Below are 114695 nucleotides of genomic sequence, written 5' to 3' on the forward strand. Positions count from 1 at the left end.
AGCAACAAATGAGGGGCATATACGAGCGTTCATACACCGTTATCGGTGCAAAAACGGCTTTTCAGTGGTTGCATATAAGCTGTCAGCGCTACTCAATCGATTAGTCGCGGACAGTTTATTACCCAAAACTCATCGGTTTATTGACTCCTTATGTGCAGGTGCTATGTGTCCCGGTGCCTTCTGGAGCGTGATCCTAAAACGCATGAAACCGTTTTCGATACGGATCGTGCTCAGGCAAAAGGCATCGCCGCAACCCCGTTAACCCCTCCCAAGGAAAGACGGCTGAGACCATGACCAATTCCGACAAACAAAACCAGATGGCCAACGCAATCCGCTTCCTCTCCATGGACGCGGTCGAGAAAGCCAATTCGGGCCATCCCGGCCTGCCGATGGGCGCAGCCGATATAGCGACGACGCTTTACACCCGTTTCCTCTCGCACGACCCGCAGAATCCGCACTGGCCGGATCGCGACCGTTTCGTGCTTTCCGCAGGCCACGGCTCGATGCTGCTTTATTCGCTGCTCTATCTTTCGGGCTACGAAGACATCACCATCGACGAGATCAAGAATTTCCGCCAGCTCGGCTCGCGCACCGCTGGCCATCCGGAATATGGCCACGCCGCCGGTATCGAAACGACGACCGGCCCGCTCGGCCAGGGCATCGCCAATGCCGTCGGCATGGCGCTTTCCGAACGCATCCTCAATGCGCAGTTCGGTGACAGCCTCGTCAACCATTACACCTATGTGATCGCCGGTGACGGCTGCCTCATGGAAGGCATCAGCCAGGAAGCAATCGCGCTTGCCGGTCATCTGAAGCTGAGCAAGCTGATCGTGTTCTGGGACGACAACAACATTTCGATCGACGGCCCTGTCACGCTGTCCGACAATACCGACCAGCCTGCCCGTTTCGCCGCTTCCGGTTGGAACACCATGGCTGTCGACGGTCATGACCAGGACGCAATCGCCAAGGCCATCGAACTGGCCAAGGTTTCCGACAAGCCGACGCTCATCGCCTGCAAGACCACCATCGGCTTCGGCGCGCCGAACAAGGCTGGCACCAACAAGGTGCATGGGTCGCCGCTCGGTGCTGAGGAAATTGCCGCCACCCGCAAGGCTCTGGGCTGGAGTGCGGAACCTTTCGTCGTTCCGGCTGAAGTGCTGGACGCATGGCGTGTGGCTGGCCTCAATGCGGCCAAGAAGCGTCAGGAATGGGAAAAGCGCCTTGCTGCGGCCGACGCGGAAACCCGCGCCGAATTCGAGCGCCGGATGCGTGGCGACCTGCCTGCAAACTTCGATGCGACCATCATCGAATACAAGAAGAAGCTTTCCGCCGACAAGCCGAAGGTCGCGACCCGCAAGTCTTCGGAAATGGCTCTTGAAGTCATCAATGGCGTTGTGCCGGAAACCGTGGGCGGCTCTGCCGACCTCACCGGTTCCAACAACACCAAGACGAGCCAGACCAAGGCCGTAACGCCGGAAGATTACGGCCAGCGTTATGTCCATTACGGCATCCGTGAACACGGCATGGCTGCCGCCATGAACGGCATGACGCTGCACGGCGGCCTCATCCCTTACGGCGGCACCTTCCTGACCTTCTCGGACTATTGCCGCCCGGCCATGCGTCTTTCCTCGCTGATGGGCATCCGCACCATCTATGTCATGACCCATGATTCCATCGGTCTTGGCGAAGATGGCCCGACCCACCAGCCGGTCGAACATCTGGCTGCGCTGCGCGCCATTCCGAACCACAATGTGTTCCGTCCTGCCGATGCGGTGGAAACCGCCGAATGCTGGCAGATCGCCCTGCAATCGAAGAAGACCCCTTCGACGCTGGCGCTCACTCGCCAGAACCTGCCGACGGTCCGCACCGAGCATCGCGACGAAAACCTGTCGGCTTACGGCGCCTATGAGCTTGCTGCCGCAAGCAAGGACGCCAGGGTGACGATCTTCGCAACCGGCTCGGAAGTGGAAATCGCGCTCAAGACCCGCGACCTTCTGGAAGGCAAGGGCATCGCGACCCGCGTCGTTTCCGTTCCATGCTTCGAGCTTTTCGAACAGCAGAGCGACGCCTACAAGACGGCAACCATCGGCGACGCGCCGGTGAAAGTAGCCATTGAAGCGGCAATCTCGCTCGGTTGGGAACGCTTCATCGGCGAAAACGGCATCTTCATCGGCATGAAGGGCTTCGGCGCTTCGGGTGAGATCAACGATCTCTACAAGCATTTCGGCATCACGGCAGAACATGCCGCCGAAGCCGCGGAGAAGAAGCTCAACGCCGCATGATTTAAGGAAACGCCGGCGTCACACAAACGTCGGCGTTTCAATGTTTGAACCTACCAGTTCTAATGAGACGCATCGCAAGATGCAGAACCCAATCGGGAGAATAAGAGAAAATGGCAGTTCGCGTCGCAATCAATGGCTTTGGCCGCATCGGTCGTAACATCCTCCGCGCCATCGTCGAATCCGGCCGCACCGATATCCAGGTCGTCGCCATCAACGATCTCGGCCCGGTGGAAACCAACGCGCATCTTCTGCGTTATGACAGCGTTCATGGCCGTTTCCCCAAGGAAGTGAAGGTCGCCGGCGATACCATCGATGTCGGTTATGGCCCGATCAAGGTTCATGCCGTCCGCAACCCGGCTGAACTGCCGTGGAAGGAAGAAGGCGTCGATATCGCTCTGGAATGCACCGGCATCTTCACCTCGCGTGACAAGGCCGCCATGCATCTGGAAGCAGGCGCCAAGCGCGTCATCGTTTCGGCTCCTGCCGATGGCGCCGACCTGACCGTCGTCTATGGCGTCAACCACGACAAGCTGACCAAGGACCATCTGGTCATTTCCAACGCTTCGTGCACCACCAACTGCCTTGCGCCGGTGGCTCAGGTCCTCAACGATGCCATCGGCATCGAAAAGGGCTTCATGACCACGATCCATTCCTATACGGGCGACCAGCCGACGCTGGACACCATGCATAAGGATCTCTACCGCGCCCGTGCAGCCGCTCTTTCCATGATCCCGACCTCGACGGGCGCAGCCAAGGCCGTCGGCCTCGTCCTGCCGGAACTGAAGGGCAAGCTCGATGGCGTCGCCATCCGCGTTCCGACCCCGAACGTCTCGGTCGTGGACCTCACCTTCATCGCCAAGCGCGAAACGACTGTCGACGAAGTCAACAATGCAATCCGTGCAGCCGCCAATGGCCGCCTGAAGGGCATCCTCGGCTATACCGACGAACCGCTCGTCTCGCACGACTTCAACCATGACTCCCATTCCTCGGTCTTCCACACGGACCAGACCAAGGTCATGGAAGGCACCATGGTGCGTATCCTGTCGTGGTACGACAATGAGTGGGGCTTCTCCAGCCGCATGGGCGATACTGCTGTCGCCTTCGGCAAGCTGATCTAAGCGCCGATCATGTTCCGCGCCCTTCTCCCCACCGCTGCGCGCTGGCGTCCGCTGGAAGGAGAAGGGCTCGAACATCTCAATCTCGGCCCTACCGGCCGCACGATCCGTGCCGAAAGCGTCGTGATTGGCGATCGCGGTGGCGTCCCCTACGGCGTGCGCTATAGCATCGACTGCAACAGCGCCTGGCATGTCCTTCATTTCCTGATCGAAACCATGTCCGGCCACCGGCTGGAGCTGGTTTCCGATGGCGCCGGCCACTGGAACACGATGGCTGGCGATGCACTGCCCGAATTTGACGGCTGCATCGATATCGATCTGGCGGGAACCCCCTTCACCAACACGCTGCCCATCCGCCGCCTTGGCCTGACGCCGGAAAGCGGCACCGTACAGCTCGACATGCTTTACGTGCCCTTCGACAGCTTCCGCCCGCTGCGCGACCAGCAGCGCTATACCTGTATCGAGGAAGGACGGCGCTATCGATACGAGGCAGCCGACCGCACCTTCACCGCTGAATTGCCCGTCGACGAGGACGGGCTTGTCACCGACTATCCAACCCTTTTCCGGCGCCTGCCTGTTTGAGCACACTGCTCCATCGGCACCCGAAACACAGTTCTGGGAGAAAGATCATGAGTTTCCGCACTCTCGACGATGCCGACGTCAAGTCCAAGCGCGTACTGGTCCGCGTTGATCTCAACGTGCCAATGGCGAATGGCGAAGTCACCGACCTGACCCGTATCGAGCGCATCGTTCCGACCATTGCCGAACTTTCCAGGAAAGGCGCAAAGGTTATTCTGCTCGCCCATTTCGGTCGTCCCAAGGGCGTTGCTTCGGATGAAAACTCTTTGAAGCATGTCGTGAAGCCTCTGGCCAAGGTGCTTGGACATGGGGTTCATTTTGCCGAAGACTGCATCGGTGACAAGGCAAAGGCCGCGGTCGATGCCTTGAAGGACGGCGATGTCCTGCTTCTGGAAAACACCCGTTTCCACAAGGGCGAGGAAAAGAACGATCCGGAGTTCGTCGCAGCTCTGGCAGCCAACGGCGATCTTTATGTGAATGACGCGTTTTCGGCTGCCCACCGCGCGCACGCCTCGACGGAAGGGCTTGCCCATGTCCTGCCCGCCTGTGCGGGCCGCGGCATGCAGGCTGAGCTTGAAGCGCTGGAAAAGGGCCTTGGCAATCCGGCTCGCCCGGTTGTGGCCATCGTCGGCGGCGCAAAGGTCTCGACCAAGCTCGACCTCCTCTCCAACCTGATCGAGAAGGTCGATGCGCTCGTCATCGGTGGCGGCATGGCAAACACCTTCCTCGCCGCCAAGGGCTATGATGTCGGCAAGTCGCTCTGTGAGCACGAACTTGCTTCCACCGCCCGCGAAATCATGGCCAAGGCCGAAACCACAAAGTGCGCGATCATCCTGCCGGTCGATGCTGTCGTGGGCTGGCACTTTGCAGCCGACACGCCGAACCAGACCTATGGCGTCGATGCCGTGCCAAGCGATGGCATGATTCTCGATGCAGGAGCACTTTCGACCGATCTGATCGCCTCGGCTATCGATGACGCCGCAACGCTCGTCTGGAACGGCCCGCTCGGTGCCTTCGAGCTGCACCCCTTCGACGCCGCCACGGTCAAGACTGCAAAGCATGTCGCAGCCCGTACCAAGGCAGGCAAGCTGGTTTCGGTTGGCGGCGGCGGCGATACGGTCGCTGCCCTCAATCATGCGGGCGTTGCCGACGACTTCACCTATATCTCGACCGCAGGCGGCGCCTTCCTTGAATGGATGGAAGGCAAGCCTCTCCCCGGCGTCGATGTCTTGAAGAAATAACACCCCACACCAGGTTTCAGTAAGCCCGACCGATGCCGGGCTTATTTTTTTGGTGTCAGCTTCAGCAACCGGCCCGGATTGTCGTCCTCGATCAGCCAGACGGCGCCATCCGGCCCCACCGCCACATTGCGGATACGGTTTTCCATTTCAAAGCGTTCCGCTTCGTCCGCCTTGCCGCTCTTGTCGATCACGACACGCACCAGCGACATGACCGAAAGTCCGCCGATGAGCGCCGAACCGCGCCATTCGGGAAACATGTCCCCCTCGTAGAAGGCAAGCCCAGCCGGAGCGATGACCGGCGTCCAGTAAACCAATGGCGGCTCGAATTCCGGACGTGTGCTATGGCGCGGGATCGGCCGGCCACTATAATTGTCGCCGTTCGAGACAAGCGGCCAGCCGTAATTGAGACCGGGCTTGATGAGGTTGAATTCGTCGCCGCCGCGCGGCCCCATCTCATGTTCCCAGAGCTTTCCATCGGGACCGAAGGCCAGCCCGTAAGGGTTACGATGGCCGGTAGACCAGGTCAGTGCCCGCACACCATCCGCATCGGCATGCGGATTATCCTTCGGAACGGACCCGTCGAGATTCATGCGGAGGATTTTTCCCATCGGCGCTGCATCGTCCTGCGCGGTTGCAGGCAACATGCGATCGCCGACGGAGAAGAACAGATGCTTGCCGTCCGGCGCAAATGCGATAATGCCGCCCGGCTGTCCGCCACGCGCCGCCGCATCCTGCTTCCAGATGGTGGTCCTGTCCTTCAGCGCCGCCTTGCCGTCACCTTCATCCAGAACAGCGCGTGCCAGCACCACACTGCTGCCGCTCTGCGCCGGTTCGTTATAGGAAAAATAGACCGCCTTGCTCTTCTCGAAGTCGGGTGCGGGCGCGATGTCAAGCAGACCGTTCTGACCGCCGAAAGCGACTTCCGGCACACCATCGACCGCAATTTTGTCACCCGTTTGCGTGACGATGAAAATCTTGCCGCCCTTCTCCGTCAGAAGCAGCCTGCCATCGGGCAGAAAGGCGATCGCCCATGGCGTATCGAATTCGGCCACCGGCGTTACCGCAAACGGAGCATTTGCTGCGGCCTGCCTGCCGCCAGCGTTGACACTCTCAGCCGAAGCGTTCGCCACCGGCAGGGCGACCATCGATGCAGCCAGAACAAACGGCAGGCTAAAAAGGACGCGTCGCATATTTCCTCCTCAAATCACATCGACGGAAACAGGCGGGGTTTCCTCACTGGTTTCTTACATGGGGTTCGCAACCCGGATATAAAACCAGTTTCGGCAAAAACATGCGATGCCCGTATGAAAGGCCTAAACCGTTTGAAAAATATTTCAAACGTTTCAATGACTTGCGCTCGCCATAGTTTTAACCAACACTCCCTCATCGCCTTGATAGAAGGAGCGTTGCATATGACCGAACGTCTTGAAGATATTGCGATTGCACTGGTAGCGGCAGGAAAAGGCATTCTCGCCGCCGATGAAAGTTCAGGCACCATCAAGAAGCGTTTTGACGCGATCGATCTCGGATCCACCGAAGACACGCGCCGCGATTATCGCGAAATGCTCTTCCGCGCGGACGAAGCGATGAAGAACTATATTTCGGGTGTCATTCTGTATGATGAAACCATAAGGCAGAAGGCCAAGGACGGCACCCCGCTTGTCGAAATCATCCGCAACGCTGGCGCGGTCCCGGGCATCAAGGTCGATGCGGGTGCAAAACCCCTCGCGGGTTTTGAAGGCGAAACCATCACCGAGGGGCTGGATGGCCTGCGCGAGCGGCTCAATGAATATCATGGGCTTGGCGCACGTTTCGCCAAATGGCGCGCGGTGATCTCGATTTCCGACGGCCTGCCCACATGGGGCGCGGTGAAGCAGAATGCGCAGGCGCTCGCCCGCTACGCCGCCCTCTGTCAGGAAGCAAACATCGTACCGATTGTCGAACCCGAAGTGCTGATGGACGGCAAGCCGGGCAATCACACCATCGACCGTTGTTATGACGTGACGGAATGGGTTCTCAAGACGGTGTTTACGGAACTTTACGATGCCCGCGTCCGGCTCGAAGGCATGATCCTGAAGCCGAACATGGTCATCGACGGCAAGAATGCCCGCAAGGCTTCCGTGGAAGAAGTGGCGGAGAAGACCGTCCGCTGTTTCCGCAACTCCGTTCCGGCAGCAGTGCCCGGCATCGCCTTCCTTTCCGGCGGCCAGACGGGTGAAGAAGCGACAGCCCATTTGTCCGCCATGAATGCTGGCTTCGACATGCCATGGAAAATGACCTTTTCCTATGGCCGGGCCTTGCAGGCGGCGGCACTGGAAGCCTGGGGCGGCAGGGATGAGAATATCGCAGCCGGTCAGCGCGCTTTCGCGCATCGGGCAAAGATGAACGGCCTTGCTGCCACCGGCGGCTGGAAAAAGGAACTGGAAAAGGCGGCCTGAGCCGCCTTTCATCCCTCGTGCAGATGAAAGCCGACCGCCAGCGCCATCACCAGAAGGGCGATGGCGGCGATTTTCCAGAAGTCGCCGCGCCGCTTCAGGCCCGGCAAGCCGAGGGGTTTTATGATGTGCAGGCCCATCAGAAGAACGAGCAGCACGGGCAGGATTTTTGTCACAGATCACCTCTCTGTCTCCTTGTGACGCAGCAAGGTGATCGCCGCAAGACACGCGCAGCAGACACAACCGTTTTGCCGGCATGCTTCGCCTTCATCTTAAGTTTCATGGACGAATTACCGTTGGCCGACATAAACTGTACGCGGAGGTGATGAAAGGCGCATGGAGGAGATGGGCCGCAGGGGGCCGATCTTGCGCTTTCGTCAGCAGACTAACCATGCGCCCGCCCGCTGGCGTTGCGCGTGCTTCTGGGAGGAAGAGCATGACTTCGAAATATGCCGAAACCTATGCCGCATGGCAGGCCGATCCTGAACGCTTCTGGGCTGAAGCGGCGCAGGCAATCGACTGGTTCAAGCCATGGGAACAGGTTTTTGCGGGCGACGAAGGTGTCTATGGCCGCTGGTTCAAGGGTGCTGAGTGCAATACCTGTTATAATGCGCTCGACCGCCATATCGCCAACGGGCGCGGCGAGCAGGTCGCGCTGATCTATGAAAGTCCAGTCACCGGCAAGGTCCGGAAATTCACCTATCGCGAACTGCTGGAGGAAGTGGAGGCGCTTTCCGCCGTCATGCTCGACAATGGTGTGACGAAAGGCGACCGCGTTCTCATCTATATGCCGATGGTTCCCGAAGCAGCCGTCGCCATGCTGGCTGCGGCCCGCATCGGCGCCGTCCATTCCGTGGTTTTCGGCGGATTTGCCGCCAATGAGCTTGCAACCCGCATCGACGACGCCAAGCCGGTGATGATCATCGCCGGGTCCTGCGGCATCGAACCGACGCGCGTGGTGCCATATCAGGCCATGCTGGATAAAGCGATTTCACTCGCGCACCATAAAGTCGATCATTGCATCATCTTGCAGCGCGAACAGCACCGGCACGAGCCGGTGGCGGGCCGCGACATCGACTATCGCGAAGCCGTCGATGCCGCGCGTGGCCGCCATGTCCCCTGCGTAGCCGTCCAGGCAACCGATCCGCTTTATGTGCTCTACACCTCCGGTACGACCGGGGAGCCCAAAGGCGTCGTGCGCGACAATGGCGGGCATATGGTGGCGCTCGCCTGGTCCATGAAGCACGTTTTTGGCGTGGAGCCCGGTCAGGTATGGTGGGCGGCGTCCGATGTGGGCTGGGTCGTCGGCCATTCCTATATCGTCTATGGGCCGCTGATCCATGGCGCGACCAGCATCCTGTTCGAGGGCAAGCCGATCGGCACACCGGATGCGGGCACCTATTGGCGCATCATCGCGGAGCATGGCGTTGAGGTGATGTTCACCGCACCGACAGCGCTGCGCGCCATCAAGAAGGACGACGCGGACGGCAATTTCGTGCGCCGCTACGACCTTTCGAAGTTCCGCGCCCTTTATCTTGCTGGCGAACGCGCCGATCCGGACACGATTCACTGGGCCGAAAACCTGCTGGGCTGTCCGGTGATCGATCATTGGTGGCAGACGGAAAGCGGCTGGCCCATGGTCGCCAATCCGCTTGGCCTCGGGCTTCTGGAAACGAGATATGGTTCACCGGCCGTCTGCCTGCCGGGATATGATATCCGCGTGCTGGACGATGAAGGCCATGAACTCGAGCGCGGCCAGCTTGGCAATATCCTCATCAAGCTGCCGCTGCCGCCGGGCTGCCTGCCGACGCTCTGGAATGCTGACGAGCGCTTCCGCAAGGCCTATCTGAACGAATTTCCGGGCTACTATAAAACCGCCGATGCGGGTTACATGGACGAGGACGGCTATCTCTACATCATGAGCCGCACCGACGACATCATCAATGTCGCCGGCCATCGCCTGTCCACGGGCGCGATGGAAGAAGTGCTTTCAAGCCATCCCGACGTTGCCGAATGCGCGGTGCTCGGCATTTCCGATCCCCTGAAGGGGCAGGTTCCCTGCGGTTTCCTGGTGTTGAAATCCAACATCGAACGCGATCCGCAGGAGGTGGAGAAGGAATGCGTCAGCATGGTGCGGGACATCATCGGCCCTGTTGCCGCCTTCCGGCTTGCGCTGACCGTCAAACGCCTGCCGAAGACGCGCTCCGGCAAGATTTTGCGTTCCACGATCCAGAAGATCGCTGACGGCGAAGAATGGACGATGCCAGCCACAATTGACGACCCGGCTATTCTGGACGAAATCAGCACTGTTCTGCGCGAGCGTCACACTGGCCTCGCCTTCGCCTGATCCATTCCCGAACTATTGACCGGCGGTTTCCGCCGGTCCAATCTCCACGCAAACTGGAGATCGACCATGCAATTAGAAGGCAAGGTGGCCATCGTCACCGGCGCTGCCCGCGGTATTGGCTATGCCATAGCAAAACGCTTCCTGCTGGACGGTGCAAGCGTTGTCCTGTCCGACATCGACAATGCCGCAGCCATGCGCGCAGCCAGGGATCTGGAGCAGTTCGGCCCGGTGCATCCCATGGCTGCCGACGTGGGCGACAAGCTCGACATTCACAATCTCCTGACCTTCACCATAACCAACCTCGGCGAGATCGATATTCTCGTCAACAATGCCGGTATCGTGCATCAGGCGGATTTCCTCGATCTCAAGGAAGAAGATTTCGACCGCGTGATGCGGGTCAATCTCAAGGGTGCGTTTCTGTGCGGACAGGCCGTGGCCAAACGCATGGTGGAGCGCGTCGAATCGGGCGGCGATCCGGGCACAATCATCAACATGTCGTCGATCAACGCCATCTTCGGCCTGCCCGAGCAACTCGCCTATTCCGTTTCCAAGGGCGGATTGAACCAACTGACACGCTCCATGGCAGTAGCGCTCGCTCGCTGGGGGATTCGCGTCAATGCGATCGGCCCGGGCTCCATAGAGACCGACATGCTTTCCGCCGTGAACACCGACGCCGATGCCCGCAACGCGATCCTTTCGCGAACGCCGCTCGGTCGCATCGGCCAAGCATCTGAAATTGCTTCGATAGCATCATTTCTGGCATCGCGGGAGGCGAGCTATGTGACAGGCCAGACCATCTATGCCGATGGCGGGCGCCTGCCTCTCAGCTATATGGCAGCACCGCGCTACAAGGCGTGACGTTGCGATCCCGTTCCATTGGGACGATAATAAAGGACGGATTTGCTCCTGACAGATAGCTGTCAGGAGGGGTGTGCGATACTGCGTATCCAAGGATGAGGGAGTTTTCACCATGGCACTCGCAATCGCACCATTGATCGCAGTCTTGAAGGAATACAAGCGCAGGCAGGACGAACGCCGCCGGTTTATCCGCACACAGCGCGTCATCGACGGTCTGCCAAAAGACCTGCGCAAGGATCTGGGCTGGCCGGATCGTTATCTGGAACAGCGCAAAACCAGATACTGCAACGGAGAATAAAACGGAATGCGCCGTGCAGACCGCCTTTTCCAGATCGTTCAGCACCTGCGCGGTGGCAGGCTTGTCACCGCGCGCCAGTTGGCCGAACGGTTGGAAGTCTCCGAACGCACCATCTACCGCGACATCTCCGACCTGCAATCGACCGGCGTCCCCATCGATGGCGAAGCAGGCGTCGGCTACATTCTGAGGCAGGGTTTCGAGCTGCCGCCGCTCATGTTCACGCGCGACGAAATCGTGGCGCTTGTCGCAGGGGCGCGCCTCATCCGCGCCTGGGGCGGTGTCTCCATGGCGCGGGGCGCGGAAGAGGCTCTCGTCAAGATCGAAGCCGTGCTGCCCAAGGAAGAGCGCGCCCGCATCACCAGCACGCAGATTCACGCGCCAACGGCGCGCATCAGCATGGACGAGCGCCGCATCATCGACGCGGTGGAACGCGCCGTCGATCAGGGCAATGTCCTCAACATCCGCTATCGCGATCTGGAATCGCGCGAAAGCGAGCGTGATATTCGTCCGCTCGGCCTCTGGTTCTGGGGTAAGGTCTGGACGGTTATCGGCTGGTGCGAATTGCGCAATGCTTTCCGCACATTCCGCACCGACCGCATCGTGGAGGCGAGCGACGCAGGCCGCCTCTTCCGCGCCGAACGCGGCAAGACGCTGGCAGATTTCTACCGCCTCATGGAATTGAGCGAATATAACGCCTTCAAGGACTGAATACTTCGGCTACTCCCAAGGCAACCGCCGCTTGAACCGGTTCGGCAGTCTGTTCACGACAGACCTGTCGAACCGATTCTCTTTTCCATCATGATCCTGACCAACTGCTCGATCACATATTGTACCCCGCGATCTTCCTGACGGCGCTTGTGCCAGGCGATATGCAACGGAAAACCTGCAACGGGAATCGGCGGCGGAAAAGCCGCGAGGGAAGACGTATCCTCGGGCATACAGCGCGAGGGCAGCATGGCGATCATATCGGTGTTGGCCAGCAATTCCGGCACCATGCCGAAATTCGGTACAACCACACCCACTCGGCGGCTTAATCCCCGCTCCGCGAGCGTGCGGTCGACCGGGCTGCTGTCGTCTCCGCGCCCGGAGACGAGGATATGCGGATATGCAAGCCAGCTCTCCAGCGAGAATGCGTTTGCTGCCGCATGATCCCGGCGCATTGCAATAATGTAGTTCTCCTCCAGCAGCAGGCGGCGCTGAAGCTCCTTATCCGCATCAGGAAAGACGGAGAGGGCAAGATCGCTTTCTCCTGTCACGAGCGCCACCCGCGCCGCCTCGGCACCATGCCACGGTTGGACAATGATATTGATCCCCGGTGCAATGTGCGCAAGCGTCTTCAATAGAGGCCCTATGACGAAGATGGCAGGATAATCCGCCATGCAGACGCGTATCGTCTGCTGCAGCGACACAAGCGGGACTTCGGGCGGATCAACCAGGTCGACCACCCCTGCCAGCAAAGTTTTCAGGGAAGCACGCAATGTTTCCGCTTTCGGAGTGCGCCGCATCGTGCCGCGCGCCCGTTCCAAAAGCTGGTCGTTGAACAAGGCGCGGCAGCGCTGCAAAGCATTCGATACAGCAGGCTGCGTCAGGTTAAGCCGATCAGCAGCCCGGCTCACATGCGCTTCATCGAGAAGGGCATCCAGTATCACCAGAAGATTGAGATCGAGCGAACGTAAATTCATAAAATCAATAATAGTATATATCTATTATAAATTGGAGCAATTTAGTTACTGGTGGCATCGTCTCCGTCAGCCCGAAGGAGACAACCATGTCCAAGACGCTGATCTTACTTTTTCATCCCGATCTGACACGATCCCGCACCAACGCAGCGCTTGCCGCCGCAGCTGCAAAATTGCCCGGCGCGGAGATCGTCGACATGCAGGCCGCTTATCCGCAGGGGATCGATTTCTTGAAGGATAGCGAGCGTGAAGCATTGCGACTTCTGTCGGCTGATCGCATTGTCCTGCAATTTCCGGTCCAATGGTATTCCACACCGCCCCTTCTCAAGGCATGGCAAGATGCCGTACTGACCCGCATGTTCTACATTGCCTATGAGCAGGAGGGCCGCAAGCTCGAAGGGACGCCGCTCCTGATCGCCGCGACAGCAGGAAATGTCCCCGAAGCCTATCGCGAAGGCGGGCGCAACATGTTCCCGATGATTGAACTTTTCGCCCCATTGCGGGCAACAGCGAACCGTTGCGGGCTCGGCTGGGCAACGCCGTTTGTGCTGTATGCCGCCGACAAGATATCAACCGAAGCGCTGGAGGATGCGGCCAACCGCTATGCGGACGCCCTCAAAGTCTGGATCTCCGCGACGTCCACTCCCAACAGCGAGGCGGCAGCTTGACCCAACAAAAAAGCCCGGCAGAACCGGGCTTCTTGCATTTCGGCAAGCGATGTCGCTTCCCGACTATTCTTCCTCGTCTTCGTCGTCAGTATTCGCGCCCTTGAGCGAAGAGAGCTTGGCGAAAACCTTGTCGGCATCGAGCTCGTCTTCCGCAGGCTGCTCGTCACGATAATCGAAATTCTCGGTCGCAGAAGCTGGCAGCAAGGTGCTGTCCGCTTCGGGCGCGGCCGGACGATTGCGCGACGCACGTTCGACTTCGATGTCGAGATCGATCTGAGAGCAGAGGCCGAGGGTAACCGGATCCATCGCCGTCAGATTTGCCGAGTTCCAGTGCGTGCGGTTGCGAATCTGCTCGATGGTCGACTTGGTCGTGCCGATCAGGCGGGAAATCTGCGCATCCTTCAATTCAGGATGATTGCGTACCAGCCAGAGAATCGCATTCGGGCGGTCCTGACGCTTGGAAAGCGGCGTATAACGCGGGCCCTTGCGCTTGGCTTCAGGAACACGAACCTTCGGTTCGGCAAGCTTCAGGCGATAATAAGGGTCCTTTTCGCCCTTCGCGATTTCTTCACGCGAAATCTGGCCGGTAATGACCGGGTCGAGACCCTTGATACCCTGCGAAGCTTCACCGTCGGCAATAGCCTTCACTTCCAGCGGGTGCAGCTTGCAGAAAGCGGCAATCTGGTCAAACGACAGGGCCGTATTATCGACAAGCCAAACGGCCGTTGCCTTCGGCATAAGAAGCTGGGTGGCCATTAGATATAATCCTTCTGTTCGTCCGCTCCGGTGGCGCGGGACGTGGGCAAAACCACAATTTCCGGGAAATCACGGCCTATATATCGTTTTTTTGTCGCCAGAGCAAGAATGGCTCTCAAGCTAAAGAGCCTGAACCACAAAGCGCCATTTGCCGCCACACAGGACGGCTTTGGAACGGCTCTAGGCAATATCGAGTACGATCTTGCCGATATGCCTCCCCTCCTCCATCCGTTCATGCGCGCGCCAGGCATCTTTCAGCGAAAAGATCATGTCCATCACTGGCGCGACGCGGCGCTGCGCCAGAAGCGGCCAGACCTTTGCCTCCAGTTCCCGCGCAATGCCAGCCTTGAACTCGACCGGCCGCGGACGAAGCGTGGAGCCGGTATGGGTCAGGCGCTTGGTCATCAACAGCGCGAAATTGGCCGTGGCTTTCGCACCATTGAGAAAGGCGATCTGCACGATGCGGCCATCTTCGGCCGCAGCCTTGTAATTGCGATCGACGTAGTCACCGCCGACCATATCGAGAATCACATCGGCACCTCTGCCTTTGGTCGTGTCCTTGACGACCTCGACAAAATCCTCGTCCCTATAATTGACGGCGCGATCAGCCCCGAGCTTTAGACAGGCGTCGCACTTTTCCTTAGAGCCAGCAGTCGCAATGACGGTCGCGCCGAATGCCTTGGCTAGCTGGATAGCCGTCGTGCCGATCCCCGACGAGCCCCCATGAACCAGAAACGTCTCGCCTTTCTTCAATCCTCCGCGCTCGAAAACATTGTGCCAGACGGTGAAGAAAGTCTCCGGGATAGCAGCCGCTTCGATGTAGCCATAGCCGGAAGGCAGGGGCAGAGCATTGGTTTCATGCACGACGGCATATTCGGCATAGCCACCGCCAGCCAGCAATGCGACGACCTGATCGCCGAGCTTGAAACGCTTGACGCCGCTGCCGACGGCTACAATGTCACCGGCAATTTCCAGGCCCGGAATATCGGACGCACCGGGCGGCGGCGCATATTGTCCCAGCCGCTGCAAGACATCCGGGCGGTTGACCCCGGCGGCACGCACCCGCACCAGAATTTCACTTTCCTTGGGTTCCGGCACCGAGCGCTGAACAGGGCGAAGCATATGGGGTCTGCCCGGTTCGGAAATTTCGATAGCGGTCATCTGGGAAGGAAGGTCGGTCATCATGCTCAAGACTCCATTCAGATTTCGTACCCTGCGCCGTGGTCAGGTGCCCCATCGGCACCGTCGCACAAATGCCGCATGACGGATGCAAGACACCGCGTTAGGGAAATCGTCATCGATTTTCCCAAATATATATGCGACGATTCAAGGTGTTAAATCTTTTCTGAGCCATCATTGACCACGGAGGACGGCTATGAGCGGTTTCGATGAGGATGTGGCGAAGCCCCGCTGCAGCGTGGCGCTGAGCCAGGAGGAACTGTCGCTGCTTTCGGTCACCGAGATCGACCAGCGCATTGCCCTGCTGCAATCCGAAATAGAGCGATTGAAGGCAGAACGCCTCAAAAAGGGCGACAGCCGCGCAGCGGCGGAAGCATTGTTTCGATAGGGGAACTCGTCAGCGGAAATGGATGCCGGAGCAAAATCGCCGGAACCATTTCCGGACGAAATGTTTAGGAACAATAGTCACTGATCGCAATGGCCGCTTGACATCGACGGCCCAGCTTCAAGTTGCGGGAATAGAATTTTGCGCATTTACATTCAGGTTCTGGCCCTCCTTTGCGGCACAGCCTTTCTCCTCATCGCCTCCGGACTTCATGGTCTCCTGCTGCCACTGCGCGGTGGCGCGGAAGGATTTTCGGTCACATCGCTGGGCATGCTCGGCACCACCTGGGCTGGCGGTTTCGTTGCGGGCTGTCTGTTCGCGCCGCGCCTTGTGCGCCGCGTCGGCCATGTACGGGCATTCGGATGTTTTGCTGCATCAGCCGCGATCATCGCTCTGCTTTCCGGCGTCTTCGTGGATGCAACCATCTGGGTGATCCTGCGCGCTTTCACCGGCTTTTCCATGGCCGGTGCCTTCATGGTCATCGAAAGCTGGCTGAATGAGCGGGCGACCAACGAATCACGCGGCAAGATTTTCGGCATGTACATGATGGTCAACTATGGGGCCACCATGTCCGGGCAGATGCTGGTGGCCGCAGGCGATGTGCGCTCCGATCACCTGTTCATGATAAGCGGCGTCTTCTTCTGCCTGGCCCTTATCCCGACCGCGATTTCCACGGCTGTCAGCCCCAAGCCGCTGACGGAAGTGCAGCTCGATCTCAAGGCGCTCTATAACAATTCCCCCGCAGCCTTTGTCGGCTGCATACTGATCGGCATCGCCAATGGCGCCTGGGGTACGCTTGGAGCGGTATTTGGCGCGAAATCCGGGATTTCAACCACCGAGATCGCCTTGATGGTCAGCGTCACCATCGCAGCCGGCGCCCTGATGCAGATTCCGATCGGTCGCATTTCCGATCTGGTGGACCGGCGTTTCGTACTCGCCAGCGTTGCGGCTCTGGCGGCACTGGTTGGCCTGATCGCCTTTCTCGTCGCGCCTACCAGCGGCCCCGTCATTATCGCGATGACCGGCTGTTACGGCGCGCTCGCCTATGCGCTCTATCCCGTTGCGGTCGCCCACGCGAACGACCATGCAACATCGGAAAGCTTCGTGAAAGTGTCGAGCGGACTTCTGCTGCTTTACGGGTTCGGCACGATGCTTGGGCCGCTTCTGGCGGCTGCGGCGATGGATATTTTCTGGCCCTCAGGCCTCTTTGCCATCACCATGCTCGCGCATATTTCCATCACCGGTTATGCGCTGTTCCGCTCCCGCAGGCGCGCTTCGGTTCCCAAAGAGAACAAGGACCAGTTCATGAGCATGCCGTCGGAACGCGGTGCTACGCCGGAAGCGTTGAACCTTGACCCGAGAGCGGAGACGGAAGGTTGACGGCGTTAAAAATCGCCATCGACAAACAGAACCAATCAAATAATTGAACCAATATGTTCGGCGGCTGTGGCACAGCCGCCAATGCAGCAGTACAGCGTCATGACCATGACATGGAAAAGCGCACTGCTGTGGTGCAACATTCCCTGTCCACGACAAGGCAATTCAGGCTCGCGAGAACCTTTCAACAGCCAAAGTCTTTGGTTTGATACGCCTTATCCAACCGCGATCAAAACGCGGCTTCCCTGTCAGTGACGCGTTACCTGGGATCTCAGTTTTTCGATCTGGTCCTTGAGCATAAGCTTCTTGCGCTTGAGAGATGCAACGTGCAGGTCATCCATTGCCGGTGACGCCAGGGCTTCGGAAATTTCCTGTTCCAGAGCGCCGTGCTTCTTTTCGAGCGTGGCAAGATGGGACTCGATAGCCATCATCAGATCTCCTTTGGTTGATTTCCCTGATTTACGGAACGGCGTGGACCTTGTTTGCCCGCCATCCCGCCATTCAACCTGCATGAGCGCCCGGCACATCTCCTGTATTTCCGGGCCAAACACGCAGTCCCGGCTGCCAAGGATGCGGTGGTGTTTGTCGCCTTCGACAGCCGCGTCCATGACAGAACCATGACAGTTTGGCATGAGTTTGATGCAAAGTCGATTTTGTCGTGGTAGCATTTTCCTGACGCGAAAAATGTGATAAGGGCTTCGCCGAAAACGGGCTGACGCCGCACCTTTTCATGGGTTGGCGCAGCCCGTAAAACTATTCAACAGAACGGGGCACCGCATGTCCGATCAGGAACAGGCCGAAATCAGATTGGCCGTCGCACGTCTGAAACAGGAACACGCGGACTTCGATGCTGCCATAAACGCCATGATAGCGGTTGGCTGCGACCAATTGCGCGTGCAGCGCATGAAAAAGAAAAAGCTCGCAATCAAGGACAAGTTGCAGGAAATGGAAGATCGGGTGATCCCCGACATCATCGCCTGAATGTCCACAACGATCCATAATTAGAGCCGGGGTTCGCCCGGCTTTATCTTTTCAGCATCATCCACCAACTACATGAAAGAAGCGGAGCAGGAAGATCAATGAGCGTTACTGCCGATGTCGCCATCATCATGGGAAGCCAGTCCGACTGGGAAACCATGCGCCATGCAGCGGACACACTCGAAGCACTCGGCATTTCCTTCGATGCCCGGATCGTTTCCGCGCATCGCACCCCTGATCGTCTCGTTGCCTTCGCCAAGGGCGCCAAGGCAGAAGGTTTCAAGGTCGTCATCGCGGGCGCAGGCGGCGCAGCCCATCTGCCAGGCATGGCGGCAGCCATGACGCCGCTTCCCGTCTTCGGCGTCCCGGTCCAGTCCAAGGCGCTTTCAGGCCAGGACTCGCTTCTCTCCATCGTCCAGATGCCGGCCGGCATCCCTGTCGGTACGCTGGCGATCGGCCGCGCCGGTGCGGTCAATGCCGCACTGCTCGCAGCAGCCGTCTTGGCGCTTTACGATGAGGCGCTCGCAGCCCGTCTTGACGAGTGGCGCGCGGCGCAGACGGAAAGCGTAGCGGAACGTCCTTCAAACGAGGCCTGATATGAACACTTCTGTACTGAAGCCCGGTGCAACCATCGGCATCATCGGCGGCGGGCAGCTCGGCAGGATGCTTGCCATGGCCGCAGCGCGGCTCGGCTTTCAAACCGTGATTCTGGAGCCGCAGGCCGATTGCCCGGCAGCACAGGTCGCCAATCACCAGATCGTCGCGGCCTATGACGATCCGAAGGCGCTTGCGGAGCTTGCCGCAGCTTCCGATGTCATTACCTACGAATTCGAGAACGTGCCGGTGAGCGCCGCCGACCGGCTGGCAGAAACCGCTCTGGTCCTGCCGCCGCCCGCAGCGCTTGAAGTCTCGCAGGATCGCTTTGCCGAAAAGCAGTTCCTCAATGAAAGCGGTATCGAGACGGCTCCCTGGCGCCTCGTGGACGATGAAGAATCCCTGATCGCGGCCCTGGGAGCGCTTGGCGAGCGCGGCATCCTCAAGACGCGACGTCTGGGCTATGACGGCAAGGGACAGGTCCGCCTGGCCTCGCTCGACGAGAGCGAAGCCCACAAGGCGATTCTTGCCATCAATCGCGCCCCGGCGATCCTCGAAGGTTTCGTCGATTTCGAACGTGAAGTCTCGGTGATTGCAGCACGCGACCGGTCTGGAAACGTCGCAATCTTCGATATTGCCGAAAACGTGCACAAGGACGGCATCCTTGCCACCTCGACCGTTCCGGCTGCGATTTCCGAGAACACAGCGGAAGCTGCCCGCAAAGCCGCTACAAAGCTTTTGAATGCGCTTGATTATGTCGGCGTGCTGGGGCTCGAATTCTTCGTCCTGAAGGACGGAACGCTGCTGGCGAACGAGTTTGCCCCGCGTGTCCATAATTCCGGCCACTGGACGGAAGCGGCCTGCGCCATTTCGCAGTTCGAACAGCATATCCGCGCCGTTGCCGGATTGCCTCTCGGCAGCACCGAACGCCATTCCGATTGCGTAATGGAAAACCTGATCGGCGACGACGTCGACAAGGTTCCAGCGATTCTCTCCGAAAAGGATGCCGTGCTGCACCTCTACGGTAAAAAGGAAGCACGTCCGGGCCGCAAAATGGGCCATGTGACGCGCATCCAGCCTCGCAGGAAATGATGTTCATCGGGAATCCCGTCGATTCCCGATGAATCTTTTGCCGCCTGCCAAGAATTTCAGCTCCTGCACCCTGAATCTGCGGCTCAGGAGTTGACATTTGCCTGAAACCTTGTGTATTTCGGCCAACCCTTCGGGCATCTAACAGTGCCTGTAACCAATTGGCGCCTCGGGCGCCTGTTTTTATGAAGCCCCGCGGCATCTGCACGTCAACGGGCCAACAAGACCGGTGATTGACATGAAGATCAAGAACTCGCTTAAAGCGCTTAAGGCCCGTCATCGCGACTGCCAGCTGGTCCGCCGCAAGGGCCGCGTATACATCATCAATAAGACCGCCCCGCGCTACAAGGCTCGCCAGGGCTAATCTTATTTCTGATTTTGCATTTGACGTTTCGCTGCGCATGATAAAATCTATGCGCATGCGGAACGTTTTTGCATGTCTGGTTTCTTTTTCTGTGGTCGCATCGCTGGGTGCAACTGTGCCGTCGGCTTATGCCGAAGTCGCGCCCGGCAAGGTGCCGCTTACCGCACCGCTGACGCCCGTTCAGACCGGCCCCGACAGCGAACAGAAACCGACCCCGGAAAAACCTGCGCCGGATGCAGCCCAAACGCCTGAAGAGCGCCTCGACAAGCTCTTTGCCGATCTTCGCCGTACAACGGATGAAGCCAAGGCACGGCGCATTGCTTCGCAGATCAACACGCTGTGGTCGCAGTCGGGCAGCGCAACAGTCGATCTCCTCATGCAATGGGCGAACGCGGCGATGCTGGAGCAGCGCTATCCTTCGGCCATCGACTTCCTGAACGAAGCGATCGCGCTCGACCCGGAATATGCGGAAGCATGGAACCGTCGCGCTACGGTCTATTTCCTTAAAAAAGATTATGCCCATGCCATGTACGACATCAATCGTACGTTGGAACTGGAACCGCGCCATTATGGCGCCCTGACCGGCATGGCGGCCATATTGCGCCTGCGCGGCCTCAAGGAACAGGCGCTGAAAGCCTATGAACAGGCCCTGATCGTTTATCCGATGATGCGCGACGCACAGAAGAACTTCAATGATCTGGCTGATGAACTGACCGACACTCGGACTTAGAGCGTCCCTGCCTCCTCCAATTCATCTCTGTTCAAAGAAAAACGCGCTCTCAAAGAGCGCGTTTTTTTGGATGGCGTCTGCCACGACTGGATGAGATTCCGGCTGTGGCGAGCCGAAAATGGTGGAGTTTGAGAACCGGTGCGGAATGTACTTCCACGCATAGTCCCGAAAAGTTGCAGACTTTTCGGATTAGACTTTGCGTCAAAGAACGCACATGAGCACCGGAAGCGCAAAACGACGCCATTTGCAGGCCGTCACGGCCGGAATATCGCCAGTCTAGATGCCCGATTTTCCATCTGGCCCTATATAGGCGATGCGCAGCATGTTGGTCGCGCCCGGCGTTCCGAACGGGACACCGGCGGTGATGATGACGCGGTCGCCTGCCTTGCCAAACTCTTCGTGGAAGACGATTTCGCAAGCATGGTTGACCATGTCTTCAAGGTCGTGCGCATCATCGGTAACAACGCAATGCAGGCCCCAGACGAGCGACAGCTTGCGGGCGGTATCGACAACCGGCGACAGAGCGATAATCGGCGTGCGCGGCCGTTCGCGGGCAGCGCGCAGGCCGGTCGTGCCGGACGCGGTATAGGTGACAATGGCCGAAAGCTTCAGCGTTTCCGCGATCTGGCGTGCAGCGAGCGAGATTGCGTCGGCACCAGTCGGCTCCGGTGCTGCGCGCTGCGCATCGATGATGGTCGAATAGGTCGGTTCCTTTTCCACCTGCTCCGCGATGCGGTTCATGGTGGCGACAGCTTCGACCGGGTACTGGCCGGAGGCGGATTCAGCCGAAAGCATGATCGCGTCAGCACCTTCAAACACCGCGGTCGCAACGTCGGAAACTTCGGCGCGGGTCGGAACCGGAGCAGTAATCATCGATTCCAGCATCTGCGTAGCGACCACGACCGGCTTGCCGGCGCGGCGTGCCTTGCGGGTGATCTGCTTCTGAATGCCCGGAACGCTTTCAAGCGGCATTTCAACGCCGAGATCACCGCGCGCAACCATCAATGCGTCAGAAAGCTCGATGATTTCATCAAGACGCGTCACGGCCTGCGGCTTCTCGATCTTCGACATCAGGCCGACCTTGCCGCGCGAAACCTTGCGCACCTCGGCCAGATCTTCCGGACGCTGGATGAAGGAAAGCGCAACCCAGTCGATTTCTTCCTTCAGAACGGCGTCGAGGTCCTTGCGGTCCTTTTCCGTCAGCGCGCCGACGCCAAGCGTCGTATCCGGGAGGCTGACGCCCTTGCGATCCGAAATGCGCGTTCCGGAGATCACCTTGCAGCGGATCGACTTGCCGTCGCTTGCCTCGGCTACGAGGTGCAGCTTGCCATCGTCGATCAGCAGGCGATGACCCGGCTCGACAGCTTCAAGAATTTCCGGGTGCGGAAGATAGACGCGGGTTTCATCGCCGGGCGCTTCGTTATTGTCGAGGGTGAAGGTCTGGCCGGGAACGAGATCGACCTTACCGTCCTTGAACTTGCCGACGCGCAGCTTCGGACCCTGAAGATCGGCCAGAATGCCGATCGGACGGCCCAGTTCCTTTTCCACATTGCGAATGCGCTTGACGAGGGTGCGCATCAGATCATGGTCGGCGTGACTCATGTTGATGCGGAACACATCCGCGCCTGCCTCAAACAGCTTGCGGATGACGGCTTCCTCGCCTGACGCCGGACCTAGCGTGGCGAGAATCTTGACCTTGCGGTTGCGCTTCATTGACTATTCGTTCCTGTAACAGTGGGGTTTTCTGTCGGCGTTTCATCGGTGAGCTGAACCATCCAGCTCGATTGTTCCCCGGTGTCGTATTCCTGGAAGCCGTTGCGCTGGAAACCGCGCGCGAAGCAATCCTGGACGCCAGTAATACGGAATTCTTTTTCGGCCACGCACATGTTGACCTTGCCCTCCCAGCGCCCGCCGCCCTGGGCGTCTTCGGCGTAGAGGTAGTAGTAGCGGGATGAAAGCGGGCCTTCGAGCAGCGTCTTGCAGGCTGCGCCTTCAATATGCCACCAGCCCTCGGTCACCCAGCCGGTCTTGGCGCGGTAGCCGATGGCAACGCCGACCAGGTTCTGGGTTGCGTTACATACGCGGAAATCCGCCCTGGCCTCTATGGATGTCATGCCCAGCGCAGTCATCAGCACACCGGCAAACAAAACTAGAGATCGTGGAAGTCGCATACGCAGAACCCCTTCAGCCCGCTATCGGTTTTATCGAACAATTTATATTGCACAAGGAAATCCATCTCGGGGACATCCCGTTTCGGGTCGCTCTCTTTTCGGCAGTTTCGCCTTTGATGTCAACGCAATCCCATTGATTACAGGTACTCTCGATCGAAGAATGATCGTTGCAATCCCGGCTTTCTCATGACAGACCTGAAACAGCTTCCCGCACAACACAGAAATAATCTCAAAGTTCAGCCTCGGATTCCGCCCTATGCCGCTTCAATCCGGATCAATCGCTTCGACACAATTCTCACCGGTATACACTGTCGATGGAGATTTCAGCCTCGGCCTGCTCCTGACCGCCGACCATGCACGGCGCGATGTTCCAGCCGAATATGGCACGCTTGGTTTGCAGAAAAGTGAATTCGACCGTCATATCGCCTATGATATCGGCGTCGAGAATTTGACGCGCGGGCTCGCCAGCCGTCTGAGCGCGCCGGCGGTCCTCGGTGGTTTTTCGCGCCTCCTGATCGATCCCAATCGCGGGGAGGACGATCCGACGCTGATCATGCAGCTGTCCGACGGGGCGGTCATCTCCGGCAACTATCCGATGTCCGCAGGCGAACGTGAAGAACGCCTCCAACGCTTCTACCGCCCCTATCACGACGCGGTTGCCCGGGCGAGCGAACGCGTGGCGGCCGAAAGCGGGGCTGCGCCCTTCATCGTTTCGATCCATTCCTTTACGCCGCGCTGGAAGCACAAGGCCCGTCCCTGGCAGATCGGCCTTCTCTGGGACAAGGACGACCGAGCCGTAAAGCCGCTTCTGTCGCTGCTGCGTGAAAACCCTGACCTGACGGTCGGCGATAACGAACCTTATGACGGCGCGCTCAAGAACGACGCCATGTACCGGCATGCGACCGCGAAGGGCTTCGCCCATGTCCTGATCGAAGTGCGGCAGGACCTGATTGCCGATGACAAGGGAGCGGCTGAATGGGCCCACCGGCTTGCCCCCATGATCGCGCATATCAATACACTTCCCGACATCCACACTGTCCGGCATTTCGGCTCGCGCGCCGATCGCATCGAATAACGGGCCTGTCAGGAGAGGCTTTGCCCGCTATCCACAGGGCTTGACCCGCCAAATCGGGTCGTGCATCGAAAAAGGCTCTTAATTTTGCCTGCGACTCGCGGGAAAAACGGTCCAGACTTTCGAGAAGCGGTTTCGCGCCGTGCGCGACCGCATCATCATTGAATTTGAATTGGAGAACTCCTCGTGAGCGACGACATTACCAGCGAAGCCCAAACGATTGCTGTCGGCCAGTTGCGTGCTTTCATCGAGCGCATCGAGCGCCTTGAAGAAGAAAAAAAGACCATCGGCGACGATATCAAGGAAGTTTACGCGGAATTGAAGGGTTCGGGGTTTGACAGCAAGGTCGTGAGGACCATTATTCGTCTGCGTAAAAAAGAAGACCATGAACGTCAGGAAGAAGAAGCCATGCTGCAGCTCTATATGGACGCACTTGGCATGAGCTGATTTCGGCTCTTCCCGGAGCCTCTCCTCTTCCTGAAATCGAAACCCGACGGATCATTCGCGGTCCGTATTCAGTGTCTGAGAAAAAGCGCCATTGCAGCAAGGCATGGTGGTTTGTGAATCGGACACTCAGAGGAAGGGGACAGGATCTATGGAGTTCAGAAAGCTCGGACGTACCGAACTTAGTGTTTCGCCGCTTTGCTTCGGCGGCAATGTATTTGGATGGACGGTCGACGAAGCGACATCGTTCTCGCTTCTCGACCGTTTTGTCGATGCCGGTTTCAATTTCATCGACACAGCCGATGTCTATTCCGCCTGGGCGCCCGGCAATGTGGGCGGCGAATCCGAAACCATTATCGGCAACTGGCTGAAATCCCGCGGCCTGCGCGACAAGGTGGTCATCGCCACCAAGGTCGGCGGCGAATTGGGGCCTGACGAAAAGGGCCTTTCCCCGGCCTATATCCGCAAGGCGGTCGATGCTTCCCTCAAGCGGCTGCAGACGGATTACATCGATCTCTATCAATCGCACTGGGATGACCCGGAAACACCGTTCGAAGATGTGCTCGGCACCTATAAGGAGTTGATGGAGGCCGGCAAGGTGCGGGCCATCGGTGCGTCCAATCTTACGCCGGAGCGACTGACCGAGGCGCTGAACGTCGCCCATTCACATGACCTGCCGCGCTACGAAAGCCTGCAACCGCTTTATAATCTTTATGATCGCGGGGATTTCGAAAACGGGCTGGCAAAAATCTGTCGTGACAACGAGATCGGCGTAATTTCCTATTATTCGCTGGCTGCGGGATTCCTGACCGGAAAATACCGTTCCGCTGACGATCTCGGACAAAGCGCGCGCGGAAAATCAGTCGAAAAATATCTGACGGATCGCGGGTCGCGGATCATTGCGGCACTTGATGACGTGGCCCGCAATCTCGATGTCACGCCTGCTCAGGTTGCGATCGCCTGGCTCATCGCCCAGCCGTCAGTCACAGCCCCCATTGCCAGCGCCACACGCTCGGCCCAGCTGGGCGAACTGATCGCCGCAGCCGAACTGGAACTCAGCGAGGATGAAATCACCTTGTTGAACGAGGCAAGCCGTTAAACTTCAGAGCATCCATCGAAGGGTAGTCCTACCCTTCGATTTCCTCTCGCAGCATTTCCAGCTCCAGCCATTCTTCTTCCATGGCTGCATTTTCGGAGCGCTTCTTCTCAAGCAGGTCGGCGGTCTTGGCGAAAAGCGTCGGGTCCTTGGCGTAAAGCTGCGGATCGGCGAGCTTGCCTTCCAGCACGGCGATTTCCTTCGCAAGAGCGTCCATCTTGCCCGGCAGCGTTTCCAGCGCAAATTTTTGCTTGTAGGAAAGCTTGCGCTTTTCCTCACGCTTGGGCTGCGGTGCGTCCTCTTCCGGCTTTTCGTCACTTCTGCCGCCAGACGCCTTGACCGAGCGCCGGTTCAAGGCCTGCTCCTTGCGCTGCGCCATCATGTCGGCATAGCCGCCCGCATATTCGAGCCAGCGCCCGTCACCTTCCGGCGCAATAACCGAAGTAACGGTGCGATCCAGAAAATCGCGGTCGTGGCTAACCAGAATGACCGTGCCGGGAAACCCTGCGACCAACTCCTGCAGCAGATCAAGGGTTTCCATGTCGAGATCGTTGGTCGGTTCGTCAAGGATAAGCAGGTTGGCAGGACGCGCCAGAACGCGAGCCAGCATCAGGCGGGCGCGTTCGCCGCCGGACAACTCGCGAATGGGCGTGCGTGCCTGTTCCGGCTGGAACAGAAAGTCCTTCATATAGGACACGACATGCCGCTGCTCGCCGTTGACGACGAGGCTTTCGCCGCGCCCATCCGTCAGATAATGGGCCAGCGTCTCGTCCAGATTGAGACTTTCGCGCTTCTGGTCCAGTTCCGCCATTTCAAGATTGACGCCAAGCCGCAAGGTTCCCGAATCCGGTTCAAGCTTGCTGGTCAGAAGCGACAGAAGCGTCGTCTTTCCCGCACCGTTGGGGCCGACAAGACCGATGCGGTCGCCGCGCTGCACGCGGATCGAAAAATCCTTGACCAGTACGCGCTCGCCATAGGCCTTGCTCAGCCCCTTGGCTTCGATCACCAGCTTCCCGGATTCCTTCGCATCGCTTGCCGCCAGCACCGCCGTCCCTTGCGCCTTGCGATGATTGCGAAAATCGGCGCGCATGGAATGCAATTCGCCAAGACGGCGCATGTTGCGCTTGCGGCGCGCCGTGACGCCGTAACGCAGCCAGTGTTCCTCACGCGCGATCTGGCGTCCGAGCTTGTGATGATCGCGCTCTTCTTCTTCGAGCACCTTGTCACGCCATTCCTCGAAATGGCCGAATCCCTGCTCCAGACGGCGCGTTATGCCACGATCGAGCCAGACGGTCGCCCGGCTGACATTTTCCAGAAAGCGCCGGTCATGCGAAATCAGGACGATGGCCGAGCGTATCTGGCGCAACTCGCCTTCCAGCCATTCGATGGTGGTCAGATCCAGATGGTTGGTCGGCTCGTCGAGCAGAAGCACATCGGGCTGCGGCGCGATCACACGCGCAAGGGCAGCACGCCGCGCCTCACCACCGGAAAGATGATCCGGCTTCTCTTCGCCGGTCAGCCCCAGATGTTCGAGAAGATAGGTGACGCGATGCGGGTCGTCGGTAGGCCCCAGCCCTGCTTCCACATAGGCGCGCGCATTGGCGAAGCCGTCCATATCCGGCACCTGTGGCAGATAGCGGACAGTTGCACCGGGATGTTTGAAAACCTCGCCCGATGTCGCTTCCACCATACCGGCAGCAATCTTGAGCAGGGTCGATTTACCCGAACCATTACGCCCGACCAGCGCGATGCGGTCGCCCTCGCTCACCGAAAGGCTTGCATCCTCCAGAAGCGGCGTGCCCCCGAAGGTGAGCTTGATCTGGTCGAGACGAAGGAGTGGTGGTGCCATGGTTCTCTACGATAAACAGGATTGAAAATTCCGCCCTGCTTGTCCGCGACAAAAGCCGTTCTGTCAAATGGAACGGCACCAAAAGGCCCGTGAAAAACAAACAGGCCGGGTTTCCCCGGCCTGTCCGCAAAACTTATTTATCCAGCAATTACTGGCAAGGCGCTTCGTACACGCGGCCATACGGATCGCGGTAACGGCAATACTGCACGCCATTGCGGGTCTGGGCTGCACCAAGCAGCGTACCGGCAACCGCACCGATCGCAGCACCCGTGAGTGCACCGCGGCCATTGCCGCCGATTGCGCCACCGGCGAGAGCACCGATTGCCGCGCCACCAACACCGTAACCGGCCGTGCGCTGTTCATTCGTCGTGCATGCAGCCGTCGAGAACGCGAGCACGCCAGCAACAGCAATCATCGTAAGACGTGACTTCATTGAAACATCTCCTACAAGAGTTGAACTAATCACCGACTTTGCGTCCCCAATTTCGGCGTAAAGCAGATGACACCCGCTTGACCCATTTACAATACGTTTCAATTGTCAGCGTCAAGCTCTTTCGATTGATAAGGTTAGCAGCCTCAGTGCGGTTGATCCTCCATCACCAGATTGGCGATAAGTATCGCTAGTCCAGAATGCGCAGTAACGCGAAGCGTTCCACGAACGACGTTGGAAACTGTCCAGGAAGAGCCGAAAGGCAGTGTAACATTATCTAACGGCCACTCCGCATTTGTGATCGAAAGACCTTCTACGGTGCTGAAATTGATAACACTGAACGGCGTCCCGTCCGGAAAATCATAAACATAATCGCCGGGTGGCAGGGGCCAGGCCTCCTCCGACCCGCTGGACAGAAGCACGTCGCGCCCTTTTGCAGCCTGCGCTGTCGCCATGGTCAGATGCAGAAGCGTGTGGTCGGTGCGCTGCCCGCCGAAGGCGCCACAAAGGATCACGCGATCCGCGCCCCGCGCATAAGCCTCCTCGACGGCCAGTTCACCGTCCGTCATATCCTTGGCGGACGGAAACGTCTTCTGCAGCACGTGACCATATTGCGCGCGCAGCTCGGCAGAGGTCGAATCGAAATCGCCAAGCCAGAGTTCCGGTTCAAAACCGAGAGCGGCAGCGTGGCGAATCCCGCTATCGGCAGCGAGAATACGCGCACCTGCAATTTGGCGTTTCAGGCGATCGGTCACGACCAGATCGCCGCCAAGAAGAATGACGAATGTGCTCATAAGCCGCTCATAACACGGGTAAATCCGGGCCGGAAGCCTGCATTCGCTGCCGTTGCCATTCCTCGCCTGAAAGATTATTGTCGCAATCGCTCTAACGGGGTGCCGTCTGCTTTCGCGGACGGCTGAGAGGTCCAAAGAGCATTTCCAGCAAAAGTGTAAAACGGTTTTGCGCCCGGAAATGCTGAATAAAACGGCCAACCCGCTGAACCTGATCCGGTTTGCACCGGCGGAGGGATTAGATGCTCCATAAACGGCGCTCAATCCTCTTGTATAGAAAGAAAGGAAGTGCCGTGATGCGGCTTTTGTCTTTGTTGGCTTTTTCATTTTCCGCAGCCGTCGCCTTTGCGCCTTCGGCGCAGGCGAAAGACAAGCTCACCGTCTATACCTATGACAGCTTTGTTTCCGAATGGGGTCCGGGGCCGAAGGTCAAGGAAAACTTCGAAAAGGAATGCGATTGCGAAGTCGACTGGATTGCTTCCGCCGACGGCGTTGCCCTGCTCAATCGCCTCAAGCTTGAGGGCAGCAATACCAAAGCCGACATCGTGCTTGGTCTCGATACCAACCTGACGACCGAAGCGCGGGCCACCGGTTTTTTTGCTCCAAGCGGCATCGACCAGAGCAATGTAAACGTTCCGGGCGGCTTCAAGGACGATATCTTCGTTCCCTATGATTATGGCTATTTCGCCGTGGTCTACGATTCCGAAAAGCTGCCCAATCCTCCCAAGAGCCTGAAGGAACTGGTCGAAGGCGATCCTTCCCAGAAGATCGTGCTGCAGGACCCGCGTACCTCGACGCCGGGGCTTGGCATGCTGCTTTGGATGAAATCGGTCTATGGAGTTGAAGCGGAAGCAGCCTGGCAGAAACTGCAAAAGCGCATTCTCACCGTCACGCCCGGCTGGTCGGAGGCCTATGGTCTCTTCACCAAGGGCGAGGCCCCGATGGTGCTGTCCTATACGACGTCTCCCGCCTATCACATGATCGCGGAAAAGACGGATCGCTATAAGGCCCTCGCCTATCCAGAGGGCAATTATCTCCAGATCGAACTGGCCGCCCAGACCACCACCGGCGCGAAGAACCCTCTGGCGCAAAAGTTTCTGGCTTTCATGACCGGTCCCGGCTTTCAGGACGCCATCCCCGAAACCAACTGGATGTACCCGGCAGGCAAGACCTCCGCTCCGCTTCCAGCGGCTTTCGATGCGATGCCGAAGCCGGAAAAAACGCTTCTCATCCCGTCGGACGAAGTGGCCGGGAACCGCAAGGCGTGGGTCGATGAATGGCTGGCCGCGACCAGCAAATGACGGCATTTCCGGCACAGCAACGCTCGAAAGACATATTCGCCGCCAGACCGGTCGCGGGCATGATGGCGCTTTGCTTTCTGGTTGTGCTTGCCGGTGGCGCGCTTGTGGCGCTTGCATTCGAAGCGGGCCGCGGCGGCTTCGATGCCGCGGCCAATTTCGACGCCTATCTTTGGCGGGTTGCGCGCTTCACGATCCTGCAGGCAATCGCTTCGAGCCTGCTATCCGTGCTGTTTGCGGTACCGGTCGCCCGTGCACTATATGCCGAAGCAAGTTTTCCGGGGCGCGGGCTGATCCTGCGCCTGTTTGCCCTGCCGCTTGCTCTGCCAGCCCTTGTCGCCGTGCTGGGCGTCACCAGCATCTATGGCCGCAACGGGTTCATTGCCCATCTGTCAGAAGCTGCGGGGCATCCGTTCCAGCCGGACATCTACGGCATCACCGGTATCCTCATCGCCCATATTTTCTTCAACATGCCGCTCGCAGTCCGTCTCATTCTGGCTGGTTACGAATCGATACCGACCGATTACTGGAAACTTGCCGCGCAGCTTGGCATGGGCAATCGGGCGCGCTTCCGGCTTATCGAATGGCCGGTGATCCGCCGCAACCTGCCGGGCATGATCGGCCTCATCTTCATGCTCTGCGTGACAAGCTTCACCACCGTGCTGACGCTCGGCGGCGGCCCCCGCGCCACCACGCTGGAAGTTGCGATCTATCAAAGCCTGCATTTCGATTTCGATCCGGGCCGCGCCGTCGCGCTCACCTTCACACAGCTTGCGCTGACATTGCTCGTGCTTCTGGCCCTCCGTTTCACCGGAAGCCCGTCCGAAGAAGGCTTTACCCATGCGGCAACGCCGCGACGCTACGGTAAGGCCCCTCCGGCTGAACGCGCCGTCAACATCATCGTCATCGGGATAGGCTTTCTCTATGTCGCGCTGCCGATCACGGGCGTTGTCGTCTCCGGCCTCGCCGCCGATCTGGTGCGGCTCTTGACCGAGAAAACAGTCTGGCGCGCCATCGGCACCAGCCTTGCCCTCGGTTTTTCAGCGGCACTGCTATCGGTCATTCTGTCGCTTGCGCTTGTGTCGGCACGGGAAGCGGTGAAAAAACGTAAACTCGCCAACATCTTCGATACCGGCGCGAGCCTGATCCTCGTCATGCCGCCCATCGTGATCGGCGCGGGCTGGTTCATCCTGCTTCGCCATTTCACCAATCCTTTCGCAATGGCGCCTTTCATGGTCGTCACCGTCAATGCCGCCATGGCCATGCCCTTCGCCGTGCGTCTCCTGCGCCCGGCATGGGACACGGCGGCAAGCCGCCACAACCGTCTTTGCGCACAGTTGGGCATTCATGGCCTCAATCGTTTCCGGCTCATCGACTGGCCTTCGATCCGCAAGCCCCTCGGCATGGCCTTTGCTTTCGCCATGGCGCTTTCCCTTGGCGACCTTGGCACGATTGCCCTGTTCGGCAGCGACGCGCTTTTGACCCTCCCCTATCTTCTCTTGCAGCGCATGGGCAGCTATCGCACATTCGATGCAGCGGGCCTGGCGCTCATTCTCGGCTTGCTGTGCCTCGCACTGATGATGATCGCGGATCGCGCATCCCGAAAGGAAACGCCTTCTCTATGAATGCCCCGATGGACGCGGCTACCGAAATCCGCCTCGATAACGTTCGGTTCAGCTATGGCGAAACCGCCATGCATTTCGATGCGACGATAAAAGGCGGCGTCATCGCCGCGATTGTCGGGCCAAGCGGTTCGGGCAAATCGACGCTTCTCAACCTGATTGCCGGTTTTGAATTTCCGCAATCCGGCCGCATCCTGATAGGCGGCAACGACGTCAGCGAATTCTCACCGGCGGACCGGCCCGTTTCGATGGTGTTCCAGGAAAACAACCTGTTCGCCCATCTGAGCGTCGAGCAGAATGTCGGTCTCGGGCGCTCGCCGAACCTGAAACTCTCTGCAAAGGATCGCGCCGACATCGCGGAAGCTCTCTCGCGTGTCGGCCTTGCGGGCAAGGAACAGCGCAAGCCTGAAGCGCTTTCCGGCGGCGAACGGCAGCGCGTGGCGATTGCCCGCGCGCTCATACGCCAGCGCCCTGTTCTACTCCTTGACGAAGCCTTTGCCTCGCTGGGCCCCGCGCTGCGGCATCAAATGCTGGATCTGGTCAGGGAGCTTCAGCTTGAAACCGGCATGACGGTGCTGATGGTCACCCACACGCCGGAAGATGCAATCTACCTCGACGCAGTGTTGCTTTTTCTCGACACTGGTCGCATTTCCGCGATGGGGCCTGCTGTTGAACTGCTTTCCCCGACTGGACCGGAGGCCCTGCGGCGCTATATCGGCGAAAAGCGGAATTCGGGCTGAACCTCAAATAGAGTTACGGCTGCGGACATATTTTGTTCGCAATCTGCCGGAAGAACCGCTGCAGATTTCTTGTACTGCTTGTATGCGTTCTGGTCTGTGACTAGATTTGGCCACGGATCAAGCAATCTGATTCAGAAGCGAGGATAAAATACTGTTCCGTCAATCGACCCGTTCCCGGGCCTTCCTGTGTCTACCCATCTCCCTGCCAGAATGGACGCAGCAAAATTGGCGGAAACCAGCCATCGGCCTTGGCTTGCTTGCGGTCGCCCTGATTTCCGGTTGCCAGTCGATCAATTCCAGCAAGGATCTGGGACTGCAGCCGTCCGACAATCCCGTGACGGTCGACAATGTGACGCGCAACGATCGGCTCGCGCAGCTCGGCGCCCAGCAGCATCCGCGCATTCTCGCGACCTATGGCGGCGAGTACAAGGACCAGAAGCTTGAGCGCATGGTGGCCAAGATCGTCGGCAAGCTGACGACGGTTACCGACAAGCCGGACCAGACCTATCGCATCACCATTCTCGACAGCCCCAATATCAACGCCTTCGCATTGCCGGGCGGCTATCTCTATGTCACGCGCGGCCTGCTCGCGCTCGCCAACGACTCCTCCGAAGTTGCGGCCGTGATCGCCCATGAAATGGGCCATGTCATCGCCAATCATGGTATTTTGCGCCAGGAGAAGGAGGCGGAGACGGCCATTGCCGGTCGTGTTGCCAGCGAAGTGCTGCATAATGAATCCGCCAGCCGTGAAGAAGAGCTGCGCGGCAAGCTGCGGCTTGCCCAGTTCTCGCGTAATCAGGAATTGCAGGCGGATGCCATCGGGATCAAGATGATCGGTGAAGCCGGTTACGATCCGTTCGCTTCGGCACGTTTCCTGCAGTCGATGGAAGCCTATCAGAGCTTCCGTTCGGTTTCCGGCGCAACCGATGCAAGCCTCGACTTTCTCGCAAGCCACCCGGCAACGCCACAGCGCATCCAGCTTGCGCTTGGTCATGCACGTCGCATCGGCGCACCGGGCGTCGGCACGACCGATCGTGATTCCTTCCTCGACGGCATTGATGGTCTTCTTTATGGCGACTCGCCCAGTGAGGGTTATGTCCGCGAACAGACCTTCATCCACCCGAAGCTCGGCGTCACCTTCCGCGCGCCGGATGGTTTCAGCATCGACAATTCGGCCAATGCGGTCATGGCCAGCGGCCCCGGCGAAGTGGCCATCCGTTTCGATGGCGCATCTCTTCCAGCGGGCTCGAACCTAGCCGATTATATCCGCTCCGGCTGGGTGACAGGTCTCGACGATAGTTCGATCCAGACCACCACCATCAATGGTTTGCCCGCCGCGACCGCGCGTGCCAGCGCCGATCGCTGGCAGTTCGACATTGTGGTCATCGGCGCCAATAACAAGGTCTATCGCTTCCTTACAGCGGCACCGAAAGGCAGCAATCCCCTTCTGCCCGCCTCACAAACTGTCACGCAATCGTTCCGCCTGCTGTCGCCTGCCGAACAGAACTCCATCAAGCCGCTTCGCATCCGTGTCGTAACGGTGAAGCCCGGCGACACGCTGGCCAGCCTGTCGGCCCGCATGCAGGGTACGACACGCAAGCTGGAACTATTCCGCCTTCTCAATGCCATGTCTGCGGGGGCGACAGTTTCGGTCGGCGACCGCGTGAAGCTGATAAGCGAGTAAGACAGAATGACGGAAACACTTGTCCACTCAGTGCTGGCCGGAAAAGTCGCCCCTCTCGGGAGCCGTGGCGTCCCAAGCGGCATCGACAAGCAGCCGGTATCCGGCAAGGTTCGTGTGACATTCGAAGGGCTGGACTGCGACGCGCAGGGCGACCGAAAGGTGCATGGCGGACCAGAAAAGGCGCTCCACCATTATCCGCATGACCATTACGCCCTCTGGCGCGAAGAAATCGGTGACAATCCGCGTCTCGGCGCAAGGGGCGCCTTTGGCGAAAACATCTCGACCTCCGGTCTCGATGAACGCAATGTCGCCGTGGGAGACCGGTTTCGCCTTGGCAGTGCGCTTGTGGAAGTATCGCAGGGACGCCAGCCTTGCTGGAAATTGAACGAGCGTTTTGCAACAGCGGATATGGCGGTCCGCGTCCAGAAGACGGGACGGACGGGCTGGTACTATCGCGTTCTGGAAGAAGGTCATGTGGAAGCCGGCGATTCGCTGACGCTTGTCGACCGCCCTTCACCGGAATGGACGCTGCATCGCGTCTGGCATCTGCTTTATGTCGATACGCTGAACTATGACGAACTGGCCTTGATGGCCGGGCTTTCGCACCTCGCCGACAGCTGGAAGCGCTATGCCGTGCGCCGCCTTGAAAATCGCAAGGTCGAGGATTGGTCCTCCCGGCTCGAAGGCAAGACAGCCGAACCACAAAACTAAGGAGGAGCCGCCTGGCCCCTCTTCTTGGTTTTCCGACCCTCGCGAACTATGCCTGGTAGGCCGCCAGTTCGTGCTGGCTCAACAAGGCGATCTTCAGCTTCTCCATCGCACGGCTTTCGATCTGCCGTACACGTTCCTTGGAAATACCGAGCTTTTCACCCAGAGCCTCCAGCGTCACCCCATCGTCATCGAGGCGGCGTTCACGGATAATGTGCAGTTCGCGCTCGTTCAGCGTGTCGAGCGCCACATTGAGCCACTGGTTACGGCGCTCCATATCGATGGAGCTTTCGGCGATTTCGTCCTGCAAGGGATGATCGTCCACCAGAAAATCCATGCGGCGCGACGCGCCCGATTCTTCACTGTTCACAGGTGCCGAAAGCGAACTATCCGGCCCGGACAGCCGGCTGTCCATGATCTCGACGTCGCTCGTAGAAACACCCAGCTGATCGGAAATTTCCCGGTAAATCTCGGCCTTGCTCATGGTATCGTCGGATTGGGCCAATTTCGAACGTAGACGGCGCAGGTTGAAGAACAGCGCCTTCTGTGCCGAACTGGTGCCTCCGCGCACGATGGACCAGTTGCGCAGGATATAATCCTGCATGGAGGCTCGAATCCACCAGGACGCATAGGTGGAGAAACGCACTTCCCGTTCGGGATCGAAGCGGGCTGCAGCTTCCAGAAGGCCGACATAACCCTCCTGGATGAGATCGTTCATTGGCAGCTTGAACTTGCGAAAGCGGCCCGCCATCGAAATAACCAGACGCATATGTGCGGATGTGATGCGGTGAAGGGCTTCCTGATCCTTCAGTTCCCGCCAGCGAATGGCGAGATCGCGTTCTTCTTCGCGCTCCAGATAGGGAGCCGACATCGCGCTGCGGATCATGGATTGGGAAGAGGCTGCTGTCGCCGGGAGACTGCGTGCAACCATAGGCGTGCGATTGGCCGGAACTGTGGAAGAACTGCTCATGGATGACTGCTTCATCTGGTTCTCCTGTTCTGAACTCACGCCCGTCGGGCGTTCAGTGGAAGGATATGCCAGTCCCACAAAGACTCATTGGACGAGCTAGCGAATTCGCCCAAAACTCCCCGCCAGGCCCATTCTTTGGCCAACATGATTACGCCGCAAAACAAACCCGTTTACGAACTGGTGTCTGGGAGAACGCACCAGCGTCGATCAGGTTCCCTATCGATCAGGATAATTCTCGGACCAAGCGGGATAATGTCCGGAAAGGTTAAGGAGAGGTTGCAAAGATCGATAGAATTTTAACCAGAACGATATTGCGGGCAGCCTCATGGGGAACGAGGCCGACCCGGCTTTTCTTGACTGAGGCAAATAAAAAGCCCGGCTAAAGCCGGGCCTTTTAAAAAAGAAGGGAAGTAAAGCTTATGCGGCTTCAACTTCATCGTCGTCAAGATCGGCCTCGGCATCGGCCTTGCCGCGCTTCGGTCCCTTGGCGAGATTGGCTTCGATAAGACGAACAGCTTCGGTTTCCGAAAGCTTGTTCACGGCAGCGATTTCGCGCGCCATGCGATCGAGGGCAGCTTCGTAAAGCTGACGTTCCGAATAGGACTGTTCCGGCTGGTTTTCAGCACGGAAAAGATCGCGAACGACTTCCGAGATCGAGATCAGATCGCCGGAATTGATCTTTGCATCATATTCCTGCGCGCGGCGCGACCACATGGTGCGCTTTACACGTGCGCGGCCCTGAACGACCTTCAATGCACGTTCAACATAATCGGTCTCCGACAGCTTGCGCATGCCGATGGAGGCGGCCTTGGCGACCGGCACCTTCAGGCGCATCTTGTCTTTTTCGAAATCGATCACGAAGAGTTCGAGCTTGTGACCTGCCACTTCCTGCTCTTCGATCGTTACGATCTGGCCGACGCCATGAGCCGGATATACGATGGCCTCACCGGCCTTGAAACCGCCACGCGCTACTGGAGACTTTTTCTGCTGGGATGACATACGCTTCATTACTCCCTGTTGTGCCCGGCGCGACCCGCCGGTTGACACATGATGGTCGACCGCGCTCCGGAGAAATGAAGCACGGACGTTGCTTGTCGGTTTGCAACTGAAAACGTGTCTGACGGCAAATCTAACCGACCGGGTGTACGGTGAGGGGGACGACGCCAGATCGCAATCATCTTCCCCGGTGCCATTCAGCCCGGTACTAAAGATCAGCCCTTTCAGAGATTAACGCATAGCGCCACGACTTGACGTCCAGTCACCGAAATTATTGTGACAACCTAACACAATTTCGCGCAAGAATCAACAAATTGCCGGATATGCCGTATCCGACAACGCAACACACCTAAAAGATGGGCGTTTTCCCGTGATTTCATTCGTCTTTTGCCGGTGCATCGCAGAAAATGCAAGTGTTAAATCCTGCTTTTCCGTAATGCCGGTTACCCTGTCAGTCTTAACAGGATAACCTATGGTGTTCCAGAAGTGCGAAGTCTTCGGAAACAACGAGATACTTATATAATACCGTCATGCTTGCAGCAGCCTGAAAGCCGGGACTGCAATACCATGCCGGTATTAGTCACCGCTGCCCGGCTCGGCAGAGAAATACTTCTCCAGCTTGCCAGCCACGCCGTCCATCTCCTTGGCTTCGGGAAGGGCGTCCTTCTTCGCGGTAATATTGGGCCATTTTGCCGCATATTCCGTATTCAGTTCCAACCACTTGTCGAGGCCCGGCTCGGTGTCGGGGCTGATCGCCTCGGCAGGGCATTCCGGTTCACATACGCCGCAGTCGATGCACTCATCAGGATTGATGACGAGCATGTTTTCGCCTTCGTAGAAGCAATCGACCGGGCAGACCTCGACGCAGTCCGTATATTTGCAGCGAATGCAATTATCGGTCACGACATACGTCATCGTCGAACTCCTGTTGCCGCCCGAATTACTGAACAGGCAGCTTATCTATCCTAAAGCTTTGCGCCGATACTCCGACAAGCCGACAATCGGCCAGCGACCGGCCAGCAACCGGCCAGCAACCGGCTTGGGGCTTTGGAATATCTCGCCACGAAGTCACTGTGCACGGAGTTGGTTGCGGGTATCAGCCCATGCCCTTTTATGACAATGCGTGAGGTAACGATTTTATCCCGCCATGACAAGGGTGCAAACGCCGCAATGTCACGAAGTCACTCACGTCTGAAACAGCATTTCGTTTGAGAGCTTTTGCTTGGAAAAGGCTTTCGCCAGAACGGTTCGGTGAGCAATTTCCATCACCGCCGCAAGAGGCCTGCGGCAACGCGTCCATGTCAGTTTCCGCGCAAACGATCCGTTTCGCGCCGCTCCTTTTTGGTCGGCCTTCCCGCGCCGCTCTCGCGCTGCGGCGTTGCGGCCTCCGGCACGACCGCCGAAGCTGGCGCCGGCGGCGGCGAAAGATCTTCATAGAGAAGCTGGGCTTCCGGCGCCGGGCCGCGACGCTCTCCGGGAGCCACTATCTTGTAGACGAGGATGCGCCGGTCCAGCGTAATGGTCAGTACGTCGCCAACCTTCACCTGATGGGCAGCCTGCTCGATCTTGTCGCGATTGACCCGGACCTTGCCGCCGACGGCGAGTTTCGCCGCCAGCGATCTTGATTTGACCACGCGCGCGAAGAACAGCCACTTGTCGATTCGCTGTCTTGCGCCCGCTTCTGCCGTCATCTTACTTCTTCATCTGCTCTTTCAGAGCCAGAAGCTTGGCGAAAGGCGAGTCGGGGTCGATGCGTGCAGGACGCTCCTGCTCCACGCGCTTTCCAGCCGGATGACCGTGATCGCGCTTCTGCTGACGCTGGTTGCCGCCGCGGAAGTCACCCTTGTTGGAACCTTCGCGCTTGCCCTCGCCGTCATGACGCTTTGGCTTGTCGAAGCGCTTGCCGCCGCGATCGTTGCGAGCCTGCTGCTCTGCGCCGTCGGACTTGCGTGCCTCGCCACCCTGGTCGCGGTTTTGATGACCGCGATTCTGGTTGCCGCGATTTTGGCGCTGACGGTTCTGGTCCTGGTTACGGTTACGACCCTCGAAGCGACCCTGACGCCAGAGAAGGACAGGCTTTGGCTCTTCAGCCGCAGCTTCTGCCGTTTCAGCGGCCGGGGCCGATTCTTCCGCCGCAGGAGCAGCTTCGTCCGCCTTCGCTTCGACCTCTTCCTCGGCAACCACCACCGGTGCCGGCACGGGTTCAGCCGCCGGGACAGCAGGCTTTTCGGCTTCCACAACCGGAGAAACGCCAGCTTCCTTGGCGGCGGCTTCGGCTGCGAAAGCGTCGAGCTCGGCAAGCTTCGCCGTCACGGCAGCAGCTTCCATCGCCTCGTGGCGATAACCAAGGCTGCGCAGGATTTCTTCCATGTCCTCGGTTGTCGCACCCAGAATGGACATCATGGCAGGCGTGACGATGAAGCGTCCGCCGTCATAAGCGCCATCCGGACGCGCACCGGACCCCGGACGCCAGGCAAGCGCCGGGCGAATGAGATCGGCAAGACGTTCCAGAATATCGATGCGCACGGCACGACGGCCCAGCACGCGATAGCCTGCCAGACGATAGAACTGATGATCGAAAGCCGGATCGACCACGACCGAGGTGCGGCCAGCGGCCAGCACATTCACGACATCGCCGTAACCGGCGCGTTCGCGGCCATCATTCTTAAGCGCCCACAGCAGCGTGATGAGGCCAGCCGGGGCCGGCTTCAGCAGTATGGGCATGAAGACGTGATAGGCCCCGAAACGCACACCGAGACGGCGAAGCGCCGCGCGCGAATCCTGATCGAGACCGCGCACTTCCTCTGCCACATCGCGACGTGGAAGAATGCCCAGGTTCTCGACGATCTGGAATGCGAGGCCGCGTGTCATGCCGGTCAGGGCATCGGCGGCGGCCAGATCGGTAAGCGGCTTCAGAACGGTTTCGATATGATGCGCGACGAAACGGTCGATGCGCGCGGCAACCTTGTCGCGCGCTGCTCCCGTAAGCTGTTCGTCGGCGAGGATCACCGCACGCGGCTTCAGCAGGTCATCGCCCGCAACCAGCGTTGCGACCGTTGCGCCAACCCAGCGCATGACGCCATCCGAGCCCAGCGCGAAATCGCCGTTCGGCGCAGCAGCAAAGCGCTCCGCGCGACGTTCGAACTCGGCGGCCAGCGCCTTTTGTGCAGCCGACTTCACCGCCTTGGCGTCAGGCCCCTCGGCCTGAACGTCAGCGGTAAAACGGAATCCTTCCAGTTGCCCGACATTGTGGCCTTCGACAATCACGTCTCCGGCAGGGCTGATTTCTGCTTCAAGCATGGCATTCTCTCTCAGGCGCCTCATAAGCACGCTTGTCCTGCGGTCTACAAAGCGTTTCGTCAACCTTTCATGCAGCGCGTCGGACAATCTGTCCTCAATTTCGCGCGTCTTTTCCTGCCAGTGTGTCGGATCGGCAAGCCATCCCGGCCTGTGCGACACGAAAGTCCAGGTGCGGATTTGCGCCACGCGATGCGACAGGGTGTCGATTTCCCCCTCTGTGCTGTCGGCGCGGCGCACCTGTTCGCTCATATAATCTTCATCGACGCTCCCTCGGCGGACAAGATCCTGGTAGATGGTTGCAATGATATCGGCATGCTGCGCCGGCGCGATCTTGCGATAGTCGGGCAGCGCGCAGGCGTCCCATAAAAGCTCGATCCGCGCCGGTGTCGTCGCAAGCCGCACAATCTCTTCGTCTTTCGACAAATTTTCAAGCGCTTGTTGATCGACCGCCGGCAAAGCCTTGGCGAGCCCCTCGACGGGCGCGGGTGTTTCCAGAGAATATCGCAGGGAATCGAGCGACGAAAAGTCGAAACGCGCCGTGCGCCATTGCAGGACTTTCACCGGATCGAAATTATGCGCCTCCACCCGTTCGACCAGTTCCTCGTCGAAAGGATGCACCTGCCCCGTCACGCCGAATGTGCCGTCACGCAGATGCCGGCCCGCGCGTCCTGCGATCTGCCCCACTTCGGCGGGCGTCAGGTCGCGGAACTGATAGCCATCGAACTTGCGGTTCTGCGCGAAGGCGACATGATCCACATCCAGGTTGAGCCCCATGCCGATGGCATCGGTCGCCACCAGGAAATCGACGTCGCCGGACTGGTAAAGCTCCACCTGCGCATTGCGCGTGCGCGGGCTGAGCGCGCCCATGACCACTGCCGCCCCGCCGCGCTGGCGGCGGATCAGTTCGGCAATCGCGTAAACCTCGTCGGCGGAAAAGGCGACGATGGCGGAACGGTTCGGCAGGCGGGTAATCTTCTTGGAACCGGCATAGGCCAGATGCGACAGGCGCGGACGCGTCACCACATTGATGCCGCGCAGAAGCTTTTCCAGAATCCCGCGCATGGTTCCGGCACCGAGCAGCAGCGTCTCCTGCCGCCCCCGCAAATGCAGGATGCGGTCGGTGAAGATATGGCCGCGCTCAAGGTCGCCAGCAAGTTGCACTTCATCGATCGCCACGAAAGCGGCATCGGTACGGCGCGGCATGGCCTCGACCGTGCAGACGGAATAGCGCGCGCCGGGCGGCACGATCTTTTCCTCGCCCGTCACCAGCGCAACATTGGCCGCGCCTACCCGTTCCACGACACGGTTATAGACCTCGCGCGCCAGAAGGCGCAGCGGCAGGCCGATCATGCCGCTTCCATGCGACAGCATGCGTTCAATGGCGAGATGCGTCTTGCCGGTGTTGGTCGGCCCAAGCACGGCGGTCACATCGCGGCCACTCAGGGTCAGCGGCAAATCATGGGCAGGGAGTTGGTTCATGCCAATAATCGGATTCCCGGTACAAGCGCCCTTCACGGGCTGGATGCTGGTTCTGCGATAGCACTATACGACCTGCACCGAAAGCGCTCCTGTTAAGTTTAAGTATGGGCCAATTGCCGATATGTCGACGACCGATGTGAAGCCGGTCAATAACTTGTCGATTAACAATTGGAACGACTCTGGAACGAATCGGCGACGAATCGCTGACTCCGACAGCTTCGCTATTTGTTCACGGCAACATATAGTAAGCCTAGCACGAATGCCCACAACATGATGAATCAAATGTTCCGCTTATCGGTGTTCTCCTGACGCCATACGGCGGTGATCGTTAACCTTTGGCAAAACCTGTCAACAGACTGATCCACGGCAACGCTATCTCTCAGGAAATCTTAATGATTACTGATACTTCGTTAACGCCGGAACGCGTGAAAGCCCGTTTTTCGTTAACCTTCAGGCCAAAGCCGGAACGAATCGGCGACGAATCGCTGATCCTCAAAGTTTCCTTGTTTGTTCTCACAACATCTGGTGGTCAATGCTCCCGGCAGGCGCTAGAAAACCCGACGTGAACCGGCATCGATGCCACTTCCACCGGTTTTCCGTTAACTTTTACGGCAATTCCATCAATACGAGGCACAGATTTCAAACGCCTCATTGCGGAAACAAAAAGGCGGCCGGAGCTAATTCTCCGCCCGCCCCTGTTTCAATGACGCAGAAAGTCAGTCGCGCTCGACGCACAAGGCAACGCCCATGCCCCCACCGATGCAAAGCGTCGCCAGACCGCGCCTGACGTTGCGGCGCTGCATTTCATAGAGCAGCGTTGTGAGCACGCGCGCGCCCGAAGCACCGATCGGATGGCCGATCGCGATTGCCCCGCCATTGACGTTGACGATATCCGGATCAAGACCGAGATCGCGCACGACGGCGCATGACTGCGCTGCAAAGGCTTCATTGGCCTCGACCAGATCGAGATCGCCGACGCTCCAGCCTGCCTTTTCCAGCGCCTTCTTCGTGGCTGGAATCGGACCTGTTCCCATGATCGCCGGATCGACACCGGCCGTTGCCCATGAAACGATGCGCGCCAGCGGCTTCACACCGCGTTTGGCTGCTTCGTCCGCGTCCATCAGAACAACCGCTGCCGCGCCATCGTTGATGCCGGATGCGTTGCCTGCGGTAACCGTTCCTTCCTTGTCGAAGGCCGGTTTCAGCTTGGCCAAGGCCTCCATCGTCGTGCCGGGGCGGATATATTCATCCGCTGAGACAACCACATCGCCTTTGCGGCCTTTCACAGTCACCGGAACGATTTCATCCTCGAACCTTCCGGCGTTCTGTGCGGCTTCCGCCTTCTGCTGCGAGGCCAAAGCGAATTCATCCTGGTCGGCGCGGGTCAATTGCCACTGGCGGGCGATGTTTTCAGCGGTGATCCCCATAGGATAGCCATTGAAGGCATCGGTCAGGCCGTCTTTCAGCATGGTGTCGACCATCTTGAAGTCGCCCATCTTCACGCCAGAACGCAGATGCGCGCAATGCGGCGCCATCGACATGGACTCCTGACCGCCCGCCACGATGATTTTCGCATCGCCGGAAAGAATCTGCTGCATGCCGAGCGCAACCGCCCGCAAGCCGGAGCCGCAAAGCTGATTGATGGAAAACGCTGTCGTTTCCTTCGGGCAACCGGCATCCATCGCCGCCTGTCGTGCGGGGTTCTGCCCCTCGCCCGCCGTCAGCACCTGTCCGAGAATAACCTCGTCCACATCCGTCGCGTCCACACCAGCGCGTTCCAGCGCGCCCTTGATGACCGTAGCGCCCAGTTCATGCGCCGGGATAGTCGCAAACGCACCGTTGAAAGCGCCCACCGCAGTACGGGCCGCGCTGGCAATGACGATGGCTTTCGGTTCGGACATTCTTTCCTCCATAAAATGTTGCGCAACACAAAGACCAAATTTTTGCCCTTGGCAAGCTTTGCTGCATCGCTCCAGCCGTCTTCATGAAAATCGATAAAGTGTTTTGCCCGCCGACAGCAGCATTGGAGTGTGCATCCGCGGTCATGATCGCTAGACTACATTCAGCTATATATCAGGAGATACCCATGCCTTCACTGTCGCTCGAACGAGCCAATACGATCATCGCCGGGGCCTTTGCCAAGGCAGCAGAACTGAAACTGAAGCCGCTGGCCGTCTCGGTCTTTGACGCAGGCGGAAATCTGAAAGCGTTCCAGCGGCAGGACGGAACCTCGATCCTGCGCTTCGAGATTGCCTCGGGCAAGGCCTTCGGCGCGCTGGCGGTCGGTACAGGTTCGCGCTGGCTGCATAATCAGGCGAAGGACCGTCCGCATTTCCTGGAAGGACTGTCAGGCGTGTCAGGCGGCAAGATCGTGCCCGTTCCGGGCGGTGTCCTGATCAAGGACGCAGCGGGCGAGATTCTCGGCGCAGTCGGCATTTCCGGCGACACATCGGATAATGACGAAATTGCAGCCATCGCCGGTATCGAAGGTGCTGGCTTTGCCTCGGACGCAGGCTGACCTTGAACCAACCACGCGATCAAGGCTGCTTCATGCAGCCTTTTCATGTGCCTTACACAGGATCCACAAAGAAAACGCCGCCCCCGACAGGCGGGAACGGCGTTTTTGAAAACCATCTTTCGGCTGCAATGCAGCGTCAGACTTATTCCTTGGCTTCGAGGACCTGACGGCCGCGATACATACCGCTCTTCAGATCGATATGATGCGGACGACGAAGTTCGCCCGAGTTCTTGTCCTCGACATAGGTCGGGGCCTTGAGAGCGTCAGCCGAACGGCGCATGCCGCGCTTCGACGGAGACGTTTTTCGTTTTGGTACTGCCATGGATCCAGCTCCACTGATCGGTCAATAAACGTCCGGCACGGCCCCGAAGAGCCTGTCACATCGGACAAAATTCCGGAAAGTCACGTGCCTATACACGCTCTCACGTCGTTTGACCAGCGGGAGTCTTATCTTTTTTTCGTATCATCGATTTATTGCACGCAAACCACATAGGGCCCCGATCGCGCCGCGCGTCCGGCCACGATGCGGGCAATGCGCTGCATGTTGCGTGTCGGTTTGGCGGGATTGCGCAGTGCCGGGTTGGGCAGAGCGACGGCAAGCAACGCGGCTTGCTGGGCGTTGAGCTTTGCCGCCGGTCGATTGAAATAATGCTGGGCGGCGGCCTCGATCCCGTAAATGCCCGGCCCCCACTCGGCGATGTTGAGATAAATCTCCATTATGCGTTTTTTGGACAGAAGCCCATCGGCTGCCAGCGCTAGCGGGAATTCAAGCCCCTTGCGAACATAGGAACGCCCGTTCCAGAGGAAGAGATTCTTCATCGTCTGCATGGTTATGGTGGAGGCCCCGCGGCTCGGACCGCCCTCGCCCGCATCGTCCAGGACCAGCCCCAGCTGGTGCCAGTCCACGCCGCCATGGCTGCAGAACTGGCCGTCCTCGGCCATCATCACAGAGTTGACCAGAACCGGCGCGATATCATCGATACTGACCCACTGGCGATCGACGTCCTGCAGCAGAACATAGTCCTTGACCATCAGGGTCGAGATCGGGCGGACGAACGGCAGCGAATAGACCAGCAGCAGGAAAATCGGCAGCACGGCCAGAATCACCAGAATCTTGAGCGCCAGAGCAACCCGGGCACCCCAGACGGGATCTGCCAGATAATTGCGTCCATCCTTGCTCTTGATGATGATTTTTGCCACTGCCACCGCCTGCTACCTTCCTCAAGCGACATAAACCATTCCTTAATAAGTTTGAACCGGATTCCATAATCGGACCGGGGAAACAAGTCGAAACGCGCCGTTTCATGACGTTCAAATGAAAAAGCCTGTGCTGATCGACGTGGCCAGTTGACCAATCCGGCGCTTTCGTCCATCCCCTTTACCATGGAAAAGCTGTCGACCGATTTCACCGCCGCTCTCAACCTTCGCGCCATGGAAGTGGAAATGGCACTGACGGGCCTTCTGGACCAGCGCCTGCGGACAGGAGAAATCGCCCGGCCGGAAAGACTGCTCGCCGCCATGCGCCATGGTGTCCTGAACGGCGGAAAGCGCCTCCGGCCATTTCTGGTCGTCGAAAGTGCCGCTCTCTTCGGCAAGGGCGGGGATGCCGTTCTGCGCGTTGCCGCTGCACTCGAATGCATTCACTGCTATTCGCTTGTCCATGACGATCTGCCGGCCATGGACGACGACGACCTGCGGCGCGGCCAGCCGACCGTGCACAAGGCATTCGATGAAGCAGCCGCCATTCTGGCTGGCGACAGCCTGCTGACATACGCTTTCGATATCGTCTCGTCGGATGAAACCGATCTCGATCCGGCAATCCGCGTGCGGCTGGTTTCTGCACTTGCCCGCGCATCGGGCCTCGGTGGCATGGCAGGCGGACAGGCGCTCGATCTGATGGCCGAAACCAGCAAGCCCGACGAAGCCGGTATCATCACGCTGCAGGCGATGAAGACCGGAGCGCTGATCCGCTTTGCCTGCGAGGCGGGAGCCATCATCGCCAACGCCTCCACCGAAGATCGCGAACGCATGGCCGAATTCGGCTCGGCCATCGGCCTCGCGTTCCAGCTGGCGGACGATCTTCTGGACGTGACCGCAGATGCCGAGGCAATGGGCAAGGCGACCGGCAAGGATGCCGCCGCCGGAAAAGCCACGCTTGTTTCACTTCATGGCGTCGACTGGACGCGCAAGCAGTTGTCCGGCCTCGTTGCCCAGGCGGAAAGCCTGCTGGCGCCTTTCGGCAAGGACGCCGATATTCTGAAGCAGGCCGCCCGCTTCATTGCCGAACGCCAGAGCTAGACGAAGTCGCCCGAAAGCGGAAACCGGTTCGGGATAAGACATGCGGAAAACAATCCGCTAAAGATCGTCCTCGCGAACCTTGATGATGACGACATCATCCGAGGAAAGCCTGCGCCCATCCCGGGCGCGCACCTCAAGCAGAGCCACATCCTCGCCCGAAACGCTATCCACAAGGCGTGAATGCGTCTCGCCCGGCGCAAAAAGGTGCTTTTCGCCCCATTGCCGGAGCGACACGACGACAGGCAGCAGATCGCGTCCCTTTGCCGTCAGCCGATATTCCTGATGCGCGCCTCCGTTGGGGTCCGGCACGGATTCCATGATTTCCTCGCCTGTGAGCTTGCGCAGACGGTCCGAAAGAATATTGCGGGCGATTCCCAGATTCTTCTGAAAGGCGCTGAAACGGGTCACGCCATCAAAAGCCTCGCGAACGATCAGCAGCGACCACCAGTCGCCGATGACGTCAAGCGCCCGGGCACTGGGGCAATAGTCGCCTTTCAGGCTTTTCTTTCGAACCATATTGACTCCATAAATTGCAATCTGGTTGCAATATAAAACCTTTTTCGCTACAAACAAAATGGTTTCATTTTAAAACCATTTTGCAGGAGCACAACCATGCACCCCTCAACCGACGCGGCAGCAGCGCTGTCCGCGAACCCTGATGCACGTCCGCTTTCTTCGGCTACCCTTCTTTTGTTCGCCGCCGCAAGCGGGCTGGCGGTGGCCAATGTCTATTTCGCTCACCCGCTTCTCGATGTGATGGCAGACGATCTCGGCCTCAAGCGATCGACAGCGGGCCTTATCGTCGCCGCCAGCCAGATCGGTTATGCGCTTGGCCTGATCTTCCTGGTTCCGCTCGGCGACCTGTTCAACCGGCGCAAGCTCATCATCGTCCATTTCCTGCTCTCGGTCCTGTCGCTGATCGCAATCGGCTTTGCGGCCGATGCCACGGTGCTTCTGGTTGCCATGGCCATCATGGGCCTGCTCGCCGTCGTCACACAGGCGCTCGTCGCCTATGCAGCCAGTCTGGCGGAACCTGCGCGGCGCGGCCATGTCGTCGGCATCGTAACGAGCGGCATCGTGCTGGGCATTTTGCTGGCGCGCGCCATCGCAGGCGCCCTTACCGATATTGGCGGCTGGCGCAGCGTCTATTTCGTTTCCGCCGTTCTCACCCTTTCGATCGCGCTCCTGCTCTGGCGCAGCCTGCCCGACCAGAAGCGGCAGCCGACAAGCGTCCGCTATCCCGCACTCATTCTGTCGCTCGTGACGCTGTTTCGCTCCGAGCCGGTGCTGCGCATTCGCGCCATCATAGCCATGCTGATCTTCGCCAATATCACCACTTTGCTCGCACCACTGGTCATGCCGCTCAGCGCCCCGCCGTTTGAACTGAGCCATGCCCAGATCGGGCTGTTCGGTCTTGCGGGTGCAGCAGGAGCACTCGCCGCCTCCCGCGCCGGAAGCGCCGCCGATCGCGGCCATGCCCAGCGCATGACGGGCTTCGCCCTGATGCTGATGCTCGTCTCGTGGGGATTGATAGCCCTGCTTGGACACTCGCTGCTCTGGTTGATCGCGGGCGTGCTTGTAATCGACTTCGGCCTTCAGGCCGTGCACGTGACCAATCAGGCGATGATCTACCGCGTGCGGCCGGATGCGCAGAACAGGCTCACCGCCGCCTATATGGTCTTCTATTCCATCGGCAGCGCCAGCGGTTCGGCGATTTCAACCTGGGTCTATGCGCATACAGGCTGGAACGGTGTCTGCCTGCTTGGCGCAGGGATCAGCCTCGTCACGCTCATCTTCTGGGCGGCGACACTGAAAACCACGCCGGAAGCCGCGACACGCGCGGTCATCCGTACGGCTTAGTTCTGGCCGGACGCCACCTTCTGCTCAAGCCCGAAGCGGTTTTCGATGTAATCGGCAACCATCTTCTGGAATTCTTCGGCGATGGCAGGACCGCGTAGCGTCGTGACCTTCTTGCCATCGACAAAGACCGGTGCGGACGGCGTTTCGCCCGTGCCGGGAAGCGAAATACCGATATCGGCATGCTTGGATTCGCCCGGCCCGTTGACGATGCAGCCCATGACCGCAACCGAGAGCGCTTCCACACCGGGATATTTCTCGCGCCAGACCGGCATGTTGCGGCGGATGTCGTCCTGAATGGTCTGCGCCAGTTCCTGAAACACGGTCGAGGTCGTGCGGCCGCAACCAGGGCAGGCTGCAACGATAGGGATGAACTGGCGGAAACCCATGGTCTGCAGCAATTCCTGCGCCACTTGCACCTCGCGGGTGCGGTCGCCGCCCGGCTCCGGGGTCAGCGAAATGCGGATCGTGTCGCCAATGCCCTGCTGCAGCAGAATGCCCATGGCAGCGGAGGAGGCAACGATACCCTTGGTGCCCATGCCGGCTTCGGTAAGTCCGAGATGCAGCGCATGGTCGCAACGCTGCGCCAGCATCGTATAGACGGCAATCAGGTCCTGAACCTGACTGACCTTGGCCGACAGGATGATCTTGTCGCGGCCAAGCCCGATCTCTTCGGCAAGATTGGCAGATATGAGCGCCGACTGCACGATTGCTTCGCGCATGACTTCCTGCGCGGAAAGCGGTGCGCCTTCGGCCTGATTGCGATCCATCAGCGTGGTCAGGAGTTCCTGATCGAGCGAACCCCAGTTGACGCCGATGCGCACCGGCTTGTCATAGCGGATAGCCATTTCGACGATATCCGCGAACTGCTTGTCCTTCTTGTCCTTGAAGCCGACATTGCCCGGATTGATGCGGTATTTTGCAAGCGCCTCCGCACAGGCCGGATGATCGGCGAGCAGCTTGTGGCCGATATAATGGAAATCGCCGACCAGCGGCACGTCATGACCAAGACGCTCCAGCCGTTCGCGGATTTTTGGCACGGCGGCAGCCGATTCATCGCGATCCACCGTAATGCGCACGATTTCCGAACCGGCGCGATGCAGTGCCGCCACCTGCGCCACCGTGGAGTCCACATCCGCCGTGTCCGTATTGGTCATGGACTGCACGACAACGGGTGCACTGCCACCGACGATAACGCCACCGACACTGACACCAACCGACTGGCGGCGGGGAAATGGATGCGAAAAATAGCTGACGGTCTCGGAAGACATTTTGCTCTGTTCTTAACTGTACCTGTTTTCAGGTGGCGCAGCGCGACGCGAATGTCAACGTCTGCATTTCCACGGGCCTGCGTATATCCGGCTTTCGATTTATATAATCGCTTGCCGAGGCAATGTCGCCCTCTCATTATGTCGTGACGACAAGGAGGAGTCTGCCAATGACCGATGCATCTGCCCGCAAGACCGCAATCATCACCGGATCGAATTCCGGGATCGGCCTCGGTATAGCCCATGCGCTGGCGGCGGCGGGACACAACGTCGTGATCAACTCCTTCACCGACCGTGACGAGGATCACGCGCTTGCGCGGAAACTCGGTGAAGAGCATGGCGTGAGCGTGGTCTACATCGCAGCCGACATGTCGAAGGCCGGCCAATGTCGTGAACTCATCACGGCAACCGTGAAACAGTTCGGCAACGTGGACATTCTCGTCAACAATGCCGGTATCCAGCATGTATCACCGGTGGAAGAGTTCCCGCCCGAGCAATGGGACCGCATCATCGCGATCAATCTGACTTCGGCCTTCCACACATCCGCTGCCGCGATCCCGCATATGCGCAATTCGGGCTGGGGCCGCATCATCAACATCGCCTCCGCGCACGGCCTCGTGGCATCGCCGTTCAAATCGGCTTATGTCGCCGCCAAGCACGGCATTGTCGGCTTCACCAAGACCCTGGCGCTGGAGCTTGCGACCGCAAAGATCACCGCCAATTCCATCTGCCCCGGCTATGTGCTGACCCCGCTTGTCGAGGCGCAGATCCCGGACCAGATGAAGGCCTATCATATGGATCGCGAAACCGTGATCCGCGAAGTGATGCTCGACAAGCAACCGACCAAGGAATTCGTCACCACTGCGCAGATCGGCGCCATCGCCGCTTTCCTCGCAAGCGATGCGGCAGCGCAGATCAACGGCGCTGCCATTCCTGTCGATGGCGGCTGGACGGCCGGATAGCGCATCCAGAAAAGTGGGAATCGGTTTTCGGAAAGGATGCGCGGCATAAGAAAGCTTAATGCTTTTGGTCGGCGTATCGGGCGAGGCTTGAGAAGGCCAGCACGACGAGAAGCAAAACCGGAAGCGCCAGAAACACCACGCCGAAACCACTATGCTTGGCGACAAAACCGATCAGCGACGGCGCCACCAGCATTCCCGAATAGCCAAGCGTCGTCGCGATGGACAGGCCGACGCTCGGGTTGACGCCCGGCATGTTGCCTGCCATCGAGAAGGCTATCGGCACCATGTTGGAAATGCCGATCCCACAGATAGCGAAGCCGATGATCGCCGTTGTGGAGCTGTTTCCGAGACCGACGATCAACATGCCGATAATGGCGATAGTCGTACAGGCGCGCAGGATTTTGACCGCGCCGAACCGGTCGCGGACCAGATCGCCCGCAAAGCGCATGATGGCCATGGCCCCTGAAAACGCCGCGAAGCCGAAGCCCGCCACCGTGACCGAAGCGCCCAGATCCTGGCGCATATGGTAAGCGCCCCAATCGATAATCGCACCTTCCGGCACCATGGAAAACAGCGCCATGACGCCGACAAGCCATGGCAGGGGATTGCGCGGCAGGGTGAGCTTCTGCTTTTCAGCTCCCGAATGATGATGCACCGTGTCCGCGATGATCGAAGGCCATGCAACCGCAATCAGGATGGCGGCGACAACCGTTGTCACCAGCGCATGAACGGTCGATCCGAATTGCGCAATGAGAAAGCCCCCGCTTGCAGCGCCAATCAGGCCGCCAAGGCTCCAGAAGGCGTGGCAGGACGACATGATCGCCCGGCGCATCTTTTTCTCGACCGCGACCGCATTGGCATTCATCGACACGTCCATCGCGGCCATGGTCCCGCCGAAATAGAACATCACGATCACAGCCGTGACCACATTGGGAACCACTGCGATGATGAGCAGCGCCGGAATGAAGGCGAGCGCAAACATGCGCACCACAATGCCCGAGCCGCGATGCGCCGAAAGAGCGCCCGCGACCGGCATCATGGCCAGGGAACCGAGACCGAAGACAAGGATCATCAGCCCCATACCGGCGCTGTCGAGACCCAGACGCGCGGCGAATTCCGGGATTTTCGGAGCCCACCCGCCGAAAACATACCCGTTCATCAGGAAAAGAAGCGCCACGGCGATCCGCTCTCTGGTTACAATCGGCGCACGCGTGGGTGCCGCATCTTCGCGTCCGGAAACCTGTTCCATCTGTCCCTCAGTTGCGGTCCGCTGCCGCACGTAAAATCTTCATACCCGATGCCGCATAGGGCGCAAGCGCCGCTTCATCCGCATCGTATTCGACAGCCATGACGCCGACATCGTTCAAGGGAACAACATCATGGGCGGCAACCGTGCCGAGCTTGTCGCTCGTAATGGCAAGCGCCACCATCCGGCTGCGTCCGGCAATCACTCTTTTGAATTCCGCATCGTCGAGATGCAGCGCGGTCACGCCGATTTCGGCGGCGATCCCGCATGCCCCCAGCACGCAAAGATCGGGCCGCAGCAATTCTGCGTCGCGCAAGGCGCGCGCGCCGACTGCTGCACTCACGCGCCGGTCGATGGGCCCACCGATCATGATCAGCTCGATCTCGGGCGAACCCATGAGAATCGCAGCGATGGACGGCGTATTGGTGACGACGGTAATGGCTTCGCCACGCTCGACCATAAGCCGGGCCAGCGCCGTATTGACCGAAGAAGCGTCGAGAAACACCGTCATGCCGGGTTCCACCAGCCGCGCCAGCGCCGCGGCGAGCGCGGCCTTCACCTGCGGTCGTTCGCAATCCCGTTCGGCAAGCGGCGAAGGTTCCGGCACGGCCCGCAGCGCACCACCATAGACGCGCTTGCAAAGCCCGGCTGCCGCCATCTCGCGCAGATCGCGCCGGATCGTATCCTCCGACACGCCGAAACTTTCCGCCAGTTCAGCCGCCAGCACACGCCCCGACTGCTGCAGCAGCTGCTGGATGCGTGCCTGTCTTTCGTGAAGCAGAAGCTCTGTCGCCATTATCCCTCAACATGCACAACCATGCACAAATAGGCATGAACATGCATATCAGATTTTGCCTCCCGCGCAAGCGCAAAGAAAATGCCGCGGCTTTTGACGACCGCGGCGTTTGCGTTTCTGACGCTTTCAAGGCGACAGTTTCGGTCTGATGGGCCGCTACGCTTCTCCTTCATCCTGAGCCTGTCAAAGGACGAGGGCAGGCACGGTGCATTTCCCTCACCCTTCGAGACGCCGTTTTCAACGGCTCCTCAGGGTGAGGGAAAGGGAGACCTGGAGCGCGATCCGAAGATCGATCAACCTCGGCTGAAGCCCATAACTGTTACGAGTAGACGACCAGCAAATCCTTGGCATCGATCTGCTCGCCCGGACGCACCAGCACTTCCGCGATAGTGCCATCGCGTTCGGCATGGATGGCGGTTTCCATCTTCATCGCTTCAATGGAGAGCAGCACGTCGCCCTGAGAAACCGTCTGTCCGGCGGCGACCGCAACGGTGGAAACGACACCCGGCATCGGCGCACCGACCTGCTTGTCATTCCCCGCTTCCACCTTGCGGCGGACACCGCCAGAAGCACCCTTGGCGCGGTTCGGCACCTTGATGCGGCGCGGCTGGCCGTTCAGTTCGAAGAACACCGTCACCATGCCCTTCTCGTCCGTCTCGCTCATCGCCTGATTGACGATCACCAGCGTCTTGCCGCGTTCCAGATCGACAAAAACCTCTTCTTCCGGCTTGAGGCCGTAGAAATAGACCGGTGTCGGCAGAACGCTCGTCGGGCCATAGGTTTCCTGCGCCGCTGCATAATCGGTGAACACCTTCGGATACATCAGCGCCGATGCAAATTCCTGATCGGAAATCTTGTGTCCGACCGCCTGCTCGAACCCCTCACGCTCGGCATTGAGATCGGCAGGCTCCAGAAGAGCGCCGGGACGCACGGTAAACGGCTCCTCACCCTTGAGGATTTTCTTCTGCAGTGCCTTCGGCCAACCCGATGGCGGCTGGCCGAGATCGCCCCGCATCATCGACACAACCGAATCCGGGAAAGCAATGTCCTTGGCCGGATTTTCGACATCGGCAACGGTCAGGTCCTGACTGACCATCATCAGCGCCATGTCGCCGACAACCTTCGAGGACGGCGTGACCTTGACGATATCGCCGAACATGCGGTTCACGTCTGCATAGGCCTGCGCCACTTCGTGCCAGCGGGTTTCAAGTCCGAGCGAGCGCGCCTGTTCCTTCAGGTTCGTGAACTGGCCGCCCGGCATTTCATGCAGATAGACTTCCGAAGCCGGTCCCTTGAGGTCGCTTTCAAAGGCCGCATACTGGTTGCGCACCGCTTCCCAATAGAAGGAAATGCGACGGATCGACTCCGGATCGAGCCCCGGATCACGCTCGGAACCGTGCAAGGCTTCGACGATGGACCCAAGGCAAGGCTGCGATGTGTTGCCGGACAGCGCATCCATCGCAGCGTCAACGACATCGACGCCCGCATCGATCGCGGCAAGCACGGTCGCCGCCGAAATGCCCGACGTATCATGCGTATGGAAATGGATCGGCAGGTCGGTTTCCTCGCGCAGCGCCTTGAACAGAACGCGGGCGGCGGCAGGCTTCAACAGGCCCGCCATATCCTTCACCGCGATGATATGCGCGCCAGCCTTTTCAACTTCCTTCGCCAGATCGACATAATATTTAAGATCGTACTTGGCGCGCTCCGGATTGAGAATATCGCCGGTGTAGCAGATCGCCGCTTCACAGAGCTTGTTTTCCTCCAGCACAGCATCCATCGACACGCGCATGTTCTCGACCCAGTTGAGACTGTCGAAAACACGGAACAGATCGATGCCGCCTCTGGCTGCCTCGCGCACGAAATATTTCACGACATTGTCGGGATAGGATTTGTAGCCAACCCCGTTCGCACCGCGCAGAAGCATCTGCAGAAGAAGGTTCGGGGCGCCTTCACGCACCAGCGCCAGACGCTCCCACGGGTCTTCCGTGAGGAAGCGCATCGAGACGTCGAAGGTCGCGCCGCCCCAGCATTCCAGAGAGAACAGGTTCGGCAGCGCCTGCGCATAGGAATTGGCAATACGGGCAATGTCATAGGTTCGCACGCGGGTGGCAAGCAGTGACTGGTGCCCGTCGCGCATGGTGGTATCGGTAATCAGCGCCCGCTTTTCATTGCGCACCCATTCGGCGAATTTCTTCGGTCCAAGCTGGTCCAGACGCTGCTTGGTGCCATCCACCACTGGCTTATCGCCGAACCACGGCACGCGCGGCCTGGCGGCATCCTTGGCCGGCTTTGCCCGGCCTTTGGTCTCCGGGTGACCGTTGACCGTCACATCGGCTATATAGGTCAGAAGCTTGGTGGCGCGATCCTGACGCTTCACCTGCTCGAACAGTTCCGGCGTGGTGTCGATGAAGCGCGTGGTGTAGTCGTTCGCTTGAAACTTCGGATGATTGATGATCGCTTCGAGGAAGGTCAGGTTCGTCGCCACGCCGCGAATGCGGAATTCGCGGAGCGCCCGGTCCATGCGGCGAATGGCTTCAAGAGGCGTAGAGCCCGAAGCCGTCACCTTGACGAGCAGCGGATCGTAATAGCGGGTAATGAACGCGCCCGAATAGGCCGTGCCGCCATCGAGGCGAATGCCGAAGCCCGACGCCGAGCGATAGGCCTGAATGCGCCCGTAATCGGGGATGAAATTCTGTTCCGGGTCTTCCGTGGTGATGCGGCACTGAAGCGCATGGCCGTTGAGACGAATGTCCTCCTGACGCGGCACGCCCGATTCCGGCGTTCCGATGGCAAAGCCTTCGAGAATATGAATCTGCGCCTTGACGATATCGATGCCAGTCACCTGCTCGGTGACGGTATGCTCAACCTGAATACGCGGGTTGACCTCGATGAAATAGAACTTGCCCGTATCGGCATCCATGAGGAACTCGACAGTACCGGCGCCGATATAATCGGTGGCATGGGCGATCTTCAGGCCATAGCTTGCCAGTTCCTGGCGTTGCGCATCGCTGAGGTAGGGCGCTGGCGCCCGCTCCACGACCTTCTGGTTGCGGCGCTGGATCGAGCAGTCGCGCTCGAAAAGATGGACCGCATTGCCGTGGGTATCGCCCAATATCTGCACTTCGACATGGCGCGCGCGTTCGATCAGCTTTTCGAGATAGACCTCGTCCTTGCCGAAAGCTGCCTTGGCCTCGCGCTTGGCTTCCGTCACCTCGCGCGCGAGATCGGCTTCGGCGCGGATCGCGCGCATGCCCCGACCGCCGCCGCCCCAGCTCGCCTTCAGCATCAGCGGATAGCCGATCTGGCTCGCCAGCTTCTTCACTTCCTCCATGTCGTCGGGAAGCGGATCGGTGGCCGGAACCACCGGCACGCCGATCTCGATGGCGAGATTGCGCGCGGCAACCTTATTGCCGAGGCGGCGCATGGTCTCCGGCTTCGGACCGATGAAGATGATGCCGTTTTCGGCGCAGGCTTCAGCAAATTCAGGGCTTTCGGACAACAGGCCGTAGCCCGGATGGATCGCATCGGCACCCGAAAGCCTGGCAACGCGAATGATTTCATCAATGGAAAGATAGCTTTCAATCGGACCGAGATCGCGATCCAGATGCGGCCCGCGACCGACCTGATAGCTTTCATCGGCCTTGAAGCGATGCAGGGAAAGTTTGTCTTCCTCGGCCCATATGGCCACCGTTTTGAGTCCCAGCTCATTGGCGGCGCGGAATACGCGGATTGCAATTTCAGATCGGTTGGCGACCAGAATTTTCCGGATAGGCTTTTGGGCGAAAGACAAGGCAGATCTCCCTAACTGCAATGACAAAGGCGCCATTGCTTAACCTGCAATAGACACGAGCGCAAACAAACTGTGCAACCGGGAGATAAAAACAAAATGCCCGACCAAAAGCCGGGCAGATTGATGAATTTTGCAGCATATTATGCTAATATATCAGGCACAAGAGCGGCTCCCATTATGAAGCAATCATCAGAACCGCTCTAAGCATCTGTGTTCTTCCGACGCAAAACCGCTTCGCGCTTTTGCTGGAAATGCTCCATTACTTCTGGAAGTAATTATACTTGCCGTCTTCGCCCTTGCGCCATTCAAACATCACATAGGGCGAAAGGCTCGGATCGCCCTTTGCGTCGAAGGTGATGTCGCCGAGCACGGTCTTGAACGGTCCCTTTTCCTTCATCGCGGTCGCAACTTCCTGCGGATCGTTGCTTCCGGCTGCATTCGCGGCATTGACCAGCGACTGCACGCCCGCATAGGCGTAGAAGGTATAGGCTTCCGGTTCGAAGCCCTTGTCGCGGAAAGACTTGATCAGATCGGCATTCGACTTGTCGTCGCGCGGATCGGGACCGAAGGTGTTCATCACGCCAGCCACCGCATCACCGGCAATCGAGGCGAGTTCGTTGGACACGATGCCGTCGCCGGAAATGAACTGGGCCTTGAGGCCCTGGTCAGCCATCTGGCGAATGAGCAGGCCAGCTTCCGGGTGCATGCCACCCCAGTAAACTGCGGTGATTCCGGCAGCCTTCATCTTGGAGATGAGCGCCGAGAAATCCTTGTCGCCCTGGTTCACGCCTTCATAGAGCGTTTCCTTCATGCCGCTTTCGTTAAGCGACTTCTTGGTCTCGTCGGCAAGGCCCTGACCATAAGGCGTTTTGTCGTGAAGGATCGCGACTTTGCCGTCCTTGTAATTGTCGGCCATGTACTTGCCGGCAACAATTCCTTGCTTGTCATCGCGACGGCAGGTGCGGAACGTGTTCCACAATTCGCGCTCGGTGAAGGTCGGGTTGGTGGTGCCGGGTGCAATCATCAGCACGCCATTTTCGGCATAGATGTCCGAAGTCGGAATGCTGACGCCGGAATTGAAGTGACCGATGACGAACTGGACGCCGTCACCGACGAACTTGTTGGCAACCGAAATGCCCTGCTTCGGATCGGCAGCGTCGTCGCCGTAGACGATCGTGATCTGCTCGCCATTCATGCCGCCCTTGGCATTGGCTTCTGCGACTGCCGCTTCGACACCGCGCTTGATCTGCTCGCCGAAAGCCGCCTGGCTGCCGGTCAGCGGTGCGCCGACGCCGAGCTGGATATCGGCAAACGATACGCCGCCCATTGCAACCAGTGCCGAGAGGCAGACGCCGCAGAATAAGGATTTCTTCATTTCAGTTGCTCCCACTAAACGCATCCCGGAAGTTTGACCCATTCCCGGAACACGCATCAAAATAGTCATTCGGAGCGGCGGCCCGATCCGATCGGGCGACCGCCGTTTTTGCAGGCTTGCGCAGCCACAGCGAAGCACCGCGCACAACCCGATATTCGAATGGGAGACCGGCATCAGCCTTTGGAACGCTATCTGGGCTTCGAAATGCCCGCGTCGAAACTGGTCCTCCCACCAGATTGCAAGACCAGACACAGAGGATCGCCCTACATCTGGATGCAATTGTAGATAGATTCCCTTTCAGGCTGAAAGTAAAGTAATGATTTCGTCTATATTCTGCGTTTCACGCATGACTTTATGCGGAACAGAGCGTCGCAAACGAAAATGCCCGGCATAAAGCCGGGCACTTCCACTGATCGGGAAAGAATATAAGCGTAACTTACTGCTGAACGTAAGTATATTTTCCGTCAGCGCCCTTTTCCCACTTGTACATGACGTAACCTGGGAGCTTCGGATCGCCCTTTTCGTCATAGGACAGGTCGCCGAGCACGGTCTTGAACGGGCCCTTTTCCTTCAGCGCCTTGGCGATTTCCTGCGGGTCGTTGCTGCCCGCAGCCTTTGCGGCCTGCGCCAGCGACTGAACCGCCGCATAGGAATAGAGCGTGTAGGCTTCAGGCTCGAAACCGGCGTCGCGGAACTTCTTCACCAGATCGGCATTGTTCGGGTTGTTGCGCGGATCGGGACCGAAGGTGTTGAGCGTGCCTTCGACAGCCGGACCGGCAATCGAAGCCAGTTCGTTGGAAACAATACCGTCGCCCGAGATGAACTGGGCCTTCACGCCCTGATCGGCCATCTGGCGGATGATGAGACCGGCTTCCGGATGCAGGCCGCCCCAGTAAACCACCGTCACGCCTGCCTGCTTGAGCTTGGCGATCAGAGCGGAGAAGTCCTTTTCACCAACGTTGACGCCTTCATAGAGGGCTTCCTTGGTGCCAAGTTCGTTGAGCTTCTTCTTGGTTTCGTCGGCAAGGCCCTGACCGTATGGGGTCTTGTCGTGAATGACGGCGATCTTCGCGTCCTTGAAATGGTCGAAGATGTACTGGCCAGCCACGATGCCTTGCTGATCGTCACGGCCGCAGGTGCGGAACGTGTTCCACAACTGGCGCTCGGTATAGACCGGATTGGTCGCGGCAGGCGAGATTTCGAGAATGCCGTTTTCGGCATAGACTTCCGAAGCCGGGATCGAAACGCCCGAGTTGAAGTGACCGATGACATATTTTACGCCGTCGGCTGCGAACTTGTTGGCAACAGAAATGCCCTGCTTCGGATCCGAAACGTCATCGCCGAGCGAGATCGTTATTTTCTCGCCATTGATGCCGCCCGCATCGTTGACTTCCTTGATGGCGGCTTCCGCCCCCTTCTGGATCTGTGCGCCATAAACGGCGTTCGGGCCGGTCAAGGGTGCACCGATACCCAGAATTACATCAGCCCAAGCCGAGCCCCCGAAAGACATTACTGCTGCAAGAGCAACACCTGCCAAAAGTGATTTCTTCATTGTTGGAACTCCCATCATTGTATTTACCCCGAACGATGTTTTGCATCGCCTTATTTTCTTGCTGATTACTCAGCAATATCTACGCTGAATCTTATTACTGTCAACGTGATCTTGTAAAAAAGCTTCGCCGCATGACGGCGAAGCTTTGAAATTATTTTGCCTTCCAGCTCAGTGGCGAAGCTTTCTCATAAAGCCAGCCATACTGCCGCACCATTTGCTTGGTGCGGGTGTAGCGAAAGCCGACCGTGCCGATAATCATCAGGACGATCGTGTCCACCAGATAGTAGTGGAACGAAAGAAGCGTCCCCTCGAACAGTGCGAAGTGGATGAAACGCACGGCAGCGCCGAGCGGGATCAGATAGATCAGCAGCTGCGGATAGGTGCGCCAGGTCGAAGCACAGGCACGCCCCGTCATCCAGGCAGCCCAGCCGCCAAGCAGACAGGTGATGAGGAAAAACAACCAGAATGACGGTTCTTCGTAGAGAATACCTTGCATGATTTCCTCCTAGTGCCTTCCGCCTTCGAGATAGGCGGCACGGACTTCCGGATCGGCCAGCAGTTCGCGGCCTGCGCCGCTCATGGTGATCGAGCCGTTGACCATCACATAACCGCGGTCTGCGAGCTTCAGCGCACCGAATGCGTTCTGCTCGACGAGGAATACCGTCAGCCCCTGCGTGCGGTTCAGTTCCTTGATCGCCTCGAAAATCTGCTTCACGATCAGCGGCGCCAGACCGAGCGACGGTTCGTCCAGAAGCAGGAGCTTCGGACGCGCCATCAGTGCGCGGGCGATCGCCAGCATCTGCTGTTCACCGCCCGAAAGCGTGCCGCCGCGCTGGTTGATACGCTCCTTCAGGCGTGGGAACAGGTCGAACATCAGCTTTACGTCTTCATCGAAATATTGCTGATTGTCGAGGCTTGCGCCCATCTGGAGATTTTCCAGAACAGTCATGCGCGGGAAGATGCGACGGCCTTCCGGCGACTGCGCGATGCGCAGCTTGGCGATCTCGTGCGGCGGCATGGACGTGATATCCTTGCCATTGAACAGGATGCGGCCGGTACGCGCCTTCGGCGAGCCGAAGATCGTCATCATCAGCGTCGATTTGCCGGCGCCGTTTGCGCCGATCAGCGCCACGATCTCGCCCTCGTCGACAGTCAGGTCGATGCCCTTCAAGGCGCAAATATTGCCGTAATAGGTTTCAACCTTCTCGACGGCCAGAAGCGGTTGCTTTTTCTGCATGGTTTCAGCCTGCATCATTCGCCTCCCTTCCTGGGCTTGCCCGGAGTTTTTGTTGAGGCTTTTGCCGGGGCTTTGGCGCGTTTCGCACCACCCTTGGCAGCCTCACCCTGAGCAGCCTTCACGGGAGCAGTCTTGTCGCCGGTCGGATCATCGGTTGCGTCAACGCCTGCGGAAGGCGTTTCGCCCTTCTCTTCGGCAATTTCCTCCTCGATGGCTTCCTCGGCAAGCTGGGCGGCGACCAGATGCGCCGGATCGACCACACCGGGCTTGTCCGCCTCTTCGATGAGTTCGGCGATTTCCTCGTCATCGACGCCGAGATAGGCGGCAATAACACGCGGATCGTTCTTGACCTCTTCCGGCGCGCCATCGGAAATCTTGGTGCCGTATTCCAGCACGATCACATGATCGGAGATTTCCATGACGACCGACATGTCATGCTCGATCAGCAGGATCGACGTGCCGGTTTCCTTGCGGATATCGAGGAGAAGCTTGTTGAGCTCCGCCGATTCGCGCGGATTGAGACCGGCGGCAGGTTCATCGAGGCAGAGGATTTCCGGCTCGGTGCACATGGCGCGGGCGATTTCCAGACGGCGCTGATCGCCATAGGGCAGATCGCCTGCCGGATCGTCCGCACGGTCGATCAGGTTGATCTTTTCCAGCCAGTAACGCGCCTTTTCAACCGCTTCCTTCGCCGCCGACTTGTAGCCCGGCAGCCCCAGCAGGCCGAGGATCGTATAGCCGGAAGAGCGCATCAGCGTGTTGTGCTGCGCAACGAGCAGGTTTTCCAGAACGGTGAGGCCCGAGAACAGGCGGATGTTCTGGAACGTACGCGCGACCTTGGCTTGCTTGGTGATCTGGAAGTCGGGCAGGCGTTCCAGCAGGAACTTGTCGCCCGTCTTCCGGTTCATCGTCAGCATCCCGCCCGTGGGCTTGTAGAAGCCGGTGATGCAGTTGAAGACCGTGGTCTTGCCTGCACCGTTGGGGCCGATGATCGCAGTGATATCCCCGCGCGTCACATTGAAGCTCAGATCGTTGATGGCGACGAGGCCGCCGAAGCGCATCGAGAGATGCTCGACCTGAAGGATGGTGTCTTTCCGAGTGTTGCCGGACATAGTGCCAGACATAGTGCTAATCTCCGCCATCAGCCGTGCCCTTCCTTGGTAAAGGCACCCGACACCATCTTCTTCTCATGCAGGAATGCACTCGGTTCTCGACTTCCGACGAAACCGCGCGGCTTCCAGACCATGACTACGACCATGGCAAGACCGAAGATGAGCATGCGGTAGAGTTCCGGCGTGAAATCCGGTCCGAAGACAGCTTTCAGGAAGCCCATTTCACGCAGGATTTCCGTGCCGCCGATCATGACGATCGCCGCAATGGCAATACCGACCAGCGAGCCCATGCCGCCGAGAACGACAATGGCCAGAATGACGGCGGATTCAAGGAACACGAAGGATTCCGGGCTGACGAAGCCCTGGCGCGCCGCAAAGAAGGAACCGGCGAAACCACCGAACATCGCGCCCGTGGCAAAGGCCGTGAGCTTGGTCGTGGTGGTGTTGATGCCGAGCGAACGGCAGGCGATTTCGTCTTCGCGCAGCGCTTCCCATGCACGGCCAACCGGCATGCGGCGCAGGCGGATGGTGACCCAGGCCGTCAGGAGCGCCAGCAGAAGGATGACGTAATAGAGGAAGAACTTGTAGTGCGCGGCCGAGAAGGTAAGGCCGAAATAGGCTGCAAAACCGTCCTTGCTGGCATTGAAAGGCAGGCCGAAGAAGGTTGCCTTGGCAATGCCGGAAACGCCGAAGGTGCCGCGAGTAACATCCGTCCAGTTGATGAGCACCAGACGGATGATTTCACCGAATGCCAGCGTCACGATGGCGAGATAGTCACCGCGCAGACGCAGAACCGGGAAGCCAAGGATGACGCCCCATGTCGCCGCCAGAATGCCCGCTATCGGCAGCAGCATCCAGAAGGACAGGCCGAAATAGGATGACAGCAGAGCGTAGGAATAAGCGCCCACTGCATAGAAGGCCACGTAACCCAGATCGAGAAGACCGGCGAGGCCCACCACGATGTTGAGGCCCCAGGCCAGCATCACATAGATGAGGATCTGGACGCCGAAATTGTCGACCCATTTGAGCGATCCCTGCCAGCCGAGGAAGGCCACGATCAGGATCGGATAGACAAAAAGGAAGGCGACGCCGAGGCGCGAGAAGTGGCGGCGCACGAAAGACGGGCTTTCGACCGCAACGGCAGGCTGCTTGCTCTTGGCAAGCTTGCGCGCCTCCAGCCAGGGCTGAGTAAAGGCAACGAACAGGAAACGGCCAATGGCGGCCAGCACGACGATGACGGCCAGCGCACCCCAGCGCTGTTGCAGCACCAGTTCATTGTTGATGTTCTGATCGGTCTTGAAACCGATGATGAGGCAGAAGAGGCCCAGCGCCAGAAGACCGGCGAAGAACCCTTCACGAATGGCCCGGCCAAAAAGGGAATCCGGGCGTGAACTCGACTGTGCAGCCATGATTAAACCTTTTCGACTTCAGGACGGCCAAGAATGCCGGACGGCATGAAGATCAGCACGATGGCGAGGATCGAGAACGCGGCAACGTCCTTGTAATCGATCGAGAAATAGGCCGACCACAACGCTTCGATGAGACCGATGAGCAGGCCACCGACCACAGCGCCAGGAAGCGATCCGATACCGCCCAGAACCGCTGCCGTGAACGCCTTGACGCCGGGGATGAAGCCGTCGGCAAAGGAAATCACGCCATAGAAGGAGAGGTAGAGCGTACCGGCCACCGCCGCGAGCATGGCACCCATCACGAAGGTGAGCGAAATGACGCGATCGACATTGATGCCGAGAAGCGCCGCCATCTTTCGATCCTGCTCGCAGGCGCGCTGCGCACGGCCGAGCGAGGTGCGGTTGACGATATACCAGAAGATCGTCAGCAGCACCGCGGTTACCACGATGACAACGATCTGCTTCAGCGAAATCGTCACATTCGTACCGAAGAGATTGAAGGAGCCGTTCAGAAGCTGAGGCACCGGCTTGTTACGCGGGCCTTGCGTAACCTGAACGAAATTCGACAAGGCAATCGACATGCCGATAGCCGTGATCAACGGCGCGAGGCGGAACGAACCGCGCAACGGCCTGTAGGCCACGCGTTCGATCGTCCAGCTCCACAAGCCTGTCAGTAGCATGGCGACGATCATCATCAGAAGAAGCATCAGCGCAATCGGCAAGGCACCGATGAATGTTGTGATGATGAGAAAAACAATCAGCGCCATGAAGGCGCCGAGCATGAAGACATCGCCATGAGCAAAGTTGATCATGCCGATAATGCCATAGACCATCGTATAGCCGATGGCGATCAGGCCATAGATCGAGCCGAGCGCGAGCCCGTTGATCACCTGCTGGAAGAAATATTCCATCGAGAAGCCACCCATTTTACCGTCCGGGGTTTTTTTGACGCATCTTTATTTCGTGCGCCTTCATTTTATTCCCGGCTATTTACACCTAACGGCTGTATAGAGGAATGCAAGCCCCTTTTGTCTCCGACAAAAGACTAAGGGCATCATCCTTCCACAAACTAGTTATGTCCCCTAACAAACGTCCTGTATATGTTTTTTTCTCCTACCCTGGGCGCCTTATTCCACATTTTTTGCACGACCGGAAAGCCAAAAAATAGGGAGGTCGTTAAGAAAATTACCGACCGTACCCACTTTATGGTCTTTGGGGCGCCAGCCTGCAAGCGCGGCTGAGCTGGATTTGGTTCCCGAACCGGAGAATTTTCACCCATACCAAGCGCCAAACCTGTTTCCCCAATAGACCCTACGCGACTGTGAACCCGTGTGCAAAGGGATCGCGATCGTCGATGAAGATCGTGTTGTAGCCAGTCATGCGCGCCCAACCGGCGATTGACGGCACGATTGCAGGACGCCCGGCGACTTCCGCAGCGCGCTCCACGCGGCCATGGAAAAGCGATCCGATGATGGATTCATGCACGAACTCGTCGCCCGGCTTGAGCTTGCCCTTGGCAGCCAGCTGCGCCATGCGCGCAGACGTACCGGTTCCGCAGGGCGAACGGTCGATTGCCTTGTCGCCATAAAAGACTGCATTGCGGGCATGCGCTTCCGGATGCTTGGCCTTACCGGTCCATAGAATATGGCTCAGACGGTTGATGTCAGGCAGCAGCGGATGCTGGAACTTGTACTTCTCGTTCAGCCGCTGGCGCAGGACGGGACTCCAGGCGATCAGCTGCAACGCGGAATAATCTTCCATGTCCGTGTAATTTTCTTGCGGCTCGACAATGGCGTAGAAATTGCCGCCATAGGCCACGTCGACCTTGAGGCTTCCAAGGTCGGGACATTCGACTTCAAGCCCTTCGGCATAAAGGAAGGCCGGGACATTGGTGAGACGAACACGCTCGACATACTGGCCGTTCTGCTCATACTCGATGGCCACCAGACCGGCAGGCGTATCGAGATTGAGCTTGCCCGGCGTCTTCGGCGTTACCAGCCCCTGCTCTATCGCCATCGTGACGGTGCCGATGGTGCCGTGGCCGCACATCGGCAGGCAGCCGGACGTTTCGATGAAAAGCACCGCCACATCGCAATCAGGCCGCGTGGGCGGGTAGAGAATGGAGCCGGACATCATGTCGTGGCCGCGCGGCTCGAACATAAGCCCCGTGCGAATCCAGTCATATTCCGCCAGAAAATGCGCGCGCTTTTCCATCATGGTCGAACCTTCGAGGTTCGGCCCACCGCCGGCCACCAGACGCACCGGATTGCCGCAGGTATGTCCGTCGACGCAGAAGAAGGAATGTCTTGCCATGATGGTCAGTTCCGAAAACGTTGTGGCTTGAAAGGTTCGATGTCGATTGCCGGCGCGGCACCCGTGACGAGATCGCGGATAAGCCGCCCGGTCGCCGCCGACTGCGTGAGGCCAAGATGGCCATGGCCGAAGCCGTAATAGATGTTGCCGCCCCCCGAGGCCCGGCCGATGACCGGAACGGAGTCCGGCATGGATGGCCGATAGCCCATCCATTGCCGCCCGCCTTCCGTGCGCAGGCCCGGCAGAAACATGGAAGCCTTCTTTAGCATGGCTTCGGACCGCGCGAAATTGGGCGGCAGGTCGAGCCCGCCGAATTCCACGGCCCCGCCGACACGCAGGCCCGTTTCCATCGGCGTGATGACGAAACCGTGGCCGGGGAAAGTCAGCTGACGCTTCACATCGAAACTGCCGACCGGCAGGGTCGTATTGTAACCGCGTTCCGTGTCGAGCGGCACTGCATCGCCAAAGCCTTTGGCGAGATCACGTGACCAGGCACCGGCCATCAGGACAAGGTGCGCCGCCCAAATTTCGGTCCCGTCGACGAGACGGACGCTCGCCCCACCATTGCCCGGCCTTGCATCCGCGACCTTTGCCTGAAGGAAGCGTGCGCCCCTGCTTTCCGCATACGCCCAGATCGCCTTGCCGAACAGCTTCGGATCGCTGACATTCTTCCAGCCCGGAACGAAAGTTCCAGCTACGAAACGCGGGCTCAGGCCCGGCTGCAATTCGGCTAGCCGATCACCCCGCACGTGTTCATAGGCGATTCCGGCATTTTCGCGAACATCCCAGCCGGGCTGCGAGGCCGCAAGCTCGGCTTCGCTCTCATAAAGTTCCAGGTTGCCGTTTTCGCGCAAGCGATCGCGCAGGCCCGCCCTGTCGATCAGGCCCATCATCTCGCTGCCGGCAAGCCGCATGATGTCGGCCTGCGCAATCGCGGTTCTTGCCAAAGCATCCGCGCTGCTGGCGCGCCAGAACCGATAAAGCCAGGGCACCATTTTTGGAAAATAGGAGGGACGGATCGTAAACGGCCCGAGCGGGTCCATCAGCCAGCCCGGCACCTTGCGCATGACACCCTTGGAGGCGAGCGGAAGAATATCGGAGAAAGCAAGCGCCGCGGCATTGCCCGAGCTGGTTTCCTCGCAAATGCCGGTTCTGTCGATAATCAGAACCTGACGCCCCGCCTCGGCAAGCAAGGCCGCAGTGGCGACGCCGACAATACCGCCGCCAATAATCAGAACATCGTGCTGACCCTGCGGATCAGATTTCATCGTATACGGCTCCCCACCGGATTCAACTTTGCCTTGTGTCTTGCCGAAAAACCGGCAGAGACCGTCGCTTCGGCCAATCGGCAATCGCCATGTTCAACGCCAGCACGCGATTTCTGTCCATCGATTTTTTGGAATGACGGTGTGCTGAAAGTTTGCCATCGCTTGAAAAAGCCACAAAGGCCAAGTTAGGGATCGACAATGCAAATCGCCTCTTATTGATATATCAGAGATATATCTATAGGATTGAACTATGTCAATCGTCGTAACCACAAGGCATGAACGGCATGGAAGAAACGAACGTTCGAGACAGGCTGACGCGGAGCCCGGCAAACATGCCGCTGGCCACCATGGACAGCTGGGGTAGCGAAAGCCTCGCCGAGCAGGCCTATCGCATTCTGGAACGGTCTATCGTCACGCTGGAACTGGAACCGGGGACGGTCGTCAACGAGCGCACGCTGATTGAGCTGACCGGCATGGGCCGCACGCCCATGCGCGAGGCCATTCAACGGCTCGCCTGGGAGGGCCTTGTGGAAGTGCGCCCGCGTTCAGGCATTGCCATCGCGGCAATCGACCCGAAGGATTTCATCAAGGTGCTGGATGCGCGCGAAGGCGTCGAGCGCGTTTTGGCGCGCGATGCGGCGCGCTTTGGCAGCCCGCGCGACTATGAACGGCTCGAAGCGGCGGCAGCAGCCATGCGGCAGGCAATTCCCGATGAAGATGTCGCACTGTTTCTGGATGCCGACAAGGCATTCGACATCGTTCTGGGTGCGGCTGCGAGCAACCCCTACGCCGCCCGTATCGCCGCTCCCTTGCAGAGCCACAGCCGCCGCTTCTGGTACCGGCTCCGCCCATCGAGCGGCATAGCTGGTTCGGCCAATGCCCACGCAACATTGATTGAAGCGATCGTTTCACGCCAACCGGAACGGGCGAGCGACACGGCCAGCGAACTCATGGCCTATCTGCGGACGCTCGCCCCCTGATTTCCGGCACCCGGGGTTCAGCGCGCCCGCGAAGACCGACGAGACCGCTCATTGCTCCGCACATCCACGGCAGCAGCTGAAGCTGTATCAAAGATCAGCCCGTCATCGGTATTCACGTCATTCAAGGCCTGGGCATAGGCATGCCGTGTCCCGCGCGCCATATCCTTTGCCTGCACCGCCGCGACCGCAAGCACCGCGCACAACCCCACGACAGCCTGAGATGGATGACGCATCTCGAACGCTCCCATCACACTTTCCGCGCCCACCACAATTTCCACGATGACCGCGTCCAGCGGATCATTCGGCTGCGACGGAAAGATGGCGCGGCAGGTTCAATTTCGAGACGCCAGCTCACGAAACCGTAATCAGCCAAAGAAAAAGCCGAAGCTGTCGCTTCGGCTTCCGGTCATTGTTGAGACTGGCAACATTAATGGGATTTGTTCATCGAATCCGACATCTTGCGAAGCACGTTGAGCGCGATGTTCAGCTCCTCGTCGCTAACGCCCTCGAGAAGGTCTTCGCGCACGTCTCCGGCGAGCTTCACGACCTGCTCGGCCAGAATCTTGCCTTCTGCCGTCATGACGACGCGCTTGGCGCGACGGTCGCCCTGGACCGTCTGCCGTTCGATGAAGGATTGCCGCTCCAGCCCATCGAGCAGGCGAACCATGGTCGCATTCTCGATTTCCAGCGCTTCCGCCAGTTCCTTCTGGTAAAGACCTTCCTGTTCCATCAGCGCAAGCAGGGTGCGCGCACGGGCCAATGTCAGGCCCCGCTCCTTCACCCGGGCGTCGAAGACAGTGCGAAGCCTGCGATTAACCTTCGCCATGGCATCAATCATTTCAGCTCTGAGGTCCGCCGTATCCATGCCAATCGCCTTATATATTAGTAAACTAATGATTGCGAACTTGGATAGATCGCTGCCGAACCATTTTCAAGCGAACTTCCTGAACTCACGCAAGCGTGATGGGATTTAACGCCAATATGACAGTTCTGCGAACAAATTCACTGCCGGGCCGGTGATCTGAAAAAGAAAAAGCGGGCACAAGCCCGCTTTCCCGAAAACGACAGGATTGCAGCCGATCACGCCGGCATGATCGTTCCCTGCAGCGTCATCAGCTGGTGCAGGAAGATTTCCGCCTTGGTGCGATGCTCGTTGGTCGAGGCATCTTCCAGATGCTTGCGGGCTTCCTCGATGCGGCGCTGGATGTCTGCCGGATTGATATCGTCCACATGGGTGGCCGATTCAGCCAGAACGGTGCAGCTCTGCGGGGTGATATCAGCGAAACCGCCGAAGACCACGTAGGAGTCGGACTTGCCGTCGGCAAGCTTCACCGAAACGACACCCGGCATGATCGTCGTCATCAGCGGCGAATGACCGGCGAGAGCCGTCAGATAGCCTTCGCTACCCGGAATGACGACTTCCGTCACCTGCGCGGAAAGCAGGAGCCGTTCAGGCGACACGAGTTCGAATTGGAAAGCTTGAGCCATGGTTCTCACTTGAATTCAAAAGCACGGTTCCGAAAATTAAACCGGTTTTCGGAAAGGTCATGCTTAAACAAAATGATTGGCTTTCACGGCGGGCCTTGCGGCCCACCGGGAAATTCAATTCATCAAGCAGCTTCTGCTGCCAGCTTCTTGGCCTTCTCGAGTGCTTCCTCGATGCTGCCGACCATGTAGAAGGCAGCTTCCGGAAGATGATCGTAATCGCCAGCGCAAAGGCCCTTGAAGCCCTTGATGGTGTCGGCGAGATCGACCAGCTTGCCCGGCGAACCGGTGAAGACTTCGGCCACGAAGAACGGCTGCGAGAGGAAGCGTTCGATCTTGCGGGCGCGGGCGACGGTGAGCTTGTCTTCTTCAGACAGTTCGTCCATGCCCAGGATCGCGATGATGTCCTGAAGGGCCTTGTAGCGCTGCAGGATCGACTGAACCTGACGGGCGACGGCGTAGTGTTCGTCACCAACGACTTTCGGGTCGAGCATGCGCGACGTGGAGTCGAGCGGGTCAACAGCCGGGTAGATACCCTTTTCAGCGATCGAGCGCGACAGAACGGTCGTTGCGTCCAGGTGGGCGAACGAGGTGGCTGGCGCCGGGTCGGTCAAGTCGTCGGCAGGGACGTAAATCGCCTGAACCGAGGTGATCGAACCCTTGGTCGTGGTGGTGATGCGTTCCTGCATGGCGCCCATGTCGGTTGCCAGCGTCGGCTGATAGCCCACAGCGGAAGGAATACGGCCGAGAAGAGCCGACACTTCCGAACCTGCCTGCGTGAAGCGGAAGATGTTGTCCACGAAGAACAGAACGTCCTGACCCTGGTCGCGGAAGTTTTCAGCAACCGTCAGACCGGAAAGGGCAACGCGAGCGCGGGCACCCGGGGGTTCGTTCATCTGACCGTAAACGAGGGCTGCCTTGGAGCCTTCGCCGCCGCCAAGCTTGTTAACGCCCGACTCGATCATTTCATGGTAAAGGTCGTTACCTTCACGGGTACGCTCACCGACGCCTGCGAACACGGAGTAACCGCCGTGCGCCTTGGCGACGTTGTTGATGAGTTCCATGATGAGAACGGTCTTGCCAACGCCTGCACCGCCAAAGAGGCCAATCTTGCCGCCCTTGGCGTAAGGAGCGAGAAGGTCAACGACCTTGATGCCCGTGACCAGAATTTCGGCTTCGGTCGACTGTTCGATATATTCCGGAGCGCTCTGGTGGATGGCGCGGGTTGCCGTGGTCTTGATCGGACCGGCTTCGTCAACCGGCTCACCGATGACGTTCATGATGCGGCCAAGCGTTTCAACGCCAACCGGAACCATGATCGGCTCGCCGGTGTCGCGTGCTTCCTGACCGCGAACCAGACCTTCGGTCGCATCCATGGCGATGGTGCGCACGGTGTCTTCGCCGAGGTGCTGGGCGACTTCGAGAACCAGGCGGTTGCCCTGGTTGTCGACTTCAAGCGCGTTCAGGATCAGCGGCAGCTGGCCTTCCGGGAACTTGACGTCGACGACAGCGCCGATGACCTGCGTAATGTGGCCGACTGCGCCAGTGGCTGCAGTCTTGGGAGCGGCAGACTTGGCTGCTGAGGTGGTCTTGGGCGCCGCTTTCTTGGCAGGCGCCTTCGCCGCTGGCTTTGCTTCGGCCGCGGCGGTAGTTTTCGGGGTCGCTGCTTTTGCCATCGATCCTTACCTTCCGTTAGCATGATCCCGAAAAGTTGCAGACTTTCCGGGAAATCATGCGGTAAACCAAACTCTAGAGCGCTTCCGCGCCCGAAATGATTTCGATCAGTTCCTTGGTGATCTGCGCCTGACGCTGGCGGTTGTACGTGATCGACAGCTTGTTGATCATGTCGCCCGCATTGCGCGTCGCATTGTCCATCGCGCTCATCTTCGCGCCCATCTCGCCCGCGACATTTTCCAGCAGAGCACGGAAAATCTGGACCGAGATATTGCGCGGGATCAGCGTCGACAGGATCGCCGCGGGATCAGGTTCGTATTCGTAGATCGCATCGCCTGCGGTCTCGCCGCCCGCACTGTCGCCAGCCGAAGCCGGGATCAGCTGCTGTGCGGTCGGAACCTGGGAGATCACCGACTTGAATTCGGAATAGAACAGCGTGCAGACGTCGAAAGCGCCTTCCTCGAACAGCTTGATGATCTTGTGGCCGATCTGGTCGGCATGCACAAAAGCGAGCTGCTTGACTTCGCGCAGATCGACATGATCGACCAGCAGGCTGGCAAATTCGCGACGTAGAATATCCGCGCCCTTCTTGCCGACCGTGATGATCTTGACCGTCTTGCCTTCAGCGAGGAGCTTGCGGGCATGATCGCGCGCAAGACGCGCGATCTGGCTGTTGAAACCGCCGCAAAGGCCACGTTCTGCGGTGCAGACGACGAGCAGATGCACGTCGTCCTTGCCCGTACCGGCCATCAGGGCCGGCGCATCTTCGCCGGTGACGTTCTGCGCGATATTCGCGAGAACGGCGCCCATGCGCTGCGAGTAAGGCCTTGCGGCTTCCGCAGCTTCCTGGGCACGGCGCAGCTTCGCCGCGGCGACCATTTGCATCGCCTTGGTGATTTTCTGCGTCGCCTTGACCGAGGCGATACGGTTTCTCAGATCCTTTAGTGAAGGCATCCGTTCATCCCGTCACAAGTTTCAGGCAAAGGACTTGGCGAAAGCGTCGATCGCTGCCTTGAGCTTGGCCTTGAGGTCATCGGTAATGGCTTTCTCGTTGCGGATGCCATCGAGCACATCCTTGTGCTCGGTGCGCAGCGAAGCGAGAAGACCTTCTTCGAACTTGCCAACCTGGCTGACGGCAAGCTTGTCGAGATAGCCGTTAACACCGGCGAAAATCACGGCAACCTGCTCTTCCGTCTTCAGCGGCGAGAACTGCGGCTGCTTCAGGAGTTCGGTCAGGCGCGCACCGCGGTTCAGAAGGCGCTGCGTTGCAGCGTCAAGGTCGGAACCGAACTGTGCGAAGGCAGCCATTTCACGATACTGGGCGAGCTCGCCCTTGATCGAACCGGCAACCTGCTTCATGGCCTTGATCTGGGCCGAGGAACCAACGCGCGAAACCGACAGACCGACGTTAACAGCCGGACGGATACCCTGATAGAACAGGTTGGTTTCAAGGAAGATCTGGCCGTCGGTGATCGAGATCACGTTGGTCGGAATGAAGGCGGAAACGTCGTTGCCCTGCGTTTCGATGACCGGCAGAGCCGTCAGCGAGCCAGCGCCGTTTTCGTCGTTGAGCTTTGCGGCGCGTTCGAGAAGACGGGAGTGCAGGTAGAAAACGTCGCCCGGATAAGCTTCGCGGCCCGGAGGACGACGCAGCAGAAGCGACATCTGACGATAAGCAACGGCCTGCTTGGACAGATCGTCATAGCCGATGAGGGCGTGCTGGCCGTTGTCACGGAAATATTCGCCCATCGCGCAGCCCGCAAACGGTGCGAGATACTGCATCGGAGCCGGATCGGAAGCGGTAGCCGCGATAACGATCGAATATTCCAGAGCGCCGCGTTCTTCGAGAACCTTGACGAACTGGGCAACGGTCGAACGCTTCTGGCCGACGGCGACGTAGACGCAGTACAGCTTGTCCTTGTCCGGGCCGTTATCGTGGATCGGCTTCTGGTTCAGGAAGGTGTCGAGGATGATGGCGGTCTTGCCGGTCTGACGGTCACCGATGACCAGCTCGCGCTGGCCGCGGCCAACCGGGATCAGGGCGTCGATGGCCTTGAGACCCGTCGACATCGGCTCGTGAACCGACTTGCGCGGGATGATGCCAGGCGCCTTGACGTCGACGCGGCGACGTTCCTTGGCCTTGATCGGGCCCTTGCCGTCGATCGGATTGCCGAGAGCATCGACAACGCGGCCGAGCAGTTCCGGACCGACCGGAACGTCCACGATTGCGCCGGTACGCTTGACGACGTCGCCTTCCTTGATGTCGCGGTCGGCACCGAAGATAACGACGCCGACATTGTCGCTTTCAAGGTTCAGCGCCATGCCGCGAATGCCACCGGGGAATTCGACCATTTCACCGGCCTGAACATTGTCCAGACCATAGACGCGGGCGATACCGTCGCCAACGGACAGAACCTGACCGACCTCGGAGACCTCAGCCTCCTTGCCGAAGTTCTTGATTTGCTCTTTCAGGATAGCGGAAATTTCCGCGGCGCGGATGTCCATCAGCCGACCTCTTTCAGTGCAAGCTTGAGAGAAGAAAGTTTAGTGCGAAGGGACGTGTCGATCTGACGCGAACCCATCTTGACGATAAGACCGCCGAGGATCGACGGATCGACGGTGACATTGATCGTCACGTCCTTGCCGGCCACGCCCTTCAGCGTTGCCTTCAATTCGTTCTGCTGCGCCGCACTCAATTCGTGCGCGGAGACGACATCGGCGGAGATTTCGCCACGATGCTCGGCAGCAATCTTGCGGAAAGCGGCAATGATGCCCGGCAGGGCGAAAAGACGGCGGTTCCGCGCGACGACGCGCAGGAAATTTCCGACCAGACCCTTGATGCCCGCCTTGTCGGCGAGAGCGCCGATGGCGTGAAGCTGATCTTCCGAGGAAAATACCGGACTGGAGATCAGTCGCTTGAGGTCTTCGCTTCCGCTCAGAAGCGCCTCGAAACGGTCAAGATCTTTTTCCACAGCTGCAACGGATTTCGCGTCGAGCGCGAGCTCGAAAAGAGATCCGGCGTAACGCTGTGCGACACCTGAAATGAGCGAAGACGTTTCAGCCACGAACAACCTGCTCTCTACGTTGAAACCATCCTTTTGGGGTCCAATCTTGCTCAGGACGCCAAGCCGATGATTTTATTGAATGTTTCCGGAAAACCACTGACGCGCGAGCACATCAACACCGAAATGTGATTGCCGTCTAGCATAGACGAACAGGACTCGCAACACGCGAATCCGGCACTTTTGTGTAAGATTTGCCGCCTTTCGCGGTCAAAAAAGTCGCATCTGCTTGGGCGATGCACTCTTCGCTTACACAGCCTGCACGCCTGACGTGCAAAACCCGTCCGGCTCCGCTCAGGAAATGAAGCCGAATGCGTAGAGCAGCGGACCGGCGGCCAGCACGAATTCGACCAGTGCCGCCAGGCTGCCATAGAAGCGCCCGCCGGTCGGTCCGCCCCTGCGCCCGCCCGCATCCGACATCATCGAAATGAAGCGTCCGAACAGCGCGAAACCCCACACGGCGCCCAGAACGACCCAGAGAAAGGGCTGCGCGAAGATGAGGCATCCGAGGCCCACGCCAAGATAAGGACCGGCGAGCGTCGCGCGGATCGAACCGTAACCTTCGGGACGGCCATTGATCGGTTGAAGCCGCAGCAGCTTCATGGTTATGCCGGGCGCAAAAAGCATGACAAGGCCGGCCAGCGCCGTCAGGGCCGCAGAGCCCCAGGCGAGCCATTCTCCGGTCGTGGCAGGAAGATAGAATTCCATCGCATTTCCCCTTTCGGCACCCTCGTCGTTTCAGGCCATATAACGGAATTTGGCGTCACGTTCCATCCTGTGCAGGCTGTTCGGATTCTGGTTAGAGCATGTCCTGTTTTTCCTGAATCGTTGGAAATGCTCTATCTGTTTGTTTATCGCGCGTCTTATCCGAAAACCGGTCCCCACTTTTCCGGATGCGCTCTACAGGAAGCTTTGCGGATCGATATCCACCTGCACCCTGATCGAGCCTTTTTCCTTCGGCCCGTTGGCGAGCAAGGCACGGATAAATCCTTGAATATCCGCGCGTTTTGTCCCATGCACCAGAATGCGGAAACGGTGCCTCCCGCGCACTAGCGCAAGCGGCGCTTCGGCAGGCCCCAGCACTGAAACCTCCGGGGAGGAAGGTGCGGCGCGGCGCAGCGCCCGCGCATGGTTTTCAGCGTCGGGCCGGTTGTCGGCGGAAATGATCAGCGCCGCAAGCCGTCCGTAGGGCGGCAGCGCGCTGCGCTCGCGTTCCTCGATTTCGCGGGCGTAGAACGCCTCCGCATCGCCGCTGACTATGGCCCGCATCACCGGGTGGTCAGGCTGATAGGTCTGGAGAAGGCCGAGGCTCTTGCGCCCGGTTCGCCCGGCGCGGCCCGTCACCTGATTGAGCAGCTGGAAGGTGCGCTCGGCGGCGCGCGGATCGCCATTGGCAAGCCCCAGATCGGCGTCCACCACCCCTACCAGCGTCATGTTGGGAAAATTGTGCCCCTTGGCGACAAGCTGGGTGCCGATCACGATATCCGCCTCGCCTTTTGCGATAGCATCGAGTTCTAGCCGCAGCCGCTTCACGCCCCCCGCCATATCAGACGAAAGAACGATGATTCGCGCCTTGTCGAAGGTCGCCGCCACTTCCTCGGCAATGCGTTCCACGCCGGGACCGCAGGCGACCAGATGATCCAGCGTACCGCATTCGGGACAGGCCTGCGGAACCGGCTCGTGATAACCGCACTGGTGACACATGAGCTGCCCGCGAAAGCGGTGCTCCACCAGCCAGCTCGAACATTGCGGGCACTGGAAGCGGTGGCCGCAGACCCGGCACAGCGTCAGGGGCGCATAGCCGCGCCGGTTGAGGAACAAAAGCGCCTGTTCGCCGCGCTCCACCGTCTTGCCGACAGCTTCGGTCAGTGCGGGCGACAGAAACCGGCCCGGCGGCGGCGGAGAACGCCGCATGTCAATGGTCTTCAGGTCGGGCAGCGCTGCTTCCGCATAGCGCCCGTAGAGCTTGATTCGCCTGTAGCGCCCCTGCTCCGCATTGACCTGGCTTTCGATGGAGGGCGTGGCCGATGCCAGCACCACCGGGAAGCCACTGATGTGGCCGCGCACCACCGCCATGTCGCGGGCATTGTAGAAAACCCGGTCTTCCTGCTTGTAGGCTGGATCATGTTCTTCATCGACGACGATCAGCCCCAGTTCCTTGAAGGGCAGAAAGAGCGCCGACCGTGCCCCTGCCACCACCCGCACCGTACCCTCGGCAACCTGCCGCCAGACGCGCTCGCGGGTGCGAGGTGCAAGGTCGGAATGCCATTCGGCGGGCTTTGCCCCGAACCGGTCATGGAAACGGTCGAGAAACTGCTGGGTCAGCGCGATTTCGGGCAGGAGAATCAGCACCTGCCTGCCCTGCTCGATCGCCTTGGCGACCGCTTCGAAATAAACTTCCGTTTTGCCTGAACCGGTCACGCCGTCGAGAAGCGAAACCGAGAAACCGCCGGCTTCAACCGCTTCCGACAGCATTTCAGCCGCCGCCTGCTGGTCTTCCGAAAGCGTGGCGCGCGCATAGTCGATATCCGGCCTCGCCACCACGGCTGGCGGCGGCAGCATGACTTCCTCGAAAACGCCTTGCGCCTTCAGCCCATCCACGACCGTCGTCGAGACGCCCGCCGCATGGGCAAGCCCGGATCTGGTCCAGGCAAGCCCGTCGCGGGCAAGCTCCATCACCCGCGACCGGGCGTCGGTCATGCGCTCCGGCTCGCCGCCGGAATAACGAAGGCCCGGCACCGATGGCTCGGGATCGAACGCAGCCGGCACGCGCAGGACCATGCGCGCCACCATGCCGGGCGGCGACAGCGTATAGTCCGCTGCCCAGCGCATGAAGCGCAGCATGTCGGCGCCCACCGGCGGACAATCGAAGACCTCGGAAATTTCCCGCAATTTTCTGGCATCGACCGCATCGGTTTCACCCTCGCAGACGATCCCCGCCACCTCACGCGGTCCAAGCGGCACGCGCACGATCGATCCGGGCTGGACGTTCATACCTGCCGGAACCATATATGAGTAAGGCCGCTCCGCGGGCATGGGCACGAGCACGGGAACCACCCGTGGCGCGAGCTCCGGAAACAGACCAGAAATCGGGTTTGCAATATCGTGCGAATCTTTCGACATGATCGCGTGACCTTGGCGCGGCTTTGCGCTAAAGAAAAGCCACCTTCCGGGAATTAAATGGTTTTAAATTCCTCAAATCCACCCGCGCTCATTATGGAGGAACGCTGTTATGAAGTTTTTCGTGGACACTGCGGACGTCAAGGAAATCCGCGAGCTCAATGACCTTGGGCTGGTCGATGGCGTGACCACCAACCCGTCCCTCATCCTGAAGTCGGGTCGGGACATTATCGAAGTGACCAAGGAAATCTGCAACATCGTCAAGGGCCCGGTTTCCGCCGAGGTTGCCGCGACGGAATATGAGCAGATGATGAAGGAAGCAGCCGTCATCTCCAAGATCGCCGACAATATCTGCATCAAGCTGCCTGTAACGCTGGACGGACTGAAAGCCTGCAAGGCCTTGTCTTCCGAAGGTCACAAGGTCAACATGACGCTGTGCTTCTCGGCCAATCAGGCGCTTCTGGCGGCAAAGGCCGGCGCGACCTTCATTTCGCCGTTCATTGGCCGCCTCGACGATACCGGCATCAACGGCATGGAACTGATTGCCGAAATCCGCACGATTTATGACAATTACGATTTCCGCACCGAAATTCTTGCCGCTTCGGTTCGTACCGTCAATCACGTCAAGGAAGCAGCCCTCATCGGCGCCGATGTCGTGACCGCACCACCGGCAACGCTCAAGGCACTGGTCAAGCATCCGCTGACCGACAAGGGCCTCGAAACCTTCCTCGCCGATTGGGCGAAAACCGGCCAGAAGATCGCCTGATCGGCGAACTTTTCAGACGCGTGAAAGGCGGGCCATCGGCCCGCTTTTTTATTCCAGCACGGTTTCCCCGTCCTGCTTGCTCACCCGGATCGGCCGCGCGCCGCATTGCTCTGCAATGGCGCTTGCAAGTGTGGCGGAATGCGTCACCACCCATATCTGGCTGCGCTCCGATGCCTGGGCGATCATGCGGGCAAGCGAGGGAAGCATATCGGGATGCAGGCTCGCCTCCGGTTCGTTGAGCGCGATCAGCGGCGGCAGGCGATAGGAAAGCAGCGCACCGGCCAGCGCCAGCATGCGGATCTGCCCATCGGACAATTCTCCGGCCCGGAACATGCGATGTGGAAAGGCCGGAAAATTCAGGCCGAACGTCGCCGTCTCGCCCGGAAAGGGAATATCCAGCGCCGCACCATCCAGCGCATCGGCCACCAGTCGATCCAGATCGACCGTATCCTGCCGGATATGGGCCAGCGTCGCGAAGACCGAGGCAAGATTGCCGCCGTCCTCGTCCAGCATGGCAGCGGTCGCGGCGATGGAGGGCTGACGCGCCGGTGCATCGCGGTCGCTTCGAAAGCCATGATAAAAGCGCCAGCTTCGCATCTGCGCGGCCAAATCACCGATCTCCGGATAATGGCCGGATTGTCCCAGCACCGCCAGCCCGCTTTCGGAAGTCAGCAAGCGTGCGGGATGTTCCATGCGCCGCCCTTCCCCGTCCCGTGCGAAGACAACGGGCCCGCGCCGGTCCATCAGGTCGACGGGGCGGCGCCCCGTATCAAGGCTGAGATTTTCTTCCTTGATCTGCGGCTCGAAGGGAAAGGCGCCCGAAACCGGCGGCGGCAATCCCGCCTCGACGCTATAGGCAAGTCGCGATGCCAGTCTTTCATCCTCGAAATGGGCTTCCAGAATGATGCGCGCCGGTTCGTGCTTGCGGCGGTTTCCGCCCCACATCGCCGATTGCATCCCGCCCTCACGCACGATTTCGGTTGAGAAATTGCCCTCGGCGGCCGCCTTCACCAGTTGCAGTGCGCGGTAGAGATTGGATTTTCCGGCCCCGTTCTCGCCCACAAAAACCGCTACCTGCCCGAGATCGACACGGACGGAACGCAGCGAGCGATAGCCTTTGGCGGAGAATGAAACGAGCCGCATAATTCTTCCCTGGAGCGTTCTCCGCGAAATAATTCACACTGGACAGCAATGCCCCTGAAAAAACAAAAGGCGGCACCGAGAGTACCGCCTTGTGTCATGTCACGCCATCGCAACAATCAGAGCTTCGACAATTTCTGCGCAAGAGCGAGGAAGACCTGTTCGGCCAGTTCTTCCGCGGCACGCTTGCGCGCGTCGCGTTCGGCGCGCAGGTTCGCAAATTCCTGGCGCGGACGGTCGAAGGAAGCGCCGACCGTGCGGGTGCCTGCGGCAAGCGGCTTGCCGTCCTTGTCACGCAGCACGAAGTTCGACGTCGCCTTGACGATACCGGACGATGGACGGCCGGTACGGTCGGTCTGGTCGCCAATGTCCACGCTCACCGCGGCAAGCGTAGAACTGCTCAGGCCAAGGCGAAGCCGATAGACCGGATTGGCCGGCTCACCGGCACCGCCGCCGAGCAGGAAGATGAGGCGATTGCGGACCTGCTGGCTGAAGACGTCGCCAGCCGGGTCGATCGCCACCGAAGCAAGCTTGGTGCGCATGTCCGGCGTCACGCTGCCGCCCATGGTTCCACCAGCGCCAGCGCCGGAGGAGTAAAGCGGCTGCACGGTGCATCCAGCCATGAGAACCGCGGCCCCGAGTGCGAAAATCGCAACGCGGAAAGCTTTGATTGCGGAGAAAAAGCGGTCAGGCAACGACATTGACGATCCTTTGCGGCACCACGATAACCTTCTTCGGCGAGCCCCCGTTGAGCGCAGCCTTGACGAAGTCAAGTTCGAGCACCGCCTGCTGGATGCTAGCTTGATCAGCGTCGCGTGCGATTGTCAAATCCCCACGCTTCTTGCCGTTGATCTGCACCGGCAGAACGATCTCGTTTTCCACCACCAATGCCGGATCGAACACCGGCCAGGCGCTGCGGGCGACCAGCGTTTCACGACCGGCAACCTTGCCACCCAGCGCTGCAAGGCACTGTTCGGCCAGATGCGGCATCATCGGCGCCAGCATCAGGATGAGCTTTTCCGTGGCGTCGCGGACAGCGCCCTTCAACGTGTCATCCGCATTGCCCGAAGCAACCTGCTGCAACGGTCCTGCAACCGTGTTGACCAGTTCGTAAAGACGGGCAACACCACGGTTGAAGGCCAGCTTCTCGATATCGTCGCCGACAGCCTTGACCGCCTTGTGCGCAGCCTTGGAAACGACAAGGGCTTCGCCCTCGGTACCGGTCTTGGGCGCAATGTCCTTCAACTGTTCGGCAGCTTCGGAGATCAGACGCCAGACGCGCTGCACGAAGCGGTGAGCGCCTTCGGCTCCGGCCTCTGTCCAGATCACGTCACGCTCGGGCGGCGAATCAGACAGCATGAACCAGCGCGCCGTATCGGCGCCGTAGGAAGCGATGATGTCATCCGGATCGACGACATTCTTCTTCGACTTCGACATCTTCTCGATAGAGCCGATTTCCACCGGCTCGCCCGTGGAGAGCAGGCTCGCCACGCGCTTGCCGTCGGTTTCCTCGATCCGGATATCGGCAGGCGCCACCCACTGGCCATTGGCCTTGTAGGTTTCATGCACGACCATGCCCTGCGTGAACAGGCCCTTGAACGGCTCGTCGATGCCGACATGACCGGCGACCTTCATCGCGCGGGTGAAGAAACGCGAATAGAGCAGATGCAGGATCGCGTGTTCGATGCCGCCGATATACTGGTCGACCGGCAGCCAGCGGTCGGCAACCGCGCGATCCGTCGGCTCGTTTTCCCATGGCGCGGTGAAGCGTGCATAGTACCAGGACGAATCGACGAACGTGTCCATCGTATCGGTCTCACGACGCGCATCGCCGCCGCATTTCGGGCACTTCACATGACGCCAGGTCGCATGACGGTCGAGCGGATTGCCCGGACGGTCGAACTCGACATCATCCGGCAACTTGACCGGCAGATCGGCGCGCGGCACCGGATTGACGCCGCAAGCCTCGCAATGGATCATCGGGATCGGGCAGCCCCAATAGCGCTGGCGGGAAATGCCCCAGTCGCGCAGGCGGAACTGTACCTTGCGGCTTGCCTGCGGACGATTGCCGAGCGTGGTGTTTTCCAGACGGTTCGCCACTTCATTGAAGGCGGCTTCCGGCGAAAGCCCGTCGAGGAAGCGCGAATTGATCATCACGCCATCGTCGGTATAGGCCGTCTCGCCAATGCTGAAGCTTGCCGCATCCTCGCCCTTCGGCAGAACGACAGGCGTGACCTTCAATTTGTACTTGTTGGCGAAATCCAGATCGCGCTGATCGTGCGCCGGACAGCCGAAAACGGCGCCCGTGCCATATTCCATCAGGACGAAATTGGCGACATAGACCGGCAGTTCCCAGTTCTCGTCGAACGGGTGCCTGACCTTCACGCCAGTATCAAAGCCCTTCTTCTCGGCCGTTTCGAGCGCCGCCAGCGATGTGCCCTGATGATGGCATTCATCGATGAAGCCGGTGAGCGGTGCATTGTTTTCGGCCAGCTTCTTCGCCAGAGGGTGATCGGCGGAGATCGCAACGAATGCCGCACCAAACAGCGTATCCGGGCGGGTCGTATAGACTTCGATTTCCGAGAAACCTTCCGGCGCGGTCTTGTCGTCCAGCCCGAAGCGGACCTGCAGGCCTTCCGACTTGCCGATCCAGTTGCGCTGCATCAGGCGGACCTTTTCCGGCCACTGGTCGAGCGTATCGAGACCGGCCAGCAATTCCTCGCTGAAATCGGTGATCTTGAAGAACCATTGCGTCAGTTCGCGCTGTTCGACCAGCGCGCCCGAACGCCAGCCGCGACCGTCCACCACCTGCTCGTTGGCAAGCACGGTGTTGTCGACCGGGTCCCAGTTGACCTTGGAAGTCTTGCGCGTCACCAGGCCCTTTTCAAAAAGGTCGATGAACAGCATCTGCTGGCGATGATAATATTCCACGTCGCAGGTCGCGAATTCACGCGCCCAGTCGAGCGAAAGCCCCATCGATTTGAGCTGGCCGCGCATGGTGGCGATGTTCTGGTAGGTCCATTCCTTGGGATGAACCTTGTTCTGCATCGCAGCATTTTCCGCAGGCATGCCGAATGCATCCCATCCCATCGGATGGAGCACGTTGAAACCCTTGGCGCGCTTGTAACGGGCGACAACATCACCCATCGCATAGTTGCGCACATGGCCCATATGGATGCGCCCCGACGGATAGGGGAACATCTCGAGCACATAATATTTCTCGCGGCTGTCGCTATTGTCGGTTTCGAAAGTCCGGTCTTCTTCCCAGACTTTCTGCCAATGAGCTTCCGCCACGCGCGGATTATAACGTTCGGCTGCCATGACCGTATTTACTCGCACGAAGGTGATGCAATAAGGAGAGTCGATATTTAATGGCGACCTTCACCACGTATTGGCGAAAGCGTCAACCTTTTGCGGATGAAAAGCCTGAAAGCGAGAGTTTCATGTCGGATATCGTAGCGAACCTGAACGCGGTCAAGGCCGCAATCGCCAGTGCCGAAAAGGAAGCACGGCGCGAAAAAGGCTCTGTGACACTCGTCGCGGTATCGAAAACCTTCGACGCCGACGAGATCCGCCCGGTGCTCGACGCGGGCCAGCGCGTCTTCGGCGAAAACCGCGTGCAGGAAGCGCAAGGCAAATGGCCGCAGCTGCGCGGGGATTATTCCGGCATCGAACTGCATCTCATCGGCCCGCTGCAATCCAACAAGGCCGCCGATGCCGTCGCTCTCTTCGACGTCATCGAAACCGTCGACCGCGAGAAGATCGCCGCCGCCCTGGCCGCCGAGATCAAAAAGCAGAACAAGACGCCGAAGCTCTACGTTCAGGTGAATACCGGGCTGGAAGAACAAAAGGCCGGGATTGCCCCGAAGGAAGCGGTCGCCTTCGTCGAACGCTGCCGCAAGGAACATGGCCTCGCAATCGAAGGGCTGATGTGCATCCCGCCTGCGGATGAAAATCCCGGCCCGCATTTCGCACTCCTGGAAAAGCTTGCCCGTGAGGCTGGCGTTGAAAAACTCTCCATGGGCATGTCGGGCGATTATGAAACCGCCATCGGCTTTGGCGCGACATCGGTGCGTGTCGGCTCGGCCATCTTCGGTGGGCGGAGCTATGCCAACCCCGCCTGAATTGTGACCCCTACTGCTTGTTTTTGTCGCATGATCCTGCGCAAAACCGCATCACACTTTTGCTGGAAATGCTCCTAATGCAGGACGATCTCGCCCTGCACATTCCTCCAGTCCGAAGGGCCAAGCAGCCGGAAATGCGTGTAGCTGACCGAATGCAACGGCCCGTCGATTTCCCGATTCCAGAATTCGATGAAATGATTGAGCACCGGAAAATCCGGCGCGAGGTCATAATCCTGCCAGACGAAAAGCTGCAGCAGATGCGGATGATCGGGCAGGTGATAGAAGACTTTCGCCGTCGTCAGGCCGTAGCCGGCGAGTTGCAGTTCAAAGGCTGATTTCGCGTTCAAAGCGGACGTCGTCATGGCGATTTCCCCTTTTTGTGAAGAGCCATATTGCATGGCTCCTGATTAGAAGATAATCACTCCAAATGGTTTTTAAACTGTAAAAACAATATATTAGCAACAGTCGGCGGCGAGTGCTGCCAGTTGCCGTTTCTGACGATGCGTCATTGTGGATCATGGACGCGCCGATTGTCTAATTTACCTTGCCCGCAATGGAAGGTAGACAGGCACCCGATGGTCTCGCCATTCACGGCAGGCCGTCTCATCCGGCGGGAGGTGCCGGGCAGTTTTGGGTGCATTATGCGTGCGGGACATGTCTGTCCGGTTCGCACAATGCTGAAGGAGGACATCATGTCGGAAAAGCTTTACCCGGTTCTTGCCGAGGCAAAGAGAAACACGCTCATCGACAACGCAACCTATCTCGACTGGTATCAGGAAAGCGTGAGCGACCCGGACGGCTTCTGGGCAAAGCACGGACGGCGCATCGACTGGTTCAAGCCCTTCACCAAGGTCAAGAACACCGATTTCAACGGCGACGTGTCCATCAAATGGTATGAGGACGGCGTCACCAATGTTTCCTACAACTGCATCGACCGCCACCTGAAGAGCCGTGGCGACGAGGTCGCCATAATCTGGGAAGGCGACAATCCCTATATCGACAAGAAGATCACCTATCGCGAACTCTATGAAAACGTCTGCCGTCTGGCGAATGTGCTGAAGAAGCACGGCGTGAAGAAGGGCGACCGCGTCACGATCTACCTGCCGATGATCCCGGAAGCCGCCTATGCGATGCTGGCCTGCGCGCGCATCGGCGCGGTGCACTCGGTCGTCTTCGCCGGCTTCTCGCCAGAAGCGCTGGCCGGCCGTATCGTCGACTGCGAATCCACCTTCGTCATCACCGCCGATGAGGGCGTGCGCGGCGGCAAGCCGGTTCCGCTCAAGGAAAACACCGATACCGCCATCGACATTGCCGCCAAGCAGTATGTGATGGTCAACAAGGTTCTCACCGTGCGCCGTACCGGCGGCAAGGTGAGCTGGGGTCCGGGCCGCGATCTCTGGTATCATCAGGAAGTGGCAAGCGTCGAACCGACCTGCGATCCGGAACCGATGAACGCGGAAGACCCGCTCTTCATCCTTTACACCTCCGGCTCGACCGGCAAGCCGAAGGGCGTGCTGCACACCACCGGCGGCTATCTCGTCTATGCATCGATGACGCACCAATATGTCTTCGACTATCACGATGGCGACATCTACTGGTGCACGGCGGATGTGGGCTGGGTGACGGGCCACTCCTATATCGTCTATGGCCCGCTGGCCAATGGCGCGACGACGCTGATGTTCGAGGGCGTGCCCAACTTCCCCGATCAGGGACGTTTCTGGGAAGTCGTCGACAAGCACCATGTCAACATCTTCTACACGGCGCCGACCGCCATCCGCGCGCTGATGGGTGCGGGCGATGAATTCGTCACTCGCTCGTCGCGCTCATCACTGCGCCTGCTCGGTTCGGTCGGCGAGCCGATCAATCCGGAAGCCTGGGAATGGTATTACAACGTGGTTGGCGACCAGCGCTCCCCGATTGTCGATACATGGTGGCAGACGGAAACCGGCGGCATCCTCATCACGCCGCTGCCCGGCGCAACGGACCTGAAGCCGGGTTCTGCGACGCGCCCGTTCTTCGGCATCAAGCCGGAACTGGTGGACAATGAGGGCGCCGTTGTCGAGGGTGCCGCAGACGGCAATCTGTGCATCATCGACTCCTGGCCGGGCCAGATGCGCACGCTTTACGGCGACCACAAGCGCTTCGTCGAAGCCTACTTCTCGACCTATAAGGGCAAGTACTTCACCGGCGACGGCTGCCGTCGCGACGAGGACGGTTACTACTGGATCACGGGCCGTGTCGACGACGTGCTCAACATTTCCGGCCACCGCCTCGGCACGGCGGAAATCGAATCGGCGCTCGTCTCGCATCACTCGGTTTCGGAAGCCGCTGTCGTTGGCTATCCGCATCCGATCAAGGGACAGGGCATCTATTGCTACGTCACGCTGATGACCGGTGAAGCAGTTCAGGATGAGGACGCCCTGCGCAAGGAGCTGACCCTGCACGTGCGCAAGGAAATCGGTCCCATCGCCACGCCGGACAAGATCCAGTTCTCGCCGGGCCTGCCGAAAACCCGCTCGGGCAAGATCATGCGCCGCATCCTGCGCAAGATCGCCGAAGACGAGTTTGGTGCACTGGGCGATACCTCGACGCTGGCCGATCCGGGCGTCGTGGACGACCTGATCGAAAATCGGCAGAACAAGAAATGACAAACGAAAGGCCGGGGATTTCCCGGCCTTTTCACACTCCCCAATTCTTTGACTTGCCTGAGAATTGAAGGGCCTTACACTTGCTCCCAGTCAATCAATTCCTGGAACTGGTATGGACTCCATCTTCAAAGATACATGGTTTCTACATTGGTTGACTGCGTCGGGTGGACTCGAAGAATTTGAGCAACCTATCTTCATCGAAATTACCGCAGCCTTCAGGACCTTGGAGCACTTCGTTTCGCCGCCCAAGCTCGATATTCTTCTCAATCGTTCAAAACATATAATTCCAGAGATCGGAATTCTGGGTCGGTCCCACAACAGTACGTTATTTTCGTTGAACTTCGATCCAGACAATCCCAACCTTAAACCAAGCCTTACGAACGGAACGCTTCAGCGCCAATTGCTGCATGAAATCCATCACTGCATGCGCATGGCGGGACCGGGCTATGGATGGACACTTGGTGAGGCGTTAGTGAGCGAAGGCATGGCAGGCCATTTCGTTCAACATCTCATGAACACTCCACCGGAACTATGGGAACGTGCAGTCCCCATCGACCGGCTGAAGGTGCATTGCCCGACAGTCGCAGAATTGCAGTCTACCGATTACGATCACGCCGAATGGTTTTTTGGTAGAGGAGAAATTCCTCGTTGGCTTGGTTATTCAATGGGATTCGAACTCGTGCGGCTCTGGCGTGAAACCGTTCGGCCGGAAACCCAAGATCAATGGATCAACACGCCTTCAAGTGAAATTCTTGCCATTGGTGAAAAAGCCGGACTGATCAAAGATTAAAAATCTATCGTCCGCCCCTTGATCTCCCAGTCACCATAACGGGCGGGATCCTTGCCGCCGCGACCGCCGATTTCGCGAGGCGCCTGAGCTTCCTTTTCGGCGGCACGGCGCGCCTCGGCTTCCTTCAGCGCGCGCTGGGCAGCGGGCGGCAGATCGTCAAACGGGCGCTTGTCCACGTTTTCCGGGCTTTCGGTTGCTTCGGTTTTCTCGCTCATCGGTCACATTCCTGTTGGCTGCGTCAGCTCCCATTATTGAAGCGAAGCCTGTTCATACCCATCATATAGGCAGAAAGGCACCCGCTGCAAAACCCTTGCAGGCCATGCAGCTTCAGATTTTGGAGACCGCCACGGATGAATATGACGAAAACTGCCATGCTGATCGCCCTCATGACGGTCATGTTCATGAGCATCGGCTATTTGTTAGGCGGCGGGGGCGGCATGATGATCGCGCTTGTGATCGCCGTCGCCATGAACCTGTTCGGTTACTGGAACTCCGACAAGATGGTGCTGCGCATGTACAATGCGCAGCAAGTGGATGAGCGCAGCGCACCGGACTATTACCGCATGGTGAGCGGCCTTGCCGCCAATGCGGGCCTTCCCATGCCGAAGGTCTACATCATCCATGAGGACCAGCCGAACGCTTTCGCCACGGGCCGCAATCCCGAAAATGCCGCCGTTGCCGCCACGACCGGCCTTCTCAACCGGCTTTCACCCGAAGAAGTGGCGGGCGTGATGGCGCATGAGCTGGCCCACGTCCAGAACCGCGACACGCTGACCATGACCATCGTCGCAACGCTTGCCGGTGCCATATCCATGCTCGGCAATTTTGCCTTCTTCCTTGGCGGCAACCGTGAAAACGGCAACGGCATCATGGGTGTGGTCGGCACCATCCTCGCCATGATCGTCGCACCCTTCGCCGCAATGATCGTGCAGATGGCCGTCAGCCGCACACGCGAATATGCCGCCGACAAGCGCGGCGCGGAAATCTGCGGCAACCCGCTTTGGCTGTCCTCGGCACTGGGCAAGATCGCGCGGGGCGCAAAAGCCATCCCGAACGAGGAAGCCGAACACAACCCGGCAACCGCGCATATGTTCATCATCAACCCGTTGAGCGGACGCGGTGCAGACAATCTTTTCTCGACCCACCCGGATACTGATAACCGCATTGCAGCGCTTGAACAGATGGCCGCCGAAATGGGCATCCGCTCTGCCGGAATGGCTCCTCGTGCCGCGGCCCCTTCCCAAAGCAGTGGTCCATGGGGTAATGCAGGCGGTAACAGCAATGGCGGTTCCGGTTTTCGAGGGCCGTGGTCATAAGGCATGATCCCGAAAAGTGGGAACCGGTTTTCGGACAAGATCATGCTTAAACAAAAAGTAGCAGAACAGCGTGAACGATAAAAAGCCTGCGCCGAAGCGCGGAAACAAAAAGCCGCTAACCAACAACAGCGCCGCAGACCTGCGCCCCGGTCTGGCGGCGCGTTTGTGTGCGGCGCGCCTTCTCGGCGCGGTGATCGAAAAGAACACCTCGCTTGACGGCCTGACCGACAATACCCACGGTCATCCGCAATATCTGGCGCTGGAGCCGCGCGACCGCGCACTGGTTCGCGCCATTCTTGGCTCTGCGCTGCGCAATCGCGGCAGCATCGAGCGCGCCATCAACAAGCGGCTCGACCGGCCATTGCCGGAAAATGCGGTGGCGCTGAAACATCTTCTGCATGTCGCCATCGCCCAGATTTTCTATCTCGACCTCCCCGACCATTCGGCGGTTGATCTGGCCGTGGAGGCGGCGAACAGCGACCCGCGCAACCGCAAATATGCCGGTCTGGTCAATGCGCTGCTGCGCAGGCTGTCGCGCAACAAGGAACGTGCGCTCGCCCACACGCTTGAGCCTGAAACGAACGTGCCGGAATGGTTTGCAAAGAGCATCACCGAGGCCTATGGCGCGGAAAAGGCAGCAGCCATTCTCGCCATGCACGCCTATGAGCCGCCAATCGATTTCACGGTCAAGGGCGACGCGGAAGCGTGGGCCGAAAGGCTGGGTGGCGTGGCGCTCCCCAACGGCTCGGTGCGCCTGCAGACTGTCGAAGGCAATCTCACCGATCTGCCCGGATTTGCCGAAGGCGACTGGTGGGTGCAGGATGTGGCGGCAAGCCTGCCTGCGCGCCTGATGGGTGACATCAAGGGCAAACGGGTTGCCGACCTGTGCGCCGCCCCCGGCGGCAAGACGGCGCAGCTTTTGCTCCAGGGTGCGGATGTGACCGCGCTCGACCTTTCCGAAAACCGGCTGAAGCGCCTGCGCGGCAATCTGGAACGGCTCGGTTTCGAGGCGAAGACCGTCGCCACCAATCTTATGGATTTCCAGCCGGACGAACTGTTCGATGCCGTGCTTCTGGATGCGCCCTGCTCGTCCACCGGTACGGTGCGCCGTCACCCCGACGTGCCATGGACCAAGACGCCGCAGGATATTGCCAAGCTTGCCGAACTTCAGGGCAAGCTTCTGGCGCATGCGGCCACCCTGGTCAAACCCGGCGGTGTAATCGTATTTTCCAACTGTTCCCTGCACCCGCTCGAAGGCGAGGAAATGGCGCGCAAGGCGGCGGAAAATCCGCTGCTGGAGCCTTTCCCGATCACGGAGCAGGATTGTTCCGGTCTGGAGGGGCTGGTAACGGCGGAAGGCTTTTTGCGGTCCACGCCGGCAGACCTGCCGCCGGAGCGTTTTGACGGCAATCCGCAGATGGCCGGCATGGACGGTTTCTTCGCCGCCCGCTTCAAGCGTCGGGCCTGAGACCGGATATAAGCAGACAAGTCGGATAATTTGCCATAACGGGCCGGGATGCCCGTTATGGTTAACGCTCGATTCACCATTTCTGTACAATTGTATCAAGGGAAACCGGCCTTTCGATCTGGCCGCAGCATGATGACAAACAATACGGAGAAAGACCGGGTGGCAGTCGCCCTCAGCGAAACCCCACATCTTTGGGGACTGGCCGTTGCACAGGCGTGGCGCAAGTTCAGCCGCCGTCTGCGTATGGGGCCGCTTTATCGCTGGCGCTTCACCGGCTTTACCCCGGACCGAATCCTGATCGCCCCGCCCGACCTGCGCGTCGCCGACCCCCAACTGGCGCAGGAGTTTTACCACGGCCGCTTTGCGCTTGCCGGTCGACTGGTCGAGACCGGCGGGTTGTCGCCTTTCGCCGTCGAGCCGCCGACACCGGAGTGGGAAGCGGCACTTCAGAGTTTCGGCTGGCTGCGCCATCTGAAAAGCGCCAACAGCGAACTGGCAACCGCCAATGCGCGCGCGCTCGTCGATGACTGGATGCGCATGTTCGGCAAGCGCATCGGCGGTCTTGCCTGGTCGCCGGAAGTCACCGCGCAGCGCATCATCGCCTGGCTGCAGCATTCCAATCTCATTCTGTCGGGCGCGGAACTTCCCGCCTATCGCAAGTTCATGCGCTCGCTCGCCATGCAGGTGCGTTACCTGCGCACCGTCGCTGCCGCCATGGATGATGGCGAGGAGCGCTTGCGCGCCCGCATCGCATTGGCTTTCGCCGCTCTGGCGCTGCCGGTTTCGCCGCCGACGGCACGTGCCGCGCGGCGCAATCTGGAATATGAGCTGAAGCGCCAGATCCTGCCCGATGGCGGACATATTTCGCGCAATCCCGTTACGGTTCTGGAGCTGCTGGCCGATCTTCTGCCGCTGCGCCAGACCTATGCCAATGGCACGGAATCCCCGCCCAAGGCGCTGATCGAAGCCGTCGAGCGCATGTTGCCGGCCCTGCGTTTCTTCCGTCATCAGGATGGCAGCCTTGCGCTTTTCAACGGGGTCGGCCCCACCATGCCGGAACGCATCATTTCGGTTCTGCGGCACGATGAAACTGCCGGATCGCCGCTGACCCACGCGCCCTATTCGGGCTATGAACGGCTTTCGATGGGTTCGACCACCATCATCGCCGATACCGGACTGCCGCCGCCGGTCACCGCATCGCGGGACGCCCATGCCGGCTGTCTCGCTTTTGAAATGTCCTCCGGACGCCAGCGCTATATCGTCAATTCCGGCGTCGACCGTTTCGGCCCGCCGGAATTTCGTCCATTGGGCCGTTCGACGGCTGCGCATTCCACCGCTACCATCAATGACACGTCCTCGTGCCGTTTCAGCCTGAATGCGGGCCTCTCCAACATGATCGGCACGCCGATTATTGCAGGCCCGACGCGCGTACAGCGCGACCGGATCGAGGAGATGGGGCGGCAGGGTTTTGTCGCCAGCCATGACGGCTATGCGCGCCTGTTCGGCATCTATCACGAGCGCCGCCTCGTGCTGTCGCATAATGGCAGCGTCATCCAGGGCGCCGACCGCTTCTATCGCGGCGACGGTCGTCCGTTGAAATCAAACGGACGCGACAATATTGCCGTCCGTTTCCACCTGCATCCCTCGGTCGATATTTCCTTCGATGAGAACGGATTGATCGTCCTTTCGGCTGACCGCGACGATACCTGGGTCTTTTCCTGCTTCGAGGTTGCGCCGCAGCTGGAAGATTCGATCTTCTTTGCAGGCTTCCGCGGTCCTGTGACATCGAAGCAGATCGTGCTCTCCTTCCCGGCTTCCGAATTGCCGGAAGTGAACTGGCAGTTCAGCCGCGTCGCACTCGGCAGTTACGTGTAATTCGCTCTCCCGCTCCTCCCCTTCGAGACGGCGCTGCGCGCCTCCTCAGGATGAGGGTGGAGCGTAATTAATCAGCCTCAACGAACGCACGCTGCGTTTGCGAGTCGACAGCGACATATCCATTCTGGAACGCTCTTCAAGCACCACCGCCCTCACCCTGAGGAGGCGTCCTGAGCTTGTCGAAGGGCGCCGTCTCGAAGGGTCGAGGATCAATGGGATCGAATGCGGGGCAAGAAATACCTCTTCACCGTTCATTTCCGGCCTTTTGCGGTAGGATTCTCGGCGCGCCTGTGTTAGGGCGAGCCGTCCACTTTCCTGAACGCATCCGTTTCAGCAACGAAGAGACCAACTCCCTATGGCTGTCAGCTCCAAGCATATTCCCGCTCCCGATCTTCATCGGGTGCGCCGCGCCCTCCTTTCCGTTTCCGACAAGACCGGTCTGATCGATTTCGCCAAGGCGCTTCACGCGCAGGGCGTCGAAATCCTTTCGACCGGCGGCACCGCCAAATCAATTGCCGCCGAGGGCATTCCGGTGAAGGACGTGTCCGAAGTAACCGGCTTCCCGGAAATCATGGACGGGCGCGTCAAGACGCTGCATCCGGCAGTCCATGGCGGCCTGCTCGCCGTGCGCAATGATCCGGAACACGTCGCGGCCATGGAAGCACACGGCATTGGCGGCATTGATCTCGCCGTCATCAATCTCTATCCGTTCGAGGAAGTCCGCTTCAAGGGCGGCGACTACGACACGACCGTCGAGAATATCGACATTGGCGGCCCGGCCATGATCCGCGCTTCCGCCAAGAACCATGCCTATGTCGCAACGGTCGTCGACCCCGCCGACTATGCCGACGTGGTGGCCGAACTGGAAAAGCATGCAGGCTCCCTGCCGCTCGCCTTCCGCAAGAAGCTTGCAGCCAAGGCCTTTTCGCGCACCGCTGCCTATGATGCGGCTATTTCCAACTGGTTTGCCGAAGCGATCGAGGAAGAAACCCCGGTGTATCGTTCGGTCGCAGGCAAGCTGCATTCCGTCATGCGTTACGGTGAAAACCCGCACCAGACGGCCGGTTTCTATCTCACCGGCGAAAAGCGCCCCGGCGTCGCCACCGCGACCCAGGTTCAGGGCAAGCAGCTTTCCTACAACAACATCAACGACACCGATGCGGCTTTCGAGCTGGTGGCCGAATTCGATCCGGCCCGCACCGCAGCCGTCGCCATCATCAAGCACGCCAATCCTTGCGGCGTGGCGGAAGCTTCCACCATCAGGGAAGCCTATCTCAAGGCGCTCGCCTGCGATCCGGTTTCGGCCTTTGGCGGCATCGTCGCGCTCAACAAGACGCTCGATGAGGAAGCAGCCGAAGAGATCGTGAAAATCTTCACCGAAGTCATTATCGCGCCGGACGCCACCGAAGGCGCACAGGCCATCGTGGCGGCAAAGAAGAACCTGCGCCTGCTCGTGACCGGCGGCCTGCCGGACCCGCGCGCCAAGGGCATTGCCGCCAAGACCGTTGCCGGTGGCCTGCTGGTCCAGTCGCGCGACAATGGCGTGGTGGACGATCTCGATCTCAAGGTCGTCACCAAGCGTGCGCCGACCGAAGCCGAACTCAACGATCTGAAATTCGCCTTCCGCGTCGGCAAGCACGTGAAGTCGAACGCCATCGTCTATGTGAAGGACGGCGCTACGGTGGGCATCGGCGCAGGCCAGATGAGCCGCGTGGATTCAGCCCGTATCGCAGCCCGCAAGGCGGAAGATGCAGCAGAAGCCGCCGGTCTTGCAGAGCCGCTCACCAAGGGCTGCGTGGTCGCTTCCGACGCGTTCTTCCCGTTTGCAGACGGTCTTCTGTCAGCCGTTCAGGCCGGTGCAACCGCCGTCATCCAGCCGGGCGGCTCCATGCGCGACGACGAGGTGATCGACGCTGCCGACGAACATGGCATCGCCATGGTCATGACCGGCATGCGCCACTTCCGTCACTAACCCCTATGGAATACGCATCTATCGAAGCCCCGGAACCAACAGTTCCGGGGCTTTCGTTTACGTTGAGTTTCGCATTGTTTCGTTTAAATTCGTTTCAACATTGAAGCGCGTCCCGAAACTATGAATGGTTTTCGGACGGGATGCGCTCAAAACAAACAGTTCGAGAAGCAGGAGGAGCCCGCCCCATGACGCAGTTTATCGGTTCCATCGACCAGGGAACCACGAGTTCGCGTTTCATCATTTTCGACCGGCAGGGCGATATCGTCGCCAGCGACCAGCGCGAACACGAGCAGATTTATCCGAAGGCGGGCTGGGTCGAACACAATCCAACGGAAATCTGGCGCAATACGCAGCACGTCATTGCCGCCGCGCTGAAGAAGGCAAACCTGAAGGCAGCCGACATAGCTTCCGTCGGCATTACCAACCAGCGCGAAACCACTCTGCTCTGGGACCTGAAGACCGGCGTGCCGCTCCATAATGCGGTCGTCTGGATGGATACGCGCACGGACGAGCTGGTCGCCCGATACACGAAAGACGGCGGCGCGGACCGTCTGCGCGAAAAAACCGGCCTGCCCATCTCGACCTATTTCTCCGGCCTCAAGCTGCGCTGGATACTCGATCAAGTTCCCGGTGCCCGTGAAAAGGCCGAAGCTGGCGACGCGCTTTTCGGCACCATCGACACATGGCTGGTCTGGAACCTCACCGGCGGCACCGATGGCGGCATTCACATCACCGATGTGACCAACGCCTCCCGAACCCAGCTGATGGATCTTTCGACGCTGAAATGGGATGAAGACATACTTCGTCTTTTCGATATTCCGTCAGCCTGCCTGCCGGAAATCCGTTCCTCGAGCGAGGTCTATGGCGAGATCGCCCTGCCCTCGCTTTCCGGCGTCAAGCTGGCGGGCATTCTGGGTGACCAGCAGGCAGCGCTCTTCGGCCAGGCCTGTCTGGAACCGGGCGAGGCCAAGAACACCTATGGCACCGGGTGCTTCATGCTGATGAACACCGGCGAGAAACTGGTGCCCTCCAATTTTGGACTGCTGACCACGGTTGCCTACAAGCTGGACGGCGCGAAGCCGGTCTATGCGCTGGAAGGGTCAATTGCGATCACCGGTGCTCTGGTGCAATGGCTGCGCGACAATCTCGGCATCATCAGGCACAGCAGCGACATCGAAACGCTGGCCCGCACCGTAGAAGACAATGGCGACGTCTATTTCGTCCCGGCCTTCTCCGGCCTCTATGCGCCGCACTGGCAGGATTCCGCGCGCGGCATCATCGCTGGCCTCACCCGCTTCGCCAACAAGGGGCACATCGCCCGCGCGGCGCTGGAGGCGAGCGCCTATCAGGTGCGCGAAGTGCTGGATGCGATGGTGAAGGATTCCGGCGTCGAGATCACGGAGTTGCGCGCCGATGGCGGCATGACCGTCAACGAGCTGCTCATGCAGTTCCAGTCCGACATTCTGGACGTGCCGGTCGTGCGCCCGAAAATCATCGAGACGACGGCGCTGGGTGCTGCCTATGCGGCGGGACTTGCCGTCGGCTACTGGAAATCGACGCGGGACATCGTGGAAAACTGGCAGGTGGGCCAGCGCTGGCATCCGCGAATGCCGGTCGAGGAAAGCACGCGCCTGTTCCGCTCGTGGGAAAAGGCCGTGCAGCGTTCCATGGGCTGGATCGAATAGAGCCCTCTCCACAAAGCCGGAACCGCCTCCGGCCCGTCAATGCGGGCCGGATGCAAGCGGCCTGTCGGCCGGATAAGGCGTAATGGCAGCCAGATAGAGCCCCACGACAAAAAACAGCAGCAGCACCGACATGCCAATCGCCGCGCAGCCAGTGAGAGCGGTGATCGTCGCGACCAGGAACGGCCCGAGAAATCCCGTCGCCCGGCCCGCCAGCGCATAGATGCCGAAATAGCGGCCCGATTCCTCCGGCCTGATGCTGCGCGCAAACCACGAACGGGCGGACGCCTGCACCGGCCCCAGAGCGGCGCCGATCATCAGCCCGTAGACGAGAAATGCCTGTTCCGCAGCCGTGGAGAACAACCCATTTCCCTCGGAATAGCCAACCGGCAAAAGCCCGAGCAGGAAATAATCCGTTCCGGTGGAAACGATACCGAACGAGGCGATGAGCAGAAGCACCAGCGATCCGAGCACGATGGCTTTTGAGCCGAGCCTTGCATCAAGACGAGCCGCGACGAGGCAGCTCAGGATCGCCGACACATTGGTGATCATGCCGAAGAGGCCGATTTCGTTGATGCTCCAGTGAAACAGTGAAGCGGCATAGCCCGCGCCCAGCGCGACAATGGCATTGAGCCCGTCCTGATAGACAAGGCGGGCGGCAAGGAAGCGGACTATTCCCGGACGCTTCCGCACTTCCCTCAGCGTCGACTTCAGTTCCGTCAGACCGCTGCCGACCGCCTGGCGCAGCGGCTGGCCGCGCGCCTGATCCGGCGTGAACAGGAACATCGGCATGATGAAAACGAGATACCACAGCGCCGCGATGGGGCCGGTGATGCGGGCATCTTCGCCGCTGGCAGGGTCAAGCCCGAAGAGCGGCGGAAGCCCGATCAGGGTCTTGCCCGTCTGCGGCGACGACGCCAGAAAGACCACGACGAAGATCAGCACCAGCACGCCGCCCAGATAGCCGAGCCCCCAGGCCAGATTGGATACTTTGCCGATCTCCCTGGCCGGGACGAGCCGCGGCATCATGGAATCGTTGAAGACGATGGAAAACTCCGCCGAGATCATCGCGATGCTGAAAGCCAGAAGCACCCAGAACAGGTTTGCGCCCGGCACCGCGAACCACAGCGTCATCAGGCCCGCGATCTTCAGGACGGCAAAGAAGCCGATCCACGGTTTGCGCGCGCCGGTCTTGTCGGCAATCGATCCCAGAACGGGCGACAGCACTGCGATCACGAGGCCCGCGGCGGCAAAGCCGTACCCCCAGGCGATCTGTCCCGCTTCCGGCGTGTCGGCCATGCGCGAGATGAAATAGGGACCAAAGATGAAGGTTACGATGACGGTGAAGAACGGCTGCGCCGCCCAATCGAAGAATATCCAGCCCCATACGCCACGCCGCGAGGCATGGCTGCGGGCAGCCATAAGCTGATCGCTCAATTACTCTTTCCTTCCCCCCACGCCCGAAGCGGCTTCCGACGATAGAGCACCATGCGCCTTTTGGCTTATAAAGACCACTCCAACCCGATACATCTGCACACGATGCTTTGCGAAAACCGGTTCCGGTTTTCATGCGGATGCACGCAGGCCAGCCGAGCCGTTCGGCTGCATCGTTCCTTCAATGTGTCGGATGAATTTCAGGCCCAAATCATATTAGCGGGAGCTTATACCCCGAAATGTGCACTGGAAAGAAATAAAAAGGGCGGCCACAGCCGCCCTTCTGCAATAGATTTCCCGACCTGCCTACTGGGCGAGATCGGACATCAGGCCCGCTGCAACCGCCAGTCGCGAAACGGTCAGGTCGCCACCTTCCGTCAGCGCGACCATGCGGTTCTGCACCTGCTCGATGCGGGCGCCATCGGCTGCAAACCAGGCTGCCGCCGGGTCCTTGTCCTTGGCGAAACGCTTGAGCGCCGCAATGGTGATGCCGCGTGCAGCCTGCGTGATCGTATCGCTTGCCCGTGACAGCGCCAGCCCGTCATAATAGTCCGTGACGGGGATGGAGCGCGCGGCTTCCTCGATGCGGCCGATGCGGAAGGCTTCCGAAACACCGAAATAGGTCTTGGCGGTAACCACCCGGTCGGCGCCCGCCAGATGCGCGATCAGCGCAATGTCCGGCATGATGCCTGCAAGCTGCAGATTGGCAAGACGCTGTGCCAGCTTTTCCGGCGCACCCATTTCCACGAAAGCGGCCTTGTCGGCCTGAAGCGCGGTTTTGAGATATTCCGGCATCAGGCCGTCGAAACGCGGCTCCAGTTCGGCGCGCGCCCTGGTGATCGTATCCACCAGTTCCGTCAGGTTGGCGCGTGTCGTGTCGTTGCGCAGCACCCATGCCGTCGTCGCCTGCAGCATTTCGCCGACGAGACGGTAGAACTGGTTCTGCACATCGCCGGGAACGCGATTGTCCAGCGCATCGATGGCGTCATAGATCGTGTCGATGTCGAAGCCGTCACGCACCGCCACATAGGCGCGGACGATATCGGCAGGCGAATTGCCGGTCGTATCGGCCAGGCGGCTGATGAAGGTGATGCCCCCGCGATTGATGACATCGTTCGCCAGCAAGGTAGCGACGATTTCACGGCGCAGGCGATGGCCGGAGATTTCCTCGGCATAGGTCTTCACCATGCGCTTGGGGAAATAACCCATCAGCAGCGACTGGAAGTACGGCTCGTCCGGAAGCTGGCTTGCCACCAGATCGTCACAGAGCGAAAGCTTCGCATAGGCCAGCAGAACCGCCAGTTCCGGGCGGGTTAGCGGCTGGCCAGCCTTCTGGCGCTCGGCGAGCAATGCGTCCGACGGCAGGTTCTCCACCTTGCGGTCGAGCAGCTTGCGGGCTTCCAGTTCCGCCATGAAGCGCGCCTGATAGGGCAGCTCCGCCAGTCCCTGGCGTTCGCTCAGCGAAAGCGCCAGCGGCTGCAGATAGTTGTTGCGCAGCACCAGTGCCGAAACATCGTCGGTCATGCTAACCAGAAGCTTGTCGCGCGCCGGGCGCTTGAGCTTGCCCGAACGCATGGCCGCAGCCAGCGCGATCTTGATGTTGACTTCGACGTCCGAACAATTGACGCCAGCCGAATTGTCGATGGCGTCCGTGTTACCGCGACCGCCCGACAAGGCATATTCGATGCGCCCGCGCTGGGTCACGCCAAGGTTCGCGCCTTCGCCGATCACCCGCGCGCCGACTTCCGAGCCGGTGATGCGGATCGCATCATTGGCGCGGTCGCCAACCTGCGCATCCGTTTCAGCGGAGGAGCGGATATAGGTGCCGATGCCGCCGAACCAGAGCAGATCGACCTTCGACTTCAGGATCGCCGTCATGATTTCCTGCGGCGTTCCGGAGGTCTTGCCGAGGCCGATGGCATTCGCTGCTTCCGGCGAGAGCGTGATCGTTTTCTGGCTGCGGCTGTAGATGCCGCCGCCAGCCGAAAGCTTGGAGCGGTCATAGTCCTGCCAGCTCGAACGCGGCAACTCGAACAGGCGCTTGCGCTCGGCAAAGCCATCGGCTGGAACCGGGTTCGGGTCGATAAAGATATCGCGATGGTCGAACGCCGCCACGAGGCGAATCTGTTCGGAAAGCAGCATGCCATTGCCGAAGACGTCGCCCGACATGTCGCCCACGCCCGCAACCGTGAAAGGCTCGTTCTGGATATCCATGTCGAGTTCGCGGAAATGGCGCTTCACGGCTTCCCACGCGCCGCGCGCGGTGATGCCCATGCCCTTGTGGTCATAACCGGCGGAACCGCCCGATGCGAAGGCATCGTCCAGCCAGAAATCATGCGCCTGGCTGATGGCATTGGCCGTATCGGAGAAAGTGGCCGTGCCCTTGTCGGCGGCAACGACGAAATAAGGATCGTCATTGTCATGGCGCACGACTTCCGCTGGCGGCACGACATGGCTGTCCTCGATATTGTCGGTGACGGACAGGAGCGTGGAGATGAAGACCTTGTAGGCATCGCGGCCGGCTTCGAACACCGCATTGCGATCGCCGCCGACCGGCAGACGCTTCGGATAGAAGCCGCCCTTGGCGCCGACCGGCACGATAACCGCGTTCTTGACCTGCTGCGCCTTTACCAGCCCCAGCACTTCGGTGCGATAATCCTGCGCGCGGTCCGACCAGCGCAGGCCGCCGCGGGCGACCGCGCCGAAACGCAGGTGCACGCCTTCCACTTCCGGCCCGTAGACGAAGATTTCGCGGTACGGGCGCGGGTCAGGCAGGCCGTCGACCAGACGCGGATTGAGCTTGAAGGCGAAGGTGACGCGCGGCTTGCCCTCGGCATCCGGCTGATAGGCGTTGGTGCGCAGCGTCGCTTCGATCAGATTGCGGAAACGGCGCAAGATCTGGTCGTCATCAATGCTCGGCACGCCCAACAGCGCGGTTTCGATGCCATCGACCAGCTTCTTTTCAGCCGAATCCCGGCGCTTGGCCGACGGGTTGAAACGCAGGTCGAACAGCGAATAGAGGTCGCTGGCGATTTCAGGATAACGGTTCAGCGCTGCCGCGATGAATCCCTGCGAATAGGCGATGCCCGCCTGCTGCAGATAGCGCCCATAGGAACGCAGGATCATGATCTGGCGTGCCGTCAGGCGCGCGGTCTGCACCAGCGCATTATAGCCGTCATTATCGGCCTGACCGTCCCAGACATTGCGGAACACGTCTTCCAGCATCTCGCCATCGTCGGAAAGATCGACCGGTGCCCCATAGGCGTTCACGAGCTGCATGTCGTGCAGGTAGACGGTTGCGCCGTCTTCGCCTGCCTGCGGCAGGTCGATGGTCTGCTCGCTGACGACACGGAAACCCATGTTTTCCAGAAGCGGCACGCGCTGCGACAGCACGACCGGCGCACCGTGATGATAGATCTTCAGCGAAACCGCATCGGGACCATCGGTGCGATAACGATAGAAATCCACGAAAAGCGGAGCCTCGGCGCTGAGGCTGGCAATGCGTTCCGCATCGACCAGCGCTTCCGGCGCCGTGAAGATTTCGCGGTAGGACGGCGGAAAGCTTGCGGCGAGCGCAACGGTCTTCGCATCGGCGCTGTCGGAGCTTTCACGCACCGCATCGTCCCAGGTGCGGACGATGGCGCGCACTTGCGCTTCCAGCGCTTCCCGGTCCACATGCGGCGTGGAACGCTCGTGACGGCGGATGACGAACTGGACGCGCGTCAGGCCGTTCTGCAGGAAGACCGGATGGAATTCAAAACTGTCGCCGCCATAGACGTCGACCAGATAATGCCCGATCTTCTCGCGCACGACCGAGTCGTAACGGTCGCGCGGGATATAGACCAGCACGGTGGCAAAACGGCCAAACCGGTCGAGACGCGGAACAGCGCGCACCCGGGGACGCTCGCCCAGCGCCAGGATCAGTTCGGCATTGGCCGTCAGGCTTTCCACATCGATCTGGAAAAGCTCGTCGCGCGGATATTCCTCCAGCACGTTGATGAGCGCCTTGCCCGAATGGTCCTCGCGGTTGAAGCCGAGATGCTTGATGACCGCATCGGCCTTGGAACGGATGAAGGGAATGCCCGCAACCGAACTCGTATAGGCGACCGAGGTAAAGAGGCCGACCAGGCGCAGTTCGCCGATGGCCTCGCCCTTCTCGCCGAATATCTTCACGCCGACATAATCGAGATAGGAACGGCGATGCACCAGCGAAAGCGAGTTCGCCTTGGTGACGATCAGCGGCTCGTTGCTGTCGAGGAATTCGGTCACTTCGCGCGGCGTCACCGTGTCGTCGTCATCCTTGCGCAGGACGCGGACCTCGTGATCGTTGAGAATGCCGAGCGTTTCCTTGACCGGCACGAGTTCGCGCTTGTCGCCCTTGCCCTTGAAGGTCAGCTCGCGAAGTCCGAGGAAGATGAAACGGTCGTCGCGCAGCCATTCGAGAAAGGCGATCGCTTCCGGCATGGCCGGATCGCCCGTCATGTCGTGCACGCGCTTGTAATCGGCGATCGCGCCATCGAGGCGCTTCAGCATCGGCTTCCAGTCGCTGACGGCGGCGCGAACCTGCCCCAGCACGCGCTTGATGGCGGCGGTCAGGTCGGCCTTGGTCTGCTTGTCGAGAGCCGGGAGATGGATCTGCACCAGGCTGACGCGCTCGACGCCCTTGGCAGGCGCAAGCTGCGATGCCTCACCCAGAATGACGAGCTCGTCCTTCTCGCGCGCAATGTCCAGAACCGGATGCACGACCATGAAAATCTGGTTGGCATGGTCGTTCAGCTCACCCATGATGGAGTCGAGCAGGAACGGCATATTGTCGTTGACGATGGTGATGACGCTCACCGGGCGACCATGTCGTTCGATACCGTTATCGACGCTGATGATGCTCTTGCCCTTGCGATAGGATTCCAGAGCGGCATAGCCGTGACGGGCTGAACTGTCGAGAGCGGCGGCATCGTAAGCGGCCAGATCTTCCGGCGGCGCCCATTCGAAGAGAAGCTGCGAGAAGGCTGTAAGCGCCTTCGACTTTCCTCCCTTCTTCTCCTCCTTGCCTGCCTTTGAACCCTTAACCTTGCTCGACCGATCCTGCTTTGCAGTCACGTCGGATACTCCTGTCATGATGGCAATGCGCGCCAAACTAGCAGATTAGGCACCGGATTCGATGGCAATTCGTTGAAAATAACGAAAAATTTCCCGGAAAGTCAGAAAAACCGCATTTAATCCATTTAATTTGGAACAAAACTTCGAAAACTTCCCGCGAAATTTCGGATTATGCCAGTGGATTTCTCCACGGCGCGCAGAAATGGTGCCGGAAGGGCAAAGCCGCAGGCCGGTTTTGCCATGTTTCAGACTAAAGTTGCAGATGATTCTGACGGAACCGAACGGCTCTCATAACTCGATCAGGTGATCGTCGAGTTCGTTAACATTGTCCGCCCCTGCCGGGAAATGCGTCTCCAGCAAAAGGCCCGCCTGACCGATCGCCAGCACGAAACCCTCGGCCACCTGCGCCCGCGATGCATGATGGACGAGCGTCGCCACGATCGCATTCCACTCGTCCTGTCCGACCCGCGCATTGATGCCCGCATCGGCGATCACCTCGGCATAATGTTCGGCCATGGAGACGAAGAGCAGGATGCCGGTGCGATGCTCGGTGATGTGCACATTGCGCGCCAGAAACTGTTGCAACGCATTGAGATGCGCGCGCTTGTAACGGATGCGGCGCGGCACCAGCAGCATGCGGATGGCCGGAAAGACCCACAGCACCAGCATCGCGGTCAGGAAGGCCGCCAGCACCGCAAGCCCGAACATGGGCAGGCGGACATCGAACCAGTACCAGTGCGCCAGAAACGCCACGACGACCGATGCCAGCAGGATGCCGCAGGTGGCGACAAAGCCCGCCGCAAAGAAATAATCGTCGCTGGAACGGGCCAGAACCGCATAGATTTCGCCGCTGGTCTCGGCTTCCGCCTTGCGGATCGCCTCGGCAATGCGGGCATGGTCCTCGGCGCCAATCAGCGTGTGATGCTTCATCCCTGCGTCTCCCTACCAGCTGCCCGAGGCGCCGCCGCCACCCGATGAACCACCGCCGCCGGAGAAACCGCCGCCGCCCCCACCGGACGACCAGCCACCGCCGCCGCCCCAGCTTCCGCCACCCCTGCCGCCAGACCCGCCGCCGCGATTGTTATAATCCACCACCATGCCGAGCCACTGATACCGGCCCGGCCCGATCTTGCGCCCGAAAACCGGCGTCAGGATCGCCATGCCGAAACCGCCGAAGAAGATCAGGCACCAGAAGGCAATGAAGACGACGAACACCCAGTCGACATCATCGGAACTCGACTGCACATTGCGCCTGGCGCGCGCTTCAAGCTCGGCGGCATCGCCGGAAAGCACCGAAAGAATGCCGTCAACGCCCTGCACGATGCCTTTCGAATAATCGCCCGTGCGGAATTCGGGAATGATGGTGCCATTGATGATGACGCTTGAAAGCGCATCGGTCATCACGCCTTCGAGGCCGTAGCCGACCTCGATGCGCACCTTGCGGTCATTGGGCGCCACCACCAGCAATATGCCGTTGTTTTCCTGTTTCTGGCCAAGCGCCCAGGCGCGGAACAGACGGTTGGAATAGGTTTCGATGTCTTCGCCATTGAGGCTCGGGACTGTCACCACGACCACCTGATCCGACGATTTGGCTTCGAAATCGGCAAGCTTCTGCGTGAGGCTCTGGCGCTCTGCCGGATCGATGATCCCCGCCGCATCCACCACGCGGCCAGTCAGGGTCTGTGCGGGTTTCGATGCATCCTGTGCCAAGGCTGCCGTATGCAGCATCAAGGCTGCGGAAAACAGCAGAAAGACAAGCGCAATAAGATGCCGCGGCCAATAAAAGCCGCGACGATCACGCATGGGTGCTGCACCCGCCTCCAGACGCATCATGAGACGCGCCGTCAGTTGAAGTTGACTTTGGGCGCGGTCTGGCTGCCTGCATCGGCGCTGAAGCTCTGCATGGGCTGCGCATCGCGATACCAGATCCACGTCCAGATCATCGTCGGCATGGTGCGCAGCGACGTATTGTAGACGCGAACCGCCTCGATATAGTCACGGCGGGCGACGGCGATGCGGTTTTCAGTGCCTTCGAGCTGCGATTGCAATGCAAGGAAGTTCTGGTTGGCTTTCAGGTCCGGATAACGCTCGACCACCACCATCAGGCGCGACAGCGCGCTCGTCAGGTTGGCCTGATTATCCTGAAACTGCTTGAAGAGTTCGGGATTGTTGAGCGTTTCGGGCGTGATCTGCACCTGCGTCGCCTTGGCGCGCGCCTCGATCACGGCCTGCAGCGTCTCCTGTTCGTGAGCGGCATAGCCCTTCACGGTCTCGACCAGATTGGGCACGAGATCGGCGCGCCGCTGATACTGGTTCTGCACCTCGCCCCAGGCGGCCTTCGCCCGTTCCTCATTGGTCGGGATAGTGTTGAAACCGCAGGCGGAGAGCAGCGGAACCAGAACAGCCAGACCAAGAGCGATGAAAATACGGCGGCCCAGGGCTGCAAGCGAGAAAGAAGTGGCAACCGTCGTACCCGACATGGATTTCTCCTGAAAAGGGCGCTTTGCCAAGCGCCGGGGAAACAAATTCAACACCCGCATGAGTGCGTTCACGCAAATGCGAGCCGTCAAATCAGCAAGATAGTCGAAATTCACTCGTTTTCCAGTCGGTTTGGACAACAAGGTAAAACCGCGACCGCCTGTTTCAGGGATGCAGGCGGAAAGCGCCGCTTTCGACCGCAGCGCGAACAGCGGCAAGCGTCTGACTGCGAGACCACCCTTCGGCAGCCAGCACGTGCGGCTCTAGCGGCCCCAGCGCGGACAATTGCCCGTGCAGTTCCGCAATCGGACCCGGATCGGCAAGCGTATTGCCGCCACGCTCGCGGCAGCGCCGGATCGCCTCATCGAGAGATGGACGCAGAACCACATAGTGAAGCGGCGTGGCAAGGTTTCGGAATGGCTCGAGGAACCATGGCCCGATTATGCCGTCGACGATGACGAAATAGCCGCCGTCGGCATAGGCCTTGGCCGCCTTGGTCAGCGCATCCATCACAATGACATTTTGCGCATGGGCTTCCGGCAGATAGGGCTGGATCGCACCATTCTTGATGAAGTGCCAGAAATCGTCCGAATGAAGATGAACCTTCGGCGAACCCGGCTGGTTCGCAAGCCTCTCGGCGGTCGTGGTTTTACCGGCGCCCGGCGTGCCGGTCAGGATAAGAATTTCACCAGAATGTTCCATGATCCGACCTTATCATGGAATGCCATCAGGTCAGTCCCGATATCTCAATCCATATCGGGATCATCGCCACAAGCACCCGTGAAATAGCATCTGGACCCAATCCTCGCCTTGTGGGCGGGCAGCGCGTTGACGTTCTCGCATATGTGGATCAGGGTTGCATAGGTACTATCGATCTCACTCCCTTCGATCATGACAATACCATTCCTGACAACCGGTTCAGCTCCGCCGTTCGAAATGAGAAGCACAATGATCCTGAGAGCGATGTTCGCCTGATGACAGGGGCCCAGGGCGCTCGCCAAGCGTGCCAGTTCGCTGCCGGGAGCAGGCTTCGCCTCACCTGCCGGCGCTTGATTCTGTTCCGCAAGTGCTGTCAATGCATCGAGAAAGGGGCCGTCCTCCCTCGAGATTTGCGAGGCCAGTGCCTCCAGCCCAGCCTTGTCACCCGCTTCGATGAGGTCGGCAATCCGGTCTTCCAATTGTTGCGCTGCCGCTCCGTCTCGATAAGAGGCGGCCGCCGCAGCCAGTAGCTGCGCGTCGATCGCGCGCGCCGGACTGGCAAGTACGGCGACAATAAGCGCGGGCAGCACGGCGGCGAGTTTCAATGTAATCCCCATTTGCCCTCCAGGAAAGCGGTCAACAAAAAAGCGGCGGATTGCTCCGCCGCCTTTTTATAACGCAAACTGCGCGAAAGATTATTCGCTTGCAGCTTCTTCAGCCGGGGCAGCAGCGGCTTCTGCGGCGGCCGCAGCAGCTTCAGCAGCCTTTGCAGCGGCTTCTTCTTCAGCCTGCTTGGCCATGGCCAGACGTTCCTGGGCCTTCTTGCCCGGCTCGCCCTTGGTCGGGTTGCTGCGGGCCGGACGCTTGGCAAGGCCAGCCTGGTCGAGGAAGCGCAGAACGCGGTCGGTCGGCTGTGCGCCCTGTGCAATCCAATGCTGGATGCGGTCGGCGTCGAGCTTCACGCGTTCAGCGTCCTTGGCCAGCATCGGGTTCCATGCGCCAACGGTTTCGATGAAGCGGCCGTCACGCGGGCTGCGGACGTCGGCAACGACGATGTGGTAGTAAGGACGCTTCTTGGAGCCAGCGCGGGCCAGACGAATCTTCAGAGACATTTTTTCTTTCCTTTAGACAATTGCTTCGCCCGGGGAATGGCCGTGGCAAAACGGGTTAAGCTATCGATATAGCTATTGTTTTCCGCCGTGATTGGCGGCGGCATGCTCATGATGCCGAATGACTTCCTTCACGATGAAGTTCAGGAATTTTTCGGCGAAATCGGGATCGAGATGGGCATCGACTGCCAGCGCGCGCAGACGCTCCACCTGACGCTTTTCGCGGGCGGGATCAGCCGGTGCGAGGCCGCGTTCGGCCTTGAGTACGCCAACGGCCTTTGTGCAGCGAAAACGTTCGGCCAGCATATGGATCAGCGCCGCATCGATATTGTCGATGGAGGCGCGCAGTGCCAGAAGTTCAGCCGGTGCAGTGTTCTGTTCGTCGCTCATGATTCTCACTTCTTCTTCGGCAGGCCCGGAAGACCGCCACCGAGACCGGGAAGCTTGGGTCCGCCCAGATCGGGCAGACCGCCCGGAAGACCGCCGCCGGGCAGGCCCGGCAGACCGCCGCCTTTCGTCAGGCCCGCTGCTTCCGCCTGCTTGGCAAGCGCCTCAAGCTGCTTGGGGTCCATCTTGGAGAGGTCAGGCATGCCCATTCCTCCACCCAGACCGCCCAGCCCCATCTTGTTGGCAAGGCCGCCCATCATCTGCTTCATCATTCCGCCCTTGCCCTTGCCCATGACTTTCATCATGTCGGCCATCTGGCGATGCATCTTGAGAAGCTTGTTGATGTCGGCGGCGCTGGTGCCGGAACCCTTGGCGATGCGCTGCTTGCGGCTGTGCTTGAGAATGTCGGGATTGGCGCGCTCGGCCTTGGTCATCGAGCCGATGATGGCGAGCTGGCGGTCGAACACCTTGTCGTCGAGACCGGCAGCGGCCACCTTGTCCTTCATCCCGCTCATGCCCGGCATCATGCCCATGATGCCGCCCATGCCGCCGAGCTTCTTCATCTGCTTGAGCTGTTCGGCAAGATCGTTGAGATCGAACTTGCCCGACTGCATCTTCTTGGCCATCGCCGCGGCTTTTTCCGCGTCGATGTTTTCGGCGGCTTTTTCGACCAGCGAAACAATGTCGCCCATGCCGAGAATGCGGTCGGCAATGCGCTTCGGATAGAACTCCTCGAGCGCATCCATCTTTTCGCCGGTGGCGATCAGCTTGATCGGCTTGCCGGTGATGGCGCGCATCGAAAGTGCCGCGCCGCCACGGCCATCGCCGTCCATGCGGGTGAGCACGATGCCGGTAATGCCGACGCGCTCATCGAAATTGCGCGCCAGATTGACGGCGTCCTGACCGGTCAGGCTATCGGCGACGAGCAGGATTTCATGCGGATTGGCGGCCTTGCGGATATCCGCCATTTCCACCATCAGCGGCTCGTCGATATGCGTGCGGCCTGCCGTATCGAGAATGACGACATCATGCGCGCCAAGCTTTGCAGCCTGAACGGCGCGCTTGGCGATTTCCACCGGCGACTGTCCGGCAATGATCGGCAGCGTGTCGACGCCGGTCTGTATGCCAAGCTGGCGAAGCTGTTCCTGCGCAGCCGGACGGCGCGTATCGAGCGAGGCCATCAGCACTTTCTTGCGCTGGCGCTCGGTCAGGCGCTTGGCGATCTTGCCCGTCGTCGTCGTCTTGCCCGAACCCTGCAAGCCCACCATCATGATCACGACCGGGGCCGGCGCATTCAGATCGATGGAGACGCCTTCGGTGCCAAGCATTTCGACAAGTTCGTCATGGACGATCTTGACGACCATCTGGCCGGGCTTGATGCTTTTCAGGATTTCCGCGCCGACAGCCTTCTCGCGAACGCGGTCGGTGAAGGAGCGAACCACTTCCAGCGAAACGTCGGCCTCGATCAGCGCGCGGCGCACTTCGCGCAGCGCCGCCGTCACGTCGGCTTCTGAAAGAGCGCCGCGTCCGGTAAGGCCGTTCAGGATGGAGCCAAGACGCTCCTGAAGTGATTCAAACATCGAATTTCCTTTTAATCCGAGAAGAGGCTTATGCTTCGTCAGGGATAAATCGTCCCGTGTGTCTGCCAGTTCAAGAAGCAACCAAAGCGGTACAGCACCCGAGGGCGCATCGCGCTGTCGGATGTGGACCTCCGGGATCGCTTTATACCATGATGGGTCCCGGTCGGTGGCTCGCGTTCTGAAGATCGCGGATAGATTGGAGCAGGCTTTAAGGCGATCAGCCCGCAATGTCAAGCAAAAGGCCCGAAACGGGCTGAAACCCGCACCGGAAGTATCCTCCAGCGCATTCTCCCGCTTGCCGCCCCCAAGAGGTAGCCTGAAGAGGCAGATCGTGGGACCTGCCGGCGGGCTGCATTTCTTCTGCGACCAAAGAAACACTTGCCGATCCGGTGCAAAAATGCTTGAAACCGCGCCGCTCGACCACTCTTCAGCTGCCATTCCGACATGACATTTGGTGTAAGGAATGGCAAGTTCGCGTTGAAGTCGAATCAATTCCAAAGGAGAAACGAATGGCGTTGGTTGCCAAGGGCCGGACTTGGACGGCAGCAGCAGTTCTTGCAATGGGCATGATGACGGGAACAGGCATTGCCGAGGCGGCCCAGTGCGGCAACAACGCCGCAGGCTATAATGCCTGGCTCCAGCAGACCCTGAAGGAAGCGCCGTCGCGCGGCGTTGGCAAGGCGGGCCTCAATGCGCTGGCCGGCACCAAATATGCGCAGGCCACCATCAATGCCGACCGCAATCAGAAGAGCTTCAAGCTCTCCTTTGAAGACTTCATGAAGAAGCGCGGCGCCGACACCATCATCAAGCGCGGCCGCGCGCAGAAGCAGCAGAACGCCGCTCTCTTCGCCGCAATCGAGAAGCGCTATGGCGTTCCGGCCGGCCCGCTGATCGCGATCTGGGGCATGGAAACCGGCTTCGGTTCCTATCTCGGCAAGCAGCACACCCTGTCGGCCGTCGCAACGCTGGCCTATGACTGCCGCCGTTCCGATTACTTCACCGGCCAGCTCTATGCCGCTCTCAAGCTCATCGATCAGGGCGACCTCAGCCCGCAGGCCGTTGGCGCGATGCATGGCGAAGTCGGCCAGACCCAGTTCATGCCCGCAAACGTCCTGAAATACGGCGTCAGCGGCTCGGGCGGCTCCCATTTCGACCTGCGCAACAAGGCGGACGCGCTCCATTCGACCGCGAACTTCCTCGTCGGCCACGGCTGGCAGCGCGGCGCAGGCTATCAGCCGGGCGAACCGAACTATGGCGCGATCCAGGGCTGGAATGCCGCACAGGTCTACCAGCGCGCCATCGCCGTCATGGGCAAGGCCATCGACGGCAACTAGAGCATGATTCCGAAAAGTCGGAACCCGGTTTTCGGATAAATTATGCTCTACAAAATTCGGAGCGGGACGAGGGCTCAGTTTACAAACACCCCGCTCTGAAGCCCAAATCCGCAATTTCGCTTTGAAATTGCCACAGAAAAGCCACACGCGACACAAAATAGCCCCAAGATTTGGGGCTATTTTTGCATGTTCTGGTGCGGTTTTTCGCGTTTTGGCAACGAAAAACACCGATTTTCGGTATTTCAGAAAAAACAAAACGGCCCCTCTCGATCAGAGAGGAACCGTTTCGGAAGGCATTTTCGGGGAGCCGGATCAGGCAGGGTCAGGACGTTTGAAATCGCCCGTCTGATGATCCATCACCCACAGCTCGCCGGTCGAAATATCGAACCATGCGCCATGCAGGGTGAGCTTACCCTTCTTCTCCAGAATATCGACGCAGGGGAATGTGCGCAGATTGTTGATGGAGTAGCGGATCGATATCCGTTCCAGCGCTGTCTGGCGTTCGCTCTGCGTCATGAGCTGGTTGCCGCTGACGGCTTCGGCGGCGGGGGCGATCAGGCTCATCCACTTGCCGATGAAGTCACCCGGCGAAAGCGGTGCGCTTTCGGTGTCGAGCGCCGCCTTGATGCCGCCGCAGCGGCCATGGCCCATGACGACAATGTTCTTCACCTTGAGGCTCTGCACCGCAAATTCCAGCGCTGCGGAAGCCGCATGATATTCGCCATCGGGTTCGTAGGGCGGGATGAGATTGGCAACATTGCGCAGGACGAAGATTTCGCCGGGTGCCGCGTTGAAGATGGTTTCGGGGGCCGCACGGGAATCACAACAAGCGATAACCAGCGTTTCCGGTGATTGTCCCTTGTCGGCCAGATGGCGATATCGTGCAGTTTCGTGGGCAAAATGCTCGCGCATGAAGGTTCGATAACCGGCGAGAAGTGTGTCTGGAAGATCAACCATATTTTTCCAATATCCCTATCGAAAACCGAGATCAATCGAAATGCATTGAACGGGCTGCGTCGAATTGGACGCATGTTTCCGTTCGCATTCACGCATGTTTCTCAAGCCCAAATCGCCATGCGGAGACCGAAATCGTCGCGTTCCACATGATCAGGATACGGACGCGCCTCGCCACGTGCATGGCGACGGGCCACGAGATACATGGCGCAGGCATCGAGAAAGTCATCCTCCTTCGCGCCGCGCGGAACGGGACTTTTTAAAAAATCCTCCGGCAGTCCGCAGCGCTGCAACAAGGCCCGGCGCTCCGCCAGCCCTTCCGGGTTTACGCGCCCCTTGATCTTCTTCGGCAGGGACATGGAATTCATGCCGTTCAGCGCGGCAAAAGCCAGTTCCGGATGCGATTCAATGATGCGCGCCGCCAATGCGGCATCGCTTCGCAACAGAGTGTCCAGCTCGCAGATCTTAGGGAAAAGCCCGAATGCCTGCCTTGAAACCTTGCGCGGCGGATCGGTCCGTTCGAGCGACAGGGAACAGCTTTCGCGGTAATCCCCGGCATAGACGGCGGCGCGCGGCGGAATGGAGAAAAGGCTCGACTGCCTTTCGCCAAGATGGGCGCGCGCTGCCCGTTCCGCCGAACGCACACCCCTTTCCGGCAGGCCGATCGGCATGTCCACGGCAATGATCGCCTCGCCGGGAAGCGAAGCCGTCAAGGCGGCAAAACTGCCGAACACTTCGGCCCGCAAACTCCCGCCCTCACCGGCCACCGCGATCCAGCCGCCGGGGCAACCGTCGACACCGGCAAGCACGGCTTGCGTCAAGCGCGGAACCCCTTGGTCGGATGCATCAGCCGCCGCGTCTGCACCATGGCCATCGGCGTGGCGAGGCTCGACGCATCGGCCTCCAGCATCAGTTCGTCCGCCCCGCGCTTTGCCGAGCGCGCCATGATCTCGAACACCGCCGCCGTGGTGCTTTGCAGCATTTTCTCCTCTGTCATGCCGGAAAGACGCCGCGCCAGAAACACGGCGGAGGTCAGATCGCCAAGCCCGTTGGTCGGGCCTTCCACGCGGCGATGTTCGGCCATCAGCGCCATGGTCGGCGTCAGCAGAATATTGCCGATGCTGCCGCTCATCAGCGGAAAGGCCGATGTGACCAGCATGGTTGCCGGACCAGCCTCCAGCGCGGCTTCCATCAGGGCTGTATTGTCTTCGAGCGGCACGCCGGTCAGCCAGGAAAGCTCGAATCGGTTGGGCGTTGCGATATCGGCGAGCGGCAGGAGCTTGTCGCGAATGCCGGTCGCCGTCGCCTCGGGCACGTAAAGCCCCTTCTCGTCGCCGATGACCGGGTCGCACAGATAGACCGCGTCGGGGTTTTTCGCCTTCACGGTCTTCACCAGTTCGGCGACGGCTGCCGCCTGTTCGGGATGGCCGAGATAGCCGGTCAGGATGGCGCCCACTTCGCCAAGCCACGGCGCGCGCTGAAGATCCTGCATCAGGCGCGAAAACTCTTCCGCCGGCGGCACGATGCGGCCCGCCGGAGCGCCTGGAACCCCGTGTCCCGGATGCCATGGCAGCACCACGGTCGGCACGGCCCAGACGGGAAAGCCCAGTGTTTCCAATGCGAAAACGGCGGCCCGATTGCCGACCGAACCGCGCACGACATGGCTTGAGATGACAATAACGGTTGTCGCATCCGAAGGCGCAGAAAGCGTCATTGGGTACCTAGCTTTGCATGAGATAGAAAATGAGCCAGACGATGATGGCCAGCGTGATGAGGAAGCCGAGCCCGCGTCCGACACGTGTGGCCCACAGTTCGACAGCGTCGTTTTCAGGAGCGTCGGCGGCTGAAAGATGCTGTGCCGTGCGGGTAAATCCACGCCGCACGATGCCTTCTGCGCCGGTCTGCTCGCGCTCAAGCCGGTCGAGAATGCGCCGGGCCTCTTCCTGGCGCTCACGTCCCGGCCCGCCGCCTTCCCCTATGCCCGCCTGCTGGCGCTCGCCCATGCTCTGCCTGCCCTTGGAGCGCATCCTGAAACGTGTGAAACGGCTTTCAGAACAGATGCGCGTTAAAACAAATGACCGGAGCGCCGATCCGATTCAGGAGATCGAAACGCGCTTCAGTTTGAATTGACGGGCACAGCATCACGCTCAAAAGGCCGTTCTGCAAGCAGAATATTGCGAGCTCAAGAGAGCTTTATGATAAGCTTTCCGAAATTGCCGCCTTCGAGCAGGGAAATGAAGGCTTTCGGCGCGTTCTCCAGACCTTTGACAATGTCTTCGCGGTAGCGCAGCTGGCCGTCGGCAATCCACTTCACCATGTCGTGATAGAAGGCTGGCCGCTGATCGGCGAAATCGCGCTGGATGAAGCCGCGAATGGTCAGGCTTTTCGACAGGATGTCCCGCATCACCAATGGCAGCCGGTCCGGCCCGTCGAAAGGCCCGCTCTGATTATACTGTGCGATCAACCCGCAGACCGGCACGCGCGCAAACTGGTTCAGCAGCGGAAACACCGCATCGAAGACCTTGCCGCCGACATTCTCGAAATAGACGTCGATGCCCTTCGGGCAGGCCTGCGCCAGTTCCTGCGCGAAATTCTGGCTGTGGTGGTCGATGGCTGCATCGAAGCCGAATTCATCGATCAGCGCCTTGCACTTGTCTGCCCCGCCCGCGATGCCCACGGCGCGCGCGCCCTTCATCCGGGCAATCTGCCCGACGGCAGACCCGACCGGGCCGGTCGCCGCCGCAACCGCCACGGTTTCGCCGGATTTCGGCTGGCCGATGGTCAGAAGGCCGGAATAGGCGGTAAAGCCCGGCATGCCGAGAACGCCGAGCGCCGTCGTCACCGGTGCCTGTTTCGGGTCGAGCTTGCGCAGGGTGGAAGCATCGGCCACCGCATAATCCTGCCAGCCCGAATGGGACAGCACGAAATCGCCCGGTGCAAAGCCCGCGCTCCTGCTTTCAACGACTTCGCCGACCGTGCCGCCCTCCATCACATCGCCGATGGCCACCGGCGCGGCATAGGATTTCGCCGCGCTCATGCGCCCGCGCATATAGGGATCGAGCGACAGATAGCGCAGGCGCAGCAGAACCTCGCCATCACCGGGAGCGGGGAGCGCCGCCTGCTCCAGCCGGAAATTTTCCGCGGTCGGGCGACCTTCGGGGCGGGACGCCAGCACGATACGGCGATTGATCTTTTGGCTCATGGACGGAACTCCTGATGATCGGCTTCGAGCGTTCCGATCTTATTGAAAGGGATCGGCGCTCCAAGCATTTGTTTTAAGCCGGGATCGAAAAAACTGACCGCCCGCAGCCGAACCAAGCTATACATCGGTTGTGAACGCCTGGCTTGGAAAGCTGTTCCAAATCGCATTCCGAAAAGTGCGAAGCGGTTTACGGAATGCGCGCTCCGAAGCCTGGGATTTTGCGCCACGCATCGCCCTTTTGCAGCAACCCTTGGATGACAGCATGAATCAGGACAAGCTTTTTCTCTTGAAACCGGGTTTTGAAGATCCGGCCTATCCCGGCCAGAAATTTTATTGCTGGCACTGCGCGCTCATCGAGGGCGTGCTGGCTTCGTTTCCAGCATTGGGAAGCGATCTGGACATCGAGCGCGTGGAATGGCAGCGCCCGCGCAAGGCCGTAATCGCGCTGGCTGGCGAGGACAACCAGAGCCTGCCTTTGCTGATTGTGAAGGATGGCGACCGCTCCGCATTCGAGACCGGCGTGCATGAAGGACGTTCGCTGATTGCCGACCCGCACAAGATATTGGCCGCCCTAACGGAACGGCACGGATTTCCACCCCTGCATCCCTGAAAGCCAGCCTCACAGTCATCCCCCGACCCTTGACAGGCTCAGGATGACGTTGGGCATTGGCGGTGGGGGGCCCTCACCTCGTCCTTCGAGACGGCGCTTTGCGCCTCCTCAGGATGAGGTGACAGACGCCATGCCGCCTGCTTCGTTGTCGATGATGACCAACTCTGCGCCCTTATTGATGCCCGGATACAAACAAAAACCCCGCCACAAGGGCGGGGTTTCGCTTGGGGGCAGTAAAGATTGCCAACCACCTCATCCTGAGGAGGCGCAAAGCGCCGTCTCGAAGGACGAGGTGTTTAGCGCAATGCTTACTTCATCGTCGGGATGACGAATTCCGCACCGTCCTTCACGCCTAGCCGCGCGCCCGCAGCCAAGGCGAGGACGCGCAAGCAAAGAAGCGTCTGGTGTTACTTCATCGTCGGGATGACGAATTCCGCACCGTCCTTAACACCAGACGGCCAGCGCGAGGTGACAGTCTTGGTCTTGGTGTAGAAGCGGAACGCATCCGGGCCGTGCTGGTTGAGATCGCCGAAGCCGGAAGCTTTCCAGCCGCCGAAGGTGTAATAGGCGATCGGAACCGGGATCGGCACGTTGATGCCGACCATGCCGACCTGCACGCGGCTGGCGAAATCGCGGGCCGCATCACCATCACGGGTGAAGATCGCAACGCCGTTGCCATATTCATGGTCGTTCGGCAGGGCCAGCGCTTCCTCGTAATTCTTGGCACGCACGACCGAGAGAACCGGGCCGAAGATTTCTTCCTTGTAGATGCGCATGTCCGGCGTCACATGATCGAACAGGCAGCCACCCATGTAGAAGCCATCTTCATAGCCCTGCATCTTGAAGTTACGGCCATCGACGACCAGCTTCGCGCCTTCCTCGACACCGAGATCGACATAGCCGCGCACGCGGTCGAGCGCTGCCTTGGTGACCAGCGGGCCGTAATCGGCGGAATTGTCGGTGGAGGTGCCGATCTTCAGCGATTCAACGCGCGGGATGAGCTTTTCCATCAGGCGGTTGGCGGTGTCTTCACCGACCGGCACCGCGACCGAGATCGCCATGCAGCGTTCGCCAGCCGAACCATAGCCTGCGCCGATCAGC

Annotated in this window: 105 protein-coding genes and 1 riboswitch (1 of these 106 only partly in view); of the genes, 42 read left to right on the forward strand and 63 right to left on the reverse strand. The window is 59.6% G+C overall.

Annotated features, from left to right (window positions below):
• Positions 1–290: 290 nt before the first annotated feature.
• From tkt to JNC63_RS15330, 4 genes are all read left to right on the forward strand, one after another.
• Positions 291–2282 (forward strand): transketolase, encoded by a 1992-nt coding sequence (gene tkt / locus JNC63_RS15315; protein ID WP_063620136.1) that lies wholly within the window; start codon positions 291–293, stop codon positions 2280–2282.
• Positions 2283–2392: 110 nt separating this feature from the next.
• The gene (gene gap / locus JNC63_RS15320) at positions 2393–3400 is read left to right on the forward strand and encodes a type I glyceraldehyde-3-phosphate dehydrogenase (protein WP_021588015.1); all 1008 of its coding nucleotides are present in this window, start codon (positions 2393–2395) and stop codon (positions 3398–3400) included.
• A gap of 9 nt (positions 3401–3409) precedes the next feature.
• Positions 3410–3979 (forward strand): putative glycolipid-binding domain-containing protein, encoded by a 570-nt coding sequence (locus JNC63_RS15325; RefSeq protein WP_063620138.1) that lies wholly within the window; start codon positions 3410–3412, stop codon positions 3977–3979.
• Positions 3980–4026: 47 nt separating this feature from the next.
• Complete coding sequence (locus JNC63_RS15330) at positions 4027–5217, forward strand: phosphoglycerate kinase (RefSeq protein WP_063620139.1); 1191 nt, start codon at positions 4027–4029, stop codon at positions 5215–5217.
• A gap of 41 nt (positions 5218–5258) precedes the next feature.
• On the opposite strand, the gene JNC63_RS15335 is transcribed toward JNC63_RS15330, so the two are convergent.
• Entirely contained in the window at positions 5259–6407 is a 1149-nt protein-coding gene (locus JNC63_RS15335; protein WP_063620140.1) for a PQQ-dependent sugar dehydrogenase, read from the reverse strand.
• A gap of 222 nt (positions 6408–6629) precedes the next feature.
• Between JNC63_RS15335 and JNC63_RS15340 the strand changes: the two genes are divergently transcribed.
• Positions 6630–7655: a class I fructose-bisphosphate aldolase gene (locus JNC63_RS15340; protein ID WP_063620141.1), complete on the forward strand. Its 1026-nt coding sequence runs from the start codon at positions 6630–6632 to the stop codon at positions 7653–7655.
• Between the two features lie 8 nt (positions 7656–7663).
• Here JNC63_RS15340 and JNC63_RS15345 read toward each other — a convergent pair whose 3' ends face one another.
• The gene (locus JNC63_RS15345; protein WP_162994761.1) at positions 7664–7828 is read right to left on the reverse strand and encodes a hypothetical protein; all 165 of its coding nucleotides are present in this window, start codon (positions 7826–7828) and stop codon (positions 7664–7666) included.
• Between the two features lie 260 nt (positions 7829–8088).
• On the opposite strand from JNC63_RS15345, the gene JNC63_RS15350 reads away from it, so the two are divergent.
• The 4 genes from JNC63_RS15350 (at position 8089) to JNC63_RS15365 (ending at position 11863) form a co-directional block, all read left to right on the forward strand.
• A complete protein-coding gene (locus JNC63_RS15350) occupies positions 8089–9999 on the forward strand; it encodes a propionyl-CoA synthetase (protein ID WP_063620142.1) in 1911 nt (636 codons plus the stop codon).
• Positions 10000–10065: 66 nt separating this feature from the next.
• Entirely contained in the window at positions 10066–10857 is a 792-nt protein-coding gene (locus JNC63_RS15355; RefSeq protein WP_063620143.1) for an SDR family NAD(P)-dependent oxidoreductase, read from the forward strand.
• A gap of 112 nt (positions 10858–10969) precedes the next feature.
• Positions 10970–11155: a hypothetical protein gene (locus JNC63_RS15360; RefSeq protein WP_021588023.1), complete on the forward strand. Its 186-nt coding sequence runs from the start codon at positions 10970–10972 to the stop codon at positions 11153–11155.
• A gap of 6 nt (positions 11156–11161) precedes the next feature.
• Complete coding sequence (locus JNC63_RS15365; RefSeq protein WP_006467756.1) at positions 11162–11863, forward strand: helix-turn-helix transcriptional regulator; 702 nt, start codon at positions 11162–11164, stop codon at positions 11861–11863.
• A 53-nt stretch (positions 11864–11916) separates the two neighbouring features.
• Here JNC63_RS15365 and JNC63_RS15370 read toward each other — a convergent pair whose 3' ends face one another.
• Positions 11917–12837, reverse strand: coding sequence for a LysR family transcriptional regulator (locus tag JNC63_RS15370; protein ID WP_063620144.1), 921 nt, complete (start codon positions 12835–12837; stop codon positions 11917–11919).
• Between the two features lie 86 nt (positions 12838–12923).
• Between JNC63_RS15370 and JNC63_RS15375 the strand changes: the two genes are divergently transcribed.
• Complete coding sequence (locus JNC63_RS15375; protein WP_063620145.1) at positions 12924–13502, forward strand: NAD(P)H-dependent oxidoreductase; 579 nt, start codon at positions 12924–12926, stop codon at positions 13500–13502.
• Positions 13503–13565: 63 nt separating this feature from the next.
• Here JNC63_RS15375 and JNC63_RS15380 read toward each other — a convergent pair whose 3' ends face one another.
• Both JNC63_RS15380 and JNC63_RS15385 read right to left on the reverse strand, forming a co-directional pair.
• Complete coding sequence (locus JNC63_RS15380; protein WP_006467758.1) at positions 13566–14258, reverse strand: DUF1013 domain-containing protein; 693 nt, start codon at positions 14256–14258, stop codon at positions 13566–13568.
• Between the two features lie 180 nt (positions 14259–14438).
• Positions 14439–15443 carry an NAD(P)H-quinone oxidoreductase gene (locus tag JNC63_RS15385; RefSeq protein ID WP_063620146.1) on the reverse strand — a complete coding sequence of 335 codons (1005 nt, stop codon included), beginning with the start codon at positions 15441–15443 and terminating at the stop codon, positions 14439–14441.
• A gap of 190 nt (positions 15444–15633) precedes the next feature.
• Between JNC63_RS15385 and JNC63_RS15390 the strand changes: the two genes are divergently transcribed.
• Together JNC63_RS15390 and JNC63_RS15395 are read left to right on the forward strand one after the other, a co-directional pair.
• Entirely contained in the window at positions 15634–15825 is a 192-nt protein-coding gene (locus JNC63_RS15390) for a DUF1192 domain-containing protein (RefSeq protein WP_063620147.1), read from the forward strand.
• Between the two features lie 138 nt (positions 15826–15963).
• Positions 15964–17202 (forward strand): MFS transporter, encoded by a 1239-nt coding sequence (locus JNC63_RS15395; protein WP_063620148.1) that lies wholly within the window; start codon positions 15964–15966, stop codon positions 17200–17202.
• 245 nt (positions 17203–17447) lie between these two features.
• Here JNC63_RS15395 and JNC63_RS15400 read toward each other — a convergent pair whose 3' ends face one another.
• Positions 17448–17630, reverse strand: coding sequence for a YdcH family protein (locus tag JNC63_RS15400; RefSeq protein ID WP_021588029.1), 183 nt, complete (start codon positions 17628–17630; stop codon positions 17448–17450).
• Positions 17631–17976: 346 nt separating this feature from the next.
• On the opposite strand from JNC63_RS15400, the gene JNC63_RS15405 reads away from it, so the two are divergent.
• The 5 genes from JNC63_RS15405 to JNC63_RS15425 all read left to right on the forward strand — a co-directional run bounded on the left by JNC63_RS15405 (position 17977) and on the right by JNC63_RS15425 (position 20954).
• Positions 17977–18180 carry a YdcH family protein gene (locus JNC63_RS15405; protein WP_006471281.1) on the forward strand — a complete coding sequence of 68 codons (204 nt, stop codon included), beginning with the start codon at positions 17977–17979 and terminating at the stop codon, positions 18178–18180.
• 98 nt (positions 18181–18278) lie between these two features.
• Positions 18279–18773: a 5-(carboxyamino)imidazole ribonucleotide mutase gene (purE, locus tag JNC63_RS15410; protein ID WP_006467764.1), complete on the forward strand. Its 495-nt coding sequence runs from the start codon at positions 18279–18281 to the stop codon at positions 18771–18773.
• A 1-nt stretch (position 18774) separates the two neighbouring features.
• Positions 18775–19863, forward strand: coding sequence for a 5-(carboxyamino)imidazole ribonucleotide synthase (locus JNC63_RS15415; RefSeq protein ID WP_063620149.1), 1089 nt, complete (start codon positions 18775–18777; stop codon positions 19861–19863).
• Between the two features lie 235 nt (positions 19864–20098).
• Positions 20099–20224: a type B 50S ribosomal protein L36 gene (gene ykgO, locus JNC63_RS15420; RefSeq protein ID WP_006467766.1), complete on the forward strand. Its 126-nt coding sequence runs from the start codon at positions 20099–20101 to the stop codon at positions 20222–20224.
• A gap of 37 nt (positions 20225–20261) precedes the next feature.
• Entirely contained in the window at positions 20262–20954 is a 693-nt protein-coding gene (locus tag JNC63_RS15425) for a tetratricopeptide repeat protein (protein ID WP_063620150.1), read from the forward strand.
• Between the two features lie 276 nt (positions 20955–21230).
• Here the strand turns inward: JNC63_RS15425 and pyk are convergent, their stop codons facing one another.
• Complete coding sequence (pyk, locus tag JNC63_RS15430) at positions 21231–22667, reverse strand: pyruvate kinase (RefSeq protein ID WP_006467768.1); 1437 nt, start codon at positions 22665–22667, stop codon at positions 21231–21233.
• The gene (locus JNC63_RS15435; RefSeq protein ID WP_025090863.1) at positions 22664–23125 is read right to left on the reverse strand and encodes a DUF1036 domain-containing protein; all 462 of its coding nucleotides are present in this window, start codon (positions 23123–23125) and stop codon (positions 22664–22666) included. The genes pyk and JNC63_RS15435 overlap by 4 nt, the downstream gene beginning before the upstream one ends.
• Positions 23126–23381: 256 nt before the next feature.
• Here JNC63_RS15435 and JNC63_RS15440 point away from each other — a divergent pair, with 256 nt between their 5' ends.
• From JNC63_RS15440 to JNC63_RS15450, 3 genes are all read left to right on the forward strand, one after another.
• Positions 23382–24200 carry an N-formylglutamate amidohydrolase gene (locus JNC63_RS15440; protein ID WP_063620151.1) on the forward strand — a complete coding sequence of 273 codons (819 nt, stop codon included), beginning with the start codon at positions 23382–23384 and terminating at the stop codon, positions 24198–24200.
• 183 nt (positions 24201–24383) lie between these two features.
• Entirely contained in the window at positions 24384–24644 is a 261-nt protein-coding gene (locus JNC63_RS15445; protein ID WP_002964837.1) for a DUF2312 domain-containing protein, read from the forward strand.
• 148 nt (positions 24645–24792) lie between these two features.
• Positions 24793–25740, forward strand: a complete 948-nt coding sequence (locus JNC63_RS15450) for an aldo/keto reductase (protein ID WP_063620152.1) — start codon at positions 24793–24795, stop codon at positions 25738–25740.
• Positions 25741–25768: 28 nt separating this feature from the next.
• Here JNC63_RS15450 and JNC63_RS15455 read toward each other — a convergent pair whose 3' ends face one another.
• The 3 genes from JNC63_RS15455 to JNC63_RS15465 form a co-directional block, all read right to left on the reverse strand.
• Complete coding sequence (locus JNC63_RS15455; RefSeq protein WP_063620153.1) at positions 25769–27586, reverse strand: ABC-F family ATP-binding cassette domain-containing protein; 1818 nt, start codon at positions 27584–27586, stop codon at positions 25769–25771.
• Between the two features lie 148 nt (positions 27587–27734).
• A complete protein-coding gene (locus JNC63_RS15460; protein ID WP_006471279.1) occupies positions 27735–28019 on the reverse strand; it encodes a YMGG-like glycine zipper-containing protein in 285 nt (94 codons plus the stop codon).
• 143 nt (positions 28020–28162) lie between these two features.
• The gene (locus JNC63_RS15465; RefSeq protein WP_063620154.1) at positions 28163–28810 is read right to left on the reverse strand and encodes a thiamine diphosphokinase; all 648 of its coding nucleotides are present in this window, start codon (positions 28808–28810) and stop codon (positions 28163–28165) included.
• Between the two features lie 85 nt (positions 28811–28895).
• A riboswitch (TPP riboswitch) is annotated at positions 28896–29062 on the forward strand.
• Between the two features lie 41 nt (positions 29063–29103).
• Between JNC63_RS15465 and thiB the strand changes: the two genes are divergently transcribed.
• The 5 genes from thiB to JNC63_RS15490 all read left to right on the forward strand — a co-directional run bounded on the left by thiB (position 29104) and on the right by JNC63_RS15490 (position 34862).
• Entirely contained in the window at positions 29104–30108 is a 1005-nt protein-coding gene (gene thiB, locus JNC63_RS15470) for a thiamine ABC transporter substrate binding subunit (RefSeq protein WP_063620155.1), read from the forward strand.
• The gene (gene thiP / locus JNC63_RS15475) at positions 30105–31730 is read left to right on the forward strand and encodes a thiamine/thiamine pyrophosphate ABC transporter permease ThiP (protein WP_063620195.1); all 1626 of its coding nucleotides are present in this window, start codon (positions 30105–30107) and stop codon (positions 31728–31730) included. Before thiB ends, thiP begins: the two co-directional genes overlap by 4 nt.
• 8 nt (positions 31731–31738) lie before the next feature.
• Positions 31739–32467, forward strand: coding sequence for a thiamine ABC transporter ATP-binding protein (gene thiQ, locus JNC63_RS15480; protein ID WP_063620196.1), 729 nt, complete (start codon positions 31739–31741; stop codon positions 32465–32467).
• A 202-nt stretch (positions 32468–32669) separates the two neighbouring features.
• Positions 32670–34151, forward strand: coding sequence for a cell division protease CdlP (cdlP, locus tag JNC63_RS15485; protein ID WP_063620156.1), 1482 nt, complete (start codon positions 32670–32672; stop codon positions 34149–34151).
• Between the two features lie 6 nt (positions 34152–34157).
• Positions 34158–34862 (forward strand): MOSC domain-containing protein, encoded by a 705-nt coding sequence (locus JNC63_RS15490; protein WP_063620157.1) that lies wholly within the window; start codon positions 34158–34160, stop codon positions 34860–34862.
• Positions 34863–34908: 46 nt separating this feature from the next.
• Here JNC63_RS15490 and JNC63_RS15495 read toward each other — a convergent pair whose 3' ends face one another.
• The 5 genes from JNC63_RS15495 to JNC63_RS15515 all read right to left on the reverse strand — a co-directional run bounded on the left by JNC63_RS15495 (position 34909) and on the right by JNC63_RS15515 (position 41604).
• Positions 34909–35844 carry an RNA polymerase factor sigma-32 gene (locus JNC63_RS15495; RefSeq protein ID WP_063620158.1) on the reverse strand — a complete coding sequence of 312 codons (936 nt, stop codon included), beginning with the start codon at positions 35842–35844 and terminating at the stop codon, positions 34909–34911.
• Between the two features lie 402 nt (positions 35845–36246).
• The gene (locus JNC63_RS15500; RefSeq protein ID WP_006471273.1) at positions 36247–36828 is read right to left on the reverse strand and encodes a CarD family transcriptional regulator; all 582 of its coding nucleotides are present in this window, start codon (positions 36826–36828) and stop codon (positions 36247–36249) included.
• A 573-nt stretch (positions 36829–37401) separates the two neighbouring features.
• Positions 37402–37740 carry a ferredoxin FdxA gene (fdxA, locus tag JNC63_RS15505; RefSeq protein ID WP_006467781.1) on the reverse strand — a complete coding sequence of 113 codons (339 nt, stop codon included), beginning with the start codon at positions 37738–37740 and terminating at the stop codon, positions 37402–37404.
• A gap of 386 nt (positions 37741–38126) precedes the next feature.
• Entirely contained in the window at positions 38127–38516 is a 390-nt protein-coding gene (locus tag JNC63_RS15510) for an Hsp15 family ribosome-associated heat shock protein (RefSeq protein WP_063620159.1), read from the reverse strand.
• 1 nt (position 38517) lies between these two features.
• The gene (locus JNC63_RS15515; RefSeq protein WP_063882984.1) at positions 38518–41604 is read right to left on the reverse strand and encodes a helicase-related protein; all 3087 of its coding nucleotides are present in this window, start codon (positions 41602–41604) and stop codon (positions 38518–38520) included.
• Positions 41605–41996: 392 nt separating this feature from the next.
• On the opposite strand from JNC63_RS15515, the gene JNC63_RS15520 reads away from it, so the two are divergent.
• A complete protein-coding gene (locus JNC63_RS15520; protein WP_155734072.1) occupies positions 41997–42170 on the forward strand; it encodes a hypothetical protein in 174 nt (57 codons plus the stop codon).
• 150 nt (positions 42171–42320) lie between these two features.
• Here JNC63_RS15520 and JNC63_RS15525 read toward each other — a convergent pair whose 3' ends face one another.
• Positions 42321–43505: an acetyl-CoA C-acetyltransferase gene (locus JNC63_RS15525; RefSeq protein WP_006471271.1), complete on the reverse strand. Its 1185-nt coding sequence runs from the start codon at positions 43503–43505 to the stop codon at positions 42321–42323.
• Positions 43506–43690: 185 nt separating this feature from the next.
• Here JNC63_RS15525 and JNC63_RS15530 point away from each other — a divergent pair, with 185 nt between their 5' ends.
• The gene (locus JNC63_RS15530) at positions 43691–44122 is read left to right on the forward strand and encodes a GlcG/HbpS family heme-binding protein (RefSeq protein ID WP_006471270.1); all 432 of its coding nucleotides are present in this window, start codon (positions 43691–43693) and stop codon (positions 44120–44122) included.
• A gap of 142 nt (positions 44123–44264) precedes the next feature.
• On the opposite strand, the gene rpmF is transcribed toward JNC63_RS15530, so the two are convergent.
• The gene (rpmF, locus tag JNC63_RS15535; RefSeq protein WP_006467787.1) at positions 44265–44444 is read right to left on the reverse strand and encodes a 50S ribosomal protein L32; all 180 of its coding nucleotides are present in this window, start codon (positions 44442–44444) and stop codon (positions 44265–44267) included.
• 149 nt (positions 44445–44593) lie between these two features.
• On the reverse strand, positions 44594–45322 hold the full coding sequence (gene mtgA / locus JNC63_RS15540) for a monofunctional biosynthetic peptidoglycan transglycosylase (protein ID WP_025090875.1): 729 nt from the start codon (positions 45320–45322) through the stop codon (positions 44594–44596).
• A 183-nt stretch (positions 45323–45505) separates the two neighbouring features.
• Between mtgA and JNC63_RS15545 the strand changes: the two genes are divergently transcribed.
• Complete coding sequence (locus tag JNC63_RS15545; protein WP_006471267.1) at positions 45506–46420, forward strand: polyprenyl synthetase family protein; 915 nt, start codon at positions 45506–45508, stop codon at positions 46418–46420.
• 57 nt (positions 46421–46477) lie between these two features.
• Here JNC63_RS15545 and JNC63_RS15550 read toward each other — a convergent pair whose 3' ends face one another.
• Positions 46478–46936 carry a winged helix-turn-helix transcriptional regulator gene (locus JNC63_RS15550; RefSeq protein WP_006471266.1) on the reverse strand — a complete coding sequence of 153 codons (459 nt, stop codon included), beginning with the start codon at positions 46934–46936 and terminating at the stop codon, positions 46478–46480.
• Positions 46937–47032: 96 nt separating this feature from the next.
• On the opposite strand from JNC63_RS15550, the gene JNC63_RS15555 reads away from it, so the two are divergent.
• A complete protein-coding gene (locus JNC63_RS15555) occupies positions 47033–48280 on the forward strand; it encodes an MFS transporter (protein WP_063620161.1) in 1248 nt (415 codons plus the stop codon).
• On the opposite strand, the gene ispG is transcribed toward JNC63_RS15555, so the two are convergent.
• Positions 48277–49548, reverse strand: coding sequence for a flavodoxin-dependent (E)-4-hydroxy-3-methylbut-2-enyl-diphosphate synthase (ispG, locus tag JNC63_RS15560; protein WP_063620162.1), 1272 nt, complete (start codon positions 49546–49548; stop codon positions 48277–48279). The genes JNC63_RS15555 and ispG overlap by 4 nt on opposite strands.
• A gap of 167 nt (positions 49549–49715) precedes the next feature.
• Here ispG and JNC63_RS15565 point away from each other — a divergent pair, with 167 nt between their 5' ends.
• On the forward strand, positions 49716–50507 hold the full coding sequence (locus JNC63_RS15565; protein ID WP_063620163.1) for a 3-hydroxybutyrate dehydrogenase: 792 nt from the start codon (positions 49716–49718) through the stop codon (positions 50505–50507).
• Positions 50508–50562: 55 nt separating this feature from the next.
• On the opposite strand, the gene JNC63_RS15570 is transcribed toward JNC63_RS15565, so the two are convergent.
• From JNC63_RS15570 to JNC63_RS15625, 12 genes are all read right to left on the reverse strand, one after another.
• Entirely contained in the window at positions 50563–51756 is a 1194-nt protein-coding gene (locus JNC63_RS15570) for an MFS transporter (RefSeq protein ID WP_063620164.1), read from the reverse strand.
• Between the two features lie 7 nt (positions 51757–51763).
• Positions 51764–52549, reverse strand: coding sequence for a DeoR/GlpR family DNA-binding transcription regulator (locus JNC63_RS15575; RefSeq protein WP_063620165.1), 786 nt, complete (start codon positions 52547–52549; stop codon positions 51764–51766).
• A 319-nt stretch (positions 52550–52868) separates the two neighbouring features.
• The gene (pyc, locus tag JNC63_RS15580) at positions 52869–56342 is read right to left on the reverse strand and encodes a pyruvate carboxylase (protein ID WP_063620166.1); all 3474 of its coding nucleotides are present in this window, start codon (positions 56340–56342) and stop codon (positions 52869–52871) included.
• A 259-nt stretch (positions 56343–56601) separates the two neighbouring features.
• Complete coding sequence (locus JNC63_RS15585) at positions 56602–57717, reverse strand: branched-chain amino acid ABC transporter substrate-binding protein (protein WP_063620167.1); 1116 nt, start codon at positions 57715–57717, stop codon at positions 56602–56604.
• A 436-nt stretch (positions 57718–58153) separates the two neighbouring features.
• Positions 58154–59269 (reverse strand): branched-chain amino acid ABC transporter substrate-binding protein, encoded by a 1116-nt coding sequence (locus JNC63_RS15590; RefSeq protein ID WP_021588054.1) that lies wholly within the window; start codon positions 59267–59269, stop codon positions 58154–58156.
• Positions 59270–59420: 151 nt separating this feature from the next.
• Positions 59421–59765 (reverse strand): DUF6867 family protein, encoded by a 345-nt coding sequence (locus JNC63_RS15595; RefSeq protein ID WP_006467798.1) that lies wholly within the window; start codon positions 59763–59765, stop codon positions 59421–59423.
• Positions 59766–59774: 9 nt separating this feature from the next.
• On the reverse strand, positions 59775–60521 hold the full coding sequence (locus JNC63_RS15600; RefSeq protein WP_031347285.1) for an ABC transporter ATP-binding protein: 747 nt from the start codon (positions 60519–60521) through the stop codon (positions 59775–59777).
• A complete protein-coding gene (locus JNC63_RS15605) occupies positions 60521–61618 on the reverse strand; it encodes an ABC transporter ATP-binding protein (protein WP_063620168.1) in 1098 nt (365 codons plus the stop codon). The genes JNC63_RS15600 and JNC63_RS15605 overlap by 1 nt, the downstream gene beginning before the upstream one ends.
• Positions 61619–61647: 29 nt before the next feature.
• Positions 61648–63027, reverse strand: a complete 1380-nt coding sequence (gene livM / locus JNC63_RS15610) for a high-affinity branched-chain amino acid ABC transporter permease LivM (RefSeq protein ID WP_063620169.1) — start codon at positions 63025–63027, stop codon at positions 61648–61650.
• Positions 63028–63029: 2 nt separating this feature from the next.
• Positions 63030–63938 carry a branched-chain amino acid ABC transporter permease gene (locus JNC63_RS15615; protein ID WP_006471258.1) on the reverse strand — a complete coding sequence of 303 codons (909 nt, stop codon included), beginning with the start codon at positions 63936–63938 and terminating at the stop codon, positions 63030–63032.
• 400 nt (positions 63939–64338) lie between these two features.
• Entirely contained in the window at positions 64339–65340 is a 1002-nt protein-coding gene (locus JNC63_RS15620; protein WP_063620170.1) for a 4-hydroxyproline epimerase, read from the reverse strand.
• Between the two features lie 5 nt (positions 65341–65345).
• Positions 65346–66608, reverse strand: a complete 1263-nt coding sequence (locus JNC63_RS15625; protein ID WP_063620197.1) for an NAD(P)/FAD-dependent oxidoreductase — start codon at positions 66606–66608, stop codon at positions 65346–65348.
• Between the two features lie 284 nt (positions 66609–66892).
• Between JNC63_RS15625 and JNC63_RS15630 the strand changes: the two genes are divergently transcribed.
• Complete coding sequence (locus tag JNC63_RS15630) at positions 66893–67588, forward strand: GntR family transcriptional regulator (RefSeq protein ID WP_063620198.1); 696 nt, start codon at positions 66893–66895, stop codon at positions 67586–67588.
• 17 nt (positions 67589–67605) lie between these two features.
• Here the strand turns inward: JNC63_RS15630 and JNC63_RS15635 are convergent, their stop codons facing one another.
• The 9 genes from JNC63_RS15635 to JNC63_RS15675 form a co-directional block, all read right to left on the reverse strand.
• Complete coding sequence (locus JNC63_RS15635; protein WP_245670765.1) at positions 67606–67821, reverse strand: hypothetical protein; 216 nt, start codon at positions 67819–67821, stop codon at positions 67606–67608.
• Positions 67822–68015: 194 nt separating this feature from the next.
• A complete protein-coding gene (locus tag JNC63_RS15640; protein WP_006467807.1) occupies positions 68016–68453 on the reverse strand; it encodes a MarR family winged helix-turn-helix transcriptional regulator in 438 nt (145 codons plus the stop codon).
• Between the two features lie 215 nt (positions 68454–68668).
• Positions 68669–69076, reverse strand: coding sequence for a F0F1 ATP synthase subunit epsilon (locus JNC63_RS15645; protein ID WP_006471254.1), 408 nt, complete (start codon positions 69074–69076; stop codon positions 68669–68671).
• A gap of 122 nt (positions 69077–69198) precedes the next feature.
• On the reverse strand, positions 69199–70749 hold the full coding sequence (atpD, locus tag JNC63_RS15650; RefSeq protein WP_063620172.1) for a F0F1 ATP synthase subunit beta: 1551 nt from the start codon (positions 70747–70749) through the stop codon (positions 69199–69201).
• A gap of 73 nt (positions 70750–70822) precedes the next feature.
• Positions 70823–71701, reverse strand: a complete 879-nt coding sequence (locus tag JNC63_RS15655) for a F0F1 ATP synthase subunit gamma (protein ID WP_006467810.1) — start codon at positions 71699–71701, stop codon at positions 70823–70825.
• A 21-nt stretch (positions 71702–71722) separates the two neighbouring features.
• Entirely contained in the window at positions 71723–73252 is a 1530-nt protein-coding gene (gene atpA / locus JNC63_RS15660) for a F0F1 ATP synthase subunit alpha (protein WP_006467811.1), read from the reverse strand.
• A complete protein-coding gene (locus JNC63_RS15665) occupies positions 73252–73812 on the reverse strand; it encodes a F0F1 ATP synthase subunit delta (RefSeq protein ID WP_031347290.1) in 561 nt (186 codons plus the stop codon). Before JNC63_RS15665 ends, atpA begins: the two co-directional genes overlap by 1 nt.
• A 291-nt stretch (positions 73813–74103) precedes the next feature.
• A complete protein-coding gene (locus tag JNC63_RS15670; protein ID WP_006467814.1) occupies positions 74104–74517 on the reverse strand; it encodes an AGROH133_08824 family phage infection protein in 414 nt (137 codons plus the stop codon).
• Between the two features lie 192 nt (positions 74518–74709).
• Positions 74710–76932 (reverse strand): primosomal protein N', encoded by a 2223-nt coding sequence (locus tag JNC63_RS15675; RefSeq protein WP_063620173.1) that lies wholly within the window; start codon positions 76930–76932, stop codon positions 74710–74712.
• Between the two features lie 109 nt (positions 76933–77041).
• On the opposite strand from JNC63_RS15675, the gene fsa reads away from it, so the two are divergent.
• A complete protein-coding gene (fsa, locus tag JNC63_RS15680; RefSeq protein ID WP_006467816.1) occupies positions 77042–77695 on the forward strand; it encodes a fructose-6-phosphate aldolase in 654 nt (217 codons plus the stop codon).
• A 48-nt stretch (positions 77696–77743) separates the two neighbouring features.
• Here the strand turns inward: fsa and JNC63_RS15685 are convergent, their stop codons facing one another.
• The 3 genes from JNC63_RS15685 to leuS form a co-directional block, all read right to left on the reverse strand.
• The gene (locus JNC63_RS15685; protein WP_063620174.1) at positions 77744–78838 is read right to left on the reverse strand and encodes an AAA family ATPase; all 1095 of its coding nucleotides are present in this window, start codon (positions 78836–78838) and stop codon (positions 77744–77746) included.
• A 116-nt stretch (positions 78839–78954) separates the two neighbouring features.
• Positions 78955–79536, reverse strand: a complete 582-nt coding sequence (gene lptE, locus JNC63_RS15690) for an LPS assembly lipoprotein LptE (protein WP_063620175.1) — start codon at positions 79534–79536, stop codon at positions 78955–78957.
• Positions 79523–82156, reverse strand: a complete 2634-nt coding sequence (gene leuS, locus JNC63_RS15695) for a leucine--tRNA ligase (RefSeq protein ID WP_063620176.1) — start codon at positions 82154–82156, stop codon at positions 79523–79525. The genes lptE and leuS overlap by 14 nt, the downstream gene beginning before the upstream one ends.
• A 122-nt stretch (positions 82157–82278) precedes the next feature.
• Between leuS and JNC63_RS15700 the strand changes: the two genes are divergently transcribed.
• Positions 82279–82959: a YggS family pyridoxal phosphate-dependent enzyme gene (locus JNC63_RS15700; RefSeq protein WP_063620199.1), complete on the forward strand. Its 681-nt coding sequence runs from the start codon at positions 82279–82281 to the stop codon at positions 82957–82959.
• Between the two features lie 74 nt (positions 82960–83033).
• Here JNC63_RS15700 and JNC63_RS15705 read toward each other — a convergent pair whose 3' ends face one another.
• Entirely contained in the window at positions 83034–83321 is a 288-nt protein-coding gene (locus JNC63_RS15705; RefSeq protein WP_006471250.1) for an usg protein, read from the reverse strand.
• A gap of 330 nt (positions 83322–83651) precedes the next feature.
• On the opposite strand from JNC63_RS15705, the gene acs reads away from it, so the two are divergent.
• Both acs and JNC63_RS15715 read left to right on the forward strand, forming a co-directional pair.
• The gene (gene acs / locus JNC63_RS15710) at positions 83652–85607 is read left to right on the forward strand and encodes an acetate--CoA ligase (RefSeq protein WP_006471249.1); all 1956 of its coding nucleotides are present in this window, start codon (positions 83652–83654) and stop codon (positions 85605–85607) included.
• Between the two features lie 112 nt (positions 85608–85719).
• Positions 85720–86397, forward strand: coding sequence for a DUF2268 domain-containing putative Zn-dependent protease (locus JNC63_RS15715; RefSeq protein ID WP_063620177.1), 678 nt, complete (start codon positions 85720–85722; stop codon positions 86395–86397).
• Here the strand turns inward: JNC63_RS15715 and JNC63_RS15720 are convergent.
• Entirely contained in the window at positions 86394–86612 is a 219-nt protein-coding gene (locus tag JNC63_RS15720; RefSeq protein WP_021588074.1) for a DUF1674 domain-containing protein, read from the reverse strand. The two genes, JNC63_RS15715 and JNC63_RS15720, sit on opposite strands and share 4 nt — an antisense overlap.
• 135 nt (positions 86613–86747) lie before the next feature.
• On the opposite strand from JNC63_RS15720, the gene htpX reads away from it, so the two are divergent.
• The 5 genes from htpX (at position 86748) to glpK (ending at position 94713) form a co-directional block, all read left to right on the forward strand.
• Positions 86748–87713 carry a zinc metalloprotease HtpX gene (gene htpX, locus JNC63_RS15725; protein WP_006467825.1) on the forward strand — a complete coding sequence of 322 codons (966 nt, stop codon included), beginning with the start codon at positions 86748–86750 and terminating at the stop codon, positions 87711–87713.
• Between the two features lie 70 nt (positions 87714–87783).
• Positions 87784–89181 (forward strand): RsmB/NOP family class I SAM-dependent RNA methyltransferase, encoded by a 1398-nt coding sequence (locus JNC63_RS15730; RefSeq protein ID WP_063620178.1) that lies wholly within the window; start codon positions 87784–87786, stop codon positions 89179–89181.
• A 132-nt stretch (positions 89182–89313) separates the two neighbouring features.
• Positions 89314–91056, forward strand: a complete 1743-nt coding sequence (locus JNC63_RS15735) for a heparinase II/III family protein (protein WP_021588077.1) — start codon at positions 89314–89316, stop codon at positions 91054–91056.
• Positions 91057–91411: 355 nt separating this feature from the next.
• Positions 91412–93028, forward strand: coding sequence for a bifunctional phosphoribosylaminoimidazolecarboxamide formyltransferase/IMP cyclohydrolase (gene purH, locus JNC63_RS15740; protein WP_063620179.1), 1617 nt, complete (start codon positions 91412–91414; stop codon positions 93026–93028).
• 185 nt (positions 93029–93213) lie between these two features.
• Positions 93214–94713 carry a glycerol kinase GlpK gene (gene glpK, locus JNC63_RS15745; protein WP_063620180.1) on the forward strand — a complete coding sequence of 500 codons (1500 nt, stop codon included), beginning with the start codon at positions 93214–93216 and terminating at the stop codon, positions 94711–94713.
• Between the two features lie 36 nt (positions 94714–94749).
• Here the strand turns inward: glpK and JNC63_RS15750 are convergent, their stop codons facing one another.
• The 10 genes from JNC63_RS15750 to ffh form a co-directional block, all read right to left on the reverse strand.
• Entirely contained in the window at positions 94750–96132 is a 1383-nt protein-coding gene (locus tag JNC63_RS15750; RefSeq protein WP_063620200.1) for an MFS transporter, read from the reverse strand.
• Between the two features lie 318 nt (positions 96133–96450).
• Positions 96451–101241, reverse strand: coding sequence for an NAD-glutamate dehydrogenase (locus JNC63_RS15755; RefSeq protein ID WP_063620201.1), 4791 nt, complete (start codon positions 101239–101241; stop codon positions 96451–96453).
• A 288-nt stretch (positions 101242–101529) separates the two neighbouring features.
• The gene (locus JNC63_RS15760) at positions 101530–102171 is read right to left on the reverse strand and encodes a TPM domain-containing protein (RefSeq protein WP_025090900.1); all 642 of its coding nucleotides are present in this window, start codon (positions 102169–102171) and stop codon (positions 101530–101532) included.
• A gap of 12 nt (positions 102172–102183) precedes the next feature.
• Positions 102184–102969: a TPM domain-containing protein gene (locus JNC63_RS15765; RefSeq protein WP_374846481.1), complete on the reverse strand. Its 786-nt coding sequence runs from the start codon at positions 102967–102969 to the stop codon at positions 102184–102186.
• A 116-nt stretch (positions 102970–103085) separates the two neighbouring features.
• Entirely contained in the window at positions 103086–103721 is a 636-nt protein-coding gene (locus JNC63_RS15770) for a LemA family protein (RefSeq protein ID WP_025090902.1), read from the reverse strand.
• A gap of 163 nt (positions 103722–103884) precedes the next feature.
• Positions 103885–104421, reverse strand: coding sequence for an ATP-binding protein (locus JNC63_RS15775; RefSeq protein ID WP_063620181.1), 537 nt, complete (start codon positions 104419–104421; stop codon positions 103885–103887).
• Positions 104422–104465: 44 nt separating this feature from the next.
• Positions 104466–105035 carry a hypothetical protein gene (locus JNC63_RS15780; RefSeq protein ID WP_063620182.1) on the reverse strand — a complete coding sequence of 190 codons (570 nt, stop codon included), beginning with the start codon at positions 105033–105035 and terminating at the stop codon, positions 104466–104468.
• A gap of 78 nt (positions 105036–105113) precedes the next feature.
• A complete protein-coding gene (rpsP, locus tag JNC63_RS15785) occupies positions 105114–105530 on the reverse strand; it encodes a 30S ribosomal protein S16 (protein ID WP_021588087.1) in 417 nt (138 codons plus the stop codon).
• Between the two features lie 72 nt (positions 105531–105602).
• Complete coding sequence (locus JNC63_RS15790) at positions 105603–105917, reverse strand: chorismate mutase (protein ID WP_006471242.1); 315 nt, start codon at positions 105915–105917, stop codon at positions 105603–105605.
• A 5-nt stretch (positions 105918–105922) separates the two neighbouring features.
• Positions 105923–107494 (reverse strand): signal recognition particle protein, encoded by a 1572-nt coding sequence (gene ffh / locus JNC63_RS15795; RefSeq protein WP_063620183.1) that lies wholly within the window; start codon positions 107492–107494, stop codon positions 105923–105925.
• Positions 107495–108003: 509 nt separating this feature from the next.
• Here ffh and JNC63_RS15800 point away from each other — a divergent pair.
• On the forward strand, positions 108004–108828 hold the full coding sequence (locus tag JNC63_RS15800) for a lytic murein transglycosylase (protein WP_006467843.1): 825 nt from the start codon (positions 108004–108006) through the stop codon (positions 108826–108828).
• Between the two features lie 312 nt (positions 108829–109140).
• On the opposite strand, the gene JNC63_RS15805 is transcribed toward JNC63_RS15800, so the two are convergent.
• From JNC63_RS15805 to curA, 5 genes are all read right to left on the reverse strand, one after another.
• Positions 109141–109785 (reverse strand): carbonic anhydrase, encoded by a 645-nt coding sequence (locus JNC63_RS15805; RefSeq protein ID WP_025090908.1) that lies wholly within the window; start codon positions 109783–109785, stop codon positions 109141–109143.
• A gap of 101 nt (positions 109786–109886) precedes the next feature.
• Complete coding sequence (locus JNC63_RS15810; protein WP_063620184.1) at positions 109887–110603, reverse strand: DUF429 domain-containing protein; 717 nt, start codon at positions 110601–110603, stop codon at positions 109887–109889.
• Positions 110600–111496 carry a pyridoxal kinase PdxY gene (gene pdxY, locus JNC63_RS15815; protein ID WP_006467846.1) on the reverse strand — a complete coding sequence of 299 codons (897 nt, stop codon included), beginning with the start codon at positions 111494–111496 and terminating at the stop codon, positions 110600–110602. Before pdxY ends, JNC63_RS15810 begins: the two co-directional genes overlap by 4 nt.
• Positions 111497–111503: 7 nt before the next feature.
• Complete coding sequence (locus tag JNC63_RS15820) at positions 111504–111785, reverse strand: hypothetical protein (RefSeq protein WP_025090911.1); 282 nt, start codon at positions 111783–111785, stop codon at positions 111504–111506.
• Between the two features lie 179 nt (positions 111786–111964).
• Entirely contained in the window at positions 111965–112984 is a 1020-nt protein-coding gene (gene curA / locus JNC63_RS15825; RefSeq protein ID WP_063620185.1) for an NADPH-dependent curcumin/dihydrocurcumin reductase, read from the reverse strand.
• Positions 112985–113246: 262 nt separating this feature from the next.
• On the opposite strand from curA, the gene JNC63_RS15830 reads away from it, so the two are divergent.
• A complete protein-coding gene (locus JNC63_RS15830; RefSeq protein ID WP_063620202.1) occupies positions 113247–113594 on the forward strand; it encodes a DUF3088 domain-containing protein in 348 nt (115 codons plus the stop codon).
• Positions 113595–114001: 407 nt separating this feature from the next.
• Here JNC63_RS15830 and JNC63_RS15835 read toward each other — a convergent pair whose 3' ends face one another.
• Positions 114002–114695, reverse strand: the final stretch of a protein-coding gene (locus JNC63_RS15835; RefSeq protein WP_063620186.1) for a CoA-acylating methylmalonate-semialdehyde dehydrogenase. It continues 803 nt past the right edge of the window; 694 of the gene's 1497 nt are visible here — the last part of the coding sequence; the start codon falls outside the window, past its right edge; its stop codon occupies positions 114002–114004.

The organism is Brucella ciceri (assembly GCF_041930145.1).
GTDB classification, from domain to species: Bacteria; Pseudomonadota; Alphaproteobacteria; order Rhizobiales; family Rhizobiaceae; genus Brucella; species Brucella intermedia.

What these genes read in the sequence shown, in the direction of transcription:
- tkt (WP_063620136.1), top strand. Translation starts at nt 291, where the DNA reads ATGACCAATTCCGACAAACAAAACCAGATGGCCAACGCAATCCGCTTC.
- gap (WP_021588015.1), top strand. Translation starts at nt 2,393, where the DNA reads ATGGCAGTTCGCGTCGCAATCAATGGCTTTGGCCGCATCGGTCGTAAC.
- JNC63_RS15325 (WP_063620138.1), top strand. Translation starts at nt 3,410, where the DNA reads ATGTTCCGCGCCCTTCTCCCCACCGCTGCGCGCTGGCGTCCGCTGGAA.
- JNC63_RS15330 (WP_063620139.1), top strand. Translation starts at nt 4,027, where the DNA reads ATGAGTTTCCGCACTCTCGACGATGCCGACGTCAAGTCCAAGCGCGTA.
- JNC63_RS15335 (WP_063620140.1), bottom strand. Translation starts at nt 6,407, where the DNA reads ATGCGACGCGTCCTTTTTAGCCTGCCGTTTGTTCTGGCTGCATCGATG.
- JNC63_RS15340 (WP_063620141.1), top strand. Translation starts at nt 6,630, where the DNA reads ATGACCGAACGTCTTGAAGATATTGCGATTGCACTGGTAGCGGCAGGA.
- JNC63_RS15350 (WP_063620142.1), top strand. Translation starts at nt 8,089, where the DNA reads ATGACTTCGAAATATGCCGAAACCTATGCCGCATGGCAGGCCGATCCT.
- JNC63_RS15355 (WP_063620143.1), top strand. Translation starts at nt 10,066, where the DNA reads ATGCAATTAGAAGGCAAGGTGGCCATCGTCACCGGCGCTGCCCGCGGT.
- JNC63_RS15360 (WP_021588023.1), top strand. Translation starts at nt 10,970, where the DNA reads ATGGCACTCGCAATCGCACCATTGATCGCAGTCTTGAAGGAATACAAG.
- JNC63_RS15365 (WP_006467756.1), top strand. Translation starts at nt 11,162, where the DNA reads ATGCGCCGTGCAGACCGCCTTTTCCAGATCGTTCAGCACCTGCGCGGT.
- JNC63_RS15370 (WP_063620144.1), bottom strand. Translation starts at nt 12,837, where the DNA reads ATGAATTTACGTTCGCTCGATCTCAATCTTCTGGTGATACTGGATGCC.
- JNC63_RS15375 (WP_063620145.1), top strand. Translation starts at nt 12,924, where the DNA reads ATGTCCAAGACGCTGATCTTACTTTTTCATCCCGATCTGACACGATCC.
- JNC63_RS15380 (WP_006467758.1), bottom strand. Translation starts at nt 14,258, where the DNA reads ATGGCCACCCAGCTTCTTATGCCGAAGGCAACGGCCGTTTGGCTTGTC.
- JNC63_RS15385 (WP_063620146.1), bottom strand. Translation starts at nt 15,443, where the DNA reads ATGATGACCGACCTTCCTTCCCAGATGACCGCTATCGAAATTTCCGAA.
- JNC63_RS15390 (WP_063620147.1), top strand. Translation starts at nt 15,634, where the DNA reads ATGAGCGGTTTCGATGAGGATGTGGCGAAGCCCCGCTGCAGCGTGGCG.
- JNC63_RS15400 (WP_021588029.1), bottom strand. Translation starts at nt 17,630, where the DNA reads ATGATGGCTATCGAGTCCCATCTTGCCACGCTCGAAAAGAAGCACGGC.
- JNC63_RS15405 (WP_006471281.1), top strand. Translation starts at nt 17,977, where the DNA reads ATGTCCGATCAGGAACAGGCCGAAATCAGATTGGCCGTCGCACGTCTG.
- purE (WP_006467764.1), top strand. Translation starts at nt 18,279, where the DNA reads ATGAGCGTTACTGCCGATGTCGCCATCATCATGGGAAGCCAGTCCGAC.
- JNC63_RS15415 (WP_063620149.1), top strand. Translation starts at nt 18,775, where the DNA reads ATGAACACTTCTGTACTGAAGCCCGGTGCAACCATCGGCATCATCGGC.
- ykgO (WP_006467766.1), top strand. Translation starts at nt 20,099, where the DNA reads ATGAAGATCAAGAACTCGCTTAAAGCGCTTAAGGCCCGTCATCGCGAC.
- JNC63_RS15425 (WP_063620150.1), top strand. Translation starts at nt 20,262, where the DNA reads ATGATAAAATCTATGCGCATGCGGAACGTTTTTGCATGTCTGGTTTCT.
- pyk (WP_006467768.1), bottom strand. Translation starts at nt 22,667, where the DNA reads ATGAAGCGCAACCGCAAGGTCAAGATTCTCGCCACGCTAGGTCCGGCG.
- JNC63_RS15435 (WP_025090863.1), bottom strand. Translation starts at nt 23,125, where the DNA reads ATGCGACTTCCACGATCTCTAGTTTTGTTTGCCGGTGTGCTGATGACT.
- JNC63_RS15440 (WP_063620151.1), top strand. Translation starts at nt 23,382, where the DNA reads ATGCCGCTTCAATCCGGATCAATCGCTTCGACACAATTCTCACCGGTA.
- JNC63_RS15450 (WP_063620152.1), top strand. Translation starts at nt 24,793, where the DNA reads ATGGAGTTCAGAAAGCTCGGACGTACCGAACTTAGTGTTTCGCCGCTT.
- JNC63_RS15455 (WP_063620153.1), bottom strand. Translation starts at nt 27,586, where the DNA reads ATGGCACCACCACTCCTTCGTCTCGACCAGATCAAGCTCACCTTCGGG.
- JNC63_RS15460 (WP_006471279.1), bottom strand. Translation starts at nt 28,019, where the DNA reads ATGAAGTCACGTCTTACGATGATTGCTGTTGCTGGCGTGCTCGCGTTC.
- JNC63_RS15465 (WP_063620154.1), bottom strand. Translation starts at nt 28,810, where the DNA reads ATGAGCACATTCGTCATTCTTCTTGGCGGCGATCTGGTCGTGACCGAT.
- thiB (WP_063620155.1), top strand. Translation starts at nt 29,104, where the DNA reads ATGCGGCTTTTGTCTTTGTTGGCTTTTTCATTTTCCGCAGCCGTCGCC.
- thiP (WP_063620195.1), top strand. Translation starts at nt 30,105, where the DNA reads ATGACGGCATTTCCGGCACAGCAACGCTCGAAAGACATATTCGCCGCC.
- thiQ (WP_063620196.1), top strand. Translation starts at nt 31,739, where the DNA reads ATGGACGCGGCTACCGAAATCCGCCTCGATAACGTTCGGTTCAGCTAT.
- JNC63_RS15490 (WP_063620157.1), top strand. Translation starts at nt 34,158, where the DNA reads ATGACGGAAACACTTGTCCACTCAGTGCTGGCCGGAAAAGTCGCCCCT.
- JNC63_RS15495 (WP_063620158.1), bottom strand. Translation starts at nt 35,844, where the DNA reads ATGAAGCAGTCATCCATGAGCAGTTCTTCCACAGTTCCGGCCAATCGC.
- JNC63_RS15500 (WP_006471273.1), bottom strand. Translation starts at nt 36,828, where the DNA reads ATGTCATCCCAGCAGAAAAAGTCTCCAGTAGCGCGTGGCGGTTTCAAG.
- fdxA (WP_006467781.1), bottom strand. Translation starts at nt 37,740, where the DNA reads ATGACGTATGTCGTGACCGATAATTGCATTCGCTGCAAATATACGGAC.
- JNC63_RS15510 (WP_063620159.1), bottom strand. Translation starts at nt 38,516, where the DNA reads ATGACGGCAGAAGCGGGCGCAAGACAGCGAATCGACAAGTGGCTGTTC.
- JNC63_RS15515 (WP_063882984.1), bottom strand. Translation starts at nt 41,604, where the DNA reads ATGAACCAACTCCCTGCCCATGATTTGCCGCTGACCCTGAGTGGCCGC.
- JNC63_RS15520 (WP_155734072.1), top strand. Translation starts at nt 41,997, where the DNA reads ATGATTACTGATACTTCGTTAACGCCGGAACGCGTGAAAGCCCGTTTT.
- JNC63_RS15525 (WP_006471271.1), bottom strand. Translation starts at nt 43,505, where the DNA reads ATGTCCGAACCGAAAGCCATCGTCATTGCCAGCGCGGCCCGTACTGCG.
- JNC63_RS15530 (WP_006471270.1), top strand. Translation starts at nt 43,691, where the DNA reads ATGCCTTCACTGTCGCTCGAACGAGCCAATACGATCATCGCCGGGGCC.
- rpmF (WP_006467787.1), bottom strand. Translation starts at nt 44,444, where the DNA reads ATGGCAGTACCAAAACGAAAAACGTCTCCGTCGAAGCGCGGCATGCGC.
- JNC63_RS15545 (WP_006471267.1), top strand. Translation starts at nt 45,506, where the DNA reads ATGGAAAAGCTGTCGACCGATTTCACCGCCGCTCTCAACCTTCGCGCC.
- JNC63_RS15550 (WP_006471266.1), bottom strand. Translation starts at nt 46,936, where the DNA reads ATGGTTCGAAAGAAAAGCCTGAAAGGCGACTATTGCCCCAGTGCCCGG.
- JNC63_RS15555 (WP_063620161.1), top strand. Translation starts at nt 47,033, where the DNA reads ATGCACCCCTCAACCGACGCGGCAGCAGCGCTGTCCGCGAACCCTGAT.
- ispG (WP_063620162.1), bottom strand. Translation starts at nt 49,548, where the DNA reads ATGTCTTCCGAGACCGTCAGCTATTTTTCGCATCCATTTCCCCGCCGC.
- JNC63_RS15565 (WP_063620163.1), top strand. Translation starts at nt 49,716, where the DNA reads ATGACCGATGCATCTGCCCGCAAGACCGCAATCATCACCGGATCGAAT.
- JNC63_RS15570 (WP_063620164.1), bottom strand. Translation starts at nt 51,756, where the DNA reads ATGGAACAGGTTTCCGGACGCGAAGATGCGGCACCCACGCGTGCGCCG.
- JNC63_RS15575 (WP_063620165.1), bottom strand. Translation starts at nt 52,549, where the DNA reads ATGGCGACAGAGCTTCTGCTTCACGAAAGACAGGCACGCATCCAGCAG.
- JNC63_RS15585 (WP_063620167.1), bottom strand. Translation starts at nt 57,717, where the DNA reads ATGAAGAAATCCTTATTCTGCGGCGTCTGCCTCTCGGCACTGGTTGCA.
- JNC63_RS15590 (WP_021588054.1), bottom strand. Translation starts at nt 59,269, where the DNA reads ATGAAGAAATCACTTTTGGCAGGTGTTGCTCTTGCAGCAGTAATGTCT.
- JNC63_RS15595 (WP_006467798.1), bottom strand. Translation starts at nt 59,765, where the DNA reads ATGCAAGGTATTCTCTACGAAGAACCGTCATTCTGGTTGTTTTTCCTC.
- JNC63_RS15600 (WP_031347285.1), bottom strand. Translation starts at nt 60,521, where the DNA reads ATGCAGGCTGAAACCATGCAGAAAAAGCAACCGCTTCTGGCCGTCGAG.
- JNC63_RS15605 (WP_063620168.1), bottom strand. Translation starts at nt 61,618, where the DNA reads ATGTCCGGCAACACTCGGAAAGACACCATCCTTCAGGTCGAGCATCTC.
- livM (WP_063620169.1), bottom strand. Translation starts at nt 63,027, where the DNA reads ATGGCTGCACAGTCGAGTTCACGCCCGGATTCCCTTTTTGGCCGGGCC.
- JNC63_RS15615 (WP_006471258.1), bottom strand. Translation starts at nt 63,938, where the DNA reads ATGGAATATTTCTTCCAGCAGGTGATCAACGGGCTCGCGCTCGGCTCG.
- JNC63_RS15620 (WP_063620170.1), bottom strand. Translation starts at nt 65,340, where the DNA reads ATGGCAAGACATTCCTTCTTCTGCGTCGACGGACATACCTGCGGCAAT.
- JNC63_RS15625 (WP_063620197.1), bottom strand. Translation starts at nt 66,608, where the DNA reads ATGAAATCTGATCCGCAGGGTCAGCACGATGTTCTGATTATTGGCGGC.
- JNC63_RS15630 (WP_063620198.1), top strand. Translation starts at nt 66,893, where the DNA reads ATGGAAGAAACGAACGTTCGAGACAGGCTGACGCGGAGCCCGGCAAAC.
- JNC63_RS15635 (WP_245670765.1), bottom strand. Translation starts at nt 67,821, where the DNA reads ATGCGTCATCCATCTCAGGCTGTCGTGGGGTTGTGCGCGGTGCTTGCG.
- JNC63_RS15640 (WP_006467807.1), bottom strand. Translation starts at nt 68,453, where the DNA reads ATGGATACGGCGGACCTCAGAGCTGAAATGATTGATGCCATGGCGAAG.
- JNC63_RS15645 (WP_006471254.1), bottom strand. Translation starts at nt 69,076, where the DNA reads ATGGCTCAAGCTTTCCAATTCGAACTCGTGTCGCCTGAACGGCTCCTG.
- atpD (WP_063620172.1), bottom strand. Translation starts at nt 70,749, where the DNA reads ATGGCAAAAGCAGCGACCCCGAAAACTACCGCCGCGGCCGAAGCAAAG.
- JNC63_RS15655 (WP_006467810.1), bottom strand. Translation starts at nt 71,701, where the DNA reads ATGCCTTCACTAAAGGATCTGAGAAACCGTATCGCCTCGGTCAAGGCG.
- atpA (WP_006467811.1), bottom strand. Translation starts at nt 73,252, where the DNA reads ATGGACATCCGCGCCGCGGAAATTTCCGCTATCCTGAAAGAGCAAATC.
- JNC63_RS15670 (WP_006467814.1), bottom strand. Translation starts at nt 74,517, where the DNA reads ATGGAATTCTATCTTCCTGCCACGACCGGAGAATGGCTCGCCTGGGGC.
- JNC63_RS15675 (WP_063620173.1), bottom strand. Translation starts at nt 76,932, where the DNA reads ATGTCGAAAGATTCGCACGATATTGCAAACCCGATTTCTGGTCTGTTT.
- fsa (WP_006467816.1), top strand. Translation starts at nt 77,042, where the DNA reads ATGAAGTTTTTCGTGGACACTGCGGACGTCAAGGAAATCCGCGAGCTC.
- JNC63_RS15685 (WP_063620174.1), bottom strand. Translation starts at nt 78,838, where the DNA reads ATGCGGCTCGTTTCATTCTCCGCCAAAGGCTATCGCTCGCTGCGTTCC.
- lptE (WP_063620175.1), bottom strand. Translation starts at nt 79,536, where the DNA reads ATGTCGTTGCCTGACCGCTTTTTCTCCGCAATCAAAGCTTTCCGCGTT.
- leuS (WP_063620176.1), bottom strand. Translation starts at nt 82,156, where the DNA reads ATGGCAGCCGAACGTTATAATCCGCGCGTGGCGGAAGCTCATTGGCAG.
- JNC63_RS15700 (WP_063620199.1), top strand. Translation starts at nt 82,279, where the DNA reads ATGTCGGATATCGTAGCGAACCTGAACGCGGTCAAGGCCGCAATCGCC.
- JNC63_RS15705 (WP_006471250.1), bottom strand. Translation starts at nt 83,321, where the DNA reads ATGACGACGTCCGCTTTGAACGCGAAATCAGCCTTTGAACTGCAACTC.
- acs (WP_006471249.1), top strand. Translation starts at nt 83,652, where the DNA reads ATGTCGGAAAAGCTTTACCCGGTTCTTGCCGAGGCAAAGAGAAACACG.
- JNC63_RS15715 (WP_063620177.1), top strand. Translation starts at nt 85,720, where the DNA reads ATGGACTCCATCTTCAAAGATACATGGTTTCTACATTGGTTGACTGCG.
- JNC63_RS15720 (WP_021588074.1), bottom strand. Translation starts at nt 86,612, where the DNA reads ATGAGCGAGAAAACCGAAGCAACCGAAAGCCCGGAAAACGTGGACAAG.
- htpX (WP_006467825.1), top strand. Translation starts at nt 86,748, where the DNA reads ATGAATATGACGAAAACTGCCATGCTGATCGCCCTCATGACGGTCATG.
- JNC63_RS15735 (WP_021588077.1), top strand. Translation starts at nt 89,314, where the DNA reads ATGACAAACAATACGGAGAAAGACCGGGTGGCAGTCGCCCTCAGCGAA.
- purH (WP_063620179.1), top strand. Translation starts at nt 91,412, where the DNA reads ATGGCTGTCAGCTCCAAGCATATTCCCGCTCCCGATCTTCATCGGGTG.
- glpK (WP_063620180.1), top strand. Translation starts at nt 93,214, where the DNA reads ATGACGCAGTTTATCGGTTCCATCGACCAGGGAACCACGAGTTCGCGT.
- JNC63_RS15750 (WP_063620200.1), bottom strand. Translation starts at nt 96,132, where the DNA reads ATGGCTGCCCGCAGCCATGCCTCGCGGCGTGGCGTATGGGGCTGGATA.
- JNC63_RS15760 (WP_025090900.1), bottom strand. Translation starts at nt 102,171, where the DNA reads ATGAAGCATCACACGCTGATTGGCGCCGAGGACCATGCCCGCATTGCC.
- JNC63_RS15765 (WP_374846481.1), bottom strand. Translation starts at nt 102,969, where the DNA reads ATGCTGCATACGGCAGCCTTGGCACAGGATGCATCGAAACCCGCACAG.
- JNC63_RS15770 (WP_025090902.1), bottom strand. Translation starts at nt 103,721, where the DNA reads ATGTCGGGTACGACGGTTGCCACTTCTTTCTCGCTTGCAGCCCTGGGC.
- JNC63_RS15775 (WP_063620181.1), bottom strand. Translation starts at nt 104,421, where the DNA reads ATGGAACATTCTGGTGAAATTCTTATCCTGACCGGCACGCCGGGCGCC.
- JNC63_RS15780 (WP_063620182.1), bottom strand. Translation starts at nt 105,035, where the DNA reads ATGGGGATTACATTGAAACTCGCCGCCGTGCTGCCCGCGCTTATTGTC.
- rpsP (WP_021588087.1), bottom strand. Translation starts at nt 105,530, where the DNA reads ATGTCTCTGAAGATTCGTCTGGCCCGCGCTGGCTCCAAGAAGCGTCCT.
- JNC63_RS15790 (WP_006471242.1), bottom strand. Translation starts at nt 105,917, where the DNA reads ATGAGCGACGAACAGAACACTGCACCGGCTGAACTTCTGGCACTGCGC.
- ffh (WP_063620183.1), bottom strand. Translation starts at nt 107,494, where the DNA reads ATGTTTGAATCACTTCAGGAGCGTCTTGGCTCCATCCTGAACGGCCTT.
- JNC63_RS15800 (WP_006467843.1), top strand. Translation starts at nt 108,004, where the DNA reads ATGGCGTTGGTTGCCAAGGGCCGGACTTGGACGGCAGCAGCAGTTCTT.
- JNC63_RS15805 (WP_025090908.1), bottom strand. Translation starts at nt 109,785, where the DNA reads ATGGTTGATCTTCCAGACACACTTCTCGCCGGTTATCGAACCTTCATG.
- pdxY (WP_006467846.1), bottom strand. Translation starts at nt 111,496, where the DNA reads ATGACGCTTTCTGCGCCTTCGGATGCGACAACCGTTATTGTCATCTCA.
- JNC63_RS15820 (WP_025090911.1), bottom strand. Translation starts at nt 111,785, where the DNA reads ATGGGCGAGCGCCAGCAGGCGGGCATAGGGGAAGGCGGCGGGCCGGGA.
- curA (WP_063620185.1), bottom strand. Translation starts at nt 112,984, where the DNA reads ATGAGCCAAAAGATCAATCGCCGTATCGTGCTGGCGTCCCGCCCCGAA.
- JNC63_RS15830 (WP_063620202.1), top strand. Translation starts at nt 113,247, where the DNA reads ATGAATCAGGACAAGCTTTTTCTCTTGAAACCGGGTTTTGAAGATCCG.